The 115,035-nt window shown below is 59.1% G+C and carries 101 protein-coding genes, 2 pseudogenes and 1 riboswitch (2 of these 104 running past the window's edge); of the genes and pseudogenes, 50 read left to right on the forward strand and 53 right to left on the reverse strand.

The annotated features are described in order from the left end of the window. The 3 genes and pseudogenes from AAFN47_RS11365 to AAFN47_RS11375 form a co-directional block, all read left to right on the forward strand. On the forward strand, positions 1 to 485 hold the 3' end of the coding sequence (locus AAFN47_RS11365) for an MmgE/PrpD family protein (protein WP_499809346.1). The gene continues 892 nt to the left of window position 1, outside the view; 485 of the gene's 1,377 nt are visible here — the last part of the coding sequence; its start codon lies off the left edge, out of view; the stop codon is at positions 483 to 485. Positions 486 to 758: 273 nt separating this feature from the next. After that, positions 759 to 848: riboswitch (glycine riboswitch) on the forward strand. A gap of 146 nt (positions 849 to 994) precedes the next feature. Further along, positions 995 to 1,492 (forward strand): annotated as a pseudogene (locus AAFN47_RS11370) (FAD-dependent oxidoreductase); the annotation flags it as partial. A 229-nt stretch (positions 1,493 to 1,721) separates the two neighbouring features. Next, positions 1,722 to 2,390: a cysteine hydrolase family protein gene (locus tag AAFN47_RS11375; protein WP_499809347.1), complete on the forward strand. Its 669-nt coding sequence runs from the start codon at positions 1,722 to 1,724 to the stop codon at positions 2,388 to 2,390. 12 nt (positions 2,391 to 2,402) lie between these two features. On the opposite strand, the gene AAFN47_RS11380 is transcribed toward AAFN47_RS11375, so the two are convergent. Beyond that, on the reverse strand, positions 2,403 to 3,092 hold the full coding sequence (locus tag AAFN47_RS11380) for a TetR/AcrR family transcriptional regulator (RefSeq protein ID WP_499809348.1): 690 nt from the start codon (positions 3,090 to 3,092) through the stop codon (positions 2,403 to 2,405). 209 nt (positions 3,093 to 3,301) lie between these two features. On the opposite strand from AAFN47_RS11380, the gene AAFN47_RS11385 reads away from it, so the two are divergent. The 4 genes from AAFN47_RS11385 to AAFN47_RS11400 are packed head-to-tail and all read left to right on the forward strand — an operon-like array spanning position 3,302 to position 7,832. Beyond that, positions 3,302 to 4,255 (forward strand): ABC transporter permease, encoded by a 954-nt coding sequence (locus tag AAFN47_RS11385; protein ID WP_499809349.1) that lies wholly within the window; start codon positions 3,302 to 3,304, stop codon positions 4,253 to 4,255. Continuing rightward, entirely contained in the window at positions 4,252 to 5,235 is a 984-nt protein-coding gene (locus AAFN47_RS11390) for an ABC transporter permease (RefSeq protein ID WP_499809350.1), read from the forward strand. Before AAFN47_RS11385 ends, AAFN47_RS11390 begins: the two co-directional genes overlap by 4 nt. A gap of 28 nt (positions 5,236 to 5,263) precedes the next feature. Then, positions 5,264 to 6,340: a substrate-binding domain-containing protein gene (locus tag AAFN47_RS11395; protein WP_499809351.1), complete on the forward strand. Its 1,077-nt coding sequence runs from the start codon at positions 5,264 to 5,266 to the stop codon at positions 6,338 to 6,340. A gap of 13 nt (positions 6,341 to 6,353) precedes the next feature. Further along, positions 6,354 to 7,832, forward strand: coding sequence for a sugar ABC transporter ATP-binding protein (locus tag AAFN47_RS11400; RefSeq protein WP_499809352.1), 1,479 nt, complete (start codon positions 6,354 to 6,356; stop codon positions 7,830 to 7,832). 31 nt (positions 7,833 to 7,863) lie between these two features. Here the strand turns inward: AAFN47_RS11400 and AAFN47_RS11405 are convergent, their stop codons facing one another. Both AAFN47_RS11405 and AAFN47_RS11410 read right to left on the reverse strand, forming a co-directional pair. Further along, on the reverse strand, positions 7,864 to 9,306 hold the full coding sequence (locus AAFN47_RS11405; RefSeq protein ID WP_499809353.1) for an amidase: 1,443 nt from the start codon (positions 9,304 to 9,306) through the stop codon (positions 7,864 to 7,866). A 12-nt stretch (positions 9,307 to 9,318) separates the two neighbouring features. Further along, the gene (locus AAFN47_RS11410) at positions 9,319 to 10,908 is read right to left on the reverse strand and encodes a GMC family oxidoreductase (protein WP_499809354.1); all 1,590 of its coding nucleotides are present in this window, start codon (positions 10,906 to 10,908) and stop codon (positions 9,319 to 9,321) included. A gap of 298 nt (positions 10,909 to 11,206) precedes the next feature. On the opposite strand from AAFN47_RS11410, the gene torT reads away from it, so the two are divergent. From torT to AAFN47_RS11445, 7 genes are all read left to right on the forward strand, one after another. Beyond that, entirely contained in the window at positions 11,207 to 12,286 is a 1,080-nt protein-coding gene (torT, locus tag AAFN47_RS11415; RefSeq protein WP_499809355.1) for a TMAO reductase system periplasmic protein TorT, read from the forward strand. 148 nt (positions 12,287 to 12,434) lie between these two features. Continuing rightward, entirely contained in the window at positions 12,435 to 13,952 is a 1,518-nt protein-coding gene (locus AAFN47_RS11420) for a sugar ABC transporter ATP-binding protein (protein ID WP_499809356.1), read from the forward strand. Continuing rightward, positions 13,952 to 14,950, forward strand: coding sequence for an ABC transporter permease (locus AAFN47_RS11425; RefSeq protein ID WP_499809357.1), 999 nt, complete (start codon positions 13,952 to 13,954; stop codon positions 14,948 to 14,950). The genes AAFN47_RS11420 and AAFN47_RS11425 overlap by 1 nt, the downstream gene beginning before the upstream one ends. Further along, positions 14,943 to 15,926, forward strand: coding sequence for an ABC transporter permease (locus AAFN47_RS11430; protein ID WP_499809358.1), 984 nt, complete (start codon positions 14,943 to 14,945; stop codon positions 15,924 to 15,926). The genes AAFN47_RS11425 and AAFN47_RS11430 overlap by 8 nt, the downstream gene beginning before the upstream one ends. A gap of 12 nt (positions 15,927 to 15,938) precedes the next feature. Next, positions 15,939 to 17,996: a hydantoinase/oxoprolinase family protein gene (locus tag AAFN47_RS11435; protein ID WP_499809359.1), complete on the forward strand. Its 2,058-nt coding sequence runs from the start codon at positions 15,939 to 15,941 to the stop codon at positions 17,994 to 17,996. A 19-nt stretch (positions 17,997 to 18,015) separates the two neighbouring features. Further along, positions 18,016 to 19,779: a hydantoinase B/oxoprolinase family protein gene (locus AAFN47_RS11440; RefSeq protein WP_499809360.1), complete on the forward strand. Its 1,764-nt coding sequence runs from the start codon at positions 18,016 to 18,018 to the stop codon at positions 19,777 to 19,779. Between the two features lie 67 nt (positions 19,780 to 19,846). Then, entirely contained in the window at positions 19,847 to 21,226 is a 1,380-nt protein-coding gene (locus AAFN47_RS11445; RefSeq protein ID WP_499809361.1) for an aminotransferase, read from the forward strand. Positions 21,227 to 21,262: 36 nt separating this feature from the next. Here the strand turns inward: AAFN47_RS11445 and AAFN47_RS11450 are convergent, their stop codons facing one another. The 3 genes from AAFN47_RS11450 to AAFN47_RS11460 are packed head-to-tail and all read right to left on the reverse strand — an operon-like array spanning position 21,263 to position 24,114. Further along, positions 21,263 to 22,582 carry an aspartate aminotransferase family protein gene (locus tag AAFN47_RS11450; protein ID WP_499809362.1) on the reverse strand — a complete coding sequence of 440 codons (1,320 nt, stop codon included), beginning with the start codon at positions 22,580 to 22,582 and terminating at the stop codon, positions 21,263 to 21,265. Next, positions 22,579 to 23,286: a GntR family transcriptional regulator gene (locus AAFN47_RS11455; RefSeq protein WP_499809363.1), complete on the reverse strand. Its 708-nt coding sequence runs from the start codon at positions 23,284 to 23,286 to the stop codon at positions 22,579 to 22,581. Before AAFN47_RS11455 ends, AAFN47_RS11450 begins: the two co-directional genes overlap by 4 nt. Positions 23,287 to 23,328: 42 nt before the next feature. Beyond that, a complete protein-coding gene (locus tag AAFN47_RS11460; protein ID WP_499809364.1) occupies positions 23,329 to 24,114 on the reverse strand; it encodes a shikimate dehydrogenase family protein in 786 nt (261 codons plus the stop codon). 267 nt (positions 24,115 to 24,381) lie between these two features. Here AAFN47_RS11460 and AAFN47_RS11465 point away from each other — a divergent pair, with 267 nt between their 5' ends. After that, positions 24,382 to 25,608, forward strand: coding sequence for an aminotransferase class III-fold pyridoxal phosphate-dependent enzyme (locus tag AAFN47_RS11465; protein ID WP_499809365.1), 1,227 nt, complete (start codon positions 24,382 to 24,384; stop codon positions 25,606 to 25,608). A 77-nt stretch (positions 25,609 to 25,685) separates the two neighbouring features. Continuing rightward, positions 25,686 to 26,379: pseudogene (locus tag AAFN47_RS11470) on the forward strand (transposase); the annotation flags it as partial. A 65-nt stretch (positions 26,380 to 26,444) separates the two neighbouring features. Here AAFN47_RS11470 and AAFN47_RS11475 read toward each other — a convergent pair. The 3 genes from AAFN47_RS11475 to AAFN47_RS11485 all read right to left on the reverse strand — a co-directional run bounded on the left by AAFN47_RS11475 (position 26,445) and on the right by AAFN47_RS11485 (position 29,150). Then, positions 26,445 to 27,173, reverse strand: coding sequence for an integrase arm-type DNA-binding domain-containing protein (locus tag AAFN47_RS11475; RefSeq protein WP_499809575.1), 729 nt, complete (start codon positions 27,171 to 27,173; stop codon positions 26,445 to 26,447). A gap of 561 nt (positions 27,174 to 27,734) precedes the next feature. Continuing rightward, positions 27,735 to 28,391: a GDSL-type esterase/lipase family protein gene (locus AAFN47_RS11480; RefSeq protein ID WP_499809366.1), complete on the reverse strand. Its 657-nt coding sequence runs from the start codon at positions 28,389 to 28,391 to the stop codon at positions 27,735 to 27,737. A 15-nt stretch (positions 28,392 to 28,406) separates the two neighbouring features. Next, entirely contained in the window at positions 28,407 to 29,150 is a 744-nt protein-coding gene (locus AAFN47_RS11485) for an IclR family transcriptional regulator (RefSeq protein WP_499809367.1), read from the reverse strand. 147 nt (positions 29,151 to 29,297) lie between these two features. Here AAFN47_RS11485 and AAFN47_RS11490 point away from each other — a divergent pair, with 147 nt between their 5' ends. The 4 genes from AAFN47_RS11490 (at position 29,298) to AAFN47_RS11505 (ending at position 33,130) form a co-directional block, all read left to right on the forward strand. After that, the gene (locus AAFN47_RS11490; protein WP_499809368.1) at positions 29,298 to 30,317 is read left to right on the forward strand and encodes an extracellular solute-binding protein; all 1,020 of its coding nucleotides are present in this window, start codon (positions 29,298 to 29,300) and stop codon (positions 30,315 to 30,317) included. A 66-nt stretch (positions 30,318 to 30,383) separates the two neighbouring features. Next, entirely contained in the window at positions 30,384 to 31,223 is an 840-nt protein-coding gene (locus AAFN47_RS11495; RefSeq protein WP_499809369.1) for an ABC transporter permease, read from the forward strand. After that, complete coding sequence (locus AAFN47_RS11500) at positions 31,220 to 32,023, forward strand: ABC transporter permease (protein ID WP_499809370.1); 804 nt, start codon at positions 31,220 to 31,222, stop codon at positions 32,021 to 32,023. The genes AAFN47_RS11495 and AAFN47_RS11500 overlap by 4 nt, the downstream gene beginning before the upstream one ends. 3 nt (positions 32,024 to 32,026) lie before the next feature. Next, complete coding sequence (locus AAFN47_RS11505; RefSeq protein ID WP_499809371.1) at positions 32,027 to 33,130, forward strand: ABC transporter ATP-binding protein; 1,104 nt, start codon at positions 32,027 to 32,029, stop codon at positions 33,128 to 33,130. 260 nt (positions 33,131 to 33,390) lie between these two features. Here AAFN47_RS11505 and AAFN47_RS11510 read toward each other — a convergent pair whose 3' ends face one another. The 10 genes from AAFN47_RS11510 to AAFN47_RS11555 form a co-directional block, all read right to left on the reverse strand. Next, on the reverse strand, positions 33,391 to 34,158 hold the full coding sequence (locus AAFN47_RS11510) for an SDR family oxidoreductase (RefSeq protein ID WP_499809372.1): 768 nt from the start codon (positions 34,156 to 34,158) through the stop codon (positions 33,391 to 33,393). Beyond that, positions 34,155 to 34,877: an SDR family NAD(P)-dependent oxidoreductase gene (locus AAFN47_RS11515; protein ID WP_499809373.1), complete on the reverse strand. Its 723-nt coding sequence runs from the start codon at positions 34,875 to 34,877 to the stop codon at positions 34,155 to 34,157. Before AAFN47_RS11515 ends, AAFN47_RS11510 begins: the two co-directional genes overlap by 4 nt. Beyond that, positions 34,874 to 35,608: a GntR family transcriptional regulator gene (locus AAFN47_RS11520; protein WP_499809374.1), complete on the reverse strand. Its 735-nt coding sequence runs from the start codon at positions 35,606 to 35,608 to the stop codon at positions 34,874 to 34,876. The genes AAFN47_RS11515 and AAFN47_RS11520 overlap by 4 nt, the downstream gene beginning before the upstream one ends. Beyond that, positions 35,566 to 36,339, reverse strand: coding sequence for an MBL fold metallo-hydrolase (locus tag AAFN47_RS11525; protein ID WP_499809375.1), 774 nt, complete (start codon positions 36,337 to 36,339; stop codon positions 35,566 to 35,568). Before AAFN47_RS11525 ends, AAFN47_RS11520 begins: the two co-directional genes overlap by 43 nt. Continuing rightward, positions 36,336 to 37,232, reverse strand: a complete 897-nt coding sequence (locus tag AAFN47_RS11530; protein ID WP_499809376.1) for an NAD-dependent epimerase/dehydratase family protein — start codon at positions 37,230 to 37,232, stop codon at positions 36,336 to 36,338. Before AAFN47_RS11530 ends, AAFN47_RS11525 begins: the two co-directional genes overlap by 4 nt. Further along, positions 37,232 to 37,573, reverse strand: a complete 342-nt coding sequence (locus AAFN47_RS11535) for a cupin domain-containing protein (RefSeq protein WP_499809377.1) — start codon at positions 37,571 to 37,573, stop codon at positions 37,232 to 37,234. The genes AAFN47_RS11530 and AAFN47_RS11535 overlap by 1 nt, the downstream gene beginning before the upstream one ends. A 32-nt stretch (positions 37,574 to 37,605) precedes the next feature. Then, positions 37,606 to 38,886 carry a TRAP transporter large permease gene (locus tag AAFN47_RS11540; RefSeq protein ID WP_499809378.1) on the reverse strand — a complete coding sequence of 427 codons (1,281 nt, stop codon included), beginning with the start codon at positions 38,884 to 38,886 and terminating at the stop codon, positions 37,606 to 37,608. Then, complete coding sequence (locus AAFN47_RS11545; RefSeq protein WP_499809379.1) at positions 38,883 to 39,386, reverse strand: TRAP transporter small permease; 504 nt, start codon at positions 39,384 to 39,386, stop codon at positions 38,883 to 38,885. The genes AAFN47_RS11540 and AAFN47_RS11545 overlap by 4 nt, the downstream gene beginning before the upstream one ends. A 76-nt stretch (positions 39,387 to 39,462) precedes the next feature. After that, positions 39,463 to 40,455 carry a TRAP transporter substrate-binding protein gene (locus AAFN47_RS11550; RefSeq protein WP_499809380.1) on the reverse strand — a complete coding sequence of 331 codons (993 nt, stop codon included), beginning with the start codon at positions 40,453 to 40,455 and terminating at the stop codon, positions 39,463 to 39,465. A gap of 253 nt (positions 40,456 to 40,708) precedes the next feature. Continuing rightward, the gene (locus tag AAFN47_RS11555; protein ID WP_499809381.1) at positions 40,709 to 42,052 is read right to left on the reverse strand and encodes an aspartate aminotransferase family protein; all 1,344 of its coding nucleotides are present in this window, start codon (positions 42,050 to 42,052) and stop codon (positions 40,709 to 40,711) included. A 110-nt stretch (positions 42,053 to 42,162) separates the two neighbouring features. Here AAFN47_RS11555 and AAFN47_RS11560 point away from each other — a divergent pair, with 110 nt between their 5' ends. From AAFN47_RS11560 to AAFN47_RS11585, 6 genes are all read left to right on the forward strand, one after another. Further along, positions 42,163 to 43,410: a pyridoxal phosphate-dependent decarboxylase family protein gene (locus tag AAFN47_RS11560; protein WP_499809382.1), complete on the forward strand. Its 1,248-nt coding sequence runs from the start codon at positions 42,163 to 42,165 to the stop codon at positions 43,408 to 43,410. 65 nt (positions 43,411 to 43,475) lie between these two features. After that, the gene (locus tag AAFN47_RS11565) at positions 43,476 to 44,465 is read left to right on the forward strand and encodes a TRAP transporter substrate-binding protein (protein WP_499809383.1); all 990 of its coding nucleotides are present in this window, start codon (positions 43,476 to 43,478) and stop codon (positions 44,463 to 44,465) included. Positions 44,466 to 44,576: 111 nt separating this feature from the next. Continuing rightward, positions 44,577 to 46,670, forward strand: a complete 2,094-nt coding sequence (locus AAFN47_RS11570) for a hydantoinase/oxoprolinase family protein (RefSeq protein ID WP_499809384.1) — start codon at positions 44,577 to 44,579, stop codon at positions 46,668 to 46,670. Continuing rightward, positions 46,663 to 48,399, forward strand: a complete 1,737-nt coding sequence (locus tag AAFN47_RS11575) for a hydantoinase B/oxoprolinase family protein (protein WP_499809385.1) — start codon at positions 46,663 to 46,665, stop codon at positions 48,397 to 48,399. Before AAFN47_RS11570 ends, AAFN47_RS11575 begins: the two co-directional genes overlap by 8 nt. A gap of 18 nt (positions 48,400 to 48,417) precedes the next feature. Continuing rightward, a complete protein-coding gene (locus AAFN47_RS11580) occupies positions 48,418 to 48,918 on the forward strand; it encodes a TRAP transporter small permease (RefSeq protein WP_499809386.1) in 501 nt (166 codons plus the stop codon). 13 nt (positions 48,919 to 48,931) lie between these two features. Then, positions 48,932 to 50,224 (forward strand): TRAP transporter large permease, encoded by a 1,293-nt coding sequence (locus AAFN47_RS11585; protein ID WP_499809387.1) that lies wholly within the window; start codon positions 48,932 to 48,934, stop codon positions 50,222 to 50,224. Between the two features lie 17 nt (positions 50,225 to 50,241). Here AAFN47_RS11585 and AAFN47_RS11590 read toward each other — a convergent pair whose 3' ends face one another. The 4 genes from AAFN47_RS11590 to AAFN47_RS11605 form a co-directional block, all read right to left on the reverse strand. Beyond that, positions 50,242 to 51,054 (reverse strand): IclR family transcriptional regulator, encoded by an 813-nt coding sequence (locus AAFN47_RS11590; RefSeq protein ID WP_499809388.1) that lies wholly within the window; start codon positions 51,052 to 51,054, stop codon positions 50,242 to 50,244. A gap of 184 nt (positions 51,055 to 51,238) precedes the next feature. Beyond that, positions 51,239 to 51,886 (reverse strand): class II aldolase/adducin family protein, encoded by a 648-nt coding sequence (locus AAFN47_RS11595; RefSeq protein WP_499809389.1) that lies wholly within the window; start codon positions 51,884 to 51,886, stop codon positions 51,239 to 51,241. Continuing rightward, positions 51,883 to 53,175, reverse strand: coding sequence for a 3-oxo-tetronate kinase (otnK, locus tag AAFN47_RS11600; RefSeq protein WP_499809390.1), 1,293 nt, complete (start codon positions 53,173 to 53,175; stop codon positions 51,883 to 51,885). Before otnK ends, AAFN47_RS11595 begins: the two co-directional genes overlap by 4 nt. A gap of 82 nt (positions 53,176 to 53,257) precedes the next feature. Beyond that, positions 53,258 to 54,001, reverse strand: a complete 744-nt coding sequence (locus tag AAFN47_RS11605; RefSeq protein WP_499809391.1) for an SDR family NAD(P)-dependent oxidoreductase — start codon at positions 53,999 to 54,001, stop codon at positions 53,258 to 53,260. 346 nt (positions 54,002 to 54,347) lie between these two features. Here AAFN47_RS11605 and AAFN47_RS11610 point away from each other — a divergent pair, with 346 nt between their 5' ends. The 6 genes from AAFN47_RS11610 to AAFN47_RS11635 all read left to right on the forward strand — a co-directional run bounded on the left by AAFN47_RS11610 (position 54,348) and on the right by AAFN47_RS11635 (position 60,561). Next, positions 54,348 to 55,322 carry an ABC transporter permease gene (locus AAFN47_RS11610; RefSeq protein WP_499809392.1) on the forward strand — a complete coding sequence of 325 codons (975 nt, stop codon included), beginning with the start codon at positions 54,348 to 54,350 and terminating at the stop codon, positions 55,320 to 55,322. A gap of 69 nt (positions 55,323 to 55,391) precedes the next feature. Further along, positions 55,392 to 56,450, forward strand: a complete 1,059-nt coding sequence (locus AAFN47_RS11615) for an ABC transporter substrate-binding protein (RefSeq protein ID WP_499809393.1) — start codon at positions 55,392 to 55,394, stop codon at positions 56,448 to 56,450. Positions 56,451 to 56,457: 7 nt separating this feature from the next. Further along, positions 56,458 to 57,945 (forward strand): sugar ABC transporter ATP-binding protein, encoded by a 1,488-nt coding sequence (locus AAFN47_RS11620; RefSeq protein ID WP_499809394.1) that lies wholly within the window; start codon positions 56,458 to 56,460, stop codon positions 57,943 to 57,945. Continuing rightward, positions 57,942 to 58,877, forward strand: a complete 936-nt coding sequence (locus tag AAFN47_RS11625; RefSeq protein ID WP_499809395.1) for an ABC transporter permease — start codon at positions 57,942 to 57,944, stop codon at positions 58,875 to 58,877. Before AAFN47_RS11620 ends, AAFN47_RS11625 begins: the two co-directional genes overlap by 4 nt. A 28-nt stretch (positions 58,878 to 58,905) precedes the next feature. Further along, positions 58,906 to 59,778, forward strand: coding sequence for an SMP-30/gluconolactonase/LRE family protein (locus tag AAFN47_RS11630; protein WP_499809397.1), 873 nt, complete (start codon positions 58,906 to 58,908; stop codon positions 59,776 to 59,778). A gap of 102 nt (positions 59,779 to 59,880) precedes the next feature. Then, complete coding sequence (locus tag AAFN47_RS11635; protein ID WP_499809398.1) at positions 59,881 to 60,561, forward strand: GntR family transcriptional regulator; 681 nt, start codon at positions 59,881 to 59,883, stop codon at positions 60,559 to 60,561. Positions 60,562 to 60,606: 45 nt separating this feature from the next. On the opposite strand, the gene AAFN47_RS11640 is transcribed toward AAFN47_RS11635, so the two are convergent. The 4 genes from AAFN47_RS11640 to AAFN47_RS11655 are packed head-to-tail and all read right to left on the reverse strand — an operon-like array spanning position 60,607 to position 64,319. Continuing rightward, complete coding sequence (locus AAFN47_RS11640) at positions 60,607 to 61,296, reverse strand: SDR family NAD(P)-dependent oxidoreductase (protein ID WP_499809399.1); 690 nt, start codon at positions 61,294 to 61,296, stop codon at positions 60,607 to 60,609. A 31-nt stretch (positions 61,297 to 61,327) separates the two neighbouring features. Beyond that, positions 61,328 to 62,308, reverse strand: a complete 981-nt coding sequence (locus AAFN47_RS11645) for a transketolase family protein (protein ID WP_499809400.1) — start codon at positions 62,306 to 62,308, stop codon at positions 61,328 to 61,330. 1 nt (position 62,309) lies between these two features. Beyond that, entirely contained in the window at positions 62,310 to 63,185 is an 876-nt protein-coding gene (locus tag AAFN47_RS11650) for a transketolase (RefSeq protein WP_499809401.1), read from the reverse strand. A gap of 54 nt (positions 63,186 to 63,239) precedes the next feature. Then, entirely contained in the window at positions 63,240 to 64,319 is a 1,080-nt protein-coding gene (locus AAFN47_RS11655; protein WP_499809402.1) for an SDR family oxidoreductase, read from the reverse strand. A gap of 226 nt (positions 64,320 to 64,545) precedes the next feature. On the opposite strand from AAFN47_RS11655, the gene AAFN47_RS11660 reads away from it, so the two are divergent. After that, positions 64,546 to 65,979: a sulfatase family protein gene (locus AAFN47_RS11660; protein WP_499809403.1), complete on the forward strand. Its 1,434-nt coding sequence runs from the start codon at positions 64,546 to 64,548 to the stop codon at positions 65,977 to 65,979. A 3-nt stretch (positions 65,980 to 65,982) separates the two neighbouring features. On the opposite strand, the gene AAFN47_RS11665 is transcribed toward AAFN47_RS11660, so the two are convergent. From AAFN47_RS11665 to AAFN47_RS11690, 6 genes are all read right to left on the reverse strand, one after another. Further along, entirely contained in the window at positions 65,983 to 66,849 is an 867-nt protein-coding gene (locus AAFN47_RS11665; protein WP_499809404.1) for an IclR family transcriptional regulator, read from the reverse strand. A 42-nt stretch (positions 66,850 to 66,891) separates the two neighbouring features. Continuing rightward, positions 66,892 to 68,181 carry a TRAP transporter large permease gene (locus AAFN47_RS11670; protein ID WP_499809405.1) on the reverse strand — a complete coding sequence of 430 codons (1,290 nt, stop codon included), beginning with the start codon at positions 68,179 to 68,181 and terminating at the stop codon, positions 66,892 to 66,894. Further along, entirely contained in the window at positions 68,178 to 68,651 is a 474-nt protein-coding gene (locus AAFN47_RS11675; RefSeq protein WP_499809406.1) for a TRAP transporter small permease, read from the reverse strand. The genes AAFN47_RS11670 and AAFN47_RS11675 overlap by 4 nt, the downstream gene beginning before the upstream one ends. Before the next feature lie 57 nt (positions 68,652 to 68,708). Then, positions 68,709 to 69,728 carry a TRAP transporter substrate-binding protein DctP gene (gene dctP / locus AAFN47_RS11680; RefSeq protein ID WP_499809407.1) on the reverse strand — a complete coding sequence of 340 codons (1,020 nt, stop codon included), beginning with the start codon at positions 69,726 to 69,728 and terminating at the stop codon, positions 68,709 to 68,711. A 154-nt stretch (positions 69,729 to 69,882) separates the two neighbouring features. Continuing rightward, the gene (locus AAFN47_RS11685) at positions 69,883 to 70,701 is read right to left on the reverse strand and encodes an IclR family transcriptional regulator (RefSeq protein ID WP_499809408.1); all 819 of its coding nucleotides are present in this window, start codon (positions 70,699 to 70,701) and stop codon (positions 69,883 to 69,885) included. 43 nt (positions 70,702 to 70,744) lie between these two features. Next, on the reverse strand, positions 70,745 to 72,445 hold the full coding sequence (locus AAFN47_RS11690; RefSeq protein ID WP_499809409.1) for a thiamine pyrophosphate-binding protein: 1,701 nt from the start codon (positions 72,443 to 72,445) through the stop codon (positions 70,745 to 70,747). Positions 72,446 to 72,789: 344 nt separating this feature from the next. Between AAFN47_RS11690 and AAFN47_RS11695 the strand changes: the two genes are divergently transcribed. Continuing rightward, entirely contained in the window at positions 72,790 to 73,674 is an 885-nt protein-coding gene (locus AAFN47_RS11695; protein WP_499809576.1) for a 3-hydroxyacyl-CoA dehydrogenase NAD-binding domain-containing protein, read from the forward strand. A gap of 30 nt (positions 73,675 to 73,704) precedes the next feature. Here AAFN47_RS11695 and AAFN47_RS11700 read toward each other — a convergent pair whose 3' ends face one another. Genes AAFN47_RS11700 through AAFN47_RS11710 form a run of 3 tightly spaced genes read right to left on the reverse strand, consistent with a single transcriptional unit; the run spans position 73,705 to position 76,491 of the window. Further along, a complete protein-coding gene (locus AAFN47_RS11700; protein WP_499809410.1) occupies positions 73,705 to 75,249 on the reverse strand; it encodes a bifunctional aminoglycoside phosphotransferase/ATP-binding protein in 1,545 nt (514 codons plus the stop codon). Continuing rightward, on the reverse strand, positions 75,246 to 76,085 hold the full coding sequence (locus tag AAFN47_RS11705; protein WP_499809411.1) for an IclR family transcriptional regulator: 840 nt from the start codon (positions 76,083 to 76,085) through the stop codon (positions 75,246 to 75,248). Before AAFN47_RS11705 ends, AAFN47_RS11700 begins: the two co-directional genes overlap by 4 nt. Beyond that, positions 76,075 to 76,491, reverse strand: coding sequence for an acyl-CoA thioesterase (locus AAFN47_RS11710; RefSeq protein ID WP_499809412.1), 417 nt, complete (start codon positions 76,489 to 76,491; stop codon positions 76,075 to 76,077). Before AAFN47_RS11710 ends, AAFN47_RS11705 begins: the two co-directional genes overlap by 11 nt. Positions 76,492 to 76,575: 84 nt before the next feature. Here AAFN47_RS11710 and AAFN47_RS11715 point away from each other — a divergent pair, with 84 nt between their 5' ends. From AAFN47_RS11715 to AAFN47_RS11770, 12 genes are all read left to right on the forward strand, one after another. Continuing rightward, positions 76,576 to 79,308, forward strand: a complete 2,733-nt coding sequence (locus AAFN47_RS11715; protein WP_499809413.1) for a benzoate-CoA ligase family protein — start codon at positions 76,576 to 76,578, stop codon at positions 79,306 to 79,308. Positions 79,309 to 79,331: 23 nt separating this feature from the next. After that, positions 79,332 to 80,027: a fumarylacetoacetate hydrolase family protein gene (locus AAFN47_RS11720; RefSeq protein WP_499809414.1), complete on the forward strand. Its 696-nt coding sequence runs from the start codon at positions 79,332 to 79,334 to the stop codon at positions 80,025 to 80,027. 15 nt (positions 80,028 to 80,042) lie between these two features. Next, entirely contained in the window at positions 80,043 to 80,690 is a 648-nt protein-coding gene (gene maiA / locus AAFN47_RS11725) for a maleylacetoacetate isomerase (RefSeq protein ID WP_499809415.1), read from the forward strand. Positions 80,691 to 80,727: 37 nt separating this feature from the next. Then, positions 80,728 to 81,834, forward strand: coding sequence for a cupin domain-containing protein (locus AAFN47_RS11730; protein WP_499809416.1), 1,107 nt, complete (start codon positions 80,728 to 80,730; stop codon positions 81,832 to 81,834). Then, positions 81,831 to 82,571 (forward strand): maleylpyruvate isomerase N-terminal domain-containing protein, encoded by a 741-nt coding sequence (locus tag AAFN47_RS11735; RefSeq protein ID WP_499809417.1) that lies wholly within the window; start codon positions 81,831 to 81,833, stop codon positions 82,569 to 82,571. The genes AAFN47_RS11730 and AAFN47_RS11735 overlap by 4 nt, the downstream gene beginning before the upstream one ends. Positions 82,572 to 82,812: 241 nt before the next feature. Then, the gene (locus AAFN47_RS11740; protein ID WP_499809418.1) at positions 82,813 to 83,358 is read left to right on the forward strand and encodes an RNA polymerase sigma factor; all 546 of its coding nucleotides are present in this window, start codon (positions 82,813 to 82,815) and stop codon (positions 83,356 to 83,358) included. Positions 83,359 to 83,419: 61 nt separating this feature from the next. Further along, positions 83,420 to 84,364, forward strand: a complete 945-nt coding sequence (locus AAFN47_RS11745; protein WP_499809419.1) for a FecR family protein — start codon at positions 83,420 to 83,422, stop codon at positions 84,362 to 84,364. Between the two features lie 110 nt (positions 84,365 to 84,474). After that, positions 84,475 to 86,919, forward strand: coding sequence for a TonB-dependent receptor (locus AAFN47_RS11750; RefSeq protein WP_499809420.1), 2,445 nt, complete (start codon positions 84,475 to 84,477; stop codon positions 86,917 to 86,919). Positions 86,920 to 87,073: 154 nt separating this feature from the next. Then, entirely contained in the window at positions 87,074 to 87,913 is an 840-nt protein-coding gene (locus AAFN47_RS11755; RefSeq protein ID WP_499809421.1) for an iron-siderophore ABC transporter substrate-binding protein, read from the forward strand. A gap of 38 nt (positions 87,914 to 87,951) precedes the next feature. Then, a complete protein-coding gene (locus tag AAFN47_RS11760; RefSeq protein WP_499809422.1) occupies positions 87,952 to 88,953 on the forward strand; it encodes a FecCD family ABC transporter permease in 1,002 nt (333 codons plus the stop codon). Beyond that, a complete protein-coding gene (locus AAFN47_RS11765; RefSeq protein ID WP_499809423.1) occupies positions 88,950 to 89,936 on the forward strand; it encodes a FecCD family ABC transporter permease in 987 nt (328 codons plus the stop codon). Before AAFN47_RS11760 ends, AAFN47_RS11765 begins: the two co-directional genes overlap by 4 nt. Then, positions 89,923 to 90,735 carry an ABC transporter ATP-binding protein gene (locus tag AAFN47_RS11770; protein WP_499809424.1) on the forward strand — a complete coding sequence of 271 codons (813 nt, stop codon included), beginning with the start codon at positions 89,923 to 89,925 and terminating at the stop codon, positions 90,733 to 90,735. Before AAFN47_RS11765 ends, AAFN47_RS11770 begins: the two co-directional genes overlap by 14 nt. A 5-nt stretch (positions 90,736 to 90,740) precedes the next feature. Here the strand turns inward: AAFN47_RS11770 and AAFN47_RS11775 are convergent, their stop codons facing one another. From AAFN47_RS11775 to AAFN47_RS11820, 10 genes are all read right to left on the reverse strand, one after another. Beyond that, positions 90,741 to 91,586, reverse strand: a complete 846-nt coding sequence (locus tag AAFN47_RS11775; protein WP_499809425.1) for a sterol desaturase family protein — start codon at positions 91,584 to 91,586, stop codon at positions 90,741 to 90,743. A gap of 98 nt (positions 91,587 to 91,684) precedes the next feature. Then, complete coding sequence (locus AAFN47_RS11780) at positions 91,685 to 92,296, reverse strand: HdeD family acid-resistance protein (protein ID WP_499809426.1); 612 nt, start codon at positions 92,294 to 92,296, stop codon at positions 91,685 to 91,687. A gap of 73 nt (positions 92,297 to 92,369) precedes the next feature. Then, positions 92,370 to 92,942, reverse strand: a complete 573-nt coding sequence (locus AAFN47_RS11785) for a DUF502 domain-containing protein (RefSeq protein ID WP_499809427.1) — start codon at positions 92,940 to 92,942, stop codon at positions 92,370 to 92,372. Positions 92,943 to 93,324: 382 nt separating this feature from the next. Next, positions 93,325 to 93,774 (reverse strand): hypothetical protein, encoded by a 450-nt coding sequence (locus AAFN47_RS11790; RefSeq protein ID WP_499809428.1) that lies wholly within the window; start codon positions 93,772 to 93,774, stop codon positions 93,325 to 93,327. Between the two features lie 133 nt (positions 93,775 to 93,907). After that, the gene (locus tag AAFN47_RS11795; RefSeq protein ID WP_499809429.1) at positions 93,908 to 95,527 is read right to left on the reverse strand and encodes a Na/Pi cotransporter family protein; all 1,620 of its coding nucleotides are present in this window, start codon (positions 95,525 to 95,527) and stop codon (positions 93,908 to 93,910) included. A gap of 162 nt (positions 95,528 to 95,689) precedes the next feature. Beyond that, complete coding sequence (locus AAFN47_RS11800) at positions 95,690 to 98,020, reverse strand: DUF3604 domain-containing protein (protein WP_499809430.1); 2,331 nt, start codon at positions 98,018 to 98,020, stop codon at positions 95,690 to 95,692. A 29-nt stretch (positions 98,021 to 98,049) separates the two neighbouring features. After that, positions 98,050 to 99,321 (reverse strand): TRAP transporter large permease, encoded by a 1,272-nt coding sequence (locus AAFN47_RS11805; RefSeq protein ID WP_499809431.1) that lies wholly within the window; start codon positions 99,319 to 99,321, stop codon positions 98,050 to 98,052. Between the two features lie 5 nt (positions 99,322 to 99,326). Then, positions 99,327 to 99,827 carry a TRAP transporter small permease gene (locus tag AAFN47_RS11810; protein WP_499809432.1) on the reverse strand — a complete coding sequence of 167 codons (501 nt, stop codon included), beginning with the start codon at positions 99,825 to 99,827 and terminating at the stop codon, positions 99,327 to 99,329. A gap of 27 nt (positions 99,828 to 99,854) precedes the next feature. Then, positions 99,855 to 100,883 (reverse strand): TRAP transporter substrate-binding protein, encoded by a 1,029-nt coding sequence (locus AAFN47_RS11815; protein WP_499809433.1) that lies wholly within the window; start codon positions 100,881 to 100,883, stop codon positions 99,855 to 99,857. A gap of 114 nt (positions 100,884 to 100,997) precedes the next feature. After that, the gene (locus tag AAFN47_RS11820; RefSeq protein WP_499809434.1) at positions 100,998 to 101,789 is read right to left on the reverse strand and encodes a GntR family transcriptional regulator; all 792 of its coding nucleotides are present in this window, start codon (positions 101,787 to 101,789) and stop codon (positions 100,998 to 101,000) included. Positions 101,790 to 102,023: 234 nt separating this feature from the next. Between AAFN47_RS11820 and AAFN47_RS11825 the strand changes: the two genes are divergently transcribed. The 4 genes from AAFN47_RS11825 to AAFN47_RS11840 all read left to right on the forward strand — a co-directional run bounded on the left by AAFN47_RS11825 (position 102,024) and on the right by AAFN47_RS11840 (position 107,828). Then, positions 102,024 to 104,060: an oxidoreductase gene (locus AAFN47_RS11825; protein WP_499809435.1), complete on the forward strand. Its 2,037-nt coding sequence runs from the start codon at positions 102,024 to 102,026 to the stop codon at positions 104,058 to 104,060. 177 nt (positions 104,061 to 104,237) lie between these two features. Next, positions 104,238 to 105,428, forward strand: a complete 1,191-nt coding sequence (locus tag AAFN47_RS11830) for a cell surface protein (RefSeq protein WP_499809436.1) — start codon at positions 104,238 to 104,240, stop codon at positions 105,426 to 105,428. 17 nt (positions 105,429 to 105,445) lie between these two features. Beyond that, the gene (locus tag AAFN47_RS11835; protein ID WP_499809437.1) at positions 105,446 to 106,393 is read left to right on the forward strand and encodes a DUF6384 family protein; all 948 of its coding nucleotides are present in this window, start codon (positions 105,446 to 105,448) and stop codon (positions 106,391 to 106,393) included. Between the two features lie 10 nt (positions 106,394 to 106,403). After that, positions 106,404 to 107,828: a hypothetical protein gene (locus AAFN47_RS11840; RefSeq protein ID WP_499809438.1), complete on the forward strand. Its 1,425-nt coding sequence runs from the start codon at positions 106,404 to 106,406 to the stop codon at positions 107,826 to 107,828. A 242-nt stretch (positions 107,829 to 108,070) separates the two neighbouring features. Here the strand turns inward: AAFN47_RS11840 and AAFN47_RS11845 are convergent, their stop codons facing one another. From AAFN47_RS11845 to AAFN47_RS11875, 7 genes are all read right to left on the reverse strand, one after another. Beyond that, positions 108,071 to 109,375: a TRAP transporter large permease gene (locus AAFN47_RS11845; RefSeq protein WP_499809439.1), complete on the reverse strand. Its 1,305-nt coding sequence runs from the start codon at positions 109,373 to 109,375 to the stop codon at positions 108,071 to 108,073. Next, positions 109,365 to 109,880, reverse strand: a complete 516-nt coding sequence (locus AAFN47_RS11850) for a TRAP transporter small permease (protein ID WP_499809440.1) — start codon at positions 109,878 to 109,880, stop codon at positions 109,365 to 109,367. Before AAFN47_RS11850 ends, AAFN47_RS11845 begins: the two co-directional genes overlap by 11 nt. Positions 109,881 to 109,938: 58 nt before the next feature. Beyond that, a complete protein-coding gene (gene dctP / locus AAFN47_RS11855) occupies positions 109,939 to 111,063 on the reverse strand; it encodes a TRAP transporter substrate-binding protein DctP (RefSeq protein ID WP_499809441.1) in 1,125 nt (374 codons plus the stop codon). Between the two features lie 122 nt (positions 111,064 to 111,185). Continuing rightward, positions 111,186 to 111,677: a MarR family winged helix-turn-helix transcriptional regulator gene (locus tag AAFN47_RS11860; RefSeq protein WP_499809442.1), complete on the reverse strand. Its 492-nt coding sequence runs from the start codon at positions 111,675 to 111,677 to the stop codon at positions 111,186 to 111,188. Beyond that, positions 111,677 to 112,468, reverse strand: coding sequence for a crotonase/enoyl-CoA hydratase family protein (locus AAFN47_RS11865; RefSeq protein WP_499809443.1), 792 nt, complete (start codon positions 112,466 to 112,468; stop codon positions 111,677 to 111,679). Before AAFN47_RS11865 ends, AAFN47_RS11860 begins: the two co-directional genes overlap by 1 nt. Positions 112,469 to 112,623: 155 nt before the next feature. Further along, positions 112,624 to 114,048, reverse strand: coding sequence for an amidase (locus AAFN47_RS11870; protein ID WP_499809444.1), 1,425 nt, complete (start codon positions 114,046 to 114,048; stop codon positions 112,624 to 112,626). Continuing rightward, positions 114,045 to 115,035: the 3' portion of an enolase-like domain-containing protein gene (locus AAFN47_RS11875; RefSeq protein ID WP_499809445.1), read on the reverse strand. Its footprint extends 446 nt past the window's final position; 991 of the gene's 1,437 nt are visible here — the last part of the coding sequence; its start codon lies beyond the right edge, outside the window — the gene reads right to left on this strand; its stop codon occupies positions 114,045 to 114,047. The genes AAFN47_RS11870 and AAFN47_RS11875 overlap by 4 nt, the downstream gene beginning before the upstream one ends.

Raw genomic sequence — 115,035 nt, forward strand, 5'->3', positions numbered from 1 at the left:
ATGTAGTGTCGGCTACGGTATGGTTGCCACCGACCTTGGCGGAGAACCTGCGTTTCGACCTTCCAAGAGATGCAAACGAAGCCAGGTTCAGTTTCTCTTACCCCGCGGCCAAACTGATTGAGAACGGAGTGCTCAATCTCAGTGATTTCGATGATAGGAAAGTCCGATCGACGGAAATCCGCCGCCACCTGAACAAATTCAAGCGGTCGTTTGCCACGGAGGCTGAAACTGCATTGGACGGAAGAGTCAGAGTGGAACTCAGGCTAATTTCCGGCGAAACCCTCGCCAGAGAAACAAATACTGTAAAGGGCAGCCCTGGAAACGAGTTTGATGTGGCAACGTTCCAGCGCAAGATAAACGACTGCCTGAGTTTCGGCCGGACCCGATCTTACGCAAAGTGGGTCTCTTCTTTTTCCCTGCTCGAACCTGACGCTTGTTTCAGCACGTGGTGCAAGCAAGCACACGGGTACCAGAACGCTGCATGAATGCGAACGATTAGCTAGCAAGACAGGCTTGTGTGTATCTCATCATTCCAACGCAAAATATTGAAAGAGTCAGCAATTCGTATCAAATTGTGCCTAGAGTTCCCGAAGACAGATTTAGCATTTTACTAACCGTATGCGTCCGGAGCCCAAGGTAAAGTCTCCACATTTTCAGTCCTGAATGGGTCGAATCGTGTCGCGCGGGATGTTTGAGCGCAATAGCGAAGGTTGACATTGCAATTGCGGCTTAACTCCCTTAGTGAGCCTTAGCTCAATGTTCGAGATGCAGGAGAGATCGGGTTAGATCCCGGCGCCGAAGGAGCAACCGCCCCGGAAACTCTCAGGCAAACGTACTGCACTCTCGATTGGCACTCTGGAGAGCGGTGATCACATTAGAGGATCATCCACCGAAGGCGAAACGGCGCCCTATGCCGGTAAGCGCTCAGGTTCCCGTGACAGAGGGGGTTGAAACGACCGCATGATGCGGTTGTGCAACCTCGAACGGGAATCAAATGTCAAAATCTCAACCTGTTATTGCCGTCATTGGCGCCGGCATTACCGGTATCACAACCGCCTATTCACTTGTCAGTCGCGGATTCCAGGTGACGGTCTTCGATCGCAATCGGTACGCAGCCATGGAGACCAGCTTCGCCAATGGCGGACAGCTGTCGGCGTCGAACGCAGAGGTTTGGAACCGATGGTCGACTGTATTCAAAGGGATCAAGTGGATGTTCACGCCCGGTGCTCCGCTGTTGATGAATCCGAGACCGAGCTTTCACAAATATTCATGGATGGCGGAGTTCATGAAGGCGATCCCGGGATACGGGCGAAACACGATCGACACTGTCAAACTGGCGATCCTGGCGCGCGACTTTCTCAAGAGCCACGCAAACCGCGAAGGGTTTGACTTTGATTGTGAAGATCGCGGGATTCTCCACGTCTACAGCAACCGGCGTGAGTTTGATCGCGCCTTGAAGGTCAACACGCTTCTCGCAATGGGCGGTCTCGAAATACACACCCGGCAGACTGGTAAAACAGCAGCCTGATCAGTGTCCACTCCCAGGGGCCCACTCCATTGGGCGATGCAAAAGTAGACCATTTGGCGCCGCAAGCGGGGAATGCCGGGAGCGAAAAGGTTGTTACAAGAGCCAGCTCGAATGAGGAGATTATCAACCATATAGTTGACAACTCTGTTGCGGAATTACAAGTTTAACCCGATTACGAACGAGAAGGTGCCCAATGAGCCGCATTGCCGCCGACTTGCCCGCCGATGAAATCTTCGTCAGACCGGCACTGCTTATCGTCGATATGCAGAACGACTTCGTTCGCGAGGGCGCACCGCTGGAAGTTCCCGATGCGCGCAAAACGGTTGCGAGCATCGCGCGGCTTGCCGAACGGTTCCGCTGCATTGGCGCGCCGGTCGTATACACGCGATTTCTTGCCCACCAGGAAGACAATCTGCTCTGGCTCTGGTCGCCGCAGTGTCACGCAGAGATCCGCTGTTGCTGGCGCGGAACGCGACGCAAGTACGCCGATACCGATAAGGCACTGGAATGCACGGATGTCATAGATGAATTGCGTCCTCAAACCGATGAACCGATCATCGACAAATACGGCTATGGCTCCTTTCACGGCACGAATCTTGACGAGTTGCTGAGATCGCTCGGCGTGCTGTCCATCATCCTGACGGGCACGGTGACCCAGATCTGTGTCGAGGAAACCGGCCGCGAGGCCTTCCATCACGGATACCGGACGACGATGGTTGAGGACGGCGTATCATCGTTTGCACCGGATCTGCAGGCAGCGACCCTCAAGAATTTTGCTATGAAGTTCGGCTGGGTTTCAGACACGGCCTCGATTCTGGACGCCCTCGAAACGGTCCAACTACAGGCAGGAACGCCCGCCTAGAGCGCGGTGCAATTAGCTCGTTTTCATCAGAGCCGACAGTGCAAAATCTACGACATGTTTACGTCGGGACGCGATCTCTTGCGGTGCATTCAGTTGCTTTCCGAAAATTGCTGACAGCGTCGGATTGTTGGAAAAGTAGAAATAGGAAATCGCGGCGATAGAAATATATACATTGATCGGATCCATGTCGTCGCGAAGCACACCTTCCGCGGCGCCGCGTTCGAGTGTTTCGCGCAAAAGTTCGACAAGAGGCCAATGCATTTCCGCCAGCTCGTCGGATTGTGCGGCATGGCGTGCGCCCTGGGCATTTTCGTCGTTGACCAGTTTAATAAATTCCGGATGTTCGAAAAGATAGTCGAACGAATAGCCGACCAGTGCTCGCATGGCCTCGACTGGTGACAGATTGCCCAGATCTAGACCCTGTTCCTTCTCGCGTATCTCTGAATACACGGTTTCCAGAGCGATCCTGTAAAGATCGTCCTTGTTGCCGAAATAGTGGTAGAGAAGCTGCTTGTTGACGCCAGCGCGATTGGCGATTTCGTCAACCCGTGCGCCAGAATAGCCTTTTGCCGCGAACTCGCTGATGGCCGTCGAAAGAAGCGCTGCGCGAGTGGCGGTGGCGTCGCGCTGTCTTGACCGTGTCGCAACCCCGGATCTTGCGATCCGTCGCTTTGACGCAGCAGCGGTACGCTCCTTGCTCATATGAATTGGTCTCCGGTTCCATTGGCGACATCGAATCTCGAAGATTGCGAAAATCGTTGAAGTGCAAAGACTTCGATGCCCGCCACATCCCTCTTAAAACGAGGTCTGGCGCCCCGTTTATCCAACAGACTGCAGCCGGGTCAATCTGGTTGACCAACAATCCAGACATATGTTAATCAACTATATAGTTACTTATGAAGACGCGGGCAATGAATCGAGCTCAACTGGTTATCCCCTTCTTCTCCCGACTGCCCCCGATTGTCTGGGCGCTGTTGCTGACCGTCGCTTTCGGAGCGCTCTACAATCCCCAGTTTCGCACTGCCGACAATGCGATGAACGTGCTCGAGCAGTCGGCGACCCTCGCTTTTCTCGCTCTCGGACAGGCTTTCGTGATCGCCGGCGGCCTTATTGACTTGTCGGTCGGGCAACTGGTCGGTCTCGTGACCGTCGTCGCCTGCATGGGCTTTGAGGCGTTGCCGGGGTGGGGACTGCCGGTCATTCTCGGTTGCCTTTTCCTTGGTGCAGTGGTCGGTGCGATCAATGGAACGCTTATCAACCACCTGCGGATGCCGCCTCTTATCCTGACCTTCGGCATGCTGAGCGTGCTGCAGGGTTGCATCTTCATGTTGACCGATCGAAGCGTCGGCAGCTCGATTCCAGCCATCGATTTTCTTGCGCATGGTCGGGTCGCTGGTATCCCGGCATCACTTATCCTCGTCATCCTCGCTACCGTGATCGCATTCTATTGCCTGCAGCGGTCGACATTCGGCTGGCACCTTCTGGCGATGGGCAACAATGCCACCGCTTCCAGAAAGGCGGGGCTGAACGTACGCGGTCTGACACTGATCGCCTATTCGGTATCCGGTTTTTTCGCCGCGATTGCAGGACTGGTTCTGGCCGGACGGCTGGGAACCGGATTTCCCAATGCGGGCAGCGGTCTCGAGCTCGATTCGATCGTCGCCGTCGTCCTTGGCGGCACCCCACTGAAGGGCGGTCGCGTCAATGTGGTTTCGGTTCTGGCTGCCGTCTTCTTTCTGGGTACGGTAAGCAATCTGTTGAATCTGATGCAGGTACCGACGTTCACGCAGATTCTGATCAAGGGCATCATCGTTATCCTGGCGATTCTACTCGAGCGGCCGAGATGGGCGGCGGCGCCGCAATGAGCGCAGGCACGTTAGCGAAACGGCCGCTGCTCAGCCGACACCTTTTGGACAAGGCCGCCGTTTGGATCGTGCTCTTCATCCTTCTGATTGCTGCCGGTTTTGTGTCGGAAGCCTTTTTGAAGCTCAACTATCTCGGCAACCTGGTGCGTCAGGCGGCGCCGATCGGGATCACGGCAGTCGGAGTCACTTTCGTGATGATCCTGCGCGGCGTCGATCTGTCGGTCGGTGCGATCGTGTCTATGAGCGCCGTGATCTGTGCTCTCGTCATGGACGGCAAGGCTGAAAATCTGTGGCTGGCCATTGGGGTTACCTGCGTCACCGGAAGCCTGATCGGGCTGGCGAACGGGCTCCTGATTGCTTACGGGCGCGTGTCGTCCTTCATCCTCACGCTCGGCATGTCGATCGTCGTCTATGGCTTGGTGCAGATGGGCACAGGCGGCACGGCGCGCGGCATCGTGTCTCCCGGTTTCAGGGAATTTCTCAATGGCCGGATCGGCAACGTGCTGCCGGTTCTGGCCATCTGCTTCCTCGTCGCCGTCATTGTCGGCGTATTCATACAGTCGCAGACGCGTTTCGGGCGCAATGTCTATCACGTCGGCGCCAACCCGGAAGCGGCGAGACTGGCCGGCATCCCCGCCGTCCAGACAACTGTCATTGCCTATTGCGTCTCGGGTCTGTTTGCCGGTCTTGGCGGCATCGCGCTGCTGGCGCGGACAGGCGTTTCGGGCACCAATCCAGGCGCCGGGATGGAGTTCGACGTGCTTGCGGCAGTCATCCTCGGTGGAACGACATTTGCCGGCGGACGCGGTGGCGTCGGAAGCACTTTCGCCGGCGTTCTTGTGCTTTTCATCGCTCTCAATCTGGCCAATGTCGCCGGACTCCCCTTCGCCGCTCAGTTGACGATCAAGGGGATCATCATCATCGCCGCCTCGGCCGCCCATGCATGGATCGGACGCAGCGGCGGTGACCGAACAGAATAAGGGAACCAGTCCAAAGGAGGACTTCGACATGACTTCTCTCAAGAGAATGCTTGCAGCGACGATGGCAGCACTTGCTGTCCTTGTATTGACCGGGCCGGGAACGGCCCAGGAGCTCGACCTCACCAAGGAATCGACCTACGACCAGATCCTGGAGTGGGCCAACGAACCGCTCGACACGTCCGAATACAAGAAGGATGGCAAGCTGAAGATCGGCGTTTCGGCCGGCTATCTCAGCAACGCCTGGATCAATTTCACTGCGCAGATGATCAAGTATGAAGCGTCGCTGCATCCGGAGATCGAGGAGATCAAGATCACGGATGCGGGCTTCAATCCGACCAAGCAGGCGGCCGATATCGACGACCTGCTGACGAGCGGCGTCGATGCGATCCTGTTCTGGCCGGTCGACGAGAAGGCGATTATGCCTGCGCTGAAGAAAGCCCACGATCAGGGCGTCGTCACCATCAATATCGGTTACAACTTCATGCGCGACCCGTCAGTCACGTCGAATGCCTATGTCAACCAGTGGGGGTACACCGAGCAGGTAGTCGACCAGTTTATCGAATCCCTCGACGGCAAGGGCAAGGTCATCGCCATGCTGCCCATCGCCGGTTCTTCGGCTGCCGTGGTCCAGCTGGCGGTTCTGGAACAGAAGCTAAAGGACAATCCCGAAATGGAATTGTTGAGTGCGGAATATGGCGACTGGGATCGAGCCAAGGCCAAGCAACTGACGGAAAACCTATTGCAGCGGTTTCCGCAGATTGACGGCGCCTTCTCGCCCGCAGGCCAGATGTCCATGGGCATCTATGAAGCCTTCGACGAAGCAGGTCGGCTCAATGAGCTGACCCTGTCGCCTGGCGACGACTACAACGGTTGGGTCAAACTCGTTGCAAACGAAGGCAAATGGGGTTCCGTCACGAGCGGCCTCGAGGTCGGACGGGCGGCCGTGCAACAGGCCGTCGATATTTTGACCGGCGCACAGACAACGACGGCCATTGTTGTGCCGACACGCTATCTCGCACCGGAGGAAGCCAGGGAACTCCACGAACCCGATCGTCCCGACGACTGGTTCAAGACCGACCTTCCGGCCGAGTACCTTCCACAGTAAGAGGGGGTCCGGTTTGGCGCTGTTGGAGACGCATGACCTCACCCGCCGGTTTCCAGGTGTGGTTGCTCTGAGGGCGGTGAATTTCACCGCCCGGGCGGGAGAGGTGCATGCGGTCTGCGGCGCCAACGGCGCCGGTAAATCCACATTGATGAACGTGCTCTCCGGAACGATTGCGCCCAGTTCCGGAAGCGTTCTGATCAATGGCGAGATGGCGAGTTTCACAACGCCTGCCGAAGCCCGCTCGGCAGGCATCGCAATCGTCTATCAGGAGTTCAGTTCGATCCCGGAACTGACCGTGGCCGACAACATTTATCTCGGACAGGAATTTCGCAAGGGCTTCGGCGTCGTCGATCACAAGCGTGCTTCGTTGGAAGCGCGCACCCTGATGAAACGCTTTCGAATCGATCTCGATCCGGATGCCGCAGTCGGGACGCTGGGCGTGGCGGACCGGCAATTGCTCGAACTGGCACGGGCACTATCCACCGATGCCCAGGTGCTTATTCTCGACGAACCGACGGGAGTTCTCTCGCTGTCGGAGCAACGCAATCTCTTCGAAGTGATCCGCACCCTCAGGGATCGCGGCATGCTCATCCTCTATATTTCCCACCGTCTCGAGGAGATCTTCGAAATCGCCGACACGGTCAGCGTCATGCGCGACGGCGAACTGGTGGCGACCAGGGAGAAAGGCTCCCTCGACCGCAAGGAACTGGTCCGCTTGATGACCGGTCACGAAGTTTCCGACACAGAGGCAATTGTCGACCCGCTTGCCGGCGGCGAAACGGTTCTGACGATCGATGGCGTCACGAGCGACGACAGCCGGATCCTGCTTGCCGAAGGCGAGATCCTGGGACTTGCCGGGCTGGTCGGAGCAGGACGGACGTCGATTGCGAGACGGCTTGCCGGTTTGCGGCCGCGCACAGGCATGACGGCTCAATTGAAAGGCAAACCGCTTCCATTCAATGCCGCCGGCGTTCTGAAGGCGGGACTGGTCTATCTGACCGAAGACCGAAAGGAAGACGGTATCTTCGGTCCACTGTCGATCCCGATGAATGCGACCGCCGCTGCCCTGGATCACTTTTCGTCAGCAGGCTTCCTGGCGCGAAGGCGCGAAAGGTTGGAGGCGGCGACCCTGTTGGAGCAACTGCGCCTGGTGGCAAGTTCTCTCGATATGCCGATCTCGTCCTTGAGTGGCGGCAACCAGCAGAAGGTTCTGTTTGCCCGTGCATTGCTGGCACAGCCGAAGGTTCTGATCTGCGACGAGCCGACCAGGGGTGTGGATGTCGCTGCACGCGAGGATATCTATCGGTTGTTGCGAGACCTTTCGAAACGGGGTGTGGCGATCATCATGATTTCATCGGAGCTCGACGAGCTGATTGCCATGTGTCACCGCATTGCCATCGTCCGTCATGGCGTCGTGCATTCGGTCGTAATCAACGAAGATCTCGACGAGCACAAACTTGTGCTTGCGGCAACCGGCAGTGACGCCGCGTAACGAGCTCTCACGCAACTGCCGGCCGGATTGTTCAGGCGCACACTGACGGGCGCCTGTCCTTCCAAGGCATCTCGGCCTCCAGCAATGTCGCGAGCGCCAGAACCGTGGCTTCGTCACCGTATCGTCCGACTGCCTGAACGCCGATCGGAATACCCGATGCCGACTGCCCGAGCGGCAGGGACATGGCCGGCTGCCCGGACATGTTGAACGGGAACTCGAACATGGCGTCAGTCCATTTCGCATTGTACTTGTCGATATCCGGTTCGGACATGTCGTAGTAACCGACCGGCCTCGGCAATTGCGTCAGGCTTGGCGTGAGGTAGATGTCATAGGGATCGAGATCCATGGCGATCTGGCGACCGATCTGCCGCACGCCCTCGACATCGGAGATGTGCCGGATCCCCGACGTCGCACGGCCGCGCTCGATAATAGCCCAGGTCACGGGCTCGACGTCGTCCTTCGTAACGGGCCGACCCACAACTGCCGAAAGCCATTCGAAAATGGCGGCGGCCTGAACACAGCTCATATGGGTATAGATCTGCCAGGCGGCATCACCGTCGATCGACAGGTCATGTTCCTCCACCGTATGTCCTGCGCCTTCAAGGACGCGAACCGTCTCCATCAGAACCGACTTGACTTCGGGATCGACGGGCCGGCCGTCGGGGGGCGTCACCGAAAAGCCGATTCTGAGCTTTTCAGGCGCAACTTTCGACAGGTCGAGCCAGCTTCGCTCCGGGGTGGGCGGCGTATAGGGATCGCCGGGCAGGGCGCCGGCGACCGCATCGAGATAGGCGGCGGTGTCGCGCACGGTCCGTGAGTTGCAAAGGAAATAGGCGCCGCCGTGCCAGACATCGGCGACCGGCGCCAGCGTAATGCGGCCGCGCGACGGTTTCAGGCCCAGCACGCCGCAGCATGATGCAGGCACACGAATGGAGCCTGCGGCGTCACTGGATTCCGCGATCGGCACCATATGCGACGCGACGGCGGCGCACGATCCTCCGCTCGATCCACCGGCCGTCACCTTCTCATTCCATGGGTTTACGGTCGCGCCGTACAGTTCTGGCTCGGTGCTGATCGACCAGCCGTTTTCCGGCGCATTCGATTTTCCGACCAGCACGAATCCGGCCTTCTTGATGCGCTTGACGACCTCCGCGTCGGCGTCCGCTATGACATCCTTGAGATAACGTGAGGAATTGGTATTCGGAGCACCTTCCCAGGCGGTCGCCAATTCTTTCAGCAAATAGGGCACGCCCGCGAAGGGAGATTGCCGGTCGATCGCCGCGGCTTCCGCCCGACCCATATCATACAGCTTATGGATGACGGCATTGAGGGCAGGGTTGAGCTTTTCAATGTTGACGATCGCCGCCTCGACGAGTTCCTCGGGCGACACCTCTCCCTTCCTAACGCGTTCTCCGAGTTCCAAACCATCGGCCTCAGAATATTCGCGGATCAGACTTTCTGTCACGGGCGCCATGACATCCTCCTCTTACTGATTGATGAATTGAGAACCGCGCTCCGCGACCATGATGACCGTCGCCATGATATTGCTTGCCACGACGTTCGGGAACACCGATGCATCGCAAATTCTCAAACGTTGAAGGCCACGGACTTCGAGCGTGGCCGGATCGGTCACGGCCATGTCGTCTACTCCCATCCGGCATGTGCTGGTAGGATGATAGATGGACTGCGATTGTGCCTGGATGAACTTGGCGATATCCTCGTCGGACCGTGCTTCGCTGCAAGGGAATACCTCCTGCAGGGCGAGGGGCGCGAGGGTTTTTGTCGATGCGATATCCCGAGACAGTTTAACGCCGCCGATCAGAGTCTGCAGATCTTCACCCCCGGGATCGGAAAGATAGTTCGGATCGATGGCCGGAGGCATAAGCGGGTCGGCCGAACGCAGCCTCAGTGTGCCCGTGCTTTTCGGACGCTGAAGGACGCTGAACATCGAAAGTCCGGGCACCGTCGACATGTAGCGGGCATGATCGCGATGCGGGGTCGGGATGCCGTAAATCTGCAGGTCCGGTTCGTCGATCTCCGGCCTCGATTTTGCCTGCCCGCCGCTGGTCGACCATGGATTGGCCATCGGTCCGCTGCGTTTGTTCGACCAGTCGACCAGCGCCTGATCGAACTCCGAAGGCGTCAGGCCGCCAATTCCGAATTTCTTCCTGGTCATGAAGGTGACGACGCAATTGAGGTGATCCTGCAACGACTCGCCCACGCCAGGCAGATCGTGCACGACATCGATGCCGTGGTGTCTCAAATGGTCGGCCGGGCCGATACCGGATAGTTGTAAGAGGTGGGGCGTATTGACCGTTCCACCGCACAGAACCACTTCGCTGTCGGCATGGGCGGTCTGCAGTTGGCCATTGTGCAGGAAGGTCACGCCACGCGCTACCGCGTTCTCGACGATGATGCGGGTGACATAGGACGACGTCATGACGGTAAGATTTGGCCGAGCTCGAACCGGGTCAAGAAACGCCGTTGCGGGGCCGTGACGCTCTCCATCCTTCATGAAAACCTGGAAAAACCCGCACCCAAACTGGTCGCCGCTGTTGAAGTCCGGATTGTAGGGCAGGCCGTACTCCTGGGCCGCCTCCACCCAAAGCTTTTCCGAAGGATCATGCTGGGGAACGTCGACAACCAGAAGTTCGCCGCTGTCGCCATGCGTGGGGGAGCCGCCGAGACGCGGATTGTTCTCGGATTTCCTGAACCAGGGAAGCACATCGTTCCAGGACCAGCCCGGGCAACCCTTGGCCGCCCAGCGATCATAGTCGGACGGAGATCCGCGCATATAGACCATTGCATTGGTCGATCCCGACCCACCGAGCAATTTACCGCGTGGCCAGGCGATGCGACGGCCCATGCAATGGGCCTGCGGCGTGGTGTGATATTTCCAGTCGTACTCGGTATCGATCAGGCTGATCCATGCGCCGGGCATGCAGGCTGCCTCCGGCATGTCGCCGGGTCCTGCTTCGAGCAACAGTACTTGCCTGGCCGGGTCGGCGGTAAGGCGATTGGCCAGCACGCACCCTGCGGCTCCGCCCCCTACGATTATCGTGTCGAAGGTGTCCATTTTTGCAATCACCCAGCGCGAATTATTAGAACCCGCGCGAAGAGTATTTTCGGTTGAGATCGATTGTCAACTAACTAGTTGGTTTGAATAAGACAGAGTTATCTTTCAGCCTCTCGTTGAGGATGAGGTCTGACGAACAGAGCAAACTGAATTAGATTATCTCTGCATCGTTGCGCCACTTGACCGCCCGAAAATTTGATGCATGATATATCAAATAGCATTTTTGCCGATTTAAGGCAGGGCGACGGTCGTTGCAGGAATTGCGGCGGGGAACAGAAAACCAACAAGGAGAACCACTATGAGACTATGCACAGCCTTGGCTTCAGCACTTGCTCTCGCGGCAGTGACTGTTGCGGTTCCAGCGAACGCGGCGGACTGGGCGCCGTTCACCATCGTCCCGGATGGCGCCGACAAGCAGCCGATGGAGCCGATTGAATACACACCCCTCGAAAAGGCTTCCAAGAAATGGAATCTTTGCGTTCTGTTCCCGCATCTGAAGGACAGCTACTGGGTGGCGTCCAACTATGGAATTGTCGACGAGGCTCGGCGCCTTGGCGTGCGCGCCTATACATTCCAGGCGGGCGGATACGATCAGTTGCCAAAGCAGTTGTCGCAATTCGACGACTGTCTGGCGTCCAATCCTGACGCCATACTAGTGGGGGCCATCAGTGAAGGCGGCATCGCTGGACGTCTGAAAGCCGGCATGGACCAGGGACTGCCCATTATCGCGGTGGCGAACCCGATCTACGACACACCCATCACAGCGCTGATTACGACAGACCATTACCAGAAGGGTTTTCTTTCCGGAAAACACCTGGTTGAAGTTCTCGGTGAGGACGGAGGCAAGGTTGTCGCTTTTCCCGGACCGCAGAACTCCGGATGGGCGGAAACCTACCTGAAGGGTTTCGAAGCGGCCATCGCGGATACGAAGGTCGAGATGCTCGAAGCCAAATACGGTGAAGCGGGTGTTGCAGAACAGCTGAATCTGATCGAGGACGCGCTTCAGACCTATCCGGAAATGAATGCAATCTGGGGCGGAGCGCCAACAGCAGAAGCGGCGTTGAGCGCTGTGGCCGAGGCCGGTCGCGACGACATCAAGATCGTCTCGTCCTGGGAAGACCAGAAAATGCCCGACCGCATCAAGGAAGGCAAAGTCTTAGGATTCTCAGCGGAATATCCGGTGATCTTGGCCAGGATCGGAGTGGATCTGGCCGTGCGGGCGCTTGAGGAACAGCCGATCGAGCTTTTCGTCGAGCATCCGGAAGTAAGGGTGCTCCGGGCTACTCCCGGTATGGTGACCGCCGACAACATAGACGAAGTCGACCTTACCGAGATCTATGCGCCGAAAGACTGGCAGCCGGTGTTCGATACCGAATAAACAGGTTCCCTTCCGAGCCTGCCGCCGCGCTTCTGCGCGGCGGCGTGAAATCCTGCCCGATTGAAGCTAGCATACGAAGCAGCCGGCACGTATCGCATTTCCGACAGCGTGCACTCCGGCTCTCGATCAGAAACGGCCACTATTTGCGATGGCGGACGCCCCCAAACTTCTGGATATGACATCGATCACCAAGCGCTACGGCCCATCGCTCGCGCTTGATCAAGTCGATTTCGATCTGCGCGCGGGAGAAATCCATGTGCTGTTCGGGGAAAACGGGGCCGGCAAGAGCACTCTGATCAATGTGATCACCGGCAACGTGAAGCCCGAGGCTGGCAAATACATTCTGGAAGGGGCGCCGATATCGGACATGACGCCCCAACAGGCGCGCAACCTGGGGATTTCCGCTGTATTCCAGGAATTCAGCCTCATACCCGACCTATCGGTCGAGGAGAATCTCTTCCTTGGTAGGGAGAAATCGCGGTCCGGCTTTCTCAACAAGGCGGTGATGCATCGCGAGGCGCAGGATTTCGTCAAGAAGCTGGGCTTCGAAATCCCCCTCGAACACCAGGTCAGCGACCTGCCGCGCGCACAGAGACAGATGGTGGAAATCGCCAAGGCTCTTTTCGGAAAGGCGCGGATCTTGATACTCGACGAGCCGACCGCCTCTCTCACCGACGCCGACGCGGACATCCTCTTTGATCTGCTGGCGGATGTGAAGGCGGAGGGAATCGGCATCATTTACGTGTCGCATCGCATGCGGGAGATCCGCATGCTGGCCGACCGCGTCACAGTGCTTCGCGGCGGCAAGAAGGTGGCGACCGTTGACGGAACAGACATAACGGAAGACCAACTGGTCGAAATGATGGTCGGACGGCATGTCGGCGAACTGTATCCCAAGATCACGCACCAGCCCGACAAGGTGATGCTCGATATCCAGCATCTCTCCAGCGCCGACGGAAATGTTCGCGATGTGTCGCTGAATGTGCGGTCCGGGGAGATCGTCGGTCTCGCCGGCCTGGTCGGTTGCGGCAAGGGTGAGGTGGGACGGCTGGTCTTCGGCCTCGACGAGATCGCCTCTGGACGTGTTTCGATCGATGGCTCTGAAGTGACCGTAAAATCCCCGAGATCGATGTTGCGTAAGGGCGTATGCTACTTTCCTGCTGACCGGGGTACTGACGGGCTCGCGTTCAATCGGCCAATTCGCGAAAACGCATCTGCGGCTGCGCTCGATCTGAAATCGATCGGCGGAAGCGGCTGGCTGCACCGGAGCAGCGAAGCGAGTAAAGTCAGGACGGTGCTGGAGAAGCTCCATGTACGCCCGCTGCTTCCCGAACAGCTGGTCGTTCAGTTCTCCGGCGGCAATCGCCAAAAGGTCATGCTGGCGCGAGGCCTGATGCGGGATTTGAAGATCTTCCTGTTCGACGAGCCGACCGTCGGCATCGACGTGGGCGCCAAGGTGGAGATCTACGAACTGCTGCGCGATCTGGCGCAAGGCGGCGCCGCGATCCTGCTCGTCTCGTCCGAACTGCCTGAAATCCTCAATCTGTCGAACCGGATTTATGTCATGCATGACGGAGAGGTCGTCCGTCATCTCGAGGGCAAGACGCGAACCGAATCGGAAGTGCTCAAGAGTTTCTTTGGACGCGAGAAGGAAGGTGTGACCTGATGACGATGGGTGTTTCAACCACCATCCGCATCAAGAGATTTCTAGCCAATGGCGGCCTGGTCCTGCTGCTTATCGCGGGCATTGTCTTTATAACATACCTGATACAACCGCGTATCCTGGCCTATCAAAACGTGATCAACGTTTTGCGCAACACCGCGATCCTTTCCATCATCTCGATGGGGCAGATGCTTGTGATGATTGTCGGAGGTTTCGATCTCTCAGTGGGCGTGCTGGTTGCCTTCGCCTCGATAGAGACGGCGATCGTGATGGGCTGGATGCTGCAAATAATGCCAGACCTCGCGCCGCTGGCGATCGTCCTGTCGGTCCTGATAGCGCTCGGCACCTGCGGTATGATCGGAATGGTCAACGGCATGCTTGTCGCCGTCCTCTCGCTGTCGCCCTTTCTCGTCACGCTCGCCATGAGCTCCGTCGTCGCCGGCGTGACATTTTATATCACGAAAGGCATTCCGATTTACGGGATGCCGGAGTCGTTCACGATCGGGTTCGGTCGGGGTTTTATCTTCGGCGTTCCGACAGTGATCGTGATCGGTCTGGCGACCGTTCTGATCATATTCGCCATGCAACGCTTTACGGCGTTTGGTCGCCATGTCTATGCGGTCGGAAGCAATCCTGTCGCCTCGCGCCAGTCCGGTATCGGTGTGACAAGGACACTGATGCTCATCTATGGCATCAGCGGAGTAACCGCGGCTTTGACCGGCGTCATTCTGACTGCGCGTATAGGGTCGGGCCAGTCAACTATCGGCTCATCTTTTGTTCTTGAATCGATCGCGGCGGCGGTTCTCGGCGGCGTATCGCTGATGGGTGGCTCCGGACGCGCGGAACGCGTGGTTGCAGGCGCGCTGTTCTTGTCAATTGTCTCCAACGCGATGAATCTGCTCAGAATTGACAGCAAGTTCCAGACTCTTGTTCTGGGTGCGGTGCTGATCGCAGCGGTGTGCGCGGAGCTGTTCCTGAAGGGGAGACGTGAACGTGGCTGATACGCTGTTTTCCTCGCACCTGGCATTTCTGCAGCGGCTGGGTCCGCTCCAGCGGCTGCTTCCCAGCATCTTCGTGTTCGCCGGTTTCGCAATGTATCAGCCGACGGTGATCTCGACAGGAAACCTTTGGAACATAGCGATCCAGACGAGCTATCTCGCAATATTCACAATGGGACAGGTCATCGTTCTGCTGACGGCCGGTCTGGACCTCTCCATCGGTCTGACGGTTTCCTATGTCAGCATCACTGCGGCCCTTGCGATGATGCAGGCGGTGGATTCGCCGACGTTGGCGCTGCTGATCTTCCTTTCGACAGGGCTGATGCTCGGCGCGGTGATTGGAGCCTTCAACGGGTTTTTCGTTGCCGTGGTCAATATCAATCCTTTCGTTGTCACCCTGGCGACCTTCAACATCCTGCTGGCGCTCAGCTCTACGATCACGGATGGTTTTCCGGTGAGCGGATTCCCGCCGCTGATCGGCGAGGCTCTCGTCAACACGGAAATATTCGGCATTCCCATTCCGATCGTTATCATCGCGGCGCTTCTCCTTGTCGTCCACATCCTGCTCAGCCGCTCGGTGTTCGGCCGCAGCCTTTATCTGATCGGTTCCAATCGCCGTATGGCTTTCACAGCCGGAATCAATGTCCGCCTGCACCTGCTCGGCGCCTATACGCTGTGTTCGGCGCTGGCGGCGATCGGAGCGCTACTGCTGACGGCGCGAGCTGGTTCGGGTGAGCCGAATTTCGGGGGCAGTCTCGCGCTGGAGACGATCGCCGCGGCGGTCATCGGCGGAGCCCGCTTGCGCGGCGGAGAAGGCGGCGTGGCGTCCGCGATTACCGGAGCGCTTTTTGTCACCGTCCTGTCGAACGGCATGAATCTGGCCCGGATCGACGGCTACATCCAGCAATTCAGCATCGGCGCGATCATCATACTCAGTCTGATCGTTGACCGGTACTCGCATTCAAACCGTTCTTCCTGAGGTCCCGAGTACATGGCATTCCAGGCTTGCATTGATATTGGCGGAACTTTCACGGACTGCCTCGTATCGGATGAATCCGGACGTATCACTCTGCACAAATCGCCAACGACGCCAGGCGTGTTTCAGAAGGGTTTCATTGACGTGCTGCATGTGGCGGCGGCGGACCGCGGCTATGAGACCGCCGAATTCATAAAGCAGATCGATCTCATCGTTCACGGATCCACGGTTTCAACCAACGCCCTTGTGGAACGCAAGGTCGCCCGCACAGGCGTCCTTCTAAACGAAGGGCACGAGGACATTCTCGTACTGCGCGAAGGTCCGCGCAAGGGCGCCTTCGAGTGGAAGCTCGACTATCCCGAACCCTATGTCAGCCGCAACCTCACTGTGCCGATCCGCGGTCGTATCGACGCGCGCGGCAATGTCGTGACTCCGCTTAGCGATCACGACGTGATTGCTGCAGTCGAGAAGTTGCGCCGTCGTGGAGTCGAGGCCCTGGCGGTCGGCTTTCTCTGGTCGGTCGTCAATCCGGAGCACGAACTTGCTGCGCGCGAAATCATCAAGCGCGGGTGGCCTGACGTTTCGGTGACGCTCAGTCATGAAATCAATCCGATGCCGCGCGAATACAAGCGTGTAATCGCCGCGGCGATCGATGCTTCGATCAGCCCGATCGTGCGCAGCTATGTGGAGGCGCTCGAGGACGCTCTGGCGACCGAGGGCTTTGAAGGCAAGCTGCTGCTGGCGAACTGTATTGGCGGCATGATGCCGGTTCCGGAGATGATACGGCGGCCGATATACAGTGTTATGTCGGGTCCCACGCTGGCGCCCATGGCGGCGCTCGCGCTGACGGAAGAACCGGACGTCATCGTGGGCGACATGGGTGGAACGACTTTCGACGTCTCGGCGCTTCGCAATCATCAGATCATCGTAACTCCCGATTCCATGATCCATGACGACTCACTTGGCATCCCGAAAGTCGACGTGCGATCGGTCGGCGCTGGCGGTGGCTCAATCGCGCGTGTCGACCAGGGCGGCCTGCTTCACGTCGGACCGCAAAGCGCGGGCGCTTATCCAGGGCCGGCCTGTTACGGCAACGGCAACAAGGAAGCGACGGTGACGGACGCCAACATCGTTCTTGGCATCATCGATCCTGACTTTTTCCTGGGGGGGCGAATACAGCTGGACAGAAGCCTCGCGGAAAAAGCGGTGCAGGGCGTTGCGGACAGGCTCGGCGTTGATCTCGTGCGCGCTGCTTACGCCATACACACGACCTCGAACCACAATATGGTCGCGGCAATCGAGGAGATCACAATCCGTGAAGGGATCAACCCTCGCGAGAGCTACTTCGTGTGCGGTGGCGGCGCCACTTCCTGTCACATAGCGGAGATGGCCGACATACTGAAACTCAAGCGTTACATGATCCCCTGCCATGTCGCGGGTCTCAGCGCATTCGGCGGCCTAATCTCCGACATACGATGGGAACAGAGCGGCGTCGCGGCGACGGACAGCCGGCAGTTCGAGCCCGCAGCAGTCAACCGACTTCTGGACCGGCTTCAAAAGGACGGCGCAGAATTCCTCGCCAGCGCCGGGATTCCGCCGGAGCGGCGGCGTTACGAATTTTCCTTCATGGGGCGCTACGAATATCAGTCCTGGGAGATTGAGGTCGAATTCCAGCGCGATGGCGATATCACGACGTCCGATCTGCCGGATTTCATAGAAACGTTCCATCGCATGCATGAACGAATCTATTCGATCAGGGCCGACAAGGATGTCGTCGAATTCATCACCTGGAAGGTCAGGGCGATCGGTCATCGCGCGGAACAGAACCTCTATCGAAAGTTCACACTCGAACGCCAGACTGAGAGTCCGACGCCGAAGACGACGCGACCGCTCTACTTGGCGGAGATAGACGAGATCGCGCAGACGCCGGTTTTCGACGGTGAGAACATCGGCGCGGACGCACGGTTCGACGGCCCTTGTATCATAGAGACGTCGAGTTTTACGGCCTGGATCAAGACCGGCCATAGCGTACGCACCGACGAATACGGCAATTTCCTCGTCGAAATCGAATGAGACGGATCAGGAGAGCATCATGAAAGCCGAAGTTGCAGAAGGAGTCATAAGCGAACTGCGTGGCGATCCGATGCTCATGTCCGTGCTGAAAAGCCGGTTCGAGGCGATTGTCCGCGAGATGACCCTGGTGGTGATGCGAGCCAGCCGATCTGCAGTGATCAAGAATGCCCGCGATTTCAGTTGCGCCATTCTCACCTACGACCACCGCATCGTGTCAACGGAAGACGCATTGCCGATCCACGTTGCGTCGATGGATCTCGTAACACGGCCGATCACCGAGCTTTTCGATGACATCCGCCCCGGCGATATCTTTCTGAACAACTCGCCCTATTATGGCAGCACGCATCACGCTGACTTCACGCTTTGCATGCCGGTCTTCTTTGAGGGCGAGCCGCTGTTCTGGGCGATGGCGCTCTCGCACCACGCCGATACCGGCGCGCCGGTTCCCACGACCTACCTGCCTTTCGCCAAGACAGTGTACGAAGAGGGCATACATTTTCCCTGCGTCCGCATCATGAGGGACTATAAGGAAATCGATGACGTCATCCGCATTGGCCTGACGCGCAACCGGGTTCCGGAATTGTGGCTCGGCGATCTGCGGGCGCAGATCGGCGCCTGCAAGACGGCCGAACGACGGCTAGGCGAACTGCTTGGCAAATATGGTCGTCAAGGCATCGCCGATTTCGTCGAGGACTGGTTCGACTACGGCCGCACGATGGCGATATCGGAAATCAGGAAGCTGCCGGCAGGCGTGTACGAATACGAGACGCGCCACGATCCGGTGCCCGGTGTAGCGGATGAGGGCATTCCCGTGCGCGTCAAGGTCGAGATCGAGCCCGAGGAAGGTTTCATCACAGTAGACGTGCGCGGCAATATCGACAACGTTCCGGGCGGGCTTAACATTACCGAGAACACCTGCACCGGATCCTGCAGGATGGGCGTTTTCAATAATATGGACGCCGATATCCCGCACAATTACGGCAGCGCCAGCCGGATCAAGGTGTTGATGCGCGAGGGTAGCGTCATCGGCAAGCCGCGATATCCGGTAGGGACCTCCGTCGCCACGACGAATGTCAATGACCGCCTGATTTCCGCTGCCAGTTGTGCGTTTTCGGAGATAGGCGCTCCATATGGACAGGCTGAAGGCGGACAGCATTTGCCGGTGGGAATTGGGGTCGTTTCGGGGCTCGATCCCTTTAAGGACAACCAACCTTATGTAAATCAGGTATTTGTCGCCTATTCGGGCGGTGGCGCACGTCAAGGTTATGATGGCTGGTTGACCTATTGCGGACCCGCCAATGGCGGCATGATCAATCTCGATTCCGTGGAAATCGACGAGGCCATGTATCCGTTCATCATCGAGTCTCGCGGCGTTCGCAAGGATACGCAGGGTTTCGGAGAGTTCGAAGGATCACCTGGAGTCGGCGGTGTCTTCTATCCCGTCAACCACGATATGACGCTTGTCTATGCAGCCGATGGGACGACATTTCCGCCACGCGGAGTATTGGGAGGACATCCTGCAGCCGCGACGTCCAGCGAGAAAATGCTGGCGGATGGTGACATCGTTCAACTGCCGGCCTTCAACGAAGAGGTTTGCAGGGAAGGCGAAAAATTCGTGTTCCTTGCCTGCGGCGGCGGCGGTTACGGCGATCCATCGAAGAGAGCGCCGGATCGAGTTCTGAGAAGCGTAAATCTCGGTTGGCTGAGCGTGGAGAAAGCTGCCGAGATTTATGGCGTGAACGTGCGGTTCGACGAAGAGCAAGCCGCATATTTGCTGGCCTGAAATCCGTCAATCCAATGCGTCGTCCTGGATGCATTCCTGACCATTGCCAATCAAGACGGAGTGACAGATGACGTTCTCCAATTCACCCGGCGATTTCGAAGCCGCCGACAGACGATCACACTTCCATTCGCAGACCAATCCCATAGCGCATCTGGCAGATGGGCCATTCACGATCGTGCGAGGCGAAGGGCCATACGTCTTCGACCTTGATGGCCGGAAATATCTGGACGCCGTCTCTTCTCTCTGGTGCGCCAGCCTGGGTTTCAGTGACAGGCGTCTTGCGGAGGCCGGCGCCCGCGCGCTGGAAACGCTGCCGGTCTACCATACGTTCAATCACCGTGCGAACCCGGCCGTTTCGGAATTGTCCGGCGAGATTGCGGCAATGGCGCCGATTCAGGACGCGCGCGTCTTCTTTGCCAATGGCGGATCGGAGGCTGTCGATTCTATGGTGAAGATGGCCTGGTATTATCATAGCGCCCGCGGAGAACCGTCGCGCCGAACCATCATTTCACAGACCGGCGCTTTTCACGGGTCGACTGTGATGGCCGCTCGTCTGGGCGGCTTGCCGGCCATGCATGCCTCGTTCAATCTGCCCGACTGCCACGTCGCATATGTCGGAAGGCCACATTTCTATCGTGACGGACTCGACGGAGAGAAAGAGGCAGACTTCACTGATCGCCTCGTAGCCGAACTGGAGGCCTTGATAATCGAACGGGGACCGGAAACGATAGCGGCGTTCATTGCAGAACCGGTCATGGGCGCGGGCGGCGTGATCGTGCCTCCGGACGGATATCTGGCGGCAGTCCAGACCGTGCTCAGGAAATACGGCGTCCTGTATCTGTCCGACGAAGTCATCTGCGGCTTTGGGCGGACCGGACAATGGTTCGGATGCCAGTCGGTCGGCGTGGAGCCTGACATGATGTCTGTCGCCAAGGGGCTTTCTTCGGGCTATGCGCCGATTGGCGGCGTGATCCTGTCCGGGGCTGTTTTCGAGACGATCGCCGGGGAAGCGGACCGCAACGGTGTCTTCAGTCATGGTTTCACCTATTCAGGCCATCCGGTGACCTCGGCGATCGCCCTGGAAACGTTGCGCATCTACAAGGAAATGAACCTGCCGGCGCGCGCCGGCGAACTTGGTCTCCTGCTGGGTGAAGGATTGCGCACCGTCGCCGAGCATCCACTGGTCGGGAATGTGCGCCGGCTCGGATATCTGGCAGGCGTCGAACTTGTCACCGAACGGAATGGGCCTGTACCGTTTTCACCGGAGATGAAAGTTGGCGCTGCGGTCGAACGGCGGTCGCGGGAACAGGGGCTTATAATCCGAAATCTCGGAGACGTCATTGCAATTTGCCCGCCCTTCATCACGTCGCCGGAAGAAGTGGACTTCATCGTCGAGGCTCTCGTCCGCACGCTCGACGCCGTCCAACGCGACCTTAAGCGGCACTGAAACCCGGCTATTCCTACCTCAACGGGAAAACCGTCCTCAGTACGGAAGCCTCGTGGCGCGGGTGTCCAGAAGGTCGACCAGGATCTGCTCGATCACCTCCAGGCCTTCGTCCAGGATATCTTCTGTATGCGCGAGGGAAAGATAGTACCGTTTCAGCGGCACCGGCTGACCGATGCAACGACGCTCCACCAGACGATGGCGAAAGGCAAGATCCAGTTCGTCGTCATTGCGAAACAGTTCTTCATACTGGCTGTAGGGGCCTTCGAAGAAATACGGCAGCCAGACGGACCCGAACCCCGCGCTTTGGGCTGCAAGGCCAAGTCGCGAAAAAATACCGTCCAATCCGTTGCGCATATGATCCCCCAACGTCGAGAGCCGTTCGTAAACGCCCTGTTTTGACAGTTCGTCGATGGTCGCAAGGACGGCGGCCAGCGTCGACGGCGTGCCGTTGAACGTTCCGCCGATGAATACGGAGCCTTCTCCGGTCCTGCCCACTATATCCATGATATCGCGACGTCCGGCGACGACGCCAATGGGATATCCGCCGCCGGCAGCCTTGCCGAATGTGGCGAGGTCGGGTGTGACGCCAACGATTGATTGATACCCGCCCAATGCATGTCTGAATCCGGTGATCACCTCGTCGAAAATCAGCAGAACGCCGTGTTCATCGGCCAGCCTTCGCAATTCGTTCAGGAACGTGTTGGTCGCAATCACGGAGCCGATATTGTGGGCGATGGGCTCGACGATGATCGCGGCGACAGCGCCCCTGTTTGCATTCAGATAGGCTTCGACAGCGTTGGCATCATTGTAAGGCAGCACCGCTGTATGCCTGGCCATATCCTCTACGACACCGTTGCAGAGAGGATCATAGCCGCCGACTGCCTGGCGCGTTGACTGGACATTCATCGCGACGGAATCATGCCAGCCGTGATATCCGCCCTGGAACTTGATGAGCGTCGTTCGGCCGGTGACTGCGCGGGCAATTCGAATGGCGTGGAAAGTCGCCTCCGAGCCGCTGCTGCAGAGCGCCACCTGTTCGGCGCAGGGGATGTGTCTAGCCAGCGCCTCGCACAGTTCAATCTCGAGTTCGGTTACTCCGGCCCCTATGAGATCGATCTCTCCAATGACGGATTCGACCTTGTTGACAATTGAGTGATGGCAATGTCCGAGTATATTGGCGCCGAACCCGCAGTGGAAATCGATATAGCGTTGGCCTTTAGCGTCATAGAGGAAGGGGCCTTCTGCGCGTGTGAAGGCCACCGGAAACCCGAGCTTGCGACTTGGGCTGAGGTGCCCGCCAGCCATGACACGTTCCGCGCGCGCGGCGAGCTCGCTGTTTCGATCAAGGTAATTCATGTCTTCTCGTTTTTTCTGGGCGAGGAGCGGCTTGCTTCCTCCTCTTGAGCCTCAAGATCGGACAGATGGCGGATGAAGTTGCGGCCGCCTTCGATCAGATCCTGTTCAAATGCCTTCCGGACGGCGGTTTCGTCCTTCCTCTTGAGCGCCTCGATGACGTTCAGGTGCTGGTGCAAACCATCATATTTAGGGCTTCCGTCAGGGTAGAGCAGACTAAGCAGCGGGCCGACCTGAACCCAAAGACGTTCGAGGATCTCGATCAGCTGCGGCATGCCGGAACAACGATATACGCCGAAATGGAAGTCGTAATTGTGCAGGAGCGCGGCGGGATAATCCTTCGTGCGTTCCGCTTCCACGAGTTTCTCGTGAATGTCTTGGAGCTCGACGAGAAAGACATCATCGATGTGAGGCGCCGCCTTGACGGCGGCATGTGGCTCAAGCAGCAGCCTGATGTCACGCAACTCCATGTATTCCGCAAGGCTCAAACGACGGACCCTGAAATAGTGGCCCGGCTTCATCTCCAACGCGCCGTCCTTGACGAGTTGGATAAGTGCTTCCCGAACCGGCGTCTCGCTCGTACCCGACAAAGCTGCAACGTCGCGCACCTTCAGCCGGTCTCCGGGTCGCAGTCGAGCGGACATCAACTGTTGCCGTAGTCCCGCATATATCTGAGATGAAAGGCTGTTCGCCTGAACTTCCAACAATATTTCCGTTCCTCAACCCGATGATCTGGATTAATCAAGTGTTTATGCCGTCAGGAATTCTGTCACCAGCTCCATCTGCTCGTCCAGCATGATTTTTCCCCCGATCACTGTGCAGCCGAGATCTCCGGCGTGTGACATCAGCTTCGTGACTGCCGGCGCCATTACGATGTCGGCCAGGACGGTCCCTTTCCTCAGGGAGCCGGGATCGACAGGCATCGGGTCTGCATCCTTCATGCCAAGGGAAGTTGCATTGACCACTATGTCGAATTCGGCGGGAGCAGCAATGTCCGCATCTGTGCGACAGCCGGTTATTGATGTGACTCTCTGCGCGAGGTCGCGCGCTTTACTTTGGTCCCGGTTCTTTATCCCGAGACGAGATACTCCGGCCTCGGCCATTGCAAAAGCGGTTGCGCGTCCCGCTCCACCGGCGCCGATTTGCAGCACATTCTTTCCTTCAAGTTCAATTCCCATTCGCCGCAATCCTGCAACGAAACCCAATCCATCCATATTGTCGCCAATCAACTGGCCGTCCTGTGTTCGTTTCACGAAATTGACCGCGCCTATATTGCGCGCGCGCGAAGTGGCCTGATCGACAAGGGCAACAGCCGGAACCTTGTGTGGTATGGTCACGCCAAAGCCGATGATGTTTTGAAGGTGTCTTATGCTATCCAGTACGTCGGCAAGGTGTTCGGGATGAACGTTCAGCGGCACAGTGATGATATCGTTGCCAGTCTTCCTGAAATGGGCGTTCAGAATTGACGGCGCTCTGACATGTTCTACTGGATGCGCCAGAACGAACATGACCTTTGTCCCGCCTGTTATCTCCATTCGTCCTCTCCCATGTCTGATCGCCGGCTGGCGCACCAACCTGTTTCTTGTTTCAACGCCGACCTTCGCCATCTATTTGTCAGAGAGCATCGACGAAGCGACGTGCTGAAGCGTCTGCAGGTAATGCCGCCGCTCCTTGAGCAGTTTGAAAGCATTCGCCCTGGCGGCGTTGTTTTTTACCCCGAGCTACGATACATGATATATCAAGTTTAGGAATGGCAGGCAAATGCCTAGTCTGCGCTGTTGAGGGCGACGATGAACATTGAAATGAGTGCAAATGACAAGTCGTTGCGAAACCGCGCCAGGCAAGTAATCCCCGGCGGGATGTGGGGACATCAAAATGTCGCCAGTCGCATGCCTGACGGCTATCCTCAATACTTCACGCGCGCCGAAGGCTGCCGTACCTGGGACGTCAATGGCCGGGAATACATCGATTTTCTGTGCGGTTGGGGGCCGATGATCCTTGGCTACGGAGATTCGGATGTCGATGCCGCAGCGGCAGCGCAGGCCCGACTTGGAGACACGATGAACGGACCTTCGCCCCGTCTCGTGGAACTGGCGGAACTGTTGGTCGAAACAGTGCCTCATGCGGATTGGGCGATGTTCTCGAAGAACGGTACGGACGCCACAACGGCATGTGTGACTATCGCTCGGGCTGGCACCGGGCGCCGAAAGATCTTGGTCGCGCGCGGCGCCTATCACGGCGCTATCCCATGGTGCACGCCGTCACTGGCAGGGGTGACGGAGGCCGACCGGGCTCACCTGATCTATTACGATTACAACGATGTTCAAAGTCTGGAATCGGCGGTTGAGCTGGCGAAGGGCGATCTTGCTGCTATCCTGGTTTCAGCATTCAAGCATGATCTCGGAAAGGAACACGAACTCCCGACTCTGGCCTTCGCGCAACTGGCCCGAGCCCTTGCCGACAAGGAAGGAGCGGCCCTTGTGGTCGATGATGTTCGAGCCGGATTTAGGCTCGATCCGGGGGGCTCCTGGGAAAGCGTCGGTGTGCGCGCCGATCTCAGTGCGTGGAGCAAAGCGATCGCCAACGGCTACGCGCTGGCTGCGGTGACCGGCAATGATCGGTTCAGGGAAGGGGCCACGAAAGTATTCACCACCGGCTCGTTCTGGACCTCTTCCGTGGCGATGGCCGCGGCGATTACCTGTATCCGAAAGCTTCGGGGTGGTGATGGCATTGCGCACATGGAAGCGATGGGCCAACGGTTGCGTGATGGACTTGACACGCAGGCAAAGAAACATGGCTTCAGATTGCTGCAAAGCGGTCCGCCACAGATGCCGCTCGTTCTCTTTGACGATGATGCGGAACGTCGTACCGGCAACGCCTTTTGCCTGGAGGCGCTGAAACGCGGAGTGTATATGCATCCGTCCCATACAATGTTTCTGTCGGTCGCCCATACCAGCCACGATATTGACACCGCGCTCGCTGCAACGGATGAGGCCTTTGCCGCCCTATCCAATGCGCGCAACACGTGAGGGCTAAACATCTTGCTCTGAGAGCCTGAACTTCCTCCAGAATTTGGTAGAGTCCGTCACAACGAGGAGACGGACGAATGAAGCGTTCACGGTTCACGGAAGAACAGATCATCGGGATATTGAAGGAGCAGGAGGCGGGCGCGAAGACGGTCGACGTCTGTCGCAAGCACCGCATCTCGGATCCAACCTTCTACAAATACAAGGCGAAGTATGGCGGCATGGACGTGTCCGATGCCGGCAAGCTGAATGCGCTCGAGGACGAGAACGCCATGCTGAAGAAGTTGCTCGCCGAAATCATGCTGGACAATGCCATCCTGAAGGATGTCGCTTCAAAAAAAGGTGACGCCCGATGTGAAGCGGGATGCGGTGGTTCACGTCTGTGCGCGGCACGGGGTGAGCCAGCGTCGGGCGTGCGAGGTTTTATCGGTGGATCGGTCGAGCATGCGCTATCGCGGTGTGTGGCCTGACGATGCATCTATCCGTGAGGCGATGAAGAAGGTGGCATCGGAGCGCCGGCGCTTCGGTTATCGGCGCATCCACGTGATGTTCGATCGTCGGGGGATCGTCATGAACCTGAAGAAACTTCGACGTCTCTACCGGGAGGAGAAGCTGACGGTGCGCAAGCGTGGCGGCCGCAAGCGGGCTTTGGGAACGAGGCGTCCTCTGGCTCTGCCCTCACGCCCCAATGAGCGCTGGAGCCTGGACTTCATCAGCGATGCCCTCACCGACGGCCGCCGCTTCCGGGTGCTCGCCGTCGTCGACGACTTCACCGGATACGGCTACACTCGCAAAGCTGTGACGCAGGTCGTGAAGCCGGACATCTTCGATCTCCGCCATTATTCGGATTTTCTTCCAGACCTTCGGAGTGCCTTCATAGAATCCGTTGTCTCGGAAAGCGGGAACATGAAAGTGCTTCCTTCAAGTGCTGGAATTTCGGAGATTACTTGTCTCGCGGGTGCACTCAGCGGAACGGATTTCTGTCCCGTTTTCGAATCTTCGCGTCGTAGATATCCGCGATCTGAGTCGACCTCGCTCCACCGCAGCGTTTCAATCTCTCTTTTTCGCATTCCCGTAAACATCAGTAATTTCAGGATTGCGATTGCCCTTGGATTGATATCCGCACGAGTAACGTCCCGCACATTTTTCTTGCCAAGTAGCAGCTTGATGTGTCGCTCGACTCGTCCCCGATCGGTGGCCTCGGTACTTGGCTTCTTCGTTCCGGTTCCGTGCACGAAATACAGATCGCAGAGCTGGGTAACCGTGATATGCCTTTTCTCGTTCTGTTTCTCTTGTGCCGGGTCTACACCATTTGCCGCTCTGCCGAGGATGCGACGGGCTTCAGCTCTGGCCTGATCGACGGTCCGGGGAGAGCCATGCGCGCCAATGGCGTAACGTCTCGTTGGTGCTGACCTGCCTGAACCAATTCGATATTTGCAGACATAAGTCTTTCGGCCGCTATTTGAGATCTTGATGCCGAAACCCTTCAGATCGCTATCCCACCGGAAGTAGTCACGATCTGCAGGATGAGCACGATCGACGACAGATTTCGTCAGTTTGTTAGGCATGCGACGGGATCCAAATCGGTGGTTACTTTTTGAAAAAGTAACCACCGACGCGGGAACATCAAGGAACGTTAAAATAGCGAAACGGGAAAAAAGTAATTAAATCCAGTAATTAGTGAATTTCAAGGAATGTTGAGAAATCTCCAGAAACCATAAACCTTAGCTTTCCGAAGGCAGAGGTCACAGGTTCGAATCCTGTCGGGGCACCAAAATATCGTTATAAATCATATGTTTAGAGAAATATTTCGAACGAATCCAAAATCTGGGTTTGTTTCGGGATTCTGCCGATTTGGCCAAACTGGCTTTGTTTCGGGAATTTCGGATTCTGCCATTCGAAGCGCTGTTTTTTGCAGTGACAGACTCTTCCACCGGTCGATGTAATATAGCATGAACGCCGGTAAAATGCAGCAGTGATGTTCTATTTTTGTTCGGATTTTGGCGACGCGGTTGAGTTGGCGAAACTCTTGGCAAACGCTATCATTGGGTGGGGTAGGGCACGCCGAGAGGCCGGAAAATATGTGATCTGCTACCTGACCGACCTGGGATGCGGCTACTCAACTTTGCTCAATCAAACCATGCCCGCCACGCAGACCAGGCCGAAATCCTGTCCGCGATATAGGCGTATCCTTCACCGGCCGGGTTGCTGCCGTCTCCTCGCTGCGTGAGATCCATCCAGCGCGAATCTTCCAACAGCTGCGAGTGAAGATCGAGAAAGGGAATGCCGAGTTTGTTGGCTATTTTCTTGTACGTCTCGTTGTATTCGCTCTGACGCGCGTTTGAAAAGCGGAACTGGGGAGCGCCAGGAAGTAGCAGCGGATAGGGGAGTTGCTCGTTCATGGGGATCATGCCTATCCACAAGGTCGGAAGCCACTGCGAGGCCTCGGACATCATCTCTTCCGCTATTTCGGCTGCGTCGTCCAGAGTTACTTCAACGCCCTGTCCGACAACTTCCTTGGCGTCATTTCCCCCGAACATGAAAACAAGCCGTCCCATTGAGTTCTCAGGCAATCTCAGTTCGCATTCGTTTCGCCATCGCGGCGCGATCTGGCGGCAGGAGTTTCCTCTGACGCCGAGATTGTAGATCGTTATGTCGTGATCGTTGTTCCATTCGTTCCGTGCGAGACGACCGACCCATCCCAGTGCGGTTTCATCACCTGCTCCGACAGTGAAGGCATCGCCTATGAAGCAGATTCGCGAATGGGACTTTCTTTGAGGATACATACTGGCCTTCGTCCTTTATTGTGCGGGAATTGTAGTAAATCTGGTTCGGATCGTTTCCGAAATTGAGGCGACGCTCCCGGACATCCTTTTTCTCGTCGCCGCATCGGTTGCAGCTTCCGGAAATGAGAGCGAATAGCCGATCGCCGGTTCATTGGAGCCGGGAATGTGCACGGATGAGCCTATTGCAGAAATGCCCGGCACCGGTTTGCAGGCGATCTCGATGAAGCCATTACGGGCATGGCTCGAAATATTCTTCTTCGTTAATTCGAGATCGAAATCCTGTTCCGGCGGGACAGAGTTCGCAAGTGCCTCGATTGACATGCTGTCAAGCCGCGCCAGCAGCCCGATTCCGAGGGCGGCGGAGGGTGCAAACTGTCTTGTGCCGACCGGCAGCACATACTTCAGTGGATATGATCCCTGTCTATTTCGGATGATGATGACGTCCAATCCGTCCAGAACGCCGATGTAGCCGACGAAGCCGTATGTGTTGACCAGATCAAGAACCGCCTCGTTAAGGAAATCCATCAGATCGTTCTGAGCCATATACAGCCCGCCGAGTTGCAGCGTGCGAGGACCGGCGAAATACTGACGCGTTTCATCATCACGATCGAGAACGCCACTTTCGCTGAGAGTCTTCAGGAGACGTGATACAGTGCTTTTGGGCAGGTCCAGCCGGTCCGCGATTTCGGAAACCTTGAGCCGGGGCGTTTCCGGCGTAAGACATTGTAATATTCGCAGCGCACTATCGAGTGAACTCATACCAGATCTCCTCCAAAGATCACCTAGCGTTCCATATAGAGCAATTAGTTGACACAGGTGGTACTATCTGCATAGGATCGAGTCAAATCGAAGAATTGTCTTTCCAGCAAATGAACAATTCGTGCCCCATAAAAGAGGAAAACTCCAATGATCCACCGATTGTCGAAAGTATTTTTATCCTCATTGTTTGCGTCAACCCTGATGGTCGGCCCTTCGTTCGCTGACGATCCCCTTGTCGTGGTCTCGTCGGGTGGCGTCTGGCTCGAATCCGCTAAGGCGAATTTCGTCTCCTGTTACGAAGAGCGAACGGGCGAGCAACCGGAAGTACTGACGATCAACTCAAGCGAGGTCATAAATCGACTGCGCGCCAACCCGGACAACCCGCCGATCGACGTAGCCCTGTTGAGCGAAATTGACGCCATTCGCGCCGGTGAGGAAGGCTTGCTGGAAAAGTTGTCTGTCGAAAAAGTCCCCAATCTTGCCGATGTGCCTGAGGTGTTCCGCGAGCAGTGGGACAACTACGCAACGATCCAGAATTTTGGCGCGATGATCGTCCTCTATAACAAGGAAGCAATTCCAGAGCCTCCCGCCGATTGGAAAACACTCATCGATCAGACGATCGAAGGGAAATACGGAGACCGCGTATCGTTTCCTGCTGTCACGATGGCTTGGGGCCCGATGTTTACTTGGTTTTTGACGACCTTGTACGACGGGGATGAAGATATGGTCTTTGAGAAATACAAGGAAATGCTGCCAAACGTCGCCAACTACTGGACGTCACCGGTCGACGCAATGAACATGTTCGCGGCCAAGGAAATCGATATTCTGGTTTACTGGGACGGTCGGGCATACGCCTTTGCAGAGGAAAATGATTGGGCCGGAGCCTATATTCCCGATCCGGGCGCATTCCAGTCGGCGGCCATGCTCGCCAAGGTAAACAACGGATCCGAAAAAGCATGGACATACATAGACTGTGTTCTTTCTCCGGAAGCCCAACTTGGCCACTCGAAAATGATCAAGTATCCGATCGTCAACTCCAAGGTTGAGTATCCGGAGGAGCTTGCAGCAGTTCTGACACCGCTTGAAGCCGTTCGCCAGCCTGAGTTCAGATCGTTCATGGACAAGATTCCGAACTGGATCGAGCGCTGGAACAAGGAAGTTCGCTAAACCTTTGCAGGCTGGCGCAGACCGCGCCAGCCTGGCAATCACGGTATGAAGCTAAGTTGAGATGACATGACTCGACGGGGAAGCATACGGCAGGGCGCAAAAGGATATCTCCTGACGTTTCCCGCGTTTGCATTTCTTGCAGTATTTTTTGTCGGACCGCTGATCGTCAATCTTCTCGAGAGTTTCAAGGATGATGAAGGCGGGATCACATTCGCCCAGTACGCCCGCGCTTTGGGAGACGCGTACTATCTGGAAGTGCTCGGAGACACGATCGCACTGAGTCTGGTAGTCACAATCGCTTCCCTGCTTCTGGGTTATCCGCTGGCGATAGCCATCGCCAGATCCAGAGGCGCCCTGAAAAGCTTTCTGATATTTCTGGTCGTCACGCCACTATTAATCAATGTGGTGGTCAGAACGTTCGGATGGATGGTCATTTTTGGCCGAAGCGGATTTCTCAATTCTATCCTCAAGTTTCTGGAACTGGACACCATTACACTGACAGGCACATGGACAGGAATTGCGATTGCGATGGTTCAGGTGCTGCTGCCTTTCATGGTGCTTTCGATAGCCAGCACTCTCGAAGGTATAGACGGTGAACTCGAGGATGCCGCGACCACGCTTGGGGCTACTCCGCTCAAGACCATAATCCACGTTATCTTTCCTTTGAGCCTACAAGGAGTGATAACGGGAACAGTCCTGGTTTTCGCGCTCTCAATTGGCAGTTTCGTAACGGTCATGCTGATGGGTACTAATTCCACCATGGTGCTCCCGCTTCTCGTTTATCAACAATTGAATCTTGCCTCGGACTGGCCGTTTGCCGCGGCTCTCGGAAATATCCTCATCTTCGTGGTTCTGATCGCCACAGCCCTGCAACTGAGCCTGTCAAGAAAGGGCGCCCGCCGATGAAGATCAGGTCGCGACCCGGATCGCTCATGGTCTGTTATCTTGCAGTCATCAGCGTTTTTCTTCTCCTGCCGCAGCTCATTGTCGTTGTGGTGGCTTTCTCCGAAGCCAGCTTCGTGAGTTTCCCGCCTCCTGGCTATTCCACCAAATGGATGGTCCGGGTTCTGTCTGATCCAAGCTTCATGAAGCCGCTTTGGAACAGCGTTGTCCTGGGTCTCTCTGCGTCGATCTTGGCAGCGGCGCTGGCGCTGCCTGCTTCAATCGCGATCGTGCGACACAGTTTTCGGGGCGCCCGGGTAATACAGAATTTTCTCCTTTCGCCACTGAGTATGCCGGCGCTCATTCTTGCCATCGCCATGTTGTTCTTCCTGAGTGACATCGGCCTTGGCAACACGTATGCAGGGCTCCTCTTCGGACACGTGGTCATCGTGCTACCCTATCTCGTGAGGACAATCGTCGCTGTCTATTCCGGCGCAGACCCAAGGATCGAAGAAGCCGCCTACACGCTCGGGGCAAAACCTCTTTCGACATTCTGGTTCGTGACGCTTCCCATGTTAAGGCCCGCCATATTTGCGGGAGGCATGTTCGCCTTTCTGGTGTCATTCGATGAAGTCGCGATTGCTTTGCTTTTGTCAAATGCGAGTTCGATCACGCTGCCGGTCTCGATTCTTACCTATCTGACTTACAACTATGATCCGGCCGTCGCCGCCATCTCCGTGATCAAAATGATAATTGTGGTTCTGGCTCTCCTCGCGCTCGAGCGTTTCTACGGGCTTCAGAACCTGACGATGCAGTCGAGGTAGAATGTGAGCAATTCGGACGCCGGCAACAGGATCGGACATCTCTCGATCAAGGGCCTTTCGAAATCGTATGGCGATACCAACGCCTTGTCAGACGTCAGCATTGAAGTCCAGGCGGGAGAGTTTCTGGCCTTGCTCGGACCTTCGGGTTGCGGGAAAACCACTCTGCTTCGATCAATCGCCGGGTTGTTGGAGACAGACAGGGGTGAAGTCGCGATTGACGGAAAGCGGGTTAATGACACTCCTCCGTGGAAAAGAGACATTAGTGTGGTATTTCAGAGTTACGCACTGTTCCCGCACATGAATGTACGCGACAATCTTGCATTCGGGTTGCGCATGAAAAAGTCGCCGAAATCCCAAGTCGACAAACGCATCAGTGACACCCTGAAGCTTGTAAGGATGGAAGACTACAAGGAGCGATATCCTTCGCAGTTGTCCGGTGGCCAGCAACAAAGGGTGGCTCTGGCGCGCGCTATCGTCGTCCAACCGAGAATACTGCTGCTTGACGAACCTCTTGCGGCGCTTGACGCCAAACTCAGAGGCTCCGTGCAGCGCGAGATCAGGCAACTCCAATCCAAGCTGGGTATCACAACGATACTGGTGACCCACGACCAGTCTGAAGCCATGTCAATGGCGGACAGAATTGCGGTGATGGACTCGGGAAACATTGTGCAGATCGCTGATCCCGCGACGCTCTACCGGCATCCGAAAACGGCGTTTGCGGCCGAGTTTGTCGGCGATATCAACCGCGTCTCGGGAAAAATGGATGCGACCTCGGTATTCGCGCCTTCGATCAAGATCGCGGATGGAATTGCGGTTCCGTTCTCGGCAGATCGTGTCGGTGACTTCAGCGAAGGTGACCCGGTGTTGCTCATGGTTCGTCCGGAGACGGTTCGGATATCTCGAACGGCAGCCGAAGGTTTCCATCTGGCGGGAGTTGTCGACGACATCATTCTGATAGGCGATCGAATCAACATATACGCAACCTGCGCCGACACGACTTTCAAGGTCGTCAAACTGACCGGCAGTCCAGAGGCGGAGATGTTTCACCCGGGCGAGAATATTTTCGTCTCGTGGGACAGGGCGGATTCACTGGTGTTTGCCGAATGAGGCCTGGGAACCAGAGCGGGTCAAAAAGCTAGATGAATTAGCATATATCTCCAAACACGCCTGATCGCTCTTCTCGGCCAGCCGTACAATTTCTCGCTCAAATTCCTTCGTAAATTGTAGTCGTTTCGATACGCAGATTTCCTTTCAACTTGGGACAACCTCTCCACTTTATCGAAGCAAGTCCAGCAGCCGGTGCGAGCGAGCAAACATGAGATTTCGACTGATGGCTCAAGTTGAGATGACCGTCGGTCGGCGGGCCTTCAAACCGCAGCCAAGCCCGCCCGCTTGCGTATCTCGGCGTTGTCGGCGCGGAATTCCGTTCCGTGCAGATCCTCGGGCCGTTCCTTGCAGAGCCAGCCGACGATCGTGGCCGGATCTTCCGGCGGCAGCAACTTCTCCTTCGGCACCTTGCTGACAGGGTTCACGCCGGATTGCCGAATGATGACCTGCATGTCGGTGTCGACCAGTCCCGGCTGAAAGCCGTAGGAGAGACACCTGTCAGAGAGTTCCTTCGCGAGCGATTTCGTCACCATGGCGAGCGCCGCCTTGGAGGCGCAGTAGGCGCTCCAGCCTTCCATCGCGTTCTGGCTTGCGCCCGACGAGATGTTCACGATGACAATTCGGCCTTCGTTGAAAAAGGGGACACCGGCTCTCAGACAGCGCATGACGCCGAACAGGTTGAGATTGACGGTGGCTTCCCATTCTTCCGGCGCAGTTTCGAGCAACGGCCCTATCGGTCCAATCATGCCGGCGTTGTTGACAAGGACGTCGACGAAAATATTTTCTGCCGCCAGCTTGTCAAACGACTGGCTGACGCTTGCCGGATCGGAGAAATCGCAGGCGATGGGCACACACCGTTTTCCCTGCTGTTCGATATCCGAAGCCAGCGCGTCCAGTTTGCTCTGGTTGCGCGCCATCGCGACCACATCGTAACCGTCGGCTGCCAGCCGGCGGGCGATCGCCGCGCCAAGACCCTGTGACGCGCCTGTAACCAGGGCCCATGATGTGTCGTTCTTTTTGTCGCTCATAAATGGCCTCCACCTGTGATTAGAAATTCTGCTCCCGTCACGAAACTCGCCTCGTCGGACAGGAGATACGCGACGCAGCCAGCCACGTCTTCGGGGCGCCCGATACGGCCGATAGGGATCTTGTCAAACCGGTCGCGCGCCATGTCTTCAGCGCTGCGCTGGCGCAGGGCGCCGAGATCTTCGTTCGTACGGTCCGTCAACGTTGTGTCGATCAGGCCGGGCGCCACGACGTTGACCCGGACGCTGCGCCTGGAAAGATCGGACGCCAGTGATTTGGCGGCGTTGTGCAGCGCTGCCTTCGAGGCGCCGTAAAGCAGGTTTGCAGGCGACGCCCGCATTCCGGCCAGCGACCCGACGAAGACGATCGATCCGCCGTCGACCAGACGGTCATGGATCTTCGACACGAGATCGAGCGGCGCGAAGACATTGGTCGCGAAGATCGCGTCGAAGGTTTCCCGGTCGATCGACGTGGCCGGATGCGTGTGGATAACGCCGGCGACATGGACGATCGCTCCGAGTTTGTCCGGCAGTTGTTCGGCAAGGGCTCCAATCCCGTCAGGCAAGTCGGCCCGCAAACAGGATGCGGCGTCGTCAAGCAGGTCTGCATCGGCCTCGACCCGGTCGGTTGCAATCACAGGCAGGTCGGCGCGCGCCAGTCTGGCGACGACCGCCCGGCCGATATCGCCCATCGCTCCCGTGACCAGAACAGGATGGCTCACCGGGCCTGCGCCTTCTGCTCTTCCGCTTCGAGATAGGATTTCATCTCCAGACCGGCTTTTTCGATATGGCTTCGACATGCCTTCTCGACATCGTCAAGCGTTCCTTCACGGATCGCCGAAATGATCTCGTCGTGCTCGACGACCGCCGAGAGGTCGCGACCCGGTATAAGACGGAATCCTGCCCGGTACCGAACGCATTTCGACCAGATGTCCTCCAGAAAGCGACGCAAGTGGAAGTTATGCGCCCGGTCGAGGATGAAACGATGGAATTCCCAGTTGAGATTGTTGACCTCGGAAAAATCCTTGTCTTCGGCCGCCCTTTCGAAGCTCCGGTTGATCTGTTCCAGATGATCGGCGATCAATTGCCCTTCGTTCTGGACGGCCAGCCGGATCGCATAGCCTTCCAGCGTCGCCCTGACGCCGAACAGTTCCACCATGTCCGCGATCGACATCGAGGCGACGCGGATATCGCGATAGGGCGTGGCTTCGACGAGACCTTCTCTTTCAAGACGCATCAGCGCTTCGCGGACCGGAACCATGGACGTGCCGAGACGCTCCGACAGCGCCGCCAGGGTGAGGCGCTGTCCGGGTTCGAGCGCGCCTGACAGAATTTCCTCGCGAAGGAATGTGTAGACGGCTTCGGCCTTGGTGCGGTGCGTGGCCAATGTTCCGTTCTTGCCTTGACCAGTCATGTCGCGTCGGACCTCGCACTGGCTGTCGTCGCCGACCATCTCCCATCCGGCGACAGGTGGACTGCGACGGGGTGTGGAACCGGTTCGTGTATGGGTAGAAATCTGGCGCCGCGGGCCGCGTAATCGCGCACCAGCCTGTGCCAGCCTGCAGCGTTTTCCGAGGCCCCGAGGGCGACGCCTCTCGTCAGGTTGTCGGTACTGAAAATCGGGTCGGCGATCACGAGCAGTCCTTCTTCAGTCGCTATCTCGATCGCGGTCGAGGCAGGGTGATGCACGCCGACCTCGCGCATGGCGATTCCCGGCATGACCTCAAGCGTATCATGGACCGGCCTAGCCTTTGCAAGCCTGTTCGACACAACCTGTGGAAGTCCATGCACCAGGCAGGGTTCTTCCGGCATTGCGAGATTGGCAAGGCCGCGAGCGGATGCGTAGACGGGGACAGCATCGGGCACAGCGTTTACGCCGCCAGCGGCATAGGGCCCGAAGCTGGTGAGGAGGACCGCCGCAAACCCGTCTTGGAGAAGTGGTTCGACGCCGCTTCCGCAGCGATTGAATCCGGCTTCAGGTCCCTTGCGTCGCTTCATGGCGGCGTTGAGATCGGAAGTATCCGGGATCAGGCCGGTGTCGACCAGAACGACGCCTAGGCTGGACCGCAGCACGAAAACATGGATCGCGATGTCGACCCAGTGACCGAAATCGCGCTGGAAATAGACTTCCGGCCCCGGCGTCCTGGCTGTGGCGACGGTATGTATGTCGACGGACCAGATCATCGGGGAGCGGCCTGCTTTTCTGCGGCGATCCAGTCGGCTATTCCGGCTTCAAGATCGAATGCGGGCGCATATGCGAAATCGCGCCGGGCGCGATCGAGAATGCAGGGGCCTCTGAGATGGCGCGCGGGGTCCACTCCGGGTTCCAGTTCGATATCGGCTTCGGGGAGATACTGAGAGACGATGCCGGCCAGTTCGCCGCGCGTGCGGGCCACGCCGCCCGTGACGTTGTAGACAGGCTCAGGCAGTTCTGGCGCCTCGGCCGCCTGGACCAGTCCAAGCGCCAGATCCTTGACGTAGGTAAAGTCGCACGGGTGGTCCCGACCGGGCTCGCGAATGCGCGTGACGCCTGCCAGCATGCGGCCGACAAAATAGTCTCCCGTACTGTGATTGCGCCCGTAGACGAAGCCGGTGCGAAACGAGGCGACGTCGACGCCGAAACTTTTGCGATAGGAATCGCAGAGCGTTTCCGACATGAACTTCGTCGCGTCATAGATCCCGACCGGGTCGGCAGGCTCGGTTTCGGAAAGGGGCGCCGCGTCCGATCGGCGACCGTAGAGCGTGGCGGTGGACAGATTGACGATGCGGCAGTTATGCCGGCGCGCCGCCTCAAGCATTGCGAGTGCGCCAAGCACATTGATTTCTGTCGCCGCCGCCGGATCGGCGGTTGCGGGCGCGGGGCCGACGAGTGCCGCGCAGTGGATGACGGCGTCGCTGTCGCCAATGACGTCGGTCATGTGGTCGCGATCGGTGATATCGGCGGTTTCGACCGAAAAAGGCAGCGCGCAATCGGACTGCCGCCGATCAATGCCGAGAACCTCGTGGCCAAGCTCGACGGCGACGCGGCCGACCTCGGACCCGACGAAACCGGCCGCCCCGGTGACCACCAATTTCATTATCCGATCTCCTTCGTCGTCACCGGTCCGGATCCCTCGTAGAGAACGAGATTGACGAACCGCAAAGGAGAAGCGCCGGTGTTCCTGAGCCCGTGAGGCGTGCCCGGCGGGGTGACGATCATGTCTCCGGGGCCGACGTCATGTTCGCTCTCGCCGATTTGGCTCACGCCCGCGCCCTCGATAACGAGCCAGGTCTCGGACTTTCCCTGGTGAACGTGGCGCGTGCATTCCTCGCCGGGAGCGATTTCGTACCAGGACACATGCTGAGCCCGGCTCTGTACGCCTGAAATCACCCTGGCAGGCAGGCGGCGCGCGCCTCCATGAAGTATTTCATCGTTCATTTGTACGTTCTCCAGGCCGGGTGATGCGACATTCAGTTGGCGGTTCCATAGACAAGCTCCGGAAGAAACAGGACGATCTGCGGCGTGAAAGTGATGACTATCAGAAGGGCGAACAGCGCCAGGGCATAGGGAGCGGCCTCCCGCGCAACGGCCATGGCGCTGACATTGGCTATGCGCGCCGTCACGAACAGCGCCATTCCGACCGGCGGCGTCAGCAAACCGATCATCATGTTGACGATCATGACGATGCCGAAATGAACTGGATCGACGCCGAGACCCACGACGACGGGTACGAGAACCGGCGCGACGAGAATGAGGATCGCAGTCGTGTCGAGCAACATGCCCAGGAACAAGAGCACGATGTTGATGATGATCAGGAATTGCCAGGTCGCCAGATCGAGCGACACGATGTAACCGGTGAGATGTTGCGGTATCTGTTCATGAGCCAAAATCCAGGCGAACACGTGCGCGGCCGCGACGATCAGGAGGATGCCGCCGGCCTGCAGGGCCGTGTTGCGTGACGCTTCCACGAATTCCCGGCCGCCCATTTCGCGATACGCAAAGCCGAGAACTGCAGCGTAGAAGACGCCGACGGCTGCGAGTTCCGTCGCGGTGAAGATGCCTGTGCGCATGCCGCCGATCAGCACCACCGGTATGAACAGGGCGGGAAGCGCCACGACAAGGCTCTTCAAGCGGTCCCGGTTCGAAGTTTTCGGACTGCGGGGGAGGTCCTCTTTGCCGGCGCGCAGATGGACGGTGAGCATCAGCACGAACATCATCAGAAACGCCGGAGCGATGCCGGCCAGGAACATGCGGCCGACCGAGACGTCCGCAATGAATGCGTAGAGGATCGAGGCGATGGACGGCGGCATGATCGGGCCGATCGTCGAACTGGCCGCGGTGATGGCGGCCGCGTATGCGGGTCGGTAGCCGGCCTTGCGCATGGCGTCGATCTCGATCGCTCCAAGACCGGCGGCGTCGGCCAGCGCAGATCCGGACATGCCGGAAAATATCACCGAGCTGACCACATTGACCTGCGCCAGGCCTGCCCGCCAATGTCCGACAAGGGCGCCGGCGAAGGCGAAGATGCGGCCGGTTATGCCCGACACGTTCATGAGGTTGCCCATGAACAGGAAGAGCGGAATGGCGATCAGCAGGAAACTGTCCAGACCGAAGATCATACGCTCTGCGATGATCGAGACCGGCACGCCTGCAAGTAGGATAGCAAAGACGCCGATGAGGAGGATCGCGGCTGCGACCGGCAAACCCAGAGCCAGTAGCGCTGCGAGACTTAAACCGTAAACCGCTATCATGTCCGGATCGCCGCGTTGCCGGAGGCTTCATTGTCAGGCGCCCCTGTCAGAACAGAGATGGCACGGACAAGGGAGTGAAAGGCGATGAGAAAGCTGCCGATCGCAGCCGGCCACACCATCGTGGACATTGACCAACGGGTCGCCGCCAGAGGAAGTCCGCCCACGTTCTGCGCGAGCTTCATCGCGAGATAGGAAAACCAGATAAACGTCACGAACATGACAAGATGAACGATCGTCATGACAAATCTGCGGTATCCGGGCTGCAGGACATCAACCACCGTGTCGACCGCAATGTGCATTCCGCGTCGTGTGACGGCTGCGGCGGCGATGAAAGTAAGCCATATCAGCATCAGCCGGGTCAGTTCCTCGGTCCAGATGAAGGGGTTGGTCAGAATGTATCGGCCCACGACCTGGAGAAGAGCGATGGCCGACATCGCGATGAGAAGGATGACGGCGACCGTTTCTTCCAGCATGCCAATCAGACGCGTGAATTGCCGCATGGTCTTAACCGGTTTTCATTAGGCCAACGCCTGTTCGCGGCCAAGCGCGGAAAACACAGGCGTTGGCGTCTGCATGTCAGTGTTCGGTGTCACGGATGCGCGTGTAGAGGTCCGCGTCTCCGCCCCAGAGTTCGGCGAGATCCGGAATGCCTTCCGCCGCAGCCGCTCTCCATGCATCGATATCGCCAGGCGTGACGAAGGTCATGCCCTTTGCTTCCAGTTCGTCCTGGACGGAGGCTTCGTTCTCCGTGAAGGCTTTTGCGATATACTGAGTCCCCGCACGCAACGCCTCACGCAATTTCTGCTGGTCTTCCTCGCTCAGCTTGTTGTAGGCGCTGTCGCTCATGAGAATCGGACCGGGCGCGGCGAACGACCAGGCAATGAGATTGACGTGGTCGGACACCTCGAACAGTTTCTGCGCAAGGATCGTGTCGAGCGGCACGTCGGCGCCGTCGACGACGCCAGCCTGAAGCGCCGAATACATTTCCGAGAAGGCGACAGGCGTTGGAGTGGCGCCAAAAGCCTGGAACACCTGCGGATAGGGCGGAATGTCGGCGACCCGAATCTTTACGTTTTCGATATCCCCGATCGAATTGAGGGGGATGCCTTTGGTAATCACGTGGCGCGTGCCGCGGGGAAACCATCCCATGATATGAACGCCGCTGGCGTCCGCGACGCCTTCTTCCCATTCCTTGCCGACATCGCCGTAGACGACAGCCTGCCAGTGATCGTCATTCTCGAACAGATAAGGCGCATCGAGAACAGCAAGTTCCGGAAGGTGTACGCTGGCGCCGCCGGGGGAGGCGAGCAGCATATCAACGCCGCCGGTGCGAACGGACACATGCATGTCGCGCTCCGTACCCAGCTGAGACGACGGAAAGACCTCCAGCTTGATCCTGCCGTCTGTGGATTCGGCCAGTTTCTCGGACGCAAGCTCCATTCCCTTGTGAAACTGATGCGTCGGGGCCAGCACATGACCCATCTTGAGCGTCACGTCCTGTGCGTTCGCCGCTGCTGAAAATGAAAGTGTGGCCGCGCATGCTGCGACCAAGAGCGAAAACTGCTTCATGTCATCCTCCCTGAGCTTTCGATTGTTATAAGTTATATTTTATAAAATCATTGTCAACGGCCTTTGTTAGCCGCTGTCTTCGGTCACATATCCGCGACAGACAGCTAAGCCGAACCATGGTTCGGCGCTTGCGCGATACATGCGAGCGCAAGCGAAGCTCATTGCCCTAAAGGGAGCACGACACTCAGCCCCGCTCCATTCGTCCTGGAGCCGTGGAAGGGCGAAGCCGCTGTAAAGACAGCGTTGAAGACGCCTATGATCTGCCAATACTGTTGGACTTCTCCAGATCCGTGAAGCTGCGCTCAAGCGCATCGAGCACAGGCTCGACGTCGTCCATCGACAGGCAAAGCGGAGGGACCATTCTCAGGACGTTCTTGAAGTTGCCTGACTTCGACAGGACCAGACCATGGGCGCGGGAGCGCTCGAACACGAATGCGGTTTCGGCGCTGGCCGGAGCCTTGGTTTCCCTATCGCTGACAAGTTCGATCGCCTGCATGAAGCCGCGACCGCGCACGTCGCCGATAACGTCATGACGCTGCTGAAGCGCTTTCAGCCCTTCGCCAAGTATGGCGCCGACCTTTTTGGCGTTTGCGACCAGATCTTCGTCCTCGATGATTTTCAGCACCTCGCGGCCGACAGCGCAGGCCACCGGATTTGCCCCGTAGGTGTGGAACAGGAACTTGTCGGCCATGGTTTCCGCCACCTCGCGTTTGGCGACCACTGCGCCGAGCGGGATGCCGTTGCCGATGCCCTTGGCAAGGACCATGATGTCCGGAACAACGCCCTGGGATTCAAAACACCACAGCGATTCACCGGTCTTGCCGAAGCCGGACTGGACCTCGTCGAGAATACACAGGCCGCCGCGCGCCCTCGTTCTTTCGAACGCGCCTTTCAGATAACCCTCCGGCATCGGAATAATCCCGCCATATCCCTGGACGGGCTCGATGATCATGCCCGCCAGCTGGCCGCTGGTCGTGTAGTTGATCGTTCTGTCGAGATCATCGAGATAGGGCTGGACGCCCTCGCCAAAAATGCCCCGGTATTGATCGGGTTCGGCGGCGAAGGACACATTGGGAACCTGGCCGATATTGTGTCTGAAATTGCCGACGCCAGTGACCGATTGCGCGCCGTAAGTCGCGCCATGATAGGAATTGCGGAGGGCAATAATGTCGTGGTTGCCGGTCGCCGTGCGGGTCATCATCAGTGCGAGGTCGATCGCCTCCGCGCCGGAATTCGTGAAATGCACGACCCAATCGTGGCTCGCCGGCATCGTTGCGGCCAGTTCCTCTGCGAAGTGCGCCGGCACCGGATGGTAGAACATGGTGGTGCAGTGCGTCAGCTGTTGGACCTGTGACGTCATGGCTGCGACCACCCTCGGATGGGCATGGCCGACACTGATGCACAGATTCATACCCAGCAAATCGATGAGCCGGTTGTCCTGTTCATCCCAGACGTATTGGCCTTGGCCGCGCTTGATGATCAGCGGTTTTTCGTAAGGCACGAAAGCTCTTTGCGTCGCCGCGAAGAAACGGTTGCGTTTATCGATGATCTCTTCGGTAGACCAGGTGACGTCCAGCCCCGACGCATCTTCCTTCATGCTGCAGCTCCTTTAATAAAATTCGCTTAAAGCGAACGAAATTTCTTTATTGACGAACAGTATGTGTTTATGCACTATTTTTTTCAAGCAGCTATTCGAGGTCAATATCCATGCGCATTTCTTTCCCCGAACACGGACTTTCGAAGAGCGACGTGCTGGCCTCGATGCAGGCGCTGAAGTCCGGCGACATCGACTGGAAGCGCGGTCGCGCGCCGCTCTACGTCTTCGACGGCGGGGAAGACGTTTACGAAATGGGCAGAGCCGCTTTTTTCGAGTTCTTCAAGGAAAACGCCCTGGGCGGTCGTCGCGCCTTTCCGAGCGTCCTGCAGATGGAAGAGCAGGTCGTTGGCATGGCCATTGACCTGTTGCATGGCGACGACGATGTGCGCGGTTTCATGACAACCGGCGGCACTGAAAGCATCATCCAGGCCGTTCAGTCCGCTCGGGACTACGAAAGGAGCAAGGGCAGGACGCCTAAGACACGCTTCAATATCGTGGCTGCGGCGACCGTTCATCCCGCCTTCAACAAGGCGGCGCGGCTGATGGATCTGGACGTGGTTCGAACGCCCGTTGACGCGAATCTGAGGGCGGATCCGGACGCGATCGCCAAGGCGATCGACGACGATACCATCATGCTCGTCGGTTCTGCCCCCTGTTTTCCCTATGGCGTCATCGATCCGATCAAGGAGATCGGGCAGATCGCGCTGGACACCGGCGTATGGATGCACGTGGACGCCTGCGTCGGCGGTTATGTCGCGCCCTTTGCGGCCATGATCGGCCGGGATATTCCCGCCTTCGATTTTGCGGTTCCCGGCGTCTGTTCGATCTCCGCCGATCTCCACAAGTTCGGATTCTGCCCCAAACCGGCTTCGACCGTGTTTTACAGGGACGAAGTGCGCGCGCGACACCATGCGTTCGACTTCGACGACTGGCCGAATGGCAGGTTCTATACGAACACGATTTGCGGCACCCGGCCGGCCGGCGGCGTCGCCGCGGCCTGGGCTGTGTTCAACCATCTCGGGCTTGATGGCTACAAGCTCATCGCCACCGAGTTGATGGATTTCATCGACCTCTACAAGAAGCGGATTTGCGAAGTCGACGGACTGGAAATCCTCGGCAAGCCGCATCTTTCGATCGTGGCCTACAAGTCGGACGATTTCGACATCTATGCCGTCGCCGAAAAGCTGAAGAACAAGGGATGGCTCCCTGGCCTGGTGCGCGATCCCAAGGCGATCCACCAGATGATGTCGCTGGTCCATGCGAAGGTGTTCGATGAATATATCGCGGATGTCGAAGACGCCGTGACAAGCGTCCGGTCCGATCCGGGCATGCAATCCGAACTAAAGGCGACCTACTAGAAGATTCGCGAGTCGCGAAAACGAGAGATGTGTAGCGCGTACAACGATCAACTTAGGAGAGACCCATGAAGCATTTCACGAAGCTCCTCCCGGTCGCAACGGCCCTTGTGGCCCTTTCGACATCGGCAGTCTTTGCTCAGGAGTATAAATTGAAGGTCGGGGTGAGTACGCCCGAAGGCTATTCTTACAATGTCGCGCTGGCCGAATTCAAAAAGCAGGTCGAGGAAGGGTCGAACGGCGACATCGAGGTAACGGTGTTTCCATCCTCCCAGATGGGCGGCGAAGCCGAGATGGCGCGCAACGTTCAGATCGGAACGCTTGAGGCGACTGTTGTTTCAACAAGCAACATCAGCCCGTTCCTGCCTTCGCTCCAGGTTCTGTCCGTGCCGTATCTGCTGAAATCCATCGAATGCGCGATGGCGGTGACGAGCGGCAACGTCGGGCAGGAAATGGCCAAGGAACTCCAGGAAAAGGCGGATATCCATGTGCTTGGATACTACACCTTCGGATACCGGCAGCTCTTCAACACAAAACGTCCGGTCAACAGCGTCAGCGACGTGGCAGGACTGAAAATCCGCATTCCCCCGGACAAGTACCTGGAACAGACATGGTCGGCAATGGGCGCGTCGCCGATTCCCTTGCCCTTCTCTGAACTGTTTCCGGCGCTCCAGCAGGGAGTAGTTGACGGTGACGCCAACCCGATTTCCAGCATCAAGCAGTTCAAATGGTACGAAGTCGTGGACAATGTCGCCGTGACGAATGTCGCAGTCGGTATGGCGACCTTTGCGATGAACGGACGCTTTTTCAACAGCTTGCCGGAGGAGTACCAGAAGCTCGTCACGGACGCAGCGACGAATTCCGTAGGCGTCAACATTTCTGCGGACGCCGCCAATACGGAAGAAGCCGTCGTGTTTCTGAAGGAACAGGGCGTCGAATTTACCGAACCTGATCTCGCCGGATTCCGCGAGGCTGCGCAACCGGTTCTGGATTCAGCGTCGGAAGAGTTCGGTAAAGAACTGATCGACCGGATTGTCGCCGCACAGGATGGTTGCTGACCGGAACGACCTGGCAGACCTGAAACAACATAATAAAAAACTGAAACTCGGGCGGCGTTGCGCCGCCCGGCAGGACGCCCTTTTTACGTCAACGGGCCGGTGGAGACTTTTATGGCAAACAGGCGCGAAGTCGGCGACTCGGCAGATGGTCTGAGAATTGGCGTCGATGTCGGCGGTACTTTTACCGACATGGTCGTAGCCAGCCCAAACGGCTCGATACACGTTTTCAAGGTTCCAAGCACGCCTTCCAAACCGGATGACGCGGTGCTGGCCGCGGTGGAAAAGGCGGCGAACGAGTTCGGAATGCGCCAAGACGACTTTCTCCGGTCTGTCTCGCACTTCATCCATGGCACGACGATCGCCACCAACACGGCGCTGGAAGGAAAGGGCGCCCGTGTCGGTCTGATCGTGACGGACGGGTTTCGCGACTTTCTCGAAATCAGACGCGGCATACGGGATAACCCGTGGGACCACCATGCTCCGTTCGCGCCGGTTCTTGTTCCCCGATATCTCCGACGGCCCGTCAAGGGTCGTCTTGATGCGGAGGGGAAGGAATTGCAGCCTCTTTCAGTGGACGACATCGCTGAAGCTCTGCGGACCTTTCGGGAAGAGGACGTGGAATCCTTCGCGATCTGCCTGATGAACGCATTCCTCGACGGAAAGCACGAACGCGAAGTCGCCGCGGAACTTGAAAGCAAATTTCCCGAAAACTACGTCACTTTATCCAGCGAAGCGGCGCCAATTCTTGGCGAATATGAACGCGGCTCGACCGCAGTCATGAACAGCTACGTCGGCCCGCGCACAATCAACTACTTGCGCGCGCTCGAAAAAAGGCTGGCTGAGGCGGGGCTGACTTCCCCCCTTCTTCTCGTACAGAACAACGGCGGCATCACGTCTGTCGAAGAGGTCGCGGACAGGGCCGTCAATCTCATGCTTTCCGGACCCGCCGCCGCAATCGGGTCCCTGAACCACTTTGCGGAATCCATCGGCAAGAATAGTCTTATATCGATGGAAATCGGTGGAACGAGTTGCGACGTCATGCTCATGAACGAGGGGCATGTCAATTATACCGACAGACTGCAAATCGCCGGCTACGATATCGTCTCTCCTTCAGTCGAAGTCCATACCATCGGAGCGGGTGGTGGAACGATTGCGCGCGTCGATGAAGCCGGATTGCTGCTGCTGGGTCCCGAGGGCGCCGGTGCCAGGCCCGGACCTGCCTGCTACGGATTTGGCGGCGAACAACCGACAGTTACCGACGCACACGTGGCGCTGGGACGTTTTGTATCCGGTCCCTATGCGGATGGAGCGATCACCATTGATGCGTCGCGGGCCCATGATGCAATTGACAAGCATGTCGCCAGACGGCTCGGCGTGTCGGTTGAAGATGCGGCGATCGGCATTTTGCGACTGATGGACCAGCAACTGGTGCTCGCGGTTCAGAAGCTCAGCACCGAACGCGGCAATGATCCGAAATTGTTCGACCTGGTGGCAGGCGGCGGCGCCGGCCCCCTCCATGTCGTGAACGTTGCGCGCAATCTCGGATGCCAGAGAGTGTATGTGCCGCGGATATCCGGCGCCTTCTGTGCGCTCGGCATGCTGGGGTCCAATTGCCGACACGATAATATGAGGTTCTTCCGCGGCATATTGGGAGAGATTTCGCCCGACGACCTGGTTGACGGCCTTCTGGATCTTAGAATGGAGGTGATCGACAAACTCCTGCGCGAGGGGTTCAAGGAGGACGACGCGATTGTCCAGTTCACCATGGATCTTCGCTATGTCGGCCAGCAATGGGACATTCCTGTCCCGGTCGACCTGCCGATCGAATACGACCGCGTCCGTTCTACGTTCGAAACGATGCATGAGAAGCTGTTCGGCCATGTTCAGTCAAAAGGAGCGATAGAAGTCAGAGCCTTGAGATCCTCCGCCACCGGCCTGATGGAAAAACTTGTGCAGCCCCAGGGCGCGCAGACAGCGGCGCCTCCCGTTCCGGGAGAGACCCGACGCATCTGGGTCGCTCAGAAATCCGGTTGGATGGACGTCGCCTGCTACTCGGGCGCAACGCTGGTCTCAGGCCATGCTTTTGAAGGCCCCGCGCTTATCGAAGAAAAAACCACGACGCTGCTGGTCGGCGACGGCGATAATGTCACCGTCGACAATGCGGGAAATTACCTGATCATGATGGCGGACAATGACCATGCGTAGCCAAATCGATCCCATATCGCTTGCGATCATCCAGAACCGGCTCGATTTCATCGCCAGGCAAATGGGATGGGTGATGATCCGGACGTCACGCAGTCCGATCTTCAACCAGTCGCACGATTTTTCCTGTTTTATAGCGGATGCGGAAGGGCATCTGATCTCCCAGGCCGACGGTATCCCGATCCACACCGGTGGCGGGGGCTTCGCCGTCGAGGCGATCCTCGACTATTTTGGCGACGATATTTACAAGGGCGACGTGTTTCTCCTCAACGATCCATATGTGGCCGGAGGAAATCATCTTCCCGACTGGGTCGTCGCGTGGCCTGTCTTCGAGGGCGATACGCTGATCGCCTTTACCTGCAACCGCGCGCACCAATCCGACATTGGCGGCGGGGCGGCCGGAACATACAATCCCGAAGCGACTGAAATTTTCCATGAGGGCATCCGGATTCCGCCGGTCAAGCTTGTGCGTGACGGCGAGATGGATGACGACCTGTTCCGGTTGCTGATGCTCAACACCCGCACGCCGCATCTGCTTGAAGGGGACCTGCTGGCGATGATCGGCTCCGCCCGTATCGGCGCCGAGGAACTGCTCAAACTGTCTGCCTCCCAGGAAGGAGGATTGCGCGGCGCGTTTGAAGGCGTGATGGATCACGCCGAGCGGAAGATGAAGCACCTGCTGCAGAACCTCGAGGACGGCGAGTATTCCTATGAGGAAAGTTTTGACAATGACTGTTTCGAAACGCGGAAAATTCGTATTCGCGTCACGCTGATAAAGAGCAAGGACAGGCTGACCGTAGATTTCGCCGGAACAGATCCGCAGATCCGAGGCTTCAAGAATTCCTCTTTGGCCAATACCTACTCCGCCGTTTATGCCGGAATTGTATCGTTCTTCGGAAAGGAACTGCCTCGAAACTCCGGAACGTTCCGCGCGATCGAGATTTCCGCGCCAAAAGGCAGCCTGGTCAATCCCAATCCGCCAGCGCCGGTGACCATGTGCACCGTGTTCCCGGCGCACGAGATCATGCACTGTATCTGGTTCGCCCTGACGGAGGCTTCGCCCGAAAGAGCGCTTGCCGGATGGGGGAAGAACTCCTTCCCGGTGACTTCTGGTCGCGACCGGGAAAACCGCACCTGGGTGATGTATAACTGGTCGGCCTGTTCCGGCGCAGGCGCGACGCGGACGCGAGACGGTTTTGAACAAATCGGTCCGATCGTAACGCTTGGCGGGCTCACGATTCCCAATGCGGAAACCTTTGAGCAAATTTATCCGGTGCGCATAAACAAGCAGGAATTGCGATGTGACGGCGGCGGCTCGGGCGAACACCGGGGCGGCTCGGGTGTCGATTACGACGTGGAGTTTCTGACTGACGTGGAAATGTCATTTCGTTCGGAAGGCGCCAATCGGCCCACCGGCGTTGGTGTTTGCGGCGGCGGCGATGGCAAGATGGCGACGATGGATTTGCGAAATGCGAAAGGCGAGGCGATGGCCGTTCCGGATTACGGCAATGTGTCGCTTGGGCCCAACCGGATGCGGATATCTTCTCCCGGCGGCGGCGGGGTTGGAAATCCTGCAATGCGGGACGCGGAACTCGTTCTGCGTGACGTACGGGACGGGCTTGTTTCCATCGAGGCGGCCAGGGAAGACTATCGCGTGGTGGTCAACAGCGCCTCCAAACAAATAGACTGGTCGTCGACCCGGTCTCTGCGCAACAATGCGGGCAGTAGCTAGGGGCAACGGGGAACCGCGATGGCAGAAACAGAAAGCGCCGGCAGGGTGGGATTGAAGAGCCTATTGCAGCATCTGGACAGGTCTGAAGAGTATCTTGCGTGCGCGATGCTGTTTATTCTGTACTTGATGCTGACGTTCACAATCGTCATGCGCTTTGGCTTCAGCATCGGCTATAGCTGGATCGAAGAACTCTCCCGCGTCGTTTTCGTATGGGTCGTCATGCTGGGCGCCGCGGCCGCCATGCGGCGGGGAACCCATATTCGTCTCACATTCGGAATTGAAATGTTCAAGGGTCGCGCGAGAACCGTCGCGCGTCTGACCGGAGAAGTTTTGCTGCTGGCGTTTTGTCTTGCGACCGCCTGGTACGGACTTCAATTGATCCTTTCCACACTGCGGGTCAGCTACACGTTGCCGTCCAGCGGAATGTCGATGTTCTGGGCCTATCTGAGCGTACCGGTCAGTTTCGGTTTGCAGGGCTTGCGAATTGTCATGCGTGAACTCGGGTACAAAGCGAGCTGAAGGAACAGCCACCATGGGTCCTGTTGAAGTTGCAGTCTTTCTCTTCGGTGGTTTCACGATCCTGATTCTGCTCGGCTTGCCGATCGCGCATGCGCTGGGCGCGATATCCCTCTTGCTCTTGCTGGTCGAGGGCATCCCGGCGCTTTCCGTGCCTCAGACGATCTATCACGCGACGGACCAGTTCCCTTTAATTGCGGTGCCGTTCTTTGTTCTCGCCGGCTATCTGATGGAATATGGAGGCGTTTCGCAGCGACTGATCGATTTCGCCTCCTCGCTTGTCGGCCATATCACTGGCGGCTTCGCCAGCGTCACCATCCTGGCCTGCATGTTCTTCGCGGCCATGTCCGGTTCCGGTCCGGCGACAGTGGCTGCCATCGGCACCATCATGATTCCGGCAATGATACGCAACGGTTACCCGGCGCCCTTCGCCGGCGCAGTCGCTTCGACAGGAGGGACGCTGGGCATCATGATACCGCCCAGCACGCCGATGATCATCTACGCTGTTGTGGGCAATGTCTCCGTCACGCAAATGTTCATCGCCGGCATCGTTCCCGGCATCCTCACGGGGCTTGTGCTTATCGTCGCAAGCTGGTGGTTCTGCCGATCCAGGGGTTACACCACGCGCAACGAAAGAGCGTCTCTGAAAAAAATCGCAGAGGCAATGTGGGCTGCGCGATGGGCGCTGCTGGCGCCTGTCATCGTTCTCGGAGGTATTTATGGCGGTGTATTTACACCGACCGAGGCCTCGATCGTCGCCGTGAACTACGCGCTGATCGTCGGCTTCTTCGTATATCGAAAACTGACGCTTCGAAGCTGCGTTGATGCGTTCTTCAAGGCCGTTATGGTAGGAGGAACGGTGACAATCATTGTTGGATTGGCCGGCGTATTCGGGCGCCTGCTAACCCAGTATCAAGTGCCTCAGATGGTCAGTCAGGCCGTTCTGGATCAGACCGACAATCCCTACCTGATCCTGATCATCATTGCGATCGGGCTGATCATCATCGGCACGTTCATGGAGACCCTGGCGACGATTGTATTGCTCACGCCGATCCTGCTTCCGGTTTGCATGTCTGTCGGGATCGATCCGATTCACTTTGGTATATTGCTGGTAGTCACGTCTGAGATCGGTTTTCTTACGCCGCCGCTGGGCGCCAATCTGTTCATTGCGATGCCAATCGCCAATGTGTCGCTTGAGCAAATATCAAAGGCGGTCCTGCCTTACATCGCATTGCTCTGCCTGATCGTCCTGATTTTGATCATGGCGCCGTCATTGAGCACTGGCCTGATCGACTTGTTCTACAAATAGACCGGGCGGCAACTACGCTAGGCCTGCCTCAACTGAACCTCGATGCTGCACACGGTGAAGTCGATTTCCGATTTCATGCGTTTGTACCAGTCATCGTCCACACGGTAGAGCGGCGCAGAGACGCAAATACCTGCGATCGGACGACCTGACGCGTCGCACGCGCTCTTGGCAATTCCTCCGACATCGTTGTGCCAGCCGCCTTTCATATGCGTATATCCGTTGCGCCGAGCTTTCTCGATTTCCAGCCACAAGGCCTCTTCCGACGCAATGCTCAACGCTGTGCTCGTCTGAAAGGATTGCGGCATGATCGCCTTAACCTGGTTGTTGTCAAGCGCGGCAAGCAGAGAGATGCCCGTCGACGTCAGATGCGCAGGTATCCTCTCTCCAACCTTGACATTCAATCGGACAGCGTGATTGCCCGGAAAGACTGTCAGATAGAGGACGTCGAACCCGTCGAGAACGCCCAGAATAACCGCTTCATTGGTTTGTTCTTCAAGACGTTTCAGATACGGATTCGCCAAACTTTCGATCTCGCTTGAGAAGCTTGCGCGTCCGAGTTCCCAGGCTCGGGCTCCCAGCCGATAATCCCCCTGGGGCATCCGTTCAACGAAACCGCGCGTGCGGAGCGTATTGAGCACGGTGTGAATCCCGGATTTCGATTTTCCCAAGCCATTGGCGATTTCGGTCAGATTCAACTGATGCGCAGAACTGAGCAATTGCAGCACGTCCAGACCGGTGTTGAGGCCGGACCTCGACGTAGCGCCGGTCTTTTCCGAGCCTCCGCCTTCGTCAATTGGTGTCTGTTGCGTTCTTAATTGCATGCTGCTCATTTCTATATCACGAAAAGACATTTGTGTCGGCGGCAATGCATAACGGTGAGATAGAAGTAAGTTCAACCGCCAGAACTGTTTTTTGGTCACAGTGGGCCTGCGCGAACAACAGGCCAAAGCTGTGTGCAACGGGTGCGCGTCGCCGGATTTCTGATGCGCGTGAGACTCGCAGGCAGGAGTCGGTTCAGCCTTCCAAAGTGCCGACGCCGTAGTTTTTGTATCGGTTGCCGACTTTCGTCATTTCTTCGTCGGAGAGCATCTTCGGCGCGCCGCCCTGGAGCGCCATGAGATATTGGCGTGCCAGCGTTTCCAGCTTGACCGTTGTGCCGAGTGTCTGTTCGAGAGAAACGCCCATGGCGATCATCCCGTGATTCGCCAGCAGGCAGGCCGTTCTGTCTTGCAACGCCTCAACGGCCGAATCCGCCAGATCGGACGTGCCGAAGGTCGCATAGCGCGCGCACCGCACATTATTGCCGCCAAAGGCCGCGACCATATAGTGAAAGGCGGGCAGAGGTTCTCGCAGGCAGGACAGGGCCACGCAGGCGTCTGCATGGGTATGGATCACCGCCTTCGCGGCCGGGAAAGCGCGCATGATCGCCAGATGCATGTGCCATTCGCTGGATGGAATGCCGTCGCCGACGACTTTGCCGTCCATGTCGATCTGAACAATGCCTTCCTCTGTCGCGTTTACGGCGTTACAGCCGGTGGGCGTGATGAAAAGGCCGTATTGCGACCTGACGCTGACATTGCCGCTGTTGCCGTGATTAAGTCCATGGTTTTGCAATTCGCGTACGGTTTGAACGATTTCTCTGCGTTGCAATGTTTCGGTCATGGGCGATCTTCCGTGTGTTCCGGGCGCAGCATGGAGTCGAGCATCGGGAGAAACATGTCGACCGGGCCGAGCTTGCCGGATTTGAGGCTCAATGCGGTTACGTCGTCTGAGGTCGTCGCCGCCCTCGCGATGCCCGCCTCCCGATAGGGGCCGATGTGCAGGCTCTTGACGCCGAGGCTTTCAACGACTGCGCCTGACGTCTCGCCGCCTGCGACGACGAATCGCCTGACGCCGATGCGGTGCAGACCGACCGATATTTCCCCGAGAATCCGTTCTGCAAGCGCGGCGGCGCCATCCTTGCCAAACCTTTGTTGAGCTGCGACGACTGCATCCGGCGAGGCGGACGTGGATATCGCGACGGGACCGTCGACCAGACGCCGCTCGGCCCACGCAAGCGCGTCGGCGATGGCCTGCTCCGGGTTCTCAACGTCGGACAATCTGATTCGGTTGACCGGCCTGTGCGTCTCGAAAGCGTCGAGCTGTGCGAGCGTGCGTTCGGCGCAGCTGCCGGCGAGGACCACGCCGGCCCCGGAGGCGGCCGGAACAACCTTCGCTTCTGCCCTGCCGCCAATTCTGTTTCTGGCGCGCCAGACCGCCGGATAGTGGCGTACAATGGCGGCGTTTCCGGTCATCAGCTTCCAGCTTTCGGTGAGTTCGGCGATGGCGGCCAGATCTTCCTCATGGATCGCGTCGACGACGATATGACGTATCCCGGAGCCGACCAGATCATCGACGGCCTTCTGCAATCGTGAGCTTCCGCTGTGTATCGCGGAATGCCAGACCAGACCCACCGGATATGCCGACTGTCTGCCGAGGACGGCGACCAGATTGGGATCGTGCATTGGCGTCAATGGATCATGGCGTTTCGGGGACTCCGATACGAGCTGCCGCCCCACGAACAGATGTCCGTTGAAAACGCTGCGTTCCATTTCGACCGAGGTTGGACAGAATGCGGTTTGATCGGCGCCCGTCATTTCGAGAAGCCGGTCGGCGACAGGTCCGATGTTTCCGTCGTCGGTCGAATCGAATGTTCCACAATATTTGAAGAACAGTTGCCGGGCGCCGGCGGTCTGGAGGTTTTTCGCAGCCTCCTCCGAGAGGCGGACGGCCTCTGCGGGATCGATGACCCGCGTCTTCTGCGCCACCACCACCGCCTGGGCGTCGCCAACGCTCGCAACCCCTTCCGGTTTCGTGACGAATGCGCAATCCACGCCTTCGGCCACCAGCATGGCGGCGGTTTCCATTCCGCCGGTCAGATCATCGGCGATGACGCCCAACTGCAGACTCACGGCGTTCTTCCTGTAGCGATTGTCATTGTTGTGACCATTCCATGGCGGGCGGACTTTGTCAGGTAAGACATGCCAATCCCGCCTAGTCCATCAGTATTCCGCCATTGATGTCGAGGATTTCACCGGTGATCGAACCGGCGTTCACACTGGCCAGATAGGAGACGCAATGGGCGATTTCGTCGGCGTCGGTGAAGCGACCGATGGGAATGCCGCTCAGCTGCGCCGCCCTCTGTTGGTCGCTCAGTTGTTTGGTGACCATCGGCGTCATGACGTAGCCGGGCGCAATGCCATTGACGGTAATTCCCTGCGCCGCCGATTCCCGAGCCAGCGAGAAGGTCAGCGCGCCAAGCCCGCCCTTGGAGGCCGCATAGGCGGTTCCGGCCGTCAGGCCGCCGGTCTTCATGGACAGCGAACAGATATTGACGATGCGCCCCCATCCAGCTTCGCGCATATCGCGCAAAGCGAGCCGGGCGAGATAGAAAGGACCGCCGAGATTGACCTCGATGATCTTGCGCCATTCGTCGGCAGACGTTTGTTCCGCCTTGTTGTTGGAAAGAATGCCGGCGTTGTTGATCAGGATCTGCACCGGTCCGTGTGCTTCTTTGAGTTTTTCCCATTCGCTTTCGATTGCGGCGGGATCGGATATGTCGAGCACGAGCGGAATGGCGCGTCCCGGCATCTCGTCGGCAAGCGCCTGAAGCGGATCCATGGCCAGGTCCAGCGCGACGACGCGATGGCCGTCCGCGACCAGTTGCCTTGTGATGGCCACTCCCATGGTGCCGGCGGCGCCTGTTACGATGGCGAGACAATCTGACGTTTTACTCATGCTTTTACTCCGCGAATGTTTGCTGATGGCCAGCGATCGTGAGAGGCGCCCGGAATGTCATTGGAATGCATAATGACCTTACGCACCGACTGAATCGGAGCGCGCGCGATCTGGATGGCGGCATGGATGGCTGTCTCCACCTGCAACCCGATCCTCCTGTTCGCTGCGACGGTGAGTCGACCCGAAACTACAGAAAATGATATTAGATGCAAGATGCATCATGTATCATGCTTGACGTCAATATCGAATTGTTGCAGTTTGCGCGCCAGCGACGCCGATGCGGAGACATTCATTATTCGGCGGGTGACTGAAAATACGTTCTCGACCACGGCAACAAGGGGAGGAAATGGTTCAAAACGGAGTAGTCGAAGGGCGCAAGGCGTTTGATCTGCCGCTTGCCCTCCTGCGCAGTTTTCTGGCCATCCCCGCCTGGCCCGCGCTGTTGCTGTTGTTCACGATCGCCGCGATCGTCCAGCCGCGCCTTCTCAGCGTGCCGTTCCTTTTGATCGTTCTCAGGCAGACCGTGCCGCTGGCGCTGACGGCGATCGGACAGTGCCTTCCGATGATCGGGCGCTCCATCGATCTCTCGATCGGCGGAGTGATTGCGGTGGTCAATGTAACCCTTGCGCTGCCTATGTTCTCAGGAGGCCCGGTTGTTCTTTCGATTGGATTTCCGCTGCTCTTCGGCGCGCTCGTTGGCGCTTTCAACGCCATCCTCATCGTGTTCGTTCGCGCTTCGGCCGTGGTTGTTACGCTGGGCGTATCCGTGATGCTGATCGGGGTCAGCTATCTGGTCAGCGGCGGCGCGCCGGGCGGCTCGGTTCATCCGTTCGTGCGTGAAATCGCCACCGGGCGCTGGGGCCTGTTCCCGGTCGCCGGAGCGCTGCTCCTGACGCTTGCGCTGATTTCGGCTTTCGTATTGCGTCGCAGCGTGTTCGGACATGCGCTTTACGCGACGGGGTCATCATACGGCGCAGCCTGGCTGGGCGGCGTGTCCGTGCGCAAGGAATTGCTGGTCGCGCATGTGCTCTGTGGCGTTTTCGCCGGCGTCGCCGGTATCATTTTGACGGGTTACATCGGCACTGGCACGCTGAATCTCGGCGCAGACCTGGTTCTCGCATCCGTGGCGGCCGTTGTCCTCGGCGGGACGACTTTCGGCGGCGGCGCAGGCGGTGTGGCTGGCGTTCTCGCCGGCGCCTATGCGCTGACGTTTCTCGCAAATCTTATGACTGGTATGGGCCTGGGCAAACCTGCCCAGCTTATCGTTCAAGGCGCAATCATCGCCGGAGCGGCAGCTCTTGCGCGATTGCGCCGACAATAGAATTCCTCGGATGGGCCGGGGAACAAATGCGCGCCGAGCGGCGCGCCATTTTGGAGGAGTATAATGCATATGAAAAACTTGTTCCTGGCCGGCTCTTTGCTCTTGGCCGTTGCTACGGCGCCGGCTTATGCGCAGGTTCCGGAACTCAACCCGGCGCTCTCGCCGGTTGAAGGATCTCCGATGGTCGACAAGGCCGCCGCTTCGGAGAAGGACGAGTTCGTCCTTGGTTTCTCGAACATCTCTGTCGTCAACACCTGGCGTGTGCAGATGGTGGAAGAACTCAAGCACGAAGCGTCGCTGCATCCTGAAATTACCGAAGTCATCGTCGCCGACGCCGGCGGCGACGTAAATCGTCAGGTGGCCGATATTGAAAGCCTGATTACCCGCGGCGTAGACGCCTTGCTCGTGGCGCCCGGTTCCGAAGTCGCCCTGAACAATGCGCTTGAAAAGGCGCACGAAGCGGGTATTCCGGTCATCATCTTCTCGTCAAACGCGACGCCTGAAAACTACACGGTGAAGCTGCTTGCGGACGATGCGCAGTTCGGTCGCGACGGCGCCAAGTATCTTGCCGAAGCTCTCGGCGGCAAAGGCAACGTCATCGCAATTCGCGGTATTTCCGGAAACTCGATTGACAATGATCGTTGGCGCGGCGTCGAGGAAGTGTTCGCCGACTATCCGGACATCAAGGTCATCGACCAGGGTTTTGCCGACTGGGCTTACGACAAGGGCAAGCAGGTTTGTGAGTCGCTGCTGATCGCGCATCCGAATGTCCAGGGGATCTGGTCTTCAGGCGGCGCTATGACCCAGGCATGCGCCGAAGTCGCTGAAGAGAACGGTCTTCCGCTTATCCCGATGACCGGTGAAGCCAACAATGGCTTTCTGCGCATCTGGAAGGAAAAGGATCTCCAGAGCGTCGCTCCGATCAGCCCGACCTGGTTCGGCCAGCAGGGTGTTGTCGCCGCGCTGCGTGTTCTCAAGGGAGAGCCGATCGCCCAGGACAACCTCGTTGATCCGAAGCCGATCACCAAGGAGCAGATCGACGAGTTCTATCGTCCGGAGCTGAACGACTCCTACTGGGTCGGCTCTACGCTCCCGGATGAAAAGCTCCAGGAAATCTACGGCAAGTAAGCCTGCAATGCTTCTGGAAGTTCAGGACATCACCAAGGCTTTCGGCCCTGTTCAGGCCCTGCGCGGGGTCTCGCTCAAGCTGAAGCCGGGCAGCATCCACGCGGTGCTTGGAGAAAACGGCGCTGGCAAATCCACCCTGATGAAAATCATTTCAGGTGTGTATCCGCCCAGCTCCGGAACGCTCATCATCGGTGGTAAAGAGGTGAACTGGAGCGCCGCCGAACAGGCGCGCGCCGCCGGTGTCTCCACGATCTTCCAGGAGTTCATCCTGCTTCCGAATCTGTCCGTGGCCGAGAACCTGTTTCTCGGCCGCGAACCACGCAACGCCCTCGGCATGATCGACCGGCAGGAGATGGCGAAAGAAAGCCGCGGCATCCTTGAGGATGTAGGTCTGGACCTGGATCCGAATGTGTTGACCGGCAGTCTTCGCGTGGCCGAACAGCAAATGGTCGAGATCGCGAAAGGCGTGATGCGCGATGCGAAGATCTTCGTCTTCGACGAACCGACCGCTGCGCTTGGCGACCGGGAAGCCGGCAAACTTTTTGATCTGATCCGACGGCTGCAGGGTGAGGGGAAGGGTATCCTCTACATCTCCCACAGGCTGCCGGAACTGTTCGATCTCTGCGACGAGGTGACCGTCCTGAAAGACGGCCAGTACGCAGGACATTTCAAGATGAGCGAAACCAATTCCGAGGAACTGGTGACGACGATGGTCGGCCGCTCGCTTGATCAACTCTATCCTCACCGCAAGGGACCCGAGGAGGCCGGACCGCCTCTGGTCGAGCTGCGCGACGTTGTGGTGGAAGGGCTGAAAGGTCCGGTGAATTTTTCAATCGGACGCAACGAGATAGTTGGTCTGGCTGGCCTGGAAGGCCAGGGGCAAATCGAGATTACCCGCGCAATATTCGAGGGACATACGCTGGTGTCCGGCGAAATAAAGTTCAACGGCAAGGATTTCAGTCACACGGGGCCGTCCGGCGGAATCAGGGCCGGCATTGGACTTATCCCTGAAGATCGAAAGGCAGAGGGTCTGTTTCTCAGCCTGAGCGTTGCGCGCAATATATCCGTCGGGCTCTTGCCCGGACTTGGGCTGGCGCGTCTGGCTCCGACATTAAAAAGCCAAATCGCCAACCAGGTTGAGCGCCTTCGGGTTCGTTTGCGCAATGTCAATCAGTCCATCGGCGAGCTGTCGGGCGGCAATCAGCAGAAGGCGCTGCTGGCGCGCTGGCTGGTTCGAGGCGTGAAGCACCTGATCTGCGAGGAACCGACCCGAGGCGTCGACATCGGCGCCAAATCCGAAATCTATGCATTGTTGCGCGAACTTGCAGACAGCGGCGTGCCGGTGCTGGTGACGTCGCGCGAACTGCCGGAACTCATCGGTCTTTGCGACCGCATCATCGTTGTTCGCAATGGCGCCACCGTCGCGGAGTTCCGCGGAGAAGGAGCGACCGAGGAAATGATAATGGCAGCCGCCGTCGAAGGGGAGTCGGCATGAAGCTGATGAGAGCAACCACTGCAGCACGGATGCGCCGCATGACGGCGTTGCCGGTCATCCTGCTGATCATAGTCCTCGCCTGTATTCTGGGCTACTTCAGCCCGCATGCGCTGGCCACCCAGAACCTGATCAATATTCTCAACCAGCAGGTCAGCCTGATCCTGGTGACGATCGGGCAGGTCATGGTCATTCTGACATCCGGTCTGGATCTGTCCGTCGGGTCGGTCGTATCCATGACGACAGCGATCGTCAGCCACAATACGCCCTATTCTATTCCACTTGCCATGGCTGCCGCGCTTTCTGTCGGACTGGTCAACGCCATGGGCATCCTTTATCTCGGCGTCCATCCCATTCTCATGACCCTTTCAACGATGACCGCCGTTCAGGGCATTGCGCTCTATATCCGGCCGATCCCGGGCGGCGAGGTCGCCGACTGGATGTCGTGGTATGCGTCGGCGGAGTATTTCGGTTTGCCTCTGCCGGTCATGTTCGCCGCGTTTGCCGTGATCGTCGGCACCCTGATTGTCGCCCGCAGCCGCTTTGGACTTCATTTGATGGCGACCGGAGCGTCGGAAGAGAGCGCGTTGCTCGGGGGCGTCAATACGAGACGCGTCATCGCCTCGGCCTACCTGTTTTCTTCCTTTTTCGCCTGTCTGGCCGGTTTGAATCTCGCTGCGCGTCTTGCGAGCGGCGATCCGCTGGTCGGCAACGCTTTCGCGATCGATTCGATTGCGGCGACCGCGCTTGGCGGAACCCAGCTTTCGGGCGGTCTCGGCGGTCTGACCGGCCCTGTGACCGGCGTACTGTTCCTGGCGCTTCTCGGCAACGGGCTCAATCTGCTGAACATATCGACCTACTATCAGATGCTTATAACGGGCGGCTTGCTGGTGCTTGCCGTCAGCACGCACAGGCGCAAACAGCCGGGGCTATAGATCCCGGCTACAAGAGGAGAAACGCTTCATGGAAATCAAGGCGATCGTCGACTGCCAGACCATATTGGGCGAGGGACCGCTCTGGGACGTCAAGGAACAGAAGCTCTACTGGATCGACAGCTATGGCAGCAAGATCTTCCGTGCAGATGAAAACGGCGACGGCGTTGAAAGCTGGGATGTGCCGGAAAAGATCGGCTCGCTTGCATTACGTGAAAGCGGCGGCGCGGTGCTTTCGCTGGCGAATGGATTCTATCTTTTCGATTTCGAAACCGGTCAGTCGGAGCTCATTCAGGCGATTGAACACAAGGGCGAAAACGTCCGCATGAATGACGGAAAGGTCGACAAGCGCGGCCGCTTCCTTTCAGGCAGCCTGGAAACCACGGAGACGCAGGCGCTCGGCGTGCTCTATAGCCTGGGCGCCGACCGGCAGGTCACGCAACTCGACGACAACATCACCGTTTCCAACGGACCCTGCTGGAACCCCGACCACAGCATTTTCTACTTTGCTGACAGTCGCTCCCGCGCGATCTGGGCTTACGACTATGATCTGGAAACCGGTCTGGTGGCGAACAAGCAGAAATTCTGCGATTTCGCAGAGGAAGACGGCCTGCCAGACGGCGCGACCGTGGACGCGGAAGGCTGCGTGTGGAGCGCCGGCGTGTACAAGAGCAAGATCCACCGTTTCGATCCGGCAGGCAAGAAAATACTCTCCATCGACATGCCCGTCGTCTGCGTGACGTCGGTGATGTTCGGCGGACCCAACCTCGACCGACTTTACGCGACATCGATGCTGCGCGCGCCAGTTCCGGGCATCACGGAAACAGGCGTGGAAGCCGGATCGCTGTTCGTAATCGACGGTCTGGACGTGCGGGGCTTGCCTGAATATCGATACGCGGGCTGATTGTTTTTGCGATGAATTGCAAGTACCTGTAATTCATCCGGCTTTGGGGAGCCCAAAGAATGTCAGTCTGATTCTGACAAAGAAAAAGCTCTGGGACAAGAAATGCGACACAAGACCGTAGTGAAGGAAAATCTTTCCGAGCAGATCTATCGGGATATTCGCCTGTCATTGATGGACGGCGAATTCCGGCCGGGAGAGAGGCTTACCATCAGTTCGGTCGCGACGCAGTACGGAACCTCGATCACGCCGGTTCGAGAGGCGCTTTTTCGCCTGGCCAGCGAGCGTGCTCTGCAGGTCAAGGCAGCGACGTCGATCGTCGTGCCTCAACTCACGCCGCGTGATCTGCGCGAGATCGTCGCCATTCGAAGAGAACTTGAGGGGATGGCCGCCTACCGTGTGTGCGAGTTGGTCACGCCCGAGATAATCGCCGAATTCGAAGCGCAGAACGCGACCTTCATAAAGGTCGTTTCCAACGCGCGCGACGCGGCGCGCGCAAACCGGGATTTTCACTTTCTGAATCTGCAATTTGCGCAAATGCCTTACGTGGAAACGATATGCGAGAATATGTGGACTTTGATGGGCCCTTTCTTGCGCACCTTCCACGAAGAGGTTCCTCTCAAACGTCTGGGCGCCGACGACCATCTCCACTTCAAGTATATCGCTGCCCTCAAAGCCAGCGATCCGGAGGCGGCGCGGGACGCCATGCAGCAGGATATCGCCTGGAGCTACGAGCTCATCACGAAGCATGAACAACACGAAAAAGGCGGTCGCGAGACCGCCTGATCGGATGCAGGAAAAATTGCCCGCCCGCTTTGGCGGTGGGGCGATTCAGGCGACCGAGTAGCCGCCATCGACCGGCAACACTACCCCGTGTACGTAGGCGGCCTTTTCCGACACCAGAAACGCGATCACGTTCGCAACGTCGGAAGGCTCGGCCCAACGCCCGAGCGGAATACGTTCGGTGATTTTCGGTCCGCGCGTCGGGTCGTTTTTCGCGCCGACCGCCATACGGGTCATCACCCAGCCGGGCGCTACCGCGTTGACGCGAATGCCCTCTGGCCCCCAGGCGACCGCCATAGACCGCGTCAGGGCGACGACGCCGCTCTTGGACGCCGCATAGGCGGGCGACTTCGGTGAACCGAAGAAACTCCACATCGACGCGATATTAACGATGGATCCGCCGCTGGCGCGCAGCTTTTCCCTGGCCGTTGTGGCGGCGGCCAGACCGGCTGTCAGGTTCACATCCAGCACGAGCTTGAAATCATCCACGCCCCATTCGCGTTCCTGACGCAAAATGCCGGCGCAATTGACCAGCGCGTCAATGCGATTGGCCTTTGCAACCAGCGCGTCCAGATCCTTCTGGTCGGTTACATTGGTCTCAACGAACTCGACCCCTTTCGGCAGATCGCCTTCACGATCGAGTCCTGCAGCCAGCACACGATAGCCGTTGTTCGCGAGTTCTGCGGAAACGGCCAGACCGATGCCCGTGCCGCCTCCTGTTACGATTGCCGTTTTCACGCGTGATCCCTTTCTGCTAATTCCCGGCGGCTCAACCGTGCAAGAAGGCTTCCGCGACCTCGCGAATGCCTGCGCCATCGAGTTTGTAATGGGCGTAGAGATGAGCCGGAGGCGCGATCAGGCTGTATTCGTCGTAAATGCCATGCCGCTTCAATTTGACGCCGATTCCCTCGTCGGTCAGCACCTCCGAAACGGCTGCGCCAAGACCGCCGAGCACATTGTGCTCCTCGACAGTCATGAGTTTTGCAGAGCGGGAGGCCGCTTGCAGGATTGCATCCCGGTCTATTGGCTTGATGGACGCCATGTCGATGACGCCGACCGAATGGCCGGCCTTTGTCAGCGCCGTGGCGGCTTCCAGCGCGCCATGCACCGCGATGCCGCAGGCGATGATCGTCAGCTCTTCGCCAATTCCGTGAACATGCGCTTTGCCGAAGGAAAATTTTGTCCCCTTGGCGTAAACCTCCTCGTCACGTCCGCGTCCGATGCGGAAATAGATTGGCTGTTCCCAGTCGGCGGACGCCTTTATGGCCGCCTCGAGTTGGTGGCCGTCAGAGGGAGAGACGATCGTGAGACCGGCGATCGAGCGCATCGTGCCGATATCCTCGGTGGCGTGGTGTGACGAGCCGTAGAATCCCATCGAAATGCCGGTGTGGTGGCCGACCAATCGCACGGGCTGCTTGGAGTATGCGATATCCATGCGGATCTGTTCGCAGGTCAGCAGACCCATGAAGGACGCGAAGGTTGCTACGAACGGGGTGACGCCGGTTGTGGCGATGCCGGCGGCGACCGAAACCATGTTCTGTTCGGAGATGCCGAAAGAGATGTAACGATCCGGATGGACGGAGGCAAAGCGATTGAGGCCGTTGGAATATTGAAGGTCCGCAGAGCCGGCGACGACATTGTGGCCGGCTTCGACGAGGTCGAGCAATCCGTTCGACAGATGGTCGAGACCCGGGTTCTTGCTGTTCAACTCGCGATACTGCCAGGAATTGGAGGATTTCGGTGCGTTCATCTCAGTTTCCCTGCGCCTTGATTTCTGCCACTGCCAGTTCCCCGTCGGCGGGGTCCAGGTATCCGAGATGCCAACCCGGTTCGGTCTCCATGTAGGACACGCCCTTGCCTTTCCTGGTCTTCGAGATGACCATGGCGGGCTTTGTGCGGGTGTCGTCGGCGCGCAAGCGCCGCAGCAACTCGGTTACGGAAGCGATATCGTGCCCGTCGACGGTATGAACCTCCCATCCGAAGGAGCGCCATTTCTCGTCGAGCGGCTCAATGCCCATGATGTCGTCGACCTTTCCGTCAAGCTGGAAGCCGTTGCGATCGACGATGCCGATTAGCGAGCCAAGCTTGTTCTGCGCGGCGAACAGGGCGGCTTCCCACACCTGGCCTTCCTGCATCTCGCCGTCGCCCATCATGCAAAACACGGAATAGGACTTGCCGGTCCAGCGCTGCGCCAGGCTGATGCCGATTGCGTTTGACAGGGCGTGGCCGATCGATCCGGAAGAGAAATCGACGCCGGGCACCTTCGTCATGTCCGGATGGTCGCCGAGCGGACTGCCGAGGCGCGTGTAGTCGTCGAGCCAGGCCTTTGGGAAAAAGTCGAGATCGGCATAGATCGGAAAGAGGCCGACGGCCGCGTGGCCTTTGCCGATGGTGAAGCGGTCCCGCTCGTCCCAATCCGGCTCGCCTTTGCGCAGCTTCATGACATCGTAGTAGAGCGCGGAAAAAACTTCTGCCGCCGAGAATACGGAACTGTAATGCCCGACCTTGGCGATCTCGATAAGACGAATGGTTTCCAGCCGGATGAATTCCGCGCGATCCCGCAACTTTGCGATGGTTTCGGCGTCCGGTTGATAGCTGTTGCCCGGCGCGGGCGAGCTAGATGGCATATGGCTTTCCTTCCTTGAGGCTTTTTCGGTCGTTGCAGGGACTGTTGACCGCCGTCAGGCGGCGAATTGCGGAATGATCTTTTCCGCCTGCAATCGGCGAAAAAGTTCGAGATAGGTGTCGGTTGAGCACTGGTAGTCGAGGAAACCGTCCTTGCGGCTGTGGTTCATGTCGGAGATGCACTCGACTTTTCGTCCGAAATCGGCGTCCGCGTGCCACCAGGTTGCAAGCCGCGCGAGGTCGGGTTCCAGCAGTTCGTATTTCGCGGCCATGTCGCGCCAGATTGCGCCGCAGTCGGCCATCATCGCCTCAAGATTCTGCTGTTGGCCTTCATAGGGCGCAGGTTCGACGCCGAAGAATTCGGCGATCGCCGGCCACATTCGTTTCCAGCGAAACACGTCGCCATTGCCGGTGTTATAGGCTCGGTTGCGCGCCGAGGGCGCCGTCGCGGCCCAGGCCGCCTGCCTTGCGACGAGACGGGCGTCGCTGACTTCCGTCAACATCTCCCATTGCTCCGGCACGCCGGTGAATATGAAGGGACGCCCGGTTTCCCTGCACAGCGAGGCATAGCAGGCCAGCGTCACGCCCTGATTCATGAGCGCGCCGACTGCGTAACCGACCACCGTATTCGGGCGATGCACGCTCCAGGTAAAGCTGTCGCGCTCCGCAGCCTCGAAGAGCGTGTCTTCCTGATCGTAGTAGAAATTCGGGATCGGAAGGCGGGGCGTGTCTTCAAGAAACGGCGTGTCCGGAAGATAGCGGCCGAAGTCCTTGAACGGGCCCAGATAGTGCTTGACGCCGGTAATCAGGACAACGTGCTCGGGTTTACGTTTTGAGTTCGAAGCGCCGTTGAGAACGTTCGACAGTTGGGCGGCGTTGATCCGTCCGGCTTCCTCTTCCGTGTCCGCCGGCGTCCAGCTCGCATAGAATATGTGGCTGAATCCCGGGCGCATGCCGGCTTCGACGGCTTGCGCGTCATTGAGGTCGGCTGCGATGGGAAGCACGCCTTGCGGCGATCTTTCGGGTCGCCGCGCCATGCCATGAACGCTCCAGCCTTTGCCGAGCAGATGCTCTGCGATGTTTCCTCCGACGATCCCGCTTGAACCGACGACCAATGCTGCTCGCTCCTGAGACATGACTTCCTCCTCATCCGTGGGGCCTTTCTTAGCGGTCTTTCAGAATCAGATCAAGTATGATGCATCATGGATCATGCTTGATTTTGATAAGCGTCAGCATCCGCCTGCTATCGAGATTTTCGACACAGGCGCCGACCTCGCCAGGTCGGTCTTGCGCGTCACTTGCAATTTTTTGGAACACGTGTTCTATCTCGAACAAAGTTCCCAATAAGAAGTGACAACTTGCATGGCATCAAGAGTGAACATCGTCTTCATCATCACTGATCAGCAGCGCTACGACACGATCAATGCGCTTGGCTTTCCGCACGTGGACACGCCAAATCTCGACCGTCTGGCGCAAAATGGGGTCTACCTGACGTCGTGCTACGCCGCCGCTGCGTCTTGCGTGCCTGCGCGCGCCAGTCTTTTTACCGGCTATTACCCCCATACAACGGGCGTCGTCGACAACGCCGCTACGTGGCGGCACAGTTGGGTCGAGACACTTGCGGACAACGGCTACGACTGCGTCAATATCGGCAAGATGCATACCCAGCCGATGGACGCGCCGGCGGGCTTCCATACGCGCATGATCGTCGAGAACAAGGACAGGTCCATGGCCAAGCGGGGACGTGAATTCGTCGACGAATGGGACAAGGCGATCGCCAGGGCCAGTTTCGAAAAGCCGGGACTGCCGAGCTACAGCCTGCTCAACGATTACGCCGATCGCTTGGGAGCGTTTGAATGGCCGTTACCGAAGGAACTCCACTCAGATACATTTGTCGGAGGACTGGCGATCGACTGGATCGAGCGCAAATCCTCCGATAAGCCGTTTTTCCTGCAGATCGGCTTTCCCGGACCGCACCCACCGTACGATCCGCCGGTCGAGGAGGCGAAACCCTATCTTGAGCGCGACCTCAAGATCAGGCCGGTCCGCGCCGGCGATGTCGAAAGCCAGCCGGAGCCTTTCCAGCAGCTGGTGCGCAAGCATGTCGAGGGTGATCACGATGCGGTTCGTCACAAGGTCGAGGCGACGGCGGAGGAACGCCATCGCCAGCGGGCCTACTATCTCGCCAATGTCACGATGATCGATCGGGAGGTGGGGCGCATTCTCGACGCCCTCGACGCCAGGGGCGCGCTGGAAGACACGATTGTCGTCTTTACATCGGATCATGGCGACATGCTGGGCGATCACGGACACAGTCAGAAATGGACCATGTACGAACAGGTTATCCGCCTGCCTCTCATCATGTGGTCGAAATCCGGTTTCGGGAAAACCGGACCGGTCGACGCGATGATCCAGCACATGGACATCGCCGCGACGCTGTTCGATCTGGCTGGCGTCGAGGCGCCGTCGTCATGGGAGGCGCGATCCTTCGCGCCGGCGCTTCGTGGAGATGACTTCGAGGAGCGCGACGCGGTCTACTGCGAACAGGGGCGCGACGTGGTGTTCCGCTTTTCCGATTTTGTTTCCATGGTTCGGACGCGGCGATGGAAATATGTTCATTTCCTCGACGGCCATGACGGGCAGTTGTTTGATCTGGAAAGCGATCCGCACGAGGAAACCAACCTGTGGGACAGCCCCGATCACGTGGCGGAACGGCGCGCCATGCACGACCGCCTTGCCGAGTGGCGCCTGCGCAGCGGTTATGAAACCCGCGAATGGTCAGAAGAGTGGCGGTGAGTGTCAGACGCGCAACCCGGCGCGCTGGGCGTTGTCTGGCTCGCCGCCATTGACCGCGAGCACGCCGATGGACGGATCGGACAGGCTTCCGCAAAACACTCGATAGCGGAAAAGAACCGTGCACAATTGTTGTGCGGTTTCCCGCACGTCAGGCAACATGGCTTCCATCGCCTTGCGTGTCATCCGCACACTTGGACCCGCCACGGAAATCGTGCCCAGGAACCGGGTCGCATCTTCCTGGTCATAGATCGGACAGGCTATCGAGGATACGCCGGCTTCCGCTTCCTGCTCCACCAGCCCGTAGCCCTGTTTGCGCGTGCGCTCGAGTTCCTTCAGCAGCGCCTGCACCGTGTCCACGCCCCTGGTTCCGGGCCGCTTCAATTCCGGTTTGCCGAGCCCGGCGCCAATCGCCGTAGCGAGGGCGTCCTCGTCGCTCATCGAGGCGAGCCACACGCGGCCGGTCGCCGTGATATGCGGCACGACCTTGCGACCGGAATGCCCGTCGTAGCGCAGAATATGGTCGCCTCCCTGGCTTGACAGAACCCAGAGCAGTTCATTGCCGACAAGCATCGACATGCGGCTGAGTTCCCGGGTCTTGTGACTGAGCGCGCCGATGACCGGCTCAAGGAAGCCGCGCAGATCCGTTGTCGAGAAATACTTGGCGCCGATCAGAGAGAGTTTGAGGGTCGCCCGGTAGATGCCGCTTTCCTCGATCTGCTCCACGTAACCATTGTCCTTCAATGTCGCCAACAGCCGGTGAACAGCGCTTTTCGGCATGCCAAGCTGTTCGCTCAGATGGCTGAGCGGAATGCCGGCGGGTTGGCCGTGCAGAGATTCCAGAATTTCCAGGCAACGTTCTATCTGTGACAAACGATCTGTCTCCGTCCTTTGCAGGTGCGTCCAGAAACGGGGTTAATATCCGAACTGACGCGGCAATAACATCACGAAATCCGGCACAAGCACAAGAAGAAGGAGGCTTGCGACGAGCACAAGAATAAAGGGTACGATTTCCCTGATGATTGACCAGGCGTTGATCCTGTTGACGGCCGACACCACAAAGATAAGGACGCCATAGGGCGGCGTTACCAGGCCGATCATCGTATTAATGACGATCACCACCCCGAAATGAATCGGATCTATTCCGAGGCCGAGTGCGGCCGGAACGATGACCGGGACGATGACCAGCAGAATGGTGGCGGCGGGAAGCAGCATGCCGAGCACGAGAAACACGGCGTTGACCAGCAGGAAGAAGGCGGTCGGCGCCATGTCCCAGGAATCGACCCACTGGGCAAGGGCGTTGGGAAGCCGCTCGATCGCGATGACGCTGCTGAACAGAAACGCGCCGGCGATGATCATGACGACCACGGCGGATTTTTCGGCGCTCTCGATGAGAATGTCGATGAAGCCGCGAAAACCGACGGTCCGGTAGACGAAGACTGAAATGCACATGGCGTAGAAGGCCGCCACGGCGGCGGCTTCCGTGGGCGTCATCGCGCCGGAGTAAATGCCGGCGAGGAGAATCACCGGCGTCAGCAAGGGCAGCGCAGCCGAGCGGAACAGGGACAAGACCTTGCGCGGGGGAATGCGTTCTTCCGTAGGAAAGCCGCGTCGAGCCGAAATCCAGTAGCTGGCCGCCATTAGCGCCAGCGCAATGAGAATGGCCGGTAGGACGCCGCCGAGAAAAAGACCGCCCACCGAGGCGTTTGCCGAAATCGCGTAGAAAATCATCGGAATCGACGGCGGGAAGATTGGACCGATGACGGAAGAGGCGGCCGTGATCGCCCCGGCGAAGCCATCGGGGTAACGGTTTTTCTCGCGCATCATCCTTACGAGAACGCTGCCGATGCCGGCGGCGTCGGCGGACGCGCTGCCGCTCATGCCGGAGAATATCAGGCTGGTGAGGACATTGACTTGCGCCAGCCCGCCGCGCGCGTGGCCAATCGCGCCCATGGCGAAGGCGAGCATGCGGTCGGTAATGGTCCCGGCGTTCATCACCCGGGCGGCGAAGATGAAAAGCGGAATCGCCAGGAAAATGTAGTTTGACGAGAAACCCTGCATGACGGCGTCCGTCGCCATCGTCAACGGCAGTCCGCGCATCCACAGATAGGCAATCGAGCTTGAGATCAACGCTATGCCTATGGGAACGCCAATTATCGCCGAACCGATCAGCAGCGCGGCCATGATCAAGAACTCGCTGCTCATGCGCTTCGCTCCGCAATGGTCAGCGACGCGATCGCGCGAACCGCATCAAGGATGAAGCGCAGCGCCAGGACGATGAGAAACAGCGTGAAGATCCAATAGACCCATGACAGGGGAAGTTTGAGGACGCCGGTCGTGATGCGGTTCATGACTTCGACATATTTCAGCGAACCCGGCACGGCGGCCAGCAGTAACGCGCCGGTGACCAAGCCGCCGACGCAGCGGCACAGCGCGCGACCGCGTTCGGGCAAGATTTCGTAGACGACGTCGAAGGTCACGTGCTCCCGCAGCGCCACCTGCCAGCAGATTGTCCACCACGAGCCGACGAGAAACGAATTGATTGCAACTTCAACGGCCCAGCCGACCGGCATGTTGAAAAGATAGCGAAAGGAAGCCTGCCCCAGAACGGCCAGGAACGTGGTCAGGAAGAAGATTATCGATATTGCCTGAGCAAAACGTCGAAGAACTGTCATTACCGGGATATCTAAACTGGACGGAAGCCCCGGCGGCCGGGGCCTCCCAAATAGCGATCAGGGCATCAGATGGAAACAGGCGGGGTTGTCCGACGGCGCGGCGGCGATGCGTTCCGCAAGGCCTTCCTGCCAGTTCTTTGCAAAATCGGACTCCGCGTAGACTTTCGCCGCGTATGCGCGAAATGCTTCGATGTCCGGTTCCGTGAAAGTGACGCCGGCTTCCTCGAAGACTGCGCGGAGTTCGGTTTCGTCGCGCACCTTCTTGCGATCATTGTAGATTCGCGCAACGTCGGCTGCTTCGCGCAGCAGCGCTTTCTGACGATCGTCGAGCTGGTCCCACGCCGGCTTTCCGACGACCAGGATAAGGTGGTTGACGTAGTGGTTGGTCAGCACGATCTGATCCATAACCTCGTGCAGCTTGAGGCGGTAGCTTGAGGGTATCGGCAGGCTGTGCGCATCGACGGCGCCGGTCTGCAGTCCGAGGAAGAGCTCGCCGAGCGCCATCGGCGTCGGATTGGCGCCGAGCGACCGGCCCTGCATCTGCCAGGCTTCAGAAGCCGGCTCCCTCTGCTTGACGCCGGAAAGGTCTTCCGGCGTGTTGACGTCCGCCGCCTCGCGCAGGCCGACATGGCGCATACCGAAAAGCGTAGCCCCGAGCGGAACCAGGCCTACTTTCTCTTCCAGCGCCTGACCGAATTCAGCCCCGATCTCTCCGTTCAGCACTGAGCACATCTGCAGCGGGTCGCGGACGGAATAGGCCGCGGTAAGCGGGCCGTATTCGGGAAGCTGCGATCCGACGTCGAAGGCATTGACATAGGCAAGCTGAATAGCGCCCGTCTGCAGGGACGGCAAAACGCCGGACTGCTTGACCAGCGTGCCGGCGGGATAGACTTCGATTTCGAATTCGCCGGGCGCCGTGCGCTCGAGATACTCGCCCATCAGCTCGATCGCCAGGACTTGAGAATCGTCGGCCGGCGCCGGACCCGCCCATTTGAGAACGACGGGCTCCGCCGCAGCTGCGCCGACAGCCATCGAAACGGCCAGTGTAACGCCAATCATGTGAGACAGTTTTAGCAACGGTTCCTCCCGAACAGTTATTTCAAATGGAACACACGTTCTAACTTTTGAATGTGTTGTTGTCAATTAGAGCATGCAGCGACGGTCGGCCATTGCAGGCGCAGCCGCGTGACAGGCTTGTCAGCGAGAAACGACAGGGTGATCCGGTCCAGAATTATCGCGCCACGGAGGCGCCGATCCACTGATAGTCTTTCTGCCGGCTGCGGATCGACCAGATCTCCGATATTTCGATCGCCGCGCGGCGCAGGGTGTCTGCAAGTTCCTCGTACCGATCCGGCGTGATCCGCATGGACGGTCCGGCGACGCTCAAGGTGCCGGCTATCGGAGCTCCTTCCTGCGGGCTGCGATAGAAGGGAACCGCTACGGCCGACGCGCCGGCCTCCGCCTCTTCATTCGAGATGGCGAAGCCGCGCGCGCGTGTTTCCGACAGGCGTTCGAGCAGTTCTTCTGTGCTGGTTGCGCTGTTCGGTCCGAGGGGGCGATGCGTCTCGAAACCGCGCGCCGACACAATCCGCACGGCGTCCTCGTCCGACAGCGTGGCGAGCCATGCCTTGCCGTTGGCCGTGGCGTGCAGGACGATTTCCTGACCCATATCGGGATCGTAGCGAAGGCCTGATACGGCGCCTTGCGCGCGCGCCACCCAGACCAGGTCCTCGCCTTCGACAATCGCAACGCGGAAATATTCGCGCGTTTCGTGGGCGAGTTTGTCGAGCAGGGTCTGCACGACATCCGGCACGGCGCGGGCGTCGAGGTTGCGGAAAGCCAGTGTGCTCATTCGCAGCGACAGCGAATAGCGCTGCGTATCCGAGGGCTGCGTAACCCATCCCCGGTCCGCCAGCGTCGTCAGCGTCCGGTGAACAGTGCTCGCCGGCATGTCGAGCCGCGCCGCCAGATCGGTCAGTTCCACGGGTTCCCTTTGGCCGGCAAGCGCCTCGAGGATCGTGAGGCACCGGTCGATTGCTGCTATGCTCAATGTCTCATTCTCCGCCTGTCCCGCCCTGAAGCGTCTTCTTGCTTTACCGACCCTGGCGTTCCAACGCCATCTTTCGCAGGGAACTGATGGTCATGCGCGGTGAAATTCCCTCGGGATCGATGCGGCATTCGACAAGGGCTGCGCCATCGGCGGCCATGGCGCGATCGAGAACGGCGTCGATATCTTCGCTGCGCGACAGAACCTCGGAATGAAATCCATAGGCCGCCGCGAGAGCGGTGAAGTCCGGATTGACCAGGTCGGTGCCATAGACATGACCGGGATATTCCCGCTCCTGATGCATCCGGATCGTCCCGTAAATTGAATTGTTGACCACAATGATGAGGGGATCGAGACCATACTGCATCATGACGCCGAGTTCCTGGCCGTTCATCTGGAAACATCCGTCTCCAGCGAAGCTCACGACCTTGCGCTCCGGCTCTGCAATTTTGGCGGCGGCGGCCGCCGGAATTCCGTATCCCATCGCGCCGCTTGTGGGCGCAAGCTGCGAGCGATAACGCCGGAACTGCATGAATTTGTGAATCCACGTGGCGTAGTTGCCGGCGCCGTTGGTGATGATCGCATCGTCCGGAAGGCGTTTTCGCAGTGCGTCCACGACCAGCCCCATGTCCAGCGGACCGGGCTGTTTCGGTGGCGTGAGAAGCGTTTCATAGCGCTCCCGCGCGCTGCGGATCCAGTCGAGACGGTCTTGTGGCGGCGTAGCTTTGCGACCTGAAAGGCATTGCACGAATGCCGACGTGTTCGCCACCACGGGAATATCCGCGTAGTAGACCCGACCGAGTTCATTTGCGTCAGGATGAACATGAATTAGAAACTGTTTCGCGCGCGGCGGTTCCGGCGTGGTGTAGCCCTGCGTGGTCATATCGCCGAGCCGGGCGCCGATCACCAGCAACAGATCGGCCTCGCGCACCCGCGCTGCCACATCCGCGTTGGCGGAGATGCCGAAGTCGCCGATATAGCAGGGATGGGCGTTGTCGAAATAGTCCTGACAACGCAGCGAGGTCACGACGGGCAAGCCTTGGTCTTCGGCGAAATTCTCGAAAGACTGCTTGGCTTCCCTCGTCCAGCCGGGTCCGCCCAGGATGCAAAGCGGGCGCTTTGCTTTTTCCAGCGCGGCGCAAATCCGATCGAGTTCCTCTTCGCGCGGCGCGGGCTTTGCGACAATCGCCGCCGGCAGATCTTCGGTAACCGCATGCCCTGACAAAACATCTTCCGGCAGAACCAGTACGACCGGGCCGGGACGCCCGGCCTGCGCCACATGGAAGGCGTGGCTCAGATGCTCCGGCAGCCGCTCCGGGCTGTCGACCTCGCAGATCCACTTTGCGAAGGGCTCGAACATGTATTTGTATTCGACCTCCTGAAAGGCCTCGCGCTCCTTGTGGTCGCGCGGGATCTGCCCGATTATCACCACCATCGGCGTGGAATCCTGCCAGGCGGTGTGAACGCCGATGCTGGCGTTGCAGGCGCCCGGTCCTCGTGTGACGAGACACAGGCCGGGCTTGCCCGTCATCTTCGCGTAGGCGTCGGCCATGAAAGCGGCGCCGCCTTCCTGCCGGCAGTTGATGAAGCGGATCCGGTCGGAGCGATCGTGAATGGCGTCGAGGACGGCAAGGAAGCTCTCGCCGGGAACGCCGAAAATTGTCGTGGCGTTCTGGGCCAGCAATCCGTCGACCAGTATTTCGCCGCCGGTGCGGGTGGCGCTTTGACCGGTATTCGTGCGATCCATCAATCGGGTCCTCTTGCTGATCCCTGCGCCGCCCTGTCGTTCGGGCAGCGGGGACAAATTCGGTATGGCGATGATTGGCCGTCTCTGCGACGGTCATCAGGCGCATGATTCTTGAAGCAGTGTTCCGGGGCAGGCGTCAAGTTCGCATGCCGGGCAGGGGACATAGGTCGGCGTTGTTGTAGAAACATGTTGAACTGCGATCGCAGTTCGCAAGAGACCGGGATGCGAAGGATGCCGAACTCGTTCTATCGATTCCGATTTGACGTAAGGAAGTAAAAAATGACCGACCATCAACTCATTGAAACGCCAGGCGCGCATCCGGTCGGCATTGTCGGCGCGGGGCTATCGGACTTGGATGGACCGCGTTGTTTGTCCACCGCGGGCACCTTGTGCATGCCCATGATCCCGATCCGGATGTGCTCGCCGGACTGCCTCAGGCAATGGAGACGGCGATCGCCGAAATCGAAGCGGTGGATGGTCCCCGTCGCGCCGGCGGCCGGCTGCAGTGTTTTACGGACCTTTGCGAAGCGGTGAACGGATGCGCCTATGTTCAGGAGAATGCGCCGGAGAGGGTACCGCTCAAATCACGCGTGCTGGCTGAAATCGCCGAATCCGCGACACCGGACGCAGTCATAGGCTCGAGCACCACGTCCTTTACCGCCCGGGAACTTGGCGAGGGACAGGCGAGGCCAGAAAAAATCATTGTCGCCCATCCCTACAATCCGCCGCATCTCATTCCGCTGATCGAGATCGGCGGGGCCGGTGAAGACTATAAACCTGCGATCGACTTCGCCTGGCGGTTTTTCCGGTCGCTTGGCAAGGAACCCGTGCATATCCGCCTTCCCGTGCGGGGTCACATCGCAAACCGGCTATCCGCGGCGCTTTTCAGGGAAGCGGTTCATATCGTCAGCGAGGGTGTCGCCAGCGTCGAGGATGTCGACCGCGCCATTGTTCATGGACCGGGCTTGCGATGGGCGACGGCCGGGCCGTTTCTGAACTACCATCTCGGCGCCGGCCGTGGCGGGCTCGCAGCCTATCTCGACCATCTCGGACCGGCTCAGGAGGCGCGATGGGCAGACCTGGGCGATCCGAAGCTTGACGAGGAAACGAAGAAGTTGCTCGTTAGCAGAATGAACGAGACGAGCGGCAATGCTGATATTGAGCAACTTTCCAGTGAGCGCGCGGAGCGACTGGCCGCAATCCGACTGGCGCTTGCCGGAAAGAGTTGACGTCTCAGCGGCATAACCGGGGAAATCCGACTATCGGCGTTCGCCTTTTTGGGTGCTCGTCAGACGCTCGAGAATGTCTGCGACTATTGCATCCAGATCGCCGGCCGCATCGATCCTGATCCAGTCGGAATAATCGACGTCGCGTTCAAGCTGATGCGCCAGAACCTCGGGCGATGCGTCGGAAGGGCCGCCGAGGCGCGCCTCGACGCGGCGGCGCAGGATCGCCGCATCCGCGTCCAGCCAGAACCCCGCGAATGATTCGCCGCAATCGCTGGCCGCTGCCTCCATGCGCGCGCGATCCGCAGGCCGTTCGAAAACGCCGTCGCTCACAACGGCGCCGCCCTTGCCGAGGACAACGCCGGCGCGCCTGGCCATCTCCTGGTAAACCGCCTCGGAAATTTCTCTGCAATAGGCCTCACCCGGAAGGCGTGTTTCCGCTGATACGCCGTGCAGCGCCTTTCGGATACGGTCGCTTTCGATGATGCGGGCGCCTGGCGGCGCGCCTACCCGGGAGGCGAGCTTCTCCGCAACGGTCGTCTTTCCAGAACCGCTCAGGCCGGCAATGGTGACGAGCCGAGGCGGGTGATCTTCAAGCAGTTGCTCCGCCAGTTCGAAATAGGACTTCGCCTCATCGGCGCGCGGGTCGTCTGCGCCCTTGTCCGCGATGGCCGTCGCGGTGACATGAGCGCGAACCGCCGCGCGAACGGCCATGAAGAAGGGCAGCGGAGTAAATCCTGTCTCGTCTTCCGCCTCGTCGACATATCGATTGGCCGCAAGGTTGGCCAGTTCGCCGAAGCCGCGATGCCAGAGATCCATCAGCAGGAAGGCAAGATCATAGATCACATCGACCGTCGCGATGTCTTCATTGAATTCGATGCAGTCGAAAAGCCGTGGCTCGCCGTCGAGCAGGCAGATGTTTCTCAAGTGAAGATCGCCATGGCAGTGGCGGACCATTCCGGCCTCTCCCCGACTGTCGAGCAGAGCGGCGTGCTTTTCCAGCGCAGCGCGGAATTTCCGGTTCAGGGTAGCGACATCGGACGGGTCAAAAAGCTGTCCCCTCCCAAAACCCGCCTCGTTGATGTCGAGAACGCCCGCCATCATCGCGCTTCCCGTGCGCTTGGCGTCGATAGCAGCCTCCCCGTGGAAGGCGGCGATCATGTGCGCCGTCTTGCTGATCAGTTCCGGGGTGAGTTCGCCGCGCAACGCCATTCGGTCGAGGAGCAGGTCCTGGTCGAACCGCTTCATCTCGACGACTCCGTCCACGAGTTTGCCTGTGCCGTCCAGCGTCGGCCTGCCGTCCTCATTCGCGGTAATCCGGTGCGCAGCAATATAAAGCTCGGGCGCGGTTCTGGAGTTGAGTTCGATTTCCTTTTTGCAGGCGTCGAACCGAAGCTCCGGCGTGGAGAAATCGACATAGGGCAAATCGACTTCCCGCTTTACCTTCCAGGCCCGGTCGCCCGCCAAAAATATGCGGGAGATATGTGTCTCGATGACCTCGATTTCTTCCTTGTGGACACCGTGGAAATCCGGGTCGCCGAGCAAAATTGACGCTGCGCTCTTGTTCTCGGCGTTCATCCGGCTGTGTCGCCGTGATCTGAAGCCGCTTCGGCGGACGCGTCAAAAAGGGAAAGTTCAGCTGTGAAGGATAACAGTCGGGCGATTGTTTCCGATCCTTGCTGGATCACCGTGGCATCCGTGCTGATCAGGGTGACCGCAGCCTGGGCTTGGTTCTGCCAGTCGAGAATTGGGGCGGCTATCGCCACCAGACCGGGAATGAACCGTCCGTCGACGCTGGCGTATCCCGCTTTTCTGATCTTGCTCTGTAACTGCGCGACGCCAGTCGCGCTTATGGTCAGGTCCGGGATGATATCCGGATTGCGGCGAGCCTGGCGGAGTTCGAAATCGAGCATGGAATGGATCTGCGCGGCAGGCGCCCATGCGAGAAATGTGCGTCCCGTCGCCGAGTTCAGCAACGGCAACGTCGTGCCGAGCCCCATCGACGTAATGGTCGGGGAAGCGGTTCTTTCCCAGCGAACGACTGTGGCTCCCTGATCGCCCCATACCGAAAGCAGCCCTGTCAGGCCGGTTTCCTCGCACAGATCGGGCAGCGTTTCAGCAGTCCGGTTTACGAAGTCATGTCTGGCGAGCGCTGAAAGACCAAGTTGTATCGCGCCCCGGCCGAGGTCGTATTTGCCCGACCTGCCGGCCTGCTCGACAATGCCTGCATGGATAAAGGACGCCAGGTAGCGGTGCGCCTTGCTGAGCGGCATTCCGCAGTCGCGCGCGATCTGCGACAGCGATACAGCGCGGCCGTAGCCGGACATGGTCTGGAGAAGTCTCAGGGCGGCGTCGAGCGATTGAATTCCGCCCGATGATTCGGGTTCTTTCAGATCAGGTCGGTCATGCGTCATTGCTGTCGGTCAGTTCGCGAATCTGGTCAAGCGTTCCTGCGATCATACCGTTTTCAGTCTGCACAAAAAGGCCTCTCGTTTCGCGGCCGGTCGCCATGAGCGCCTCTCCGACGCGAACCTCGTAAGACAGCTTGAGAGCTCGGCTCTGCCACTCCTCGACGGCGAGGTTGATCGTCAGCCGGTCGCCATTCTGCACCGGTCTGAAGAACCGCGCGGAGGCGTCCATCAAGCCCATGCCAATCGCGCCGAAACGACGGCACAGGGCGTCGTGCCCCCCGAATGTCCAAAGCCAGTCGTGAAAAGTGCGATCAAACCAGCTGTAGAAATTGGGGTAGAAGGCGATGCCGGCCGGGTCGCAGTCGCCGAAGCTGACCCGCAGTTCGATGTGGTGAAGTCTCTTCGTCATTCTTTTACCATATAGAAGTAGTTGCATAATGTGAAATAATTTGTATCTTCCGCTCCACACTCTATCACAGGGAAGGGGAGGAGTATGGGCAGGCTTTCCACCGTTGAGGTGCTGGGTGGAGGTCCGGCGGGGCTGTACACGGCGATATTGCTTCGCCGCCTCATGCCGGACGTCAACGTGCGCGTGACCGAACAGAACCCTGAAGGCGCAACGTTCGGATTTGGCGTGGTGTTCTCCGATCAGGCGCTCGACTTCCTGAAGGCGGACGACGCCGACATCCATGATCTGGTGACGCCCCACATGGAGCGTTGGCGGAACATGACCTTGAACCTGCCGGGCGACAGAGTGGTCCTGGACGGCGTCGGCTTTTCCGCAATCGGCCGTCTTGAGCTGATTGAAATCCTGCGCAAGCATGCGTCGTCCCTGGGTATTCCGATGCGATTTTCCCACCAGGTAGCGTCTCTTGACGAACTCGACGCCGATCTGATCGTCGGCGCCGACGGACTGAATTCGCTTGTGAGGACCTCGCATGAGGCGGAGTTCCAGCCGGAACTCGGATACTTCGACAATCATTTCGCCTGGTTCGGCGCGCCGCGACCCTTCGATACGCTGACGCAGAGCTTCCTGAAGACGGACAAGGGCGCGTTCAACGCGCATCACTATCGCTACACGCCGGACCTCAGCACATTCATCGTCGAATGCGACGACGCGACGTTCAACGCCTACGGGTTCGGCGCGATGGATGAAGAGCAAAGCGCCAGGATCTGCGGCGAGGTATTTTCCGACGTGCTCGAAGGCGCGCCGCTGATCACCAACAAATCGTCCTGGCGTCGTTTTCCGCGGCTCTGGTGCAGAAACTGGGTGGCTGGCCGGCGCGTGCTGCTTGGCGACGCCGCGCATACGGCGCATTTCTCGATCGGCTCCGGCACGCGTCTCGCCATGGAAGACGCGATCGCGCTTGTCCGGTCACTGGCGTCGCACGGGGATGTTGACCAGGCGCTCGCCGCCTATCAGGAAACCCGCCTTCCGGTCGCCCGCAAGATCGTCGACGCCGCGAACACATCCGCCAGATGGTATGACGATTTCTCGGACAGGATCGACATGAAGCCGCTCGATTTCGCGTTCGACTACATGACGCGATCGGGCAGGGTAAACATGGAAAGGCTTCGGGCGATCGCGCCGCAATTTATGGCGCGCTACGACGCCGCAATGGCGGAAACTTCTACGAATGTCGCCGATCCCGTTGGCGACGACACGCCGGGCGCTGCTGAAATCGGCTTCGACAAAAACGCCCATCCGAACTGTTCGTCCATCCTGTGGGACAATCTGGCGCGCAATCCCGACAAGCTCGCGGTGATCGGGCCGGGTGGAAATCTCACCTACCGGGAACTCGTCGCGCAGGCGTCGAAATGGGGCAACGCATTCATTGCAGCCGGTCTGAAACCCGGCGAGAGAATTCCGTTCTTTCTCGACGACACGCCGGTCTATCCGGCTGCCTTTTTCGGCGCGGTGCGCGCCGGCTTCGTGCCGGTGCTGCTCAACATCCAGACGACGCCGGACACGTTGAACTACTTCCTCAAGGACACGGAAGCGCATTTCGCGCTCTGCGAGGCGGAACTGGCGGACCAGCTCGCCGGAGCAGTCCTGGAAGGCACGACGCTGGAAACGGTCATCGTCGCCAATGGCGAAGCGGCGGGTGAGAAGCAGATCACGGCGCAGGCGTTCCTCGGCGACAGCGCCGACACGCTTGCCTGCGCTGAAACCGCTCCCGACGACATGGCCTTCTGGATGTATTCCTCGGGCTCGACCGACCGGCCGAAAGGCGTCGTCCATTTGCATCACGACATGGCCTATACGCAAGCCTCCTATGGCCGGCGCGTGCTGCAGATCGGGCCGGACGACATCTGCTTTTCCGTGCCGAAGATATATTTTGCCTATGGTTTCGGAAACTCGATCACCTTCCCGTTTTCCATGGGTGGGACAACGCTTTTGATGTCGGGGCAGCCACGTCCCGATTACGTGCTCGAAATGATAGAGACATGGCGTCCGACCGTACTTTTCGGCCTGCCGACGCTCTATACGGCGCTGGCCCGGGCCGAAACGCTTGAAAAACGCGATCTGTCGTCGCTTCGCCAGTCTATGTCGGCGGCCGAGATTTTGTCCGAGGACGTCTATAACGCCTGGAAGGCTCAAACCGGCCACGGTCCGACCGAAGGCCTAGGCTCGACCGAACTGCTGCATATTTATCTCTCGAACACGCTCGAGGACCATCGTATCGGCGCCGCTGGAAAGCGTGTGCCGGGGTATGAGGTTCGTCTCGAAACGCCGGATGGACATGCGGCGGCAAGCGGGGAAGAGGGCGTGATGTTTGTCCGCGGACATTCCTCCGCGCCTTGCTACTGGAACCGTCCCGACAAGACGCGCGACACGATGCGCGGCGACTGGATCTACACCGGCGACCGCTTCGTCGAAAGGAACGGCTATTACTATTTCCAGGGACGCGCCGACGAACTGATCAAGGTTTCAGGCCAGTGGGTCTGGCCGCTCGAGGTGGAACGCTGCCTGAACGAACATCGGGATGTGCACGAATGCGCCGTTCTGGCTCACGAACTCCCGGATCGCCGCATGGCCTTGCGCGCCGTGGTGCGCCTGAATAATCCCGGCGGGGAATGCGATGAGCAGACCGAGCGCTTGCGCCAATATGTCAAGCAGCAACTGACGCCGTTCAAGTCGCCAAGGATCTTTGAATATATCGACGAATTACCGAAGACCGGCACCGGAAAGATCGACCGGCTGGCGCTGCGCACCGGCGCGTAACAGACAAAAAGAAGGTAACAACGATGTCTTATGTGTTTCAACCGCTACCGGCCCCAACTGTCGCCATCGCCGACAGCGATGACCTGATGCCAGTGCGCCGCATCTTCTGTGTCGGCCGAAACTACGCGGCCCATGCGCGCGAAATGGGCAAGGATCCGGACCGCGAACCGCCGTTCTTCTTCACCAAGCCGGCCGATGCCGTGGTGCTCGATGGTGAGACTGTCGCCTATCCCCCTGAGACGCAGAACTTCCATTACGAGGCCGAGCTTGTGGTGGCGATCGGCAAGGCTGGCAGCAAGATCTCCGAGGATGACGCGCTGTCCCATGTCTGGGGATACGCCATTGGAAACGATCTGACGCGCCGCGACCTGCAACTGGCGGCGCGCGACAAGGGACGTCCCTGGGACTTCGGCAAGGCCTTCGACCGGTCGGCGGTCATCGGTCCGGTTCATTCCGTCTCCAAGGTCGGGCATCCCGACAGCGGCGCGATTGGTTTGAGCGTAAACGGCGAGGTCAAACAGGACGCCGATCTGAACGAACTGATCTGGTCGGTCCCGGAAATCATCTCCATTCTGTCGCACTCGATCGGCCTGCAGCCCGGCGATCTCATCATGACGGGCACTCCGGCCGGCGTTGGACCGCTTCAGGTCGGTGACCGCTGCACGGTTTCGATCGCCGGACTGGGCGAGATTTCGACGACGATCGGCCCGTTCGAATAGCAATCCGGTGAGATCATGTCCCTGACGCTGCACAATTTTTTTCGTTCCTCCACCTCCACGCGGTTGCGCGTTGCGCTCAATCTCAAGGGGCTTGACTACGATTACGCAGCCTATGTCCTGCGCAATGGCGAAACCCGCACGGAAAAATACCTCGCGATCAATCCGCAGGGTCTGGTTCCGACGCTGGAGCGCGAAGACGGCAGGGTGCTCACACAGTCGCTGGCCATTATGGAATGGCTGGAGGAGGTTCATCCGAATCCGCCTTTGTTGCCGAAGGAGGCGGACGGGCGCGCGCGGGTGCGCGCCATCGCCTACATGATTGCCTGCGAGGTGCATCCGCTGAACAATTTGCGGGTTCTCGGCTATATTGCAGGCAAGTTCGGCGCGGACGAGACGGCGCAGAAGGAATGGTTCACGCATTGGGTCACGACGACTTTCGATGCGCTGGAGACCATGCTGGATCGCGACGGCGAGACGGGCAACTTCTGTCATGGCGACGAAGCAGGCCTAGCGGATATCTGCCTTTACGCGCAGGTGTGGAACAACCGGCGCTTTGCAATCGATACTGGCCGATGGCCGACAATCGCCGGCATTTTCGAACGGTTGGACGCAATCGCGGCCTTTCGCGACGCCGCGCCGCCTAACCAGCCCGACGCTGCGTAAAGCGAGACTGTCAGACGAAACGACAAGGAGGAATACTATGAATGAATCCGTAACGCATGACACCGTCGAACACGCCATGCAGCCGGAAGACACCCCTGCCTTGCGTGAACTCTACAAGGGGTTCGAGAAACATCATCTGATACCACTGTGGACCCAGCTCAGCGACCTGATGCCGATCCACCCGAAACCGCGCGCCGTGCCGCATCTCTGGAAATGGTCGGATCTTCTGCCGCTCGCCGAAAAATCCGGCGAACTGGTTCCGGTCGGCAGAGGCGGTGAGCGCCGGGCGATCGGTTTGGCCAATCCCGGACTTGGCGGTCACGCCTATGTCAGCCCGACATTGTGGGCGGCGATCCAGTATCTCGGGCCGCGCGAGACGGCGCCGGAGCATCGCCATTCCCAGAACGCGTTTCGTTTCGTGGTCGAGGGCGAGGGTGTCTGGACTGTGGTCAATGGCGATCCGGTGCGCATGAGCCGCGGCGATCTGCTGTTGACGCCCGGATGGTATTTCCATGGCCACCACAACGACACCGACCAGCCGATGGCGTGGATCGACGGACTCGATATTCCGTTTTCGCAGCAAAACGACGTCGGGTTCTTCGAGTTCGGATCCGACCGGGTGACGGATTACGCCACGCCGCGCTTCTCGCAGGGCGAACGTCTGTGGTGCCATCCGGGGTTACGGCCGCTGTCAGGACTGCAGGATACGGTGAGTTCGCCGATCGGCGCCTATCGGTGGGAATACACCGACCGAGCGCTGACCGAACAACTGCTTCTCGAAGAGGAAGGCCAGCCGGCCACCGTCGAGCAGGGTCATGCGGCCATTCGCTATGTTAATCCGACGACGGGCGGCGACGTCATGCCGACGATCCGTTGTGAGTTCCATCGCTTGCGCGCCGGCTGCGCAACGCCAACCCGTCGCGAGGTGGGCTCGACAGTCTTCCAGGTATTCGAGGGCGGCGGCGTGGTGGTGATGGACGGCGTCGAGTATACGCTCGACATTGGCGACATGTTCGTCATCCCGTCATGGATAAGCTGGTCCCTTCAGGCGGAAACGCAGTTCGACCTGTTTCGCTTCTCGGACGCCCCGATCATGGAGCGACTCAATTTCGCGCGCACCCATGTCGAGGCCCCGGACCGGTGAACGTGTCGCTCGACGAGGCGCGGGAAGATCTTCGACGCCGCCAGGGCGGCGGCGCGCGCTATGACGCGGCCTCCGCCCCGGCGCGGGACCTCGACTGGGCGCGGCGAGGTACGGCCTATTTCGCGAGACTGCTGAATGGTTTGAGTGACGCTGAACTGGACGAACCGTCCAACCTGGAAGGCAGGTTGCGGCGGGAAATCGTCGCGCATGTCGGCTATCACGCGCGCGCGCTGAGCGAGATCGTTTCCCGTGCGCGCGAGGCGCAGTCGAACGCCATGCCCGTTCCGATGCGCGTCGATATTGTGGAGGTCGCGCGTCGCGCGACGCAGCCGGCCCGCGCGCTGCGCAACCTGTTCGCCCATTCGAATGTCCATCTCAATGTCGAGTGGCGCGATCTGGACGACGCCCAGTGGCGGGCTGTTGTCGGAAATGATCCGGATGATGCGATTGTCGTCCGCGATACGCCCTGGCTTCGCGCAAGGGCCATCTGGCTGCACGCGATTGATCTCGGTGCAGGTGGTCGGCTTTCGGACGCCCCGCCTGAATTCGTCGAAGCCCTCATTACGGAACTGTCAGGAGACCACGTGAGCGATGACTATGATGCTGCGGAGGAAGGCGGACGCTCTGGCGTTCGGGCCGCCGATGCCGCCCTGTGGCTTTCCGGCCGTCGAACCCGCGGACCTGACGGCGCCGCCTCCGGAATGTCGCCTTCGCCGGCCGGGCTGATGAATTTGTAGCAATTCGGCGGGCGAATTGATCGACGCCGCTATCTCGTTCCGGTTGCGGCGCTCTCGCAATAACGGGTCCGGAAGGAATTCCGAGACGCTGTTCTGACGTTGAAAAGCCGGCTTCACCACAAATATGATATTTTTTATCAACTTATATTTGCCAAGCGGACCAAGGGTCTGCTAGTCCTGCTCGCAGGTTGAATGATTTACCTTCGGACCTGGTGTGACCTTGAGAGCCGACGATTGCCGAATGAATGATGGCGTCGTATTGATTGATACGGGTGGACGCGACCTTTTGGACCGTGCGATCGAGGCGCATTACGAGGACATCCGCAATGCCCTGCGCAGACGGGGCGCCGAACAATCACAGGCAACCGAAATCGTCCATGATCTCTATGTCCAATTGTCCGGCAAGCCGGAACGGCTGCAAGGCAAGACGTTCCTTCGCTCCTTTCTCATTCGGGCCGCAGTCAATCTCAGGATCGACCGGCTTCGCCGCAGCGCCTTCGAGTCGAGACTGTTTGCGGCGCTTGACGAACGCGCTCATGCGATTCCGGGTCCGGCGCGCTCCGAGGAAAACAGGCTCGACATGCCCAGACGCGTCACTGCTCTCCGGCAGGCGATCTTCTCGTTGCCGACCCAGTGTCGCAACGTGTTCATTGCGTATCGGATCGCCGATATGTCGAAGGACGAGATTGCGGATGCGCTTGGCATCAAGCGGCGTATGGTGGACCGCCACCTTCGCAAGGCCATGTTGCACTGTTTGGAAAAAATGGAAGAATTCGACGGCGAGTAAGCCTTATTTGCCGTATTCATTCGTCTACTGTAGAGCGAATGGAAACGGTTGAGCTATGCCTTTGAGCGAAAAAGCACGTCAGGATCGTCAAATAAACGAGAATGCCGTTGACTGGGTCCTGCGCATGGAGGGCGGACCGCTGACGGCGTCGGAACGACGCGAACTGGACGTCTGGCTGCAGACAAATGCAGCCCATATCAAGGCTTTCAACAAAGCACAAAGGTTGTTTAGCGAATCCGGCCACGCGCTGGCGAGCGATCCCGATCAAGCCAAGCGGATAATCGCAGGAAAGGGGACCGGACGAACATCGCGCATGCTCCTGCCGATTATACTGGTTATCGGCGGATTCTATCTCGCTGACGGTCCACTATGGCTTCGGGCGGATTACATTTCGGACAGTCGCGAGATGCCGGTCCTCGAACTCGCCGACGGCTCCACAGTACAGCTGAACTCGGAAAGCGCGCTTGCGGAGAACCAGGAAGATTCATCGCGTGAAGTGTCGCTTCTCAAGGGAGAAGCCTATTTCGAGGTGGCGCGTGACCCGGGAAGACCCTTCGTTGTCGAGGCCGGAGACACAAGAATTGAAGTTTTGGGGACCGCATTCAACGTCAACCTCATCGGCGATCTGACCGAGGTAACGGTAACGGAGAGCACGGTTCGCGTTCTCTGTCCCGATATGGACGAAGAGTTTGTTCTTGATCCGGGCATGCGCGTTGTCTGCGGCGGCGGAAGAACCTTTAGCCCGATCAAAACAGTATCGCCGGAACTTGCTGCGCCATGGCGCACTGGCCGCCTCGTTTTTGATGGACAACCCCTGTTCCGCGTGATCGAAGAAATATTCCGCCACATTCCCGGCGACGCCTACCTATTTGCAGGCAGCAGGCGCACCCGGCGTATATCCGGTTCATTTGACCTGACGGACCCTGAAAAGGCGCTCGACAGCTTTGCAAAGGTGTTCGACCTTGAAGTCGTCCGCGCCGGCGGAGTGCTCACGATAATTTATTAAACTTTTTTACTTGATGCACAGCCTCAACATTCGTTTCCGTTCGTTTAACCATAGAGGGATCCAGTCCTTCCTCAGGATCCGCCGGCAAACTTTTGGGGACATGAACGGGTATGAGTTTAGAAAAAAGAGTATTTCCGGGACGAGGCGAATCGGTCGCCAGGGCCTTGGCGTTGTCGCTTGCGGCGGCGGGAGCGGCAACTGCGCTGACCAGCACAATGGCCGTGCCGACCGCGATGGCGCAGGAACAGGTCTATACGGTGAATATCCCGGAAGGTCCGCTTTCCGCGGCGTTGAACCGGCTGGCTGACCAGACGGGTTTGCAGATCGGTTATGACAGCGCGGTCGTCAGCGGTCTGACCACGACGGGACTGAATGGCAGCTACACCGCCGGGGAAGCGCTCGATCTGCTGTTGTCGGGATCCAACATCGAGGCCAGTTACAGCGACGCCAGCACCGTTACCCTTACCGAACTTCCGCCGTTGTCGACAGACGGGTTGGTGATTTCGGCCGAAGGCGCCACCGTTCTCGATACAATCACTGTGGTGGGCGAAAAGCTGCCGCGCGATCTGTTCAACACCTATACGAGCGTCGGCGTCGTCACCGGGACGGAAATCGAGGACTACGATATCGTTACGATCGACCAGGCTCTCAACCGGACCGCCAACGTTCTGGCTCTGCCTACCAGCACCGGCAACAACAGCATCTCCATTCGCGGTCTCAACGCCGAAGGCGTGACGCAGCCCAGCGCCCGCACGGCTCCGGTTATCTCGATGATCGTCGACGGCGCATCATTGGGCGTTGAAGCTCTGCGTCGCGGAAGCCGCGGCGTCTGGGATGTCGATCAGATCGAGGTGCTGCGCGGTCCGCAGTCAACCTTGCAAGGCAGGAACGCTCTTGCCGGCGCGGTCGTCGTCGAGACCAAGGACCCGACCTTCGAGGAAGAATTCATCTTTGACGGGGAAGTCGGCACAAACGACTACTACAACGGCGCCTTCGTGGTGTCCGGTCCGATTATTCCCGATAATCTCGCTATTCGCATCGCCGGACAAGCCTGGCGCGAAACGGCCGATATCCGCTATGTGGATCCAGCGATCTCGGAGCTCGGGAAAGACGAGTTCGAGCAAATTCGAGGCAAGATTCTCTTCACGCCTGAAGACTTGCCAGGGTTCAGCGCGCTGTTCACCATCAGCCACACGCACGACAAGCCAGCCTGGAACGCGGTGAGCGGTCCTGACTACTTCGCCCGCATTTATGACGACGCCTCCGGCTCAGGCGCCGAGTTTCGCGACACGACGGTAACCAATTACATCGCGGATCTGAGCTACGAGATTACGCCGAACTGGACTATTCAGTCGATTTCCGCCTATTCGAATACCGATGTCATTATCGAGTCTCCGGAAGGCTCGATTTTCGACCGCTACGACACGCGCGACATTGGCGATTTCTCTCAGGACATCACGCTGACATTCGAGTCGCCGGATTCTCCGTTCTCTGGCGTGTTCGGCCTGTTCTACGGTGATTTCAGAACCGACATCGACTCCGATTTCACAACGTCCTATTTCGCTCCTTACATCCCGGTTGTCGACGTGCAGCAACTGGTTTCCGAAAATCGCACGGAATCCATCGCCGCCTATGCCGATTTGCGATACGAGTTCACGGACCGATGGACGCTGATGGCGGGCGGACGGTTGCTCCAGGACAAGATATCGGTTGACATCGTCGGCACCGCGCTCGATTTCGAGCAAACCCTGATCAACGGCTATCCCGTCTATGGATCGCTGGATGAAAACGGATCCACGACCAACACGGAATTCCTGCCGAAGATCGGCCTTGCATTCGATATTGCCGACAACCAGACGATCAGTCTGTTTGCGGCCAAAGGATACAGGGCAGGCTTTACCGAAGTGCCCGCCGGTTCGACGGAGGTCAATGAAGTCGAACCGGAATACCTTTGGGACTACGAAGTCGGTTATCGGTCTCTGTGGCTCAACGATACGCTCCAGTTCAACGCCAACGCCTTTTATTACGATTACACGAACCAGCAACTTCTGATTTTCAATCCGGATTTCCCCGGTCAGACGATCACCGAAAACGTCGGCAAGTCGCATGCATACGGCGCCGAGTTCGAAGTTCGTTATATGCCGACCACCGGCCTCGAGCTTTTTACGACTCTCGGCCTGCTGAAGACGGAATTCGATGAAGCAGAGACTTCGGACGGCGATTTCGCCGGCAACGAATTCCCGGAAGCCCCTGCGTTCACAGCGACGATTGGCGGCGTCTACCGGCACCAGTCCGGATTTTATGCATCGGCCTCCGTCTCCTATACCGATGGTTATTACAGCTCTGGCGATCTGGCGAATACGCGTAGCCGATATATGGACGCTTTCACCCTTGTCGACGCCTCCATTGGTTATGAAGCGGAATATGCGAGTTTCTCGCTCTTTGCCCGCAATCTTTTCGACGAGCAGTATCTGACCAGCATTAACGATACCGGGAGCTCGGCGTCGATCGGCGAGGGAAGGACAATCGGGCTGAAGGCGAATGTACGCTTCTAGGCGAACGGGTATAAAAATCGATGCGGCCGGACAGAAATCTTTCTGTCCGGCCGTGATGTCGTTTCTCGGCAGGCACCTGACTCGTTGTGTTGCCGCTGCGGTTATGTGTCTCGCCGCTTTGCCGTCGCTTGCTGATGAAACCTGCGAAGGAAAAGTGATAAGCGGCGAAGGCGTTCTCCATGCTCCGGTCTGTGTTCCGGATAACCCGCATCGAATCGTCGTGCTCGATCCCACTTTCACGTTGGGGATGACGATCGAACTCGGTCTGCCGGTGATCGGCGCGCCATTGTTCGGCATGAGCGATGAAAACCTGCGTGACAAGGCGGTCGAACAGGGCGTGGAGGATCTGGGTGCTGTTACACAGCCCAACATCGAAAGAATCATTGCCCTTCAACCCGATCTTATCATCGGTAGTGGCATGCTCGATCCGGTCTACGACATGGCCTCGCGCATTGCGCCTACGGTGCTGATATCGGCAAAGTGGCGCGACTATTACAGGATAATCGGCGACGTATTCGGCAAGAGCGCTGAAGTTACCGAGATGTTCGATGCGTTGGACACGCGGATTGCAGCCATTCGCGACAAGGCGCCGGACGTCACCGTCTCGATGGTTCGCATCACATCATGGGACTTCCAGGTCTATCTCGACGCCCCGGACGCCTATGCGCCGTTTGCGGTCTTGAGCGAGGCTGGAATAAAGCGCAGCGACTATGAAACGTCCGTCGACGGCTCTACGCTGAAACGGCCCGACTGGGAAGATCTCGCCCAACTGAACGGCGACATACTGCTGTATATCGTTGGCGGAACGAACGCCTCCGCGACCAACGGCAGACATGAGGAGGTGATCGAGAATCCTCTTTGGAAAATGCTGCCGGCCGTCGAGGCAGGTCGTGTCTATCGCGTAGATCCGGCGATCTGGATGGAGTTCAGCGGCGTTGGCTCGGCGAACGCCGTGCTTGACGACGTCGAGCGGTATATAATATCCCGGCCTTGATCGCCCCGAGTTTTCAACAACATCAATGGAATCCGTGGATGGCCGCGTTCGCCCTGCGCCTTGTCGGCCTTTTGACGTTGACCCTTATGGTCATCGTCATATCGGTTTGGGCGCTTACGATCGGTTCTTCCGACATCGGCATAGGAGGCGTCGTCGAGGCGCTTTCCGGCGCTGGTGACGAACGGCAGTTTCTTGTCGTCACAACCGTCCGATTGCCGCGGATACTTGCGGCGCTGCTGGCCGGCGCTTCACTGGCCGTGGCCGGCGCTATCATGCAGGCCGTAACCGCCAATCCTCTTGCCTCTCCCGGTCTTCTCGGCATCAACGCAGGCGCCGCTTTCGCCGTCGTTGCGTCGCTGATCCTTTTCGATCCGGCTCCGACGGCCGTCTATGTCTGGTATGCATTCGTCGGCGCCGCGTCCGCCGCCTTCATCGTCTATATGCTGGCCTCTTCAGGGGTTGGCGGAGCGACGCCGCTGAAACTGGCGCTTTCCGGTGTAATCCTGTCGGTGTTCCTCGGGTCTGTGACGTCCAGCATTCTGATTTTCGACAAGACCACCCTCGACAATGTCAGACTCTGGTCGGTCGGATCGCTGTCGGGCCGCCCGATGTCAAGCGTTGTTGCTGTGTCGCCTTATATCGGGCTTGGCATTGTCGCGGCGCTGGCGTTCAGCAGACAGGTGGCGACACTCAGCCTCGGCGCGGAAGTCGCCCGCTCCATCGGGCAGAACATCACCCAATGGCGCCTGACGTGCGGAGTGGTCGTCGTGATGCTGGCCGGCAGCGCGGTCGCCATGGCGGGGCCGATCGGCTTCGTCGGTCTGGTCGTGCCGCACATGGTTCGCCTTGCGATCGGAACGGACTATCGCTGGATTCTTCCGTTTTGCGCCGTGGCGGGAGCCCTGCTGGTGATTCTGGCGGACAATCTGCTGCGCTATGCGCTGCCGGCGCGCGACATCCCTGTCGGCGTTACGATGGCGATCATCGGCGCGCCGCTGTTTGTCTTTCTTGCGCGCTACCGGATTGGAAACGCCCGATGAGAAAAACGGTGCTGCTGCTGAATATCGGCATCTTCGCAGTTTTCGTCCTGTCGCTGCGCCTTGGAGATCAACCCATCCCGTACTCGCAGATCATTGGAGTGCTTACTGGCGATCCGGACGCCGCCGTGGCCGCCCAACTTATCGTACTTGAGGTGCGCCTTCCGCGGGCAATTCTGGCGCTGCTGGTTGGAATGGCGCTGGCTGTCGCCGGCGCCATTATCCAGACCGTCATGCGCAATCCGCTCGCCGAACCGGGCCTTCTTGGCATCAACAGCGGCGGCGCTCTCGCCGCGCTCATCCTGATCGTCTATTTCAGAAATGAATCCGCGCACCTGGTTCCATGGGCGGCCTTTGCCGGCGCCTTCGTGATGGCGGCGGCGATCTACGGATTTTCCTGGCGGTCAGGCGCTTCTCCGGTGCGCATAATCCTCATTGGCATAGGTCTTGGTTCGATGGCTGGCGCCGGCGCCAGCTTCATATCCGCATTCGGCGAAATCGCGGTCGTCCAGCAAGCCCAGGTCTGGCTGGCCGGCAGCGTCTACAATGCGGGGTGGGACAAGGTGCAGGTGCTGGCGATCTGGCTTGTCCTGCCATTCGTGCTCACGATGGCGGCTTCGCGGGAGCTCGACCTGTTGAGCTTCAGCGAGATGTCGGCGCGCTCCCTCGGCCAGCGCGTCGAGATTGCCCGGGCGGTATTGATTCTCCTCTGCACAATGATCTCGGGAGCCGCCGTTGCGGCGGCGGGGCTTATCGGGTTCATTGGACTGATATCGCCCCATGTGGCGCGGCGCTTCGTCGGACACAGCCACCACAGAATGGTTCCCGTCGCCGCGCTGGTCGGAGGATTTCTGGTTCTGACGGCGGATTTGATCGGACGCACTGTCATGGCGCCGGCGCAGCTTCCGGCCGGCATCGTTACAGCGATACTCGGCGCGCCGTTTTTCGCTTTTCTTCTCTGGGAGAGACGCTATGTCCGTTCGTGATTCCGAAAATGCGGTTCCGCTCACGGCCCGGAATCTGTCCGCAGGCTACGCACGCAAGAATATTCTGGAGCATCTCGATTTCGAGATACTGCATGGTCGCTTCACGGTGCTGATCGGGCCGAATGGCTGCGGAAAATCCACCCTTCTACGCGCCCTGTGCAATCTGATGCCGGTTCGCGATGGCAGCGTGCTGCTTGACGGATGCCAGATTTCGGAATTCTCGACCAAGGAAATCGCCCGTCGCGTCGGCGTGCTCGCCCAGGGGCCTGTCGCGCCGGAAGGACTGACAGTCCAGGACCTGGCGCGTCAGGGCCGCTATCCGCATCGTTCGCTTTTCGGCCAATGGTCGGACGAAGATGAAATAGCCTGCAGGACAGCGCTCGAACTCACTGCGCTCACCGACCTGAAGGATCGCGCCATCGACAATCTGTCGGGAGGCCAGCGGCAGCGCGCATGGATCGCCATGACGCTTGCCCAGCAGACAGGCATTCTTCTGCTCGACGAGCCAACCACCTATCTCGATCTCGCTCACCAGATCGAAGTGCTGGATCTGGTCCAGCGTCTGGTGCGCGAACAGCAGACGACCGTTGTCGCGGTGCTTCACGACATCAACCAGGCTGCGCGCTACGCCGACCACATCGTCGCGATGAAGGACGGCCGGATCGCCGTGCAGGGATCGCCGGAAGAGGTGATCAACAAGGAAACGATCGAGGCGGTGTTCGGAGTGCGCGTGGCGATCGTCACTTGTCCTGTCGACGGCGCGCCGCTGGCGATCCCGCTCACCGGACGGCAGAAGTAGCGGACCTATTCGCGCCCTTTCCTTTTGCGATTGATCGCATAGCCGCTTGCCGGGCCGCGCAGCGGCTGGATCAGCATGCGGTCGAGCCAGAGATCCCGTCGCGTGCGAAACTGTTCGATGCCGATGGTCATGCCCCGATGGCCGTCGCGCGGCTGCGCCTTGTAGGTGCCAAGGAGCCGATCCCACCAGGGAAGATTGAAGCCGAAATTCGAATTGGTCTCGCTCGGATGGATCGAATGATGCACGCGGTGCATGTCCGGCGTGACGACGAAGAGCCGCAGGACGCGATCAATCCCTTTCGGGATGCGAATATTTGAATGGTTGAACATCGCTGTGGCGTTCAGCAGCACCTCGAAAACGAGCACGGCGACCGCCGGCGGTCCCAGAGCTGCGACGACCATCAGCTTGACGCCCATGGACAGCAGGATTTCGACCGGGTGAAATCGCAGGCCCGTGGTCACGTCGATTTCTAGATCGGCGTGATGCATGCGATGTAGGCGCCAAAGCGTCGGCACGGCGTGAAACATGACATGCTGGAGATAGATTGCGAGGTCGAGAGCGAGCACTGAAAGGACAAACGCCGCCCATCCCGGAATGTCCATGATGTTGAAGAGGCCCCAGCCTTTGTCCTGAGCAACCAGCGCCAGACCAACAGAGATGATCGGAAAGGTCACCCGAACAAGCAAGGTGTCGATGACGACCACTCCGAGATTGTTGCTCCAGCGCAGAAGTCTCGGGATCTCGCGCCTTCGACGCGGGGCGGCGGCTTCCCACAGGGCCATGACGATCAGGACACCCACAAAGAACGCCGCGCGGATGGCGGCCTCGTTCGTCAGCAGGGCGTCGGTCATGTCAATACTCGCGTAAGCTTCGATTACCCTTATTATAGGGGATCGGTGCGAAATATGCTTGCGACATCATGCCCTTGCCAGCCTGAGGGCCGGACCCGTCAGTTGACCGTCTTCATGCCCACCCGGTCGCGTACGCGCTTGAAACGGGAAGCGAGGAAGAACATCACCGCGGCAATGACGAAGGCGGCGATCGCAATCACCCACCCGATGGCAACCAGCCCCGTCCCGGGCCAGAAAATCAGCACGAGACCGGCAAGGACGGCGACAATGCCAGCGTTACGGGCGCCGTCGCGCGACGGATCGGTTTGCGGGCTCTGCCACCAGGCGACGAGATAGACCAGTCCGCGAACCAGGGCCCATAAGCCTATGACGATGAAGACGAAGCGCGCGGACGTGGTTGGCAGGATCAGCAGCAGCACACCCAGAAGCGCGGACACCACTCCGGATACGGTTTCGGCCTGGCTTCCGACTTTCTTGCGAAATCCGAACAGAGCGACGGCGCCGTCGATGATCAGGAAAATGCCAGCGATACGCAGGAGGATCGAGATGCTTTCGGTTGGCCAGAACAGGGCGATGACGCCGAGGACTGCGGCGAGCACCCCACGCATCAGGAAGGTCCACCACAGTTCGCCCATGGTATTGCCGATGACCTCGCGGCTGTTGTCGACGAACTCGCCTCGTCTGCCGCCGCCGGAAACCGGATCTGTCATCGCTTGCTCCTTGCCTGTCTGTCTTCAATTGCTCTGGCCCTGCGCAGGATATCCGAATTTGAGTATCCGCGCATCAGGTGGACAACAACTTGCCTGTCCCTTTGCCGAGTTGTTTGAATGCGATCATCGTGTCCTTTGTCCCAGCCGGCAATAGTGTAACACGGTCTTCCGTCACGATGGAAACGGCTCCGGCCCAGGGATCGGGCGCGCCGGGAATATAGACGACGACCTTGTCGTCCTTGCGTTCGATCTCGAGGCCGATCTGCCATTGGTCGTCGAAACGGACGAGCAGCGTGGGAAGGCTGCCTTCGCCTTCGAAGCGCAGCGGCGTGGTCAGCTTGATTTTTGCGACGTCGTAGACCGGGACTTTGGACAGAAACATTCTCTCGACCAGGGAAGCTGTCCGAGAGGCGACCGGGGTCATGGCGATCAATCCAGCAAGAAAGCAAATCAAGAGCAGTACGATGATCGACAATAGGTCGTTGACGGCGATGCCGAAGACACGTTCGAAGGGCAGGCTCGCGATGATGGGGCCGGCCACTTTGGTAATGATGCGATGGGCATGCTGGAAGATGACGATAAGCAACACGCCGGGAATGAGAAACAGAACGCCGCCGAGGATGGTTGTCTTGATGAATCGGAGCATTTTTGTTGGCGCCCTGAAAAGTTGATGGCCTAAGTTTGCAGACCTTACTGGATTTAGCAGCTGGAGTTTAGAGTATAAGGGTCTGAAAGTCTGCTGAGCCGTTCTTCGAGTGCAGATTCTACATCCGATTATCAAAAAACACGGAATTAAACTTGTAAATATATGTAATTATTAAGAAAATTAAGATTCTGGCTTTGTTTCGGGAATTTGCGATTCCTGAGGTTTTGATGTTGATCCGGTTCTGCTCACAATCTGGCTTTGTTTCGGGAATCTGCGTTTACGGTCTTCATGCGTCCAGTTGCCGCTCTGCCTCAAGCCGAGGTTTTGTAGCACAAAATCCGCTCAAACGCAGCAGGTTTGTACACTTTTTGTTCGTTTCTGGTCAGCGTGTGTAGTAGTGGACGCCGGCGAAATCCCGACCGATCGAGATATTGGCGGCGAGCTTGTTCAGTTCGCCCTGGACCGTGATGGCATGTTTGTCGCTCCCGCCGTAACTGGAGAGTTTCGTCGGATCGGCGGCGTTGGCGACATAGATGTCAGGGATGCCTATCCCGGCCTGAACTCCGTTGTCGTCAGGTTTTCCGGTGATGGTCAGTTCCACGCCGAAGAAGGAAGCCGGCGCGTTTTCCATCAGGTCGTCAAGCGGCGCTTGTCTGCGTTTGCCGCCTTCCGGAAAACCGTACATCTCGTAGAACGCCTTGAGGATGGTGACGCATGCCCCGGCGACGGTCGCATGACCCGCGCCATAGGACGGATGCATCGGAGATCCTTCGGCGCCTCGGGCAGAAGTCTGTTCTTCGATGGGTCGATCCAGCAATGATCGACGGGCCATTCATCCGCTTCCCATATGGCGTTCTGCAGTGGTTTTAAACACAACTTTTGGTTATGCGCCCAAGGCAACAACTATCTATATTTGTAATTTGAAACAGATATTTACTATGTGAATCAAAAAGCCGCCGGAGCATTTAGCGATCGTCCAGAATTTCTAATGCTGCTTCGCGCCGGGGCGACGCCGTGACGCTGGCTGCGTGCATCCGCGCCAGATGGTGCTGGATCCGCCACAGATGATAGACAACCCGGTGCAGCCAGCGCAGTGCGTCCAGCCGAAGGATCGCCTCGTCCTTGTCGAGCCTGCCATCCGACGCCTGCAAGAGCAGGTGTTCGCGATAGGTGTCGCGCTGTGCGCGCAGGATCCGGCGGAGGCGGTTGAGGCGCTGCTCGGCCCCTTCCGCATCCACGCCGGTTGCCGCTTCCGCGGTCAGGCTCTGCAGGATGCCGGCCAGACGGCGGAGACGGTGGTCTGTCTTAAGCGTTTCCAGACGCTTTGTCTGGGTGCAACGATAATAGAGCCTCTGAAGGTGATCCAGACTATGGAGGGTCGCAACGACACGCTGCGCCCGCGGCGAATTCGGCGCGCCTGGCGGGAGCGTGTCGACGAAGCGCCGGGTTTCGTCGAGCGCATCGGAGATCGTGCGCAACACGGCTTGATCCAAGCGACTTGTTTCCGGGCGCTCGAGACGCCCGGCAAGAAAGCTGAAATGCTCCCGCACGATCTCGTCTACAGTCGCCGTTACGGCGTCCGTCGCCGCATCCGGGTCGCTGAGCATCTGCTGTCCCAGTCTGTTCGTCAGATGCGGACCCCGCTCCGGCACCAGAACGGTGACCAGTCGAGCGAACGGTCTTGCGAAGGGCAGCACGATCAAGACGCCGAGGAGGTTGAAGGAGGTATGGAAGGCGACCAGAGCAATCTGACCGTCGCCTTGCTCCACCATCGATGCGACCAGGATCGAAAACGGGCCGAGCAGGAAAAAGGCCATGATCCCCGTCAGCACATTGTAGATGACGTGGGAAAGCCCGGTGCGGCGCGCCGCCGTTGCGCCGCCGAGCGTGGCGAGCGCCGCCGTGAACGTCGTGCCGACATCCATGCCGATCACCATGGCTGCGGCTTGCGGAAAGTTGATTGCGCCGGCGCCAAGAGCAGCCAGAGCCGTGGCGACGCCGGCGCTCGATGATTGGGTGACGAGCGTGATGGCGACGCCGATGAGGACAAGCTGCAGCCGGCCGAACAGGCTGTCGTCGGGAAAGCTCGTCGGCGTGACGATGCCCTCGAAACCGGCCATGCCGGACTGCATCGCGTCGATGCCCATAAACAGGAGGCTGAAACCGGCGAGCGCCGTTCCGACGAGACTGGCCCGTGTCCCGCCGAACAACCGCAAAAGAGCGCCGAGAAAAACGAATGGCAGGACGATCTCGCCGAGATGCAGCTTGAAGCCAAGAACCGCCACCAGCCATCCCGTTATGGTGGTGCCGATATTGGCCCCGAAAATTACGCCCAGCGCCTGTGGAAAGGTCAACAGTCCCGCGCTGACGAAGCCTACGGCCGTCACGGTTGTCGCACTGGAGGACTGGATGGCGGCGGTTGCGATCGCCCCTGTCACCGCGCCGCTAAACGGCGTTCGGGTGAAGCGGGCGAGCGCATTGCGCAAGGCGTCGCCGCTCAGACCCCGCAAGCCCTCGGTCAGCCAGATCATTCCTAGCAGAAAGAGGCCGACGCCGCCGAGCGTATGCAGGATACTGGCGGTCACCGAAGAATATCACCAACGTTGGCGAAGCGGGTTTCGACGGACCGGCGCATGCGTTTCTCCCACCGTGACATCTTTCGATCATCGGCTCTTATCGCGCAGAACGCATTGAGCCGTGTCAAAGACGGAAAGAGTTTAGTCGCAGGTCCTGCCCGAAGCTATTCCTCAATTCTTGCGGAATACGTAGATCGGACTGGTCCAGGCGCGGGTCCCGTCTTCCTGCTCCACACGGATATAGACCGGATTGTCGCCTTCCGGCTTGAGATCGATCGTCCGGGTGAAGGATAGCGAGCAATGCGGATTGATATCCGGCAGCCGGTAAAGCTTGATGAATCGCGGCAGATCGGCGGAGACGTCGAACAGCGTATCTTCAAGACCTATCTCCGCGATCGGAATTTCAAATGAACTGAGCGGAGTTTCCACACTCAGAGCGCCGGCTTTGCTGTTGGAAAGAAGCAGGTCGACCCCGCCGAAATTGCCGGTCGTCAGGGCCTTCCAGGCGATTTCGGATTCGCTGACAAGGCTTAGCGTCTTGTCGCGGTTGAGGAAGTTGACCGGTTTAGCCTGAACGATGCTGTTGCCTTCGACGCCGGCGGAACCGTCCCAGATGACTTCCCGGAACCGGCCGCGATACTCTGCGCCTTCCCAATGCAGGCGAATGCGCTTTCCGAGATCCACAGCCGAATAGGGACGCACCGTCTCGACGAGATCAAGGCCGTTGAAGATGTCGACCCGGATGATGGGCGAACTTGTGTCGACAGAGACCGAAATCTGCATTTGCCCTTTCGGCAGATGGACGATGTCTCCCATCATCGCTTCAGTGGCGGAACAGAACTCGGCCGGCCCCAGGGCCGGATCGTCATGGTAGAGATTGCCGGGCGTATTGAATGCGGCGGTCAGGCCGATCGCCATGCGGCCGGCGTCGCCGCCGGTGGTGCCGTAATGGCGGCGTTTGCGCATGCAGTCGAGCAGGGCGGAACGCGTCAGTTCCGGCATGTTGAAGCAGGTGAGACCGCCGATCGCGCCGAACTTGCCGGCACCTGGATAGCTGGCGCCCGGCCGTCCCTTGTGGCCATCCGAATTGGCGACCACGCCGACGCGGTATCCGAGCTTCAGGGCGTCGTGCAGAAGCCACTCGAAAGTACCCCAGGACGAGTGCACTTCAACGGATTTTTCGAACCTGCCGTCATGGGCGAATCCGATATCCGCATAGCGCCCTCCGCAATGGGCGTAGCAGACGACGTCGGATTCGTTGTTGTCGGCGAAGGCCTTGAAAAGCTCACGGGCGGTCGTGCAGTCAGTGTCGGCGGTATCGCTATCCTCGATCAGCGCGTGGGAGGATCGGCGGATGGTGCGGCCTTCATCGGGAAAAAAGACGTTCCTGTCTCCGCCCAGCGCCGTATTGCCGGACCATTCGTAACCTGGAAGCGCCACGAACTCTTCGGGCGCGTCGAACGCCGCTGTCAGGCGGTTGAGTTCGTCCCAGAAGGCGTCGCTGATCTGGAAATCATTGCCCTGATGGCCGCAGGCGTCAACAAAGGCGCGGTCGCGCGCAAAGGCGAAATAGGCATGGGCGCTGCCGGTGCCGATCGTCTCTTCAGTCTGGCCGTGGAGATCGCCCCAATAGTGGACGAGCGGTCGGTCTTCGATCAGCAGCGGGTTCGTTCGCGCCACGACCGAGCCGGCCTCGTCCTTGAGGATGATGGACACCTTGCCGGGTTCGGTTGTCGAGAGGCCGGAAACCGTGAATGCGAAGTCGCCTTCGGCGAGGTCCAGCGTGTCGGGCAGACCATCGACGGCGCCGTCCGCTTCGAGCCACAGTCGCGTGTTGCATCGGTTAGAGGGGTTGCCCCACTTGTCTTCTCCCTTGACCTTCAGCGTAAACGGCTCGCCCGGCCGCCGGAGCGTCGGCAACACGGCGACATAGCGTTCAGGGGCGCCTGGGACGATAGCGATCGCTGGCTGGACCGGCAGGGTCTGAAAATTGAAGGTGGCTATTGGATCGACCAGCACGCGGAACTCGAACGTGTCCTCGCAGAAGGTCTGCAGGCGCATGCCCGGACCGCCATGGTCCGTCACGCCGAAGCGGATCGTGATGGTCTCGCCTTCCTCAAGGAAACCCTTGACCACCTTGATCCAGAGCGTGCGGTCCCAGGGGCGCACATTGCCTTTGGGGTCCCAGCGCACCTGCAGTACCGCTCCGTTGGAGGCCTCCACCGTGCAGTAATTTGCGCCCGATGGATCGTCGAACTGCGGATTGCCCTGATCGGAAGCAAAACGGAAACAGACGCGCAGGCTGCCGGAATCGTCGACGCCATAGACGCCGGCCGTGTAGATCAGGGTGAAGGAGGCGTGGCAGCCCGCCTCGAATTCGCCCGAGGGCGATATCTCAGCATGGCCGAGCACCGAAGGCTCAATGGGTGAGCGAATGACACCGCTGTTAACGGTTGCCCAGGGACGTGCGTCCTCGTGGTTTTCGATGGCGTTTTTGGTCATTTCAGGCTTTCCGGCGTGATTTCGGATCCCTATCCGAAGATTCTTACGAGCGACAGCGATATGGAAGGGAAATAGGTGATCAGGAGCAGGTCGAATATCAGCACGAGGACGTAGGGCCAGATGACGGTGACGATGCTCTCGATCGAGACCTTGGTGATGGCGGACGCGATGAACAGGTCGACGCCGAGCGGGGGCGTTACCGTACCGATGCTGAGATTGACCGCGACGATGATGCCGAACAGAACCGGATCGATGCCGAAGCTCATGGCCGCCGGATAGAGGATCGAGGTGAAGATGACGATGGCCGCCGCTGCATTCATCATGCATCCGACAATCAGCAGGAACACGTTGACGAGCAGAAGGTAGACGATCGGGCCGCCGGCGATTTCAGCGAGGTAGCTCGATATGCCCTGGGGGATCTGGTTGATGGTGATCAGCCAGGCGAACACGCCGGCGGCGTTCATAATGAACATGACGACGGCAGAGGACAGCACCGCGCGGAAGAAAGCGCGGTAGAGGGCGGCGAATGTGAGTTCCCGGTAGAACAATCCGACGACGAGCCCGTAAAGCACCGCCACGATCGCCGCTTCGGTTGGCGTAAACACGCCGCCATAGATGCCGGACAGGATGATCACCGGCATCAACAGCGGCCAGAAAGCGGCCTTGAAGCTGCGCCAGATTTCCGCCGATCCCTGGAATTCAGTCTTCTCGACGCCCTCGCGGACAGCCAGAAATCGGTTGAGGATCAGCATGCTGACGCAGATCAGGACACCAGGCACGAGGCCGGCGAGGAACAGGTCGGCGATGGAAATGCCGGTGACGACGCCAAAGAGGATCAACAGAATGCTGGGTGGGATGATCATGCCGGTGACGCCGGCGGCGGCGATGGTCGCCGCCGTATATTGAGGGCGATAGCCCTTTTCCTCCATCGGCTGGTTCATCACTCCGCCGATGGCGGCGACGGTCGCGGCGTTGGAGCCGGAGAGCGCCGCAAAGAAGCTGGAGCCTAGGATGGCGACGGCGCCGAGGCCGCCGGTGAGGTGGCCGACCAGCGAGGCGGCGAAGCCGACGAGACGCCGCGACATGCCGCCAGTCGACATGATTTCGCCGGCCAGAATGAAGAAGGGAATCGCAAGCAGCGGAAAGGAATTGTTCGTCGAGAACATGCGCTGGGCGACGATTTCCAGGCTGATGTCGCTAAGCCACAGGCCGATCACGCTCGAAAAGCCAAGCGCGACGGCGATCGGCACACGCAGGATGAGCAGGATGATGAAGGAACCGAAGATTGCGGCGGTAATCATTGTTTTCAGTGCCCTTCGGTCAGCAGTTCATCGGCGGGCGCGCGGCTCTGGATGACCAGAAGCTCGATTGCGTAGACAAGCAGAAAGGCCATGCCAACAGGCACCGCGCCATAGACCCAGGCCATGGAAACTTCGAGCGCCGGCGAAATCTGCGGTCGGACCCTGAGCGTCAGATCGATCCCGTAGATCATGATGACGAGGAAGAAGAACGCGCTGATCAGCGTTGCGAAGATGAGTGATGCGCGTTTGAACGTGGCCGGCAGGTAGCTGACCAGCACGCCGATGGCTGCGTGCATGTTGCGTCGGAAAGCGATCGCCGATCCGAGAAAGATCAACCACACAAACAGGTAACGGATAAGCTCGTCCGGAAAGGCGAGCGAACTCTGGATGATAAAGCGGAAGACGACCGTCGCGATGCCAAGAATGAACATCGCGACGAACGACAATATGCAGACCACCGCCAGGGTTTGTTCAGATATATCGAGCAGTTTACGTATTGCCTGCATGACGAGGACCCCGGCGGCGGTGCTTGATTAATTCGCTTCGACGGCGGATTGAATGAGTTCAGAGCCGATCTTTTCGCGATACTCTGCCCAGACCGGTTCCATCGCCTTCTGGAAAGCGGCGGCCTGTTCCGGCGTGAGGCGGGTCACGACCATGCCGTCTGCTTCCATCTCCTCGAGGTACTGGGATTCGACGGCGTTCAGTTCCTTGCGCTCCCAGTCCTGCGTTTCCTTCGCGGTCGTGGCGAAGAGGTCCTTCACACTGTCCGGAAGGTCAGCCCACATCTTGTCGTCGGCGAGGAACATGATGCCGGCCCACTGGTGGTTGGAGAGCGTGATGTTGCCCTGCACCTTGTCGAAGCCGAAGGCCTTGACGTTGCCGACCGGATTATCCTGGCCGTCGACGGTGCCCTGCTGCAAGCCGGTGAAGACTTCCGAAAGCGCCATCGGCGTCGGATTGGCGCCGAGCGCCTTGAAGGTCGCCACGTTGAGTGGGTTGTTGACCACGCGGAACTTCACGCCTTCCATGTCCTCGGGCTTCTCGATCTTCTTGTCGCGGGTGGTTATAGTGCGGAAACCGCTTTCATACATGCCGAGCGTACGGATGCCGGTCTTGTCGAGCATATCGGCGTAGAGCGCTTCTCCGACAGGGCCGTCGGAGACCGCATAGGCGTGTTCGCTGTCACGGAACAGGAACGGCAGGTAGAAGATGTCGAGCGGCGGATAAAAGCTCGCAACGTTGGTGGTCGGGACCAGGGCGAAATCGACGACGCCGATCTGGATGCTTTCGACCAGATCGCGCGACGAACCGATCGTGCTGTTCGGGAAGACCTCGACCGTGATAGCGCCGTCGGATTTTTCGGAGATCGTGTCGGCGAACATCTGCGCGCCCTTGGCGAGCGGATGGGTCTCGGCATAGGGATGGCCGAATTTCAGCGTCATCTCCGGGTAATCCTCGGCGGATGCCGAGCCAAGAGTCAGACCGCCAACGAGGGCGGCAGCGGCGACGCCGCGCATTGAGGTCAGGGTTTTCCGCGCAAGGACGGAAAGGGTTGGCATGGTCATTTCCATAGTGTTGTTCTCCTGTATGGATGATCGTTTTCGCTTCCCGAAGGCGATGACCGATGGACTTGGTCGCCCATTCTCGTTGTTGCTGGGATCAAATGAGTCATTTCAGGGACCAACCGTTTTGGGTTGTCCGTGCTGCGGCGCCTGCACGATCTCGATGACGCGGTCGCTTGGCGGCACGAAGATGCGCTGCCAGGTAATCGGAGAATCGCGGTAGCTCATGCCGCCGATCACCCAAACGATCCCGTATTGACTGGGCGTTACGTTCAAGAGCCTTGATACGCGCGGAGGCAGGGGCTGACAGGCCATGGTCTGGCGCGTATTCAGGGTCGGCGCGTTGAAGCGCTCGGCCAGCATGTCGCGGAAGGAGACGCCGTTGAGAGTCGATTCACTCATGCGGGAGAGCTCTGAAAAGCGATCCGCCGGCAGGTAGATTTCGCTGAAAACCTCGAATTCGTCATTCACCGAAACAATCCGGTGAATGTGGATGTATTCACCATCGGGGCTGTCGAGAAACTGGCTCCAGGGCCCGCTCTCCCGTGTCGTTTCCACCCCGGTGATGCGGAAATAGACCGGCAACAACTGCGTGCCGCCTTCCGCCATGAAACGGAAATGCAGCAATTGCTGCTCCTGTGCGCGGGCGCCGGAAACGAAGGTGCCCTTGCCGTGATGACGCTCGACCACGCCCATGGCGACAAGGCTGCGCAGGGCGCGCTGAACCGTGCCGAGGCTTGAGCCGGTTTCAGCGGCGAGCTGATCTTCGGCGGGCAACTGGTCGCCCGGCAGCCAGCGGCCGGCTTCGATCGCCGACAGGATCCTTTCGGAGATTTGTCGGTGTTTCGCCTTCGGCGATCCGCTCTGACCGCCCTCTATAGGACGAAGTGTGGTGGCTGGCATGCCAGTTGCAGTCCTTTTGAGAACTCTATGGCATAGAGACTAGGAGCGCTGAAAAACTGCGTCAAGTCCTATATAGGACTAACGTGCTTGATGGCGATTCTTTGGGCAGCGAGGTGAAAAAACAGGCGCGATTCCATCTCGTTCAGATACAAAAATGAGCAGATCCTGTCGCGTATGCGTCTGGTGTCGCCGCAATGATGGATGCAGAATGCCTTGCGCAGCCAAGAGGTAAAAATGTCGAACGATCCGCTTCTCCAGCCCTATCAGCTCAAGCATCTCACCTTGCGCAATCGGATCATGATCAGTGCGCATGAACCGGCCTACCCGGAAGACGGTATGCCGAAAGAGCGTTACCGCGCCTATCACGTCGAGCGGGCGAAGGGCGGCGTCGCGCTGACGATGACGGCGGGATCGGCTTCGGTCTCGCGCGACAGCCCGCCGGCCTTCAACAATATTCTCGCCTGGAAGGACGAAGTGGTCGGCTGGATGAAGCAACTGGTCGACGAATGCCATGGTCATGGCGCCGCGGTGATGATCCAGCTAACGCATCTCGGGCGGCGCACCCGGTGGGACAAGGGCGACTGGCTGCCGATTGTCTCCTCCAGCCACGAGCGGGAAGCGGCCCACCGCGCATTCCCGAAACAGGTGGAAGACTGGGACATCGCACGCATCATCGAGGACTACGCAGACGCGGCAGAGCGGATGAAGGCGGCTGGCCTCGACGGTATCGAGCTGGAATCCTACGGCCATTTTATGGACCAGTTCTGGTCGCCGCTGACCAATACGCTTGACGCGCCCTATGGCGGCGATCTCGACAACCGTTTGCGCTTCGCCTTCGAGACGCTGGAGGCGATTCGCGCGCGCGTTGGACCGGAATTCATCGTCGGAATTCGCTATTCGGCCGACGAGACGCTGCAGGGCGGCGTCGGCCGCGAGGAGGGGTTGGAAATATCGCGACGTCTGAAGCGCAGCGGATTCGTCGATTTCCTCAATGTCATACGCGGGCACATCGACACGGATCCGGGCCTGACCGACGTCATACCGATCCAGGGAATGCCGAGCGCGCCGCATCTCGATTTCGCCGGCGAAATCAGGTCTGAAACGGAGTTGCCGACCTTTCACGCCGCGCGCATTCCGGATGTCGCGACGGCGCGGCACGCCATCGCCAGCGGCAAGTTGGACATGGTGGGCATGACCCGCGCCCACATGACGGAGCCTCATATCGTCCGGAAGATCATGGAGGGCAGGGAGGAAACCATCCGGCCCTGCGTCGGGGCGAATTACTGTCTCGACCGGATCTATCAGGGCGGGGAAGCCCTGTGCATCCACAATCCGTCGACCGGCCGGGAATTGACCATGCCGCATCTCGTCGAGAAGGCGGGTGAACGAAAGCGTATCGTCATTGTCGGCGCCGGTCCGGCGGGCATGGAAGCCGCGCGCGTCGCAGCCGAACGTGGTCACGAGGTCTTGGTGCATGAGGCGGCCAACGGCGCCGGAGGCCAGATACGGCTGACGGCGTTGTCGAAACGGCGCAGCGAGATGATCTCCATCATCGACTGGAGGCTTGCCGAATGCACGCGTCTGGGCGTGACATTCCATTTCAACAGCTTCGTCGACGCCGATGCGGTCTTGGCCGAGGATCCTGACATCGTGATCATAGCCGCCGGTGGCCTTCCCTACACGGCGGTTCTCGATGAGGGCGACGATCTCGTCGTCTCCGCCTGGGATATCCTGGCCGGGGACGCAAAACCCGGCAGCGACGTTCTGGTCTATGACGATGCGGGCGATCACGCCGGCCTGCAGGCGGCCGAGATCATTGCGGCGACCGGCGCGAAGGTGGAAATCATGACGCCGGACCGAACCTTCGCTCCGGAAGTGATGGGGATGAACCTCGTCCCCTATATGCGCAGCATGCAGAAGCTTGACGTCGACTTTACGGTGACGTGGCGTCTCAAAAGCGTTCGTCGCGACGGCAACGGGCTCATCGCGACAGTGGGCAGCGACTATGGCGACGCGACGCGGGTGCGCAGGGTCGATCAGGTCGTCGTCAATCACGGAACGCGGCCGCTCGACGACATCTATTTCGAACTGAAACCTGGCGCGTCAAACTTCGGCGAGATGGATTACGAGGCCTTCGTTTCAGGCCGCCCGCAGGCGGTCATGCGCAACCCGGAAGGCCGCTATCGCCTGTTTCGCATCGGCGATGCGGTCGCCGCCCGCAACACCCATGCAGCGATCTACGACGCCTTGCGTCTTGTCAGAAATCTGTGACGTCAACGCAACCGCGGTTTGAAACAGTCGTACTGTCGTCATAAAGAAATGAGCAAGTCGTTCTGCGGACGATAAAGACCTGCGTTTAAAGAATACATGTCGGATAGACCGCTCCCGGTCATTAGACTAGTATTCCTGACGATCAATTGTCAGCGACATCGTCGCAAGGAGAGGAAAATGGCTGAAATCGCGGTAAAGACACCGATGCAGTATCTGGAGAAGGCGACGAATGCGTTGCGTGATCTCGGCCTGATGCCAGAAGGCGGCACGGAAGACGCGCCGATTGTCGGACTTCTGGAAAAGATCACGGATCTCGATCCGGAACGCATCGCCGTCATCACCCGCACGCTTGGCCAGATGGGCGTGTTCAACGAGGTGGTGCGCGAGCAGATCAGCCAGATGGATATCGGCGAGCGTTACAAGGAAATCACCGACGGCTTCAACTCCATCCGCGACGACGCCAAGCGCATGGTCGACCAACTCGCCGACAGCAAGGTGGACATTTTCGAGAGAGCGACCAATGTGTGGATGAAAGTGTCGCGCGGCGACGTCGCCGAGCGCTTCGACGCCATCAAGGAAACCTATCTCGAAGTCTCCCGCGACAACAAGGAGAACATCGAGCGCGAGCACATCATCCTCGAAGCCTATCGCGATTTCCGCGGCGCCTTGAAACAGGCGGAGGTTTCCGCGCTGGAAGTGCTGAAAAAGGCGGAGCAGAAGCTGGAAGAGGCCAAAACGGATCTTATGACAGCGTCCGACTCTGTTGCAGCCTACGCGGGCGAGGACGCGGCCGAACGGGCGAAGCTCGAACTCGCGCGCGACGAATTTCTGCGCCGGATGCAGAACGAGGAAGGCCGCTACCAGATCGCCAAGGACCTCGCCGACAATCTGACCATCGGCTACAACACATCCGAAGTGATCATGGCGCGCCTGATGCAGACGACGTCCGCCAAGGAGCGCGTCTACCAGCAGTCGGTCTCGTTCTTCTCGACAAACGATTCCGTGCTGACTGCGCTCAAGGCGTCGTTTACCGGCATGTTCGGCCTGCATGAAGCGACACAGACGCTGAACGCGATGAAGGAAGGCGTTTCACAGTCTATCGAGGTTCTGGCCGAGATCGGCGGAAAGGTGCAGGAAGAGGCGCTGAAGGCCGGCTACGGACCGACGATCCGCGCCGACGCCGTCAAGAAGCTGGTCGACTCGGTCGTCAACTACCAGGAAAAATCGACCGAGATCATTGCCGAAATGCGCAAGCTCGCCACCCAGAATTCCGAAGAGATCCGTGACGCGGTGGAAGACGGCAAGCGGCGGATCGCGCGGCTCGCCGAGGAAGGCAACGCGCTGCTTCTCGAGGAACCCGCGGCTTGATCATAGGATAGAGCACAATGGGCGACGCCGGTTCTCAAACGGTGGCGGCCGGGAAACCGGCCGCGAAGCTCGACGACCTGATGATGGCGATGGACGTGGTGGACACGTTGCGGCATCAAGAACAGCTTGTCGCCCGCGAACTCGGACAGGGCGAGCGGGACGAAGCTCTCAAGGCCCGGCTGCGAAAAATCTACGAATCACAGGGGCTCGAAGTCACCGACCGGATCCTCGACGAAGGCATTCGGGCCCTGAAGGAAAGCCGTTTCAGCTATGAGAGGAAAGGATCGGCGGGAAAACGTTTTCTCGCCATGCTGTGGGTGCGGCGCGGTCTGACGTTCGGCGCCGTCGCGGCCATTCTGCTCGTGTGCGTCTTCGCGGTGGGAAGCTTGTGGTGGCAGGCCTCGTCGGCCCGTCAGGCGGCGGAAGCGCAACGCATCGAACTCACCGAAACCCTGCCGGAGCAATTGCAGGCGACGGCCGCCGCTGCGCTGGCCGAATCGAAGGTCGATGCGGCCCGCGGTGCAGTTGAGCGTCTGACTGCGAACGGCCAGTCAGCGCTTCACAACGCCGACGCCGACGGCGCGCGCAAGGCCATCGCCGATCTGAACGCGTTGCGGGAGCGGCTGGCGCAGACCTACGACCTCGTGATCGTGCAGAACGGCCAGTCAGGCGTATTCCGCATTCCCGACGTCAATACGGGCGCCCGCAACTACTACCTGATCGTCGAGGCGATCGGTCCCGACGGCAAAGCCCTTTCTCTGCCAATCCGCAACGAGGAAACGGGTGTGACGCAGACTGTCGCGACGTGGGGCGTCCGGGTGCCCGAGAGGACGTTCAACGCGGTGCGCGACGACAAGCAGAATGACGGCATTGTTCAGGACCGGCGGTTGGGAACGAAGGCGCGCGGAACGCTTGAACCTGAATACGCCATGCCAGTCTCTGACGGCGCCATCACGAGTTGGTAGGGGGAGCGATATGATACCGGCGCGCAATGCTCTGTCCTCCGTCGAAAACGCAATCGGCCGTATCAGGCATGACGAAAACGGCGTCGTGGCGCAGGTGCGGGCGGCGACCGAAGACGCGGCGCGCCTTCGCGCCGAGCAGGCGGAAGCTTTAAAGGCCCTTGCGCGCAGCCGGATCGACAGCCTGCGGCAGGGAGAAGTCATCGGCCGGATCGACCGGACGGAGCGATCGATCCTGGACATCCTGGACAGGCAAAAGAAGAAGCTGGGAACCCTTTCTCTGCGTTACGACGAACTGGCGCGGAAGATCGAGGCGATCGAGACCGGGCGCTTGAACAAGGTCGAAGCCGTGGAGAAGGCGGTCAGGGCGATCGACAAGCTGGATCAGCGGATTGAAGCGGCGCTGGTGGACGATGCGGAATGGCTTGCACAGAAGCAAAAGGCGGACCGCGCGGCGGAAATCGCACAAGCAGCTGACGAGAAGGCGAAGTTTGCGGAAAGCGACCTGGAAAAGAAAGGCGAGCCGTACCGCGACGACGCGCTCTTCATGTATCTCTGGAAACGCGGATACGGGACATCGCGCTATACCTCAGGCGGCTTGACCAAATACCTCGACGGCAAGATCGCGCATCTTATCGGCTTTGAAGCAGCAAGACGCGATTTTCATATGCTAAACGAGATCCCGAACCGTCTGCGTGAACACGCTGAAGGCGTGGAGCAGGCGGCCCAGAATGAACTGGAGGCGCTGGAAGCGATCGAGCGTCGCGAACTTGAGAAAAACGGCGTCGTCGATCTTGAGAAGACGCTTGCCCGCGAGCACGGCCTGCTTTCCGAGGCGGAAAAGGAACTTGCGGAATTCAGGGCGGAACTGGAACGGCTCAGCACGGAACAGGAAGCCACGCTGGATGCGAGAAACGACGCGGAATACGGACAGGCGATGGACGCTCTGACGGATATGCTCGGTCGGGAAGATCTCAGAACGTTGTGGCGCGAGGCCAGCGCCACATCGACCTTGGAGGATGACGCGATCGTCAGGCAGATCGAGTCGCTCCAGGACAAGCTTTCAGTGCTTGAATCCCAGATCGCGGAAATGCGTGAGAATGCATCGAAGCTTGCTGCGCGACGCGCCGAACTCGAGCGTTCGCGCGACCGTTTTTATCGATCCGGCTATGATGACCCGACTGGCGGTTTCGACAACGGCGATCTGATCGGCGAGGTGATCGGCGGAATACTTACGGGCGCAGTGCAGGGCGGCGTGCTGGACGAATTGTTCGACAAAGGTTTCAAGCGCAGGCCGCGGTCGCGCGGCGGCAGTATCGGCGGCGGCATCAGGATGCCGAAGGGCTCCTCCCGGGGACCGTGGACCGGCGGCGGATCGATCGGCGGCGGAAGATCGCGCAAATCATCGGGCGGTTTCCGCACCGGCGGCGGATTCTGACTATTTGTGGTGACCGATTTTCACGATAAATCAAACAATGTCGCCTGTTCCGGAATAACCCTCTCCAAATACATGGTTAAAGGATACTTAACCGGCTAAGTGCATTGGAGAAGACAACTCCAGCGCGAAAGCCCCGGTCCGGTGAACATCGATAAGCCCAAAAAGCCCCGGTTCATGCCGATCCGGTCAATGTCTGGGTTCTGCAGCTGGATAAACAATAGGCGGCCGCATGCAGCTACTCCCTATTTCAGGGCGTTCGGGAGCAGCATGACGATTTGCGGAAAGATAATCACAATCGCAACGACCACGAAATCAGCGAGCAGGAACGTCGTGACGCCCCGGAAAATCTGCGTCACCGACGCATGGTCGCTGGCCACGTTTCGGATAACGAATACGTTCAGGCCAACGGGCGGCGTGATCATGCCGATCTCCAGCAGCTTCACCACCAGCACGCCGAACCAGATCAGGCTGACATCGGCGGCTTCGAGCAGGGGAAGGAAGACCGGCAGGGTGATGAGCAGCGCGCCGAACGGCTCCATGAACATGCCAAGGATGAAATAGATCACGACGATGATCAGCATCAGCTGGAAATAGCCGATCTCCGACCCGCTGACGGTGGAGGCGATGAAGTTGGAAAGGCCTGTGATGCCGAGGAACCGGGTGAACATGGCGGCGCCGATGCCGATGATGAACAGCGAAGCCGCTGTAATCAGTGTTTCAAGCAGGGAATCGTAGGCGACCTTGCGCGTCAGCCTTCCGGTGACGGCGGAGATGACGATGGCGCCGAGCGCCCCAACGGCGCCGCCTTCGGTCGCCGTGAATACACCGGAAAACAATCCGCCGAAAACAAGCAGGATCAGCACAAGCGCCGGCCATACGCCGACGATCGCCTCGCGAAGGCTGGTTTCCTCCGAACCGATGGTTGCCCGTGGGGCAATGTCCGGACGCAGCCAGCAGGTCAGAAGAACCACTATGGAATAGCCGATCGCCGTCAGGACGCCGATGGCGATACCGCCCATGAAAACCTGGGTGATGGAGGTTTCGGCGAAAACGCCATAGACGATCATCAGGATGGAAGGCGGGATAAGCGCGCCGATTGTGCCGCCGGCGGCTATTGAACCGCAAGCAAAGCTTGGCCGGTAACCGGCTTTCACCATTTCGGGTATAGCGATCCGGCCCATGGCGGCGGCGCAGGCCAGGCTTGACCCGCTGACGGCCGCAAAGCCGGAACAGGCGAAGATCGAGGAAATGGCGAGGCCGCCTGGAATGCGTTTCAGCAGCACCTTCGCCGCCTCGAAAAGTCCGCCGGTCAATCCCGCATGAAAAGCGACGAAACCCATGAGGAGGAACATCGGAACAGCGCTGAGCGTCCAGCTCGAAACGAAACTGTAGGGCGTGTTCTGCAGAATTCCGAGCGCCGGCGTCACGCCCAGCAGCATCGCGATGCCGCCGAAGGAGACGGTCATCAGCGCGATGGCGACCGGCACCCGCAAGAGCAACAGCAACAGCAGTGCTGCGACGCCATAGAAACCGACCTCAAGACTCATGAACTTGCTCCGGCCGCACTGCGCCTATCAGGGTTTCGAATGCGCGCCACGCCGTCACGAAGGCGGCAAGGCCAAACCCCGCCGGCGGCAGGAAATAGGTCGGCCAGGTCGGAATCCGATAATTCAGAACAATGACGAAAGAGCCTGAATTGAAATTCGTCATCGCCGTCTTCCAGGTGATGATGGCGATGGTGGCGTAGATGGCCGTCACCAGGACGGCGACCAACAGGTCGGAGACACGCAGCAGCGGCTTGGGAAGAAACCCTTCGAGAACTTCCACCGACACCATGCCGTTTCTGCGCTCGACCCAGGCAAGCGGCAGAAAGGCAATAAAGACCATGTAATAGTGCGAAACGATTTCGACGGTCGCCGGGATCGGCGCGCCGAACAGGCCGCGCATCGTCACGTCAAGCGCGACATGCAGCATCATGGCGATAACGCCGACGGCGCCCAACAGCGCCAGAAGCCGGACAATGCGTTCCATGATTTCGGATAGTCTTTGCATGGGCGTCCTACAGTAAGGAGTGACGACCGGCGCGCAGTTCGCGCGCCGGTATTGGAAATCACAGGCCGTAGGTCGAAAAATCCACCTTGTCCCAGACTTCTTCCTGAACCTTGGCGGCAATGGCGTTCGCGTCCGGGCCGGTCTCTTCGACGATCGCCGTCCATTTTTCGACCAGTTCGAGGAAGCGGGCGACCCGCTGGTCCGCGTCATCCATGTTGAAGCGGTCCTTGGACAGTTCCGCGGCTACGGTCTGGTCTTCCTGTGCGTAGGCTTCCGCGGCCTCTGTCAGGCCGGCGTCCGGAGCGACGAATTCAATGCCCGCTTCGTTCGCCGCGGCTTCCGCTTCCTTACCGATTTCGTAACCCCAGCGTTGCGTAAAGTCGGCATTGGCGCGGTTCGCCGCCCGAGCAAGAGCTTTCCGCTCGTCTACGCTGAGGCTTCCCCAGGTCTGTTCCGCTACGGTGAAGTTCGACGTGGCGTGGTAGGTTCCGACCACGACCATGTTGATCGATTTCACCAATTCGACCAGGCGATAGGACAGCAGGTCGCCCAGAGACGCGATCGATCCGTCGATCGTGCCCTGACTGATCGATTCGAAGGTGTCGCCCACCGGCAGCGAGACCGGCACGGCCCCGAAATGTTCAGCCCAACGCGAGAAGGGCGCGCCGCCCGAGCGCAGGCGCAGGCCTTTCAGATCTTCGGCCGTGTTGATCGGTTTGGTGGACAGGACATGGTACGTGCCGGAAGATCCGGAGCCGAGATAGACGACGCCAAGGCCCTTCATCTCTTCAATGCAGGCGGGGCAGGTGACGATGAATTCCGTCACTGCGGCGCCCATGACATGGGGCTCGCGGCCGCTGAGCGCCAACTCGCCGGCCATTGCCATGTTGGGCAGTTCGGCAGGAAAATAGAGCGGCAGAAGATTGCCGATTTCGATGACCTGCGACTGAAGCGCGTCCTTGATCTGCGGCAGGCGGACAACCTCCGGTCCGAATATCCTGGCGGTCAACGCGCCGCCGGATTCTTCCGGCAGGTATTCGACGAGTTTCTGATAAAGATGGCTGTTGGCTGGATGCGCCGGCGGCGCCGCGGGACCAACCCGCATTTCTCTTGCCTCCGCCAGGCTCATGCCGCTTGCAAGGACGGCTGTAGCCGCGATGAATGCTGTGAGCAGTCTATTCATAAATTCCTCCCTGGCGCGTTGAAATGTGGAGTGTGGCCCAATGCCATTCCTCCTCCGGATACGGGATACGCGCCGTAGCCCCGTGCCGAATTCTCTGTGGCTCCGTTCGCCCGGACCAGAAATCAGTCCTGCTTGCGCTCCTCCCGACCGGGTTCGAGGCCGACTAGCTTGCGCAGCAGGCTTTTCAGCTGTCGATTTTCATCCTCCGACAAATTTCCGCGCTGTACCGGATCCAGTGCGGTGAGCATCGGCCTGTAATGGTCGAGTACGTTTTCCCCCTCCCGGGTCAGGCGCAATTCAACCGACCGGCGGTCGTCTTCCGGTATGATCCTTTCGACAAGGCCGCGCTTGTCGAGGCTTCGAATGAGCTTGCTCATCTGCGCCGGCTTGATGCGCAGCGTCTGCGCCAGAAGGCCCTGCCGGATGCAGGGGTTATGGCCAATCACAAGCAGGCTGGAAACTTCGCCGGGGCGCAGATCCTGCATGTCGAACGCTTCGAAGAACTGGTCGAATGTCTGGATCTGGGCCATGCGGACAAGGAAGCCGAGCAGGTCGTTCAACTCGCCAAGCTCGACATGCGCCTGGTCGCCCTGCCGTGTCATCGCCAGCTGCATCAGGAATCCTTGTCCGGAATTGCGAGCCTCTTGGCTCTCTTTTCCAGGAATTCGCGCAGTCTCTCTTCCGCTTCCGGGTTGGTGGCCGTGAGCGACGCCATCAGCGATTCGACGAAGAGGCCATCGGACTCCGCCATGTCCTGTATCCGGGGCAGGGCGTGAATGATTGCGTAGTTTGAGAGGCTGGCGTTGGACGCGGCTTGCCGGGCAAGTTCGATGGCCTTGTCACGCGCCTCGCCGGGGCCGACCAGATACTGCAGAAGGTTCCATTTTTCCGCCTGTTCGGCGGAAACGACGCGTCCTGTCAGCATCATGTCGGTCATCCGGGCGAGACCTATCAGACGCGCAGCCCGCACCGAGCCGCCGCCGCCGACGAAAATGCCGCGCTGCCCTTCAGGCAGGGCGAAGAACGCGCTCGTTTCGGCGACGCGGATATGGGTGGAGGCTGCGAGTTCAAGACCTCCGCCGACAACGGCTCCATGGAGCGCCGAAATCCAGGGAATGGCGCCGCGCTCGATCGTCGCGAAAATCGCATGCCAGCGACGAGATCCCTGTACGCCCTCCGCTGCGGTTTTGGAAACGTGCTCCGCGAGATCGAGCCCGGCGCAGAAATGATCGCCATGACCGAACAGGACGCCGGCTTTCGCTTCCTTGCCGGCGCGCGCTACGGCTTCGCCGATTTCGATCACGAAGGCGTCGCTTATGGCGTTTCGCTTTTCGGGCCTGTTGAGCCCAAGGAGCGCAACGTCGCCATCGATCTCATAGGTGACATGGCCTGTCGAAGAAGCCACCGCGCCGTCCTCCCGTTCACCCGGGATATTGTTGATTGTTTCCCAGGAAAGTATTTATGAATATACAATCCAATCAGAAATGGTCAATCGCAAATGGCGCCACCAAGAGATGCAAGGCGATGCAATCAATTACAATGAAGCGTGGATGAGACCGCTTACAGCGGATAGGCCTCTGGACGGTTCTGGAACCAGGGCTGCGCGCGCTCGATTTGGCCGGCGAGCGCATAGAGGAGGCCTTCTCCGCCGTAGCGGCCTGCAAAGTGGCAACCAATGGGCATGCCGTCGGTTGAAAGGCCGAGCGGGACCGACATGGCCGGTTGTCCGGTGACGTTGAAGAGATAGGTGTAGGGGATGAAGCCCATCAATTCGGCCAGCCATTCGTCGACATTGTCGCCGTCCGTTCGGTATTTGCCGATCGGGGGCGGCGGCGTGGCGAGCGTCGGCGTCAGCCAGACATCGTAGCGGGTGAAGAATTGCGCGATGCGTCGCGTTTCGCGGTGCAGCGCCTGAAGGCTCTGGATATAGAGCGGCGCGGACATCGCCATGCCTCGTTCCGCGATTGCTCGGGTCATCGGCTCGACCATGCCTTCTTCCGGCAATCCGCCGCCGGTGGCTCGCGCGACATTTGCGGCCGTATTCGCCTGAAACACGGTGCTGAAACCGTCGGCGACGGCTTCAACGTCGAATTCCGGCTCGGCTTCTTCCACGATGTGTCCGAGACTTTCGCAAAGATGCGCGGTTTCCTCGGTGGCGCGAACGCAGTCTGGATCGATGGCGGTCCGGTTGGGCGCCTGTGTCGAATATGCGATCTTCAGCTGGCCGGGGTCGCGTCGCGTATGTTCGAGATAGCTCAGGGTGGGAGGGCATGCGAAATAGGGATCGCCCGGAAGCGGTCCCTGCGTCGCGTCGAGCAACGCCGCGCTGTCGCGCACCGACCAGGTCACCGCGTGCTGGTTGGCGAAACCGGCCAGACCCTCGCCGCCCTCGGGGCCGGCGGTGATGCGCGCGCGGGTCGGCTTCATGCCGAACAGTCCGCAGCAGGACGCGGGGATGCGTATAGATCCGCCGCCGTCGGTTGCGTGCCCCATCGGCAAGGCGCCTGTGGCGACCAGGGCGGCCGAACCGCCGCTCGAACCGCCCGGCGACCGGTCCCTGTTCCAGGGATTGAGGGTCGGTCCGAAAAGATGCGGCTCCGTCACCGGCTGCAGCCCGAATTCCGAGGTGTTGGTCTTGCCTGCGAACACAAGTCCGGCCTTGCGGTATCGGGCGACGATTTCACTTTCGAATTGCGGGCGATTGTTGGCGAACAGCTTCGAGCCGAAACTGGTGCGCGCGCCCGGCAACGATACCAGCAGTTCCTTGAGCACATATGGCGCGCCGGTGAACGGTCCTTCTGGAAGACCGCCTGCAGCGGCCGCGCGCGCCTGGTCGTAGAGGGTCTCCACCACGGCGTTGAGATCCGGGTTGCAGGCCTCGATCAGGGCGATGGCCGTCTCGAGAACTTCGCTTGCGGTAATCTCACCGCTGCGCACCAGCTCCGCGATCGCCAGAGCGTCGAGGCTTCGATATTCCGTAATCATGGTGTGCCGCTCCATTCTGATCGAGGCATCGGCTCGGCCGCTTCCAGGTCGGGAAGGGCGGCGGATCCAAAGCCGGCGCAGCCGAGAGAGGCGATCGAGAAGACACCGTTTTCGAGCCTGATCCGCACCTTGCCGTCCTGCTCGTGATAGAGGTCCGGGTGGGCGGCCAGGAACGCGCGGGCTTCGCTGTCGGGCCGGCCGCCGAACCCGTCAATAAAGTGATGGGCGTTGCGTTCGACATGGGTAAGCCCCAGGAGATTGACGAGCGCCAGGTCCTGCTGAATCGAGATGCCCGGCTCACAAGTGAGGTCTTCCGCGGACATGAAACATCTTGCCCCGGCGTCGTTCCACAGGCGGCAGCGCGCATGGTTGATCATCGATTTGTAAATGCCTTTGCAGGCCTTTGAGGATACGCCGGAATAGCCAAGATCCCGCGCCTGCCTGAACGCCGAGAGTTCTCCGTCCGACTCATCAATGATGACCGGAACAAGAGAAGCCAGTTGGCTGACTGATTTTGAAAATGCTTCCTTCCGATTGATTGGCTGTTCGACATAGAGGATCGAGGAGACAAGGCGGTCGAGCGCGGGCGTTTCCTTCATCTTGCGATAGAAGGCGGCGATGCTCGCGGCGTCCGGGTATTGCTCGTTGCCGTCCAGTGTCGCCGAATAGGCGGCGTCGCTGCGGTCGAGCACGGATGCGATCCTGGTCAGCCGCTCGAGGTCCGCTGCCTCGTCGCCGCCGACCTTTATCTTGAAATAGCGATTGCCGTAGAACGCGACGACCTCTTCCAGAGTTTCCGGCAGTCCGTCATTGACCCGTGCGTCGTCCGCCAGGTCGGATGCGGTTATCGGGTCGGTGAGGCCCACGGTATGCCGCACATCGATCCGGTCGGCCGGGATGGTCTCCTGAAACAGCGCGCCGAGATCGAAACTGTCGAGTTCGGGTATGACCTCGTGATTGCTCAGACCTGGAAGGTTCTCGCGCATC

It is taken from the genome of Hoeflea sp. CAU 1731, from assembly GCF_039888615.1.
In the GTDB taxonomy this organism is placed as follows: domain Bacteria; phylum Pseudomonadota; class Alphaproteobacteria; order Rhizobiales; family Rhizobiaceae; genus Flavimaribacter.

What these genes read in the sequence shown, in the direction of transcription:
- AAFN47_RS11375 (WP_499809347.1), top strand. Translation starts at nt 1,722, where the DNA reads ATGAGCCGCATTGCCGCCGACTTGCCCGCCGATGAAATCTTCGTCAGA.
- AAFN47_RS11380 (WP_499809348.1), bottom strand. Translation starts at nt 3,092, where the DNA reads ATGAGCAAGGAGCGTACCGCTGCTGCGTCAAAGCGACGGATCGCAAGA.
- AAFN47_RS11385 (WP_499809349.1), top strand. Translation starts at nt 3,302, where the DNA reads ATGAATCGAGCTCAACTGGTTATCCCCTTCTTCTCCCGACTGCCCCCG.
- AAFN47_RS11390 (WP_499809350.1), top strand. Translation starts at nt 4,252, where the DNA reads ATGAGCGCAGGCACGTTAGCGAAACGGCCGCTGCTCAGCCGACACCTT.
- AAFN47_RS11395 (WP_499809351.1), top strand. Translation starts at nt 5,264, where the DNA reads ATGACTTCTCTCAAGAGAATGCTTGCAGCGACGATGGCAGCACTTGCT.
- AAFN47_RS11405 (WP_499809353.1), bottom strand. Translation starts at nt 9,306, where the DNA reads ATGGCGCCCGTGACAGAAAGTCTGATCCGCGAATATTCTGAGGCCGAT.
- AAFN47_RS11410 (WP_499809354.1), bottom strand. Translation starts at nt 10,908, where the DNA reads ATGGACACCTTCGACACGATAATCGTAGGGGGCGGAGCCGCAGGGTGC.
- torT (WP_499809355.1), top strand. Translation starts at nt 11,207, where the DNA reads ATGAGACTATGCACAGCCTTGGCTTCAGCACTTGCTCTCGCGGCAGTG.
- AAFN47_RS11420 (WP_499809356.1), top strand. Translation starts at nt 12,435, where the DNA reads ATGGCGGACGCCCCCAAACTTCTGGATATGACATCGATCACCAAGCGC.
- AAFN47_RS11425 (WP_499809357.1), top strand. Translation starts at nt 13,952, where the DNA reads ATGACGATGGGTGTTTCAACCACCATCCGCATCAAGAGATTTCTAGCC.
- AAFN47_RS11435 (WP_499809359.1), top strand. Translation starts at nt 15,939, where the DNA reads ATGGCATTCCAGGCTTGCATTGATATTGGCGGAACTTTCACGGACTGC.
- AAFN47_RS11440 (WP_499809360.1), top strand. Translation starts at nt 18,016, where the DNA reads ATGAAAGCCGAAGTTGCAGAAGGAGTCATAAGCGAACTGCGTGGCGAT.
- AAFN47_RS11445 (WP_499809361.1), top strand. Translation starts at nt 19,847, where the DNA reads ATGACGTTCTCCAATTCACCCGGCGATTTCGAAGCCGCCGACAGACGA.
- AAFN47_RS11450 (WP_499809362.1), bottom strand. Translation starts at nt 22,582, where the DNA reads ATGAATTACCTTGATCGAAACAGCGAGCTCGCCGCGCGCGCGGAACGT.
- AAFN47_RS11460 (WP_499809364.1), bottom strand. Translation starts at nt 24,114, where the DNA reads ATGGAGATAACAGGCGGGACAAAGGTCATGTTCGTTCTGGCGCATCCA.
- AAFN47_RS11465 (WP_499809365.1), top strand. Translation starts at nt 24,382, where the DNA reads ATGAGTGCAAATGACAAGTCGTTGCGAAACCGCGCCAGGCAAGTAATC.
- AAFN47_RS11475 (WP_499809575.1), bottom strand. Translation starts at nt 27,173, where the DNA reads ATGCCTAACAAACTGACGAAATCTGTCGTCGATCGTGCTCATCCTGCA.
- AAFN47_RS11480 (WP_499809366.1), bottom strand. Translation starts at nt 28,391, where the DNA reads ATGTATCCTCAAAGAAAGTCCCATTCGCGAATCTGCTTCATAGGCGAT.
- AAFN47_RS11485 (WP_499809367.1), bottom strand. Translation starts at nt 29,150, where the DNA reads ATGAGTTCACTCGATAGTGCGCTGCGAATATTACAATGTCTTACGCCG.
- AAFN47_RS11490 (WP_499809368.1), top strand. Translation starts at nt 29,298, where the DNA reads ATGATCCACCGATTGTCGAAAGTATTTTTATCCTCATTGTTTGCGTCA.
- AAFN47_RS11495 (WP_499809369.1), top strand. Translation starts at nt 30,384, where the DNA reads ATGACTCGACGGGGAAGCATACGGCAGGGCGCAAAAGGATATCTCCTG.
- AAFN47_RS11500 (WP_499809370.1), top strand. Translation starts at nt 31,220, where the DNA reads ATGAAGATCAGGTCGCGACCCGGATCGCTCATGGTCTGTTATCTTGCA.
- AAFN47_RS11510 (WP_499809372.1), bottom strand. Translation starts at nt 34,158, where the DNA reads ATGAGCGACAAAAAGAACGACACATCATGGGCCCTGGTTACAGGCGCG.
- AAFN47_RS11520 (WP_499809374.1), bottom strand. Translation starts at nt 35,608, where the DNA reads ATGGTCGGCGACGACAGCCAGTGCGAGGTCCGACGCGACATGACTGGT.
- AAFN47_RS11525 (WP_499809375.1), bottom strand. Translation starts at nt 36,339, where the DNA reads ATGATCTGGTCCGTCGACATACATACCGTCGCCACAGCCAGGACGCCG.
- AAFN47_RS11530 (WP_499809376.1), bottom strand. Translation starts at nt 37,232, where the DNA reads ATGAAATTGGTGGTCACCGGGGCGGCCGGTTTCGTCGGGTCCGAGGTC.
- AAFN47_RS11535 (WP_499809377.1), bottom strand. Translation starts at nt 37,573, where the DNA reads ATGAACGATGAAATACTTCATGGAGGCGCGCGCCGCCTGCCTGCCAGG.
- AAFN47_RS11540 (WP_499809378.1), bottom strand. Translation starts at nt 38,886, where the DNA reads ATGATAGCGGTTTACGGTTTAAGTCTCGCAGCGCTACTGGCTCTGGGT.
- AAFN47_RS11545 (WP_499809379.1), bottom strand. Translation starts at nt 39,386, where the DNA reads ATGCGGCAATTCACGCGTCTGATTGGCATGCTGGAAGAAACGGTCGCC.
- AAFN47_RS11550 (WP_499809380.1), bottom strand. Translation starts at nt 40,455, where the DNA reads ATGAAGCAGTTTTCGCTCTTGGTCGCAGCATGCGCGGCCACACTTTCA.
- AAFN47_RS11555 (WP_499809381.1), bottom strand. Translation starts at nt 42,052, where the DNA reads ATGAAGGAAGATGCGTCGGGGCTGGACGTCACCTGGTCTACCGAAGAG.
- AAFN47_RS11560 (WP_499809382.1), top strand. Translation starts at nt 42,163, where the DNA reads ATGCGCATTTCTTTCCCCGAACACGGACTTTCGAAGAGCGACGTGCTG.
- AAFN47_RS11565 (WP_499809383.1), top strand. Translation starts at nt 43,476, where the DNA reads ATGAAGCATTTCACGAAGCTCCTCCCGGTCGCAACGGCCCTTGTGGCC.
- AAFN47_RS11570 (WP_499809384.1), top strand. Translation starts at nt 44,577, where the DNA reads ATGGCAAACAGGCGCGAAGTCGGCGACTCGGCAGATGGTCTGAGAATT.
- AAFN47_RS11575 (WP_499809385.1), top strand. Translation starts at nt 46,663, where the DNA reads ATGCGTAGCCAAATCGATCCCATATCGCTTGCGATCATCCAGAACCGG.
- AAFN47_RS11580 (WP_499809386.1), top strand. Translation starts at nt 48,418, where the DNA reads ATGGCAGAAACAGAAAGCGCCGGCAGGGTGGGATTGAAGAGCCTATTG.
- AAFN47_RS11585 (WP_499809387.1), top strand. Translation starts at nt 48,932, where the DNA reads ATGGGTCCTGTTGAAGTTGCAGTCTTTCTCTTCGGTGGTTTCACGATC.
- AAFN47_RS11590 (WP_499809388.1), bottom strand. Translation starts at nt 51,054, where the DNA reads ATGAGCAGCATGCAATTAAGAACGCAACAGACACCAATTGACGAAGGC.
- AAFN47_RS11595 (WP_499809389.1), bottom strand. Translation starts at nt 51,886, where the DNA reads ATGACCGAAACATTGCAACGCAGAGAAATCGTTCAAACCGTACGCGAA.
- AAFN47_RS11605 (WP_499809391.1), bottom strand. Translation starts at nt 54,001, where the DNA reads ATGAGTAAAACGTCAGATTGTCTCGCCATCGTAACAGGCGCCGCCGGC.
- AAFN47_RS11610 (WP_499809392.1), top strand. Translation starts at nt 54,348, where the DNA reads ATGGTTCAAAACGGAGTAGTCGAAGGGCGCAAGGCGTTTGATCTGCCG.
- AAFN47_RS11615 (WP_499809393.1), top strand. Translation starts at nt 55,392, where the DNA reads ATGAAAAACTTGTTCCTGGCCGGCTCTTTGCTCTTGGCCGTTGCTACG.
- AAFN47_RS11620 (WP_499809394.1), top strand. Translation starts at nt 56,458, where the DNA reads ATGCTTCTGGAAGTTCAGGACATCACCAAGGCTTTCGGCCCTGTTCAG.
- AAFN47_RS11625 (WP_499809395.1), top strand. Translation starts at nt 57,942, where the DNA reads ATGAAGCTGATGAGAGCAACCACTGCAGCACGGATGCGCCGCATGACG.
- AAFN47_RS11630 (WP_499809397.1), top strand. Translation starts at nt 58,906, where the DNA reads ATGGAAATCAAGGCGATCGTCGACTGCCAGACCATATTGGGCGAGGGA.
- AAFN47_RS11635 (WP_499809398.1), top strand. Translation starts at nt 59,881, where the DNA reads ATGCGACACAAGACCGTAGTGAAGGAAAATCTTTCCGAGCAGATCTAT.
- AAFN47_RS11645 (WP_499809400.1), bottom strand. Translation starts at nt 62,308, where the DNA reads ATGAACGCACCGAAATCCTCCAATTCCTGGCAGTATCGCGAGTTGAAC.
- AAFN47_RS11650 (WP_499809401.1), bottom strand. Translation starts at nt 63,185, where the DNA reads ATGCCATCTAGCTCGCCCGCGCCGGGCAACAGCTATCAACCGGACGCC.
- AAFN47_RS11655 (WP_499809402.1), bottom strand. Translation starts at nt 64,319, where the DNA reads ATGTCTCAGGAGCGAGCAGCATTGGTCGTCGGTTCAAGCGGGATCGTC.
- AAFN47_RS11660 (WP_499809403.1), top strand. Translation starts at nt 64,546, where the DNA reads ATGGCATCAAGAGTGAACATCGTCTTCATCATCACTGATCAGCAGCGC.
- AAFN47_RS11670 (WP_499809405.1), bottom strand. Translation starts at nt 68,181, where the DNA reads ATGAGCAGCGAGTTCTTGATCATGGCCGCGCTGCTGATCGGTTCGGCG.
- AAFN47_RS11675 (WP_499809406.1), bottom strand. Translation starts at nt 68,651, where the DNA reads ATGACAGTTCTTCGACGTTTTGCTCAGGCAATATCGATAATCTTCTTC.
- AAFN47_RS11690 (WP_499809409.1), bottom strand. Translation starts at nt 72,445, where the DNA reads ATGGATCGCACGAATACCGGTCAAAGCGCCACCCGCACCGGCGGCGAA.
- AAFN47_RS11700 (WP_499809410.1), bottom strand. Translation starts at nt 75,249, where the DNA reads ATGAACGCCGAGAACAAGAGCGCAGCGTCAATTTTGCTCGGCGACCCG.
- AAFN47_RS11705 (WP_499809411.1), bottom strand. Translation starts at nt 76,085, where the DNA reads ATGACGCATGACCGACCTGATCTGAAAGAACCCGAATCATCGGGCGGA.
- AAFN47_RS11710 (WP_499809412.1), bottom strand. Translation starts at nt 76,491, where the DNA reads ATGACGAAGAGACTTCACCACATCGAACTGCGGGTCAGCTTCGGCGAC.
- AAFN47_RS11715 (WP_499809413.1), top strand. Translation starts at nt 76,576, where the DNA reads ATGGGCAGGCTTTCCACCGTTGAGGTGCTGGGTGGAGGTCCGGCGGGG.
- AAFN47_RS11720 (WP_499809414.1), top strand. Translation starts at nt 79,332, where the DNA reads ATGTCTTATGTGTTTCAACCGCTACCGGCCCCAACTGTCGCCATCGCC.
- maiA (WP_499809415.1), top strand. Translation starts at nt 80,043, where the DNA reads ATGTCCCTGACGCTGCACAATTTTTTTCGTTCCTCCACCTCCACGCGG.
- AAFN47_RS11730 (WP_499809416.1), top strand. Translation starts at nt 80,728, where the DNA reads ATGAATGAATCCGTAACGCATGACACCGTCGAACACGCCATGCAGCCG.
- AAFN47_RS11740 (WP_499809418.1), top strand. Translation starts at nt 82,813, where the DNA reads ATGAATGATGGCGTCGTATTGATTGATACGGGTGGACGCGACCTTTTG.
- AAFN47_RS11750 (WP_499809420.1), top strand. Translation starts at nt 84,475, where the DNA reads ATGAGTTTAGAAAAAAGAGTATTTCCGGGACGAGGCGAATCGGTCGCC.
- AAFN47_RS11760 (WP_499809422.1), top strand. Translation starts at nt 87,952, where the DNA reads ATGGCCGCGTTCGCCCTGCGCCTTGTCGGCCTTTTGACGTTGACCCTT.
- AAFN47_RS11765 (WP_499809423.1), top strand. Translation starts at nt 88,950, where the DNA reads ATGAGAAAAACGGTGCTGCTGCTGAATATCGGCATCTTCGCAGTTTTC.
- AAFN47_RS11770 (WP_499809424.1), top strand. Translation starts at nt 89,923, where the DNA reads ATGTCCGTTCGTGATTCCGAAAATGCGGTTCCGCTCACGGCCCGGAAT.
- AAFN47_RS11775 (WP_499809425.1), bottom strand. Translation starts at nt 91,586, where the DNA reads ATGACCGACGCCCTGCTGACGAACGAGGCCGCCATCCGCGCGGCGTTC.
- AAFN47_RS11780 (WP_499809426.1), bottom strand. Translation starts at nt 92,296, where the DNA reads ATGACAGATCCGGTTTCCGGCGGCGGCAGACGAGGCGAGTTCGTCGAC.
- AAFN47_RS11785 (WP_499809427.1), bottom strand. Translation starts at nt 92,942, where the DNA reads ATGCTCCGATTCATCAAGACAACCATCCTCGGCGGCGTTCTGTTTCTC.
- AAFN47_RS11790 (WP_499809428.1), bottom strand. Translation starts at nt 93,774, where the DNA reads ATGGCCCGTCGATCATTGCTGGATCGACCCATCGAAGAACAGACTTCT.
- AAFN47_RS11800 (WP_499809430.1), bottom strand. Translation starts at nt 98,020, where the DNA reads ATGACCAAAAACGCCATCGAAAACCACGAGGACGCACGTCCCTGGGCA.
- AAFN47_RS11805 (WP_499809431.1), bottom strand. Translation starts at nt 99,321, where the DNA reads ATGATTACCGCCGCAATCTTCGGTTCCTTCATCATCCTGCTCATCCTG.
- AAFN47_RS11810 (WP_499809432.1), bottom strand. Translation starts at nt 99,827, where the DNA reads ATGCAGGCAATACGTAAACTGCTCGATATATCTGAACAAACCCTGGCG.
- AAFN47_RS11815 (WP_499809433.1), bottom strand. Translation starts at nt 100,883, where the DNA reads ATGCCAACCCTTTCCGTCCTTGCGCGGAAAACCCTGACCTCAATGCGC.
- AAFN47_RS11820 (WP_499809434.1), bottom strand. Translation starts at nt 101,789, where the DNA reads ATGCCAGCCACCACACTTCGTCCTATAGAGGGCGGTCAGAGCGGATCG.
- AAFN47_RS11825 (WP_499809435.1), top strand. Translation starts at nt 102,024, where the DNA reads ATGTCGAACGATCCGCTTCTCCAGCCCTATCAGCTCAAGCATCTCACC.
- AAFN47_RS11830 (WP_499809436.1), top strand. Translation starts at nt 104,238, where the DNA reads ATGGCTGAAATCGCGGTAAAGACACCGATGCAGTATCTGGAGAAGGCG.
- AAFN47_RS11835 (WP_499809437.1), top strand. Translation starts at nt 105,446, where the DNA reads ATGGGCGACGCCGGTTCTCAAACGGTGGCGGCCGGGAAACCGGCCGCG.
- AAFN47_RS11840 (WP_499809438.1), top strand. Translation starts at nt 106,404, where the DNA reads ATGATACCGGCGCGCAATGCTCTGTCCTCCGTCGAAAACGCAATCGGC.
- AAFN47_RS11845 (WP_499809439.1), bottom strand. Translation starts at nt 109,375, where the DNA reads ATGAGTCTTGAGGTCGGTTTCTATGGCGTCGCAGCACTGCTGTTGCTG.
- AAFN47_RS11850 (WP_499809440.1), bottom strand. Translation starts at nt 109,880, where the DNA reads ATGCAAAGACTATCCGAAATCATGGAACGCATTGTCCGGCTTCTGGCG.
- dctP (WP_499809441.1), bottom strand. Translation starts at nt 111,063, where the DNA reads ATGAATAGACTGCTCACAGCATTCATCGCGGCTACAGCCGTCCTTGCA.
- AAFN47_RS11860 (WP_499809442.1), bottom strand. Translation starts at nt 111,677, where the DNA reads ATGCAGCTGGCGATGACACGGCAGGGCGACCAGGCGCATGTCGAGCTT.
- AAFN47_RS11870 (WP_499809444.1), bottom strand. Translation starts at nt 114,048, where the DNA reads ATGATTACGGAATATCGAAGCCTCGACGCTCTGGCGATCGCGGAGCTG.